Genomic DNA, 115,343 nt, shown 5'->3' on the forward strand with positions numbered 1-115,343 from the left:
TATTATTTAACAGCGTGAAAATAGTTCGTAGGAACGCAAAAAAGCCGGGATTCCCCATTGGTAGCCCGGCTAAAATATATTCTTATTAAAAACAAAATAAAAACCCTTGAATTTACAAGGGTTTCGGAATTTTTAAAGTCGTAAGCGGGTGATGGGAATCGAACCCACGCTATCAGCTTGGAAGGCTGAAGTTCTACCATTGAACTACACCCGCATTATATAACATCTTGATCCATATGTATGACACACTTAAGCTCTCGTCAACTAACTGAATCAGGATGTTATTCAGTATAACTTATCTTTCCACAAAATGCAAGCATACTACATACCATCCTGAACCAGCCAATTGACAGGTTTACGTAAAAACAATTTTTCAAAAACTTCTGCCGGAATGGGGCGGCTAAAATAATACCCCTGCCCTTCATGGCAATCCTGCGCCTGCAAAAATTGAAGCTGCTCCTCATTTTCCACCCCTTCAGCCGTAACCTTCAGCTTCAAATGGTGAGCCATAGAGGCAATGGTAGATACAATGGCCGCATTTTTGCTGTCAACCAGCACCTCATTTACAAAGGAACGGTCAATTTTAAGACGATCAATCGGAAGATTCTTCAAATAATGCAATGAGCTATAACCCGTTCCAAAATCATCAATACTGATTGCAACACCAATAGCCTTTATTTTTTTCAACTGTTCAAAAGCCCGGTCCTTATCAAAAGTCATACTCTCAGTAATCTCCAGTTCTAAATAGCGTGGCTCCAGTCCCGTATAGGCCAAAATGCCCCGAATTACATCCACCAGTTTTTTTTGCTGGAATTGGCGCATGGATAAATTGACCGAAATCGGGATCGATGGATACCCTAGCTCCTGCCACTGCTTATTTTGGAGACACGCCTCACGCAACACCCATTCCCCCAAGGGCACGATCAGGCCACTTTCTTCAGCTACTGGAATAAAATCACCCGGCATCACCATCCCGCGATGAGGATGATTCCAACGCACCAGCGCTTCCAAACTCGTTAGCTCGCCACTTTGCAGATGGACGCGTGGCTGATACACCAATGAAAATTCTTCATTTTCAAGCGCTCGCCGCAAATCATTCTCCAGTTGGAGCCTTTCATGCGCTCGCATCTGCATCGCACTAGCATACCGCTGAAAATTCACTCCTTGCTCCTTGGCACTATGAACGGCTGTATCCGCCTGCTGAATAAGTTGTTCGCTCTGATTCGCATCCGACGGGTACAAAGCTATGCCAACGCTCACCATCACATGATAAGACTCCCCATTAATATCAAAAGGCTGATCGAACAGCTTCACCATATCATCAATACGATTTCTCATGGCATCTGAATCTTTGTAGCCCATTAGAAGAAAAGCAAATTCATCTCCACCCATGCTAAAGACAGCTTCCCCCTCACGGCAAAAATGCCCCAAGCGTTCGCCTACCGCATACAGCAAATAATTGCCTGCCGTATGCCCAAGCGAATCATTAATCGCTTTAAAACGATCAATATTTAGCACTAAAAGCGCTACTGTCTCATCAGATTTCAGTGAATTGCGCAATATTTTATCCAGGCGCTGGGAAAGACGACGGCGATTGGGAAGGCCTGTTATATCATCGTTATAAGCAATATGATTAAACTCAGATTCTGCCGCCTGTTTTTCCTGATAAGGAACCAGAACCATAAGCCGGACTAGACCGCTCAACAGATTATAAAATGCAATCACGTTCGTCAAAAGTCCTATAAGATGATTGATATCACTCATTTGCATAGCAAATAAATAGAATAACTGGCTCACAACACACAGCCCAATCCCACGAACGATAAGCAACATGCCCAACTCCGCAGGGCGAACTTTTCGGTATTTTCGTACTCCAAAAATAAATGTAAGCACCAGCAGTAACATAACAACCAGATTCAACGTCCAGCCCAGGTTACCTAATTCGTACCGTATACGTAGATCTGGTAAGCCTGCATCATATGCCTTAATAACTCCTAGAATCAGCAACGTACAACCTATCCCTGCCCACAAAGCCACTGTTTTGTATTCAGACTTCGTCCTTCTAAATGGGAGAGAACAAACGAATAGGAGCATAATAGAGGTAAAGGCACGATTTACAAATAGTAGCCACAACGAAATGCCCGGAGACAAAGCAAAGTCCGTCAGGCTTACGAAACTAAACGAAACAATATGAACAAGGTAAAGCAGACCAGCCACCAGAAACGTTGGGGCAATAAGAAGTCTCTGCCAGGTCAACTGTTCCAGCAAAACGGACCAGGATTGATAAAAAATAGAAAAACAAATCGCAGCACAGGCAAACCCTATAATCGGATATAACAAGAAAAATACATTATAGGAGTATATTTTATTCAAAGTTACGTGAAATAACTGAACTAAGACAAACAAAACTATGGCGGCAATACCAATGCCTATCGTTTTTTTTACTTCCAGCCGTATATTCATTCAGCCTCTTCAGCCCCCTGCATATCGGAGATTCCGATCATCTAAGACGTTTGACAGCTTTGGAAGCCGTTGTTTAAGTCTATAGTATCAAAAAAAATGTTGTATTCTGGTATATAATAGCATTTAATCTGTGAAAGGTGAATCATTTTTTTGTTCTATATTCATGAATTTATTTTCGCATTTGCGCAAATGCACGAGCTTACAGTACCAAAAAAGCGCATCATCTTTTCAGATCATGCGCTTCAGACGACATTTTTCAATTAGGTGATACCTATACCCCAACGCTGCACACCACAACAGAAATAGTATGTACAGGACCCCTCTGCGAAAATCTCATCATATTAGACTACAGGAAGTGTGATTTTAAATTGTGTACCGCTTCCATGCTTACTGTCTACATGAATGAAGCCTCCGTGATTTTTGATAATACGATAGCTCACAGCCAATCCCAAGCCGGTTCCACTTTCTTTTGTTGTAAAAAAAGGATCAAATAAACGCGCCAATGTATTGTGATCCATCCCTAATCCGTTATCTTCAATACAAATGTGGACATAAGAGCCCTCAAGCACGGTATGGATATCAATGCATCCCTCTCGTTCCCCGCCGATGCTTTCAATGGCATCCATCGCATTTTTAATCATATTGAGGATAACCTGCTTAATTTGCTTCACGTCAATGGAAACCTTCATGAGTTCATCATTTTCATCCAGTGCGATCTGGCAGCCCTTCATCAACGCCTCGCTTTCTGTCAGCATCACTACTTCTTTCAACAGTCCCATCACAGATACTGCCGTTTTTTGCGGAGCCGAAGGCTTGGACGAATTTAAAAACTCGTAAATAATGTCGTTCGCACGATCAATTTCGGTTAAAATAATGCGGGCATACTCATCCCTGCCCAACTCCACCAAGTGCGGCCGAAGCAATTGAATAAAACCCCGGATTGCAGTAAGCGGGTTACGGATTTCATGGGCGATAGAGGCCGAAATACGTCCCAGCATTGCCAGCTTGTCGTTTTGATACGCTGTCTGCTCAATCTGCTTATAATCCGACACATCCTTTACACTAAACAAAAAATCGCCATCCATCTGATCACCGTAGGTCACTGTTATCAACCAATGCCGACCATACTCATCAATCAACTCATGATAGCGCTTTCTATGAAAGATAGTTTCTTTATAAATTCGCATGATTTTCTTCTTCTTAAACCGACTTAACTCAGGATGATGCAAAATTTGCATCAGGTTGCGACCCGCGAGCGAACTACGTGGTAGCTCCAGTAATCTCGCCATTTGCACGTTAATAAAGGTCAGTACCCCGTCACTGTCAAACAGCATGATACCACTATCCAGGTTCTCCAGTACATTTTCATACTTATTATTGGCGATCTGTGTGGAAGGGCAAGCTCCCACGGTATCAAGCAAGGCTTCTTGGAATTCACTGATCATGCCAGGCTTCCCCCTTGTATCGGAATGATAAACTGGCCGTATCGGACGTGTAATATTCTTGAAGAAGAGAAAGGCATCTATCGATCACCCTTCAAATGGTGTAAAAAACAGTTTCAATCAACTCCGACCATTTTTTTCGATTCGAGTCTTATTTTATGATAGACAAGATTAAGGATCACAGTCAATCGGAAAAAGTGTCGAATCCACATTTTTATCCTATTTTCTTTCGTCATAATATCTGCGCAACATTACAAAATAAAAAAATAAGTTAAAAATAAGCGCCCTACACACCAAAGAAGCTCTCCAGATTTGAGAGCTTCTTTGGTGTGTAGGATGTCAACTGCCGCTCTTATTATGTTGAAGCCGGGATCGTCTTTGACTCATAACAGCCAGTCTTCTCTTAAGCTCTCCCTGCCATTTCTCATCATTCATCTGTTTCGCTACCGTCAATAAATCCAGCGACATGTCAATTTGTCGCTTCACAATTTCAAATGCATCTTCACTCTCACGATTTACACAGTTTTCAAATATCGTATCATCGTCTTCCATGACATAATCCTGAAAATCAATCTCAGATGCCCCATCTCCATGTGCATACTCAGCCAAAATTTCATACTCATTTTCAACTTTATAATGAACTTCAATGCGATGACATACCGGGCAAAACAGCAAAGGAACATTATGGACTTGGGTGCGGTAATGCTTCAGCGTTCCCTTGGTTCCTACCATGCTTGCTCCACAGCAATAACTCATCCGGGCTCAGCCTCCTCTGAACAAAACCTGTTCTGCCTTGTTTATCTTCTACAATACCTTATTCGCTTTCATCAGGCAAAATTCCTCCAGAACACAACAACATTTCCATAATTATTTGTTACTTCACTCTGTATTACATGATTCAGACAGGCTATTCCTATATCTCCGCTGCATAGCGCAGGCAAGCAAGCCCCCAACAACGGTAAAGTAACCGCTGGTTGGGGGCTTGCTTGTTTAAGTTCAACTTGTAAAGCTAATATTACAGATTTTTATCGCCTGGTTTCCAGTTCATTGGGCACAAGCCACCGGATTGCAAAGCTTGCAGTACACGCAATGTTTCTTCTACACTGCGGCCTACATCGTTGTGGTTAACCACTTGATATTTAAGTTCGCCTTCTGGATCAATGATGAACAAGCCGCGCAATGCAACGCCTTCTTCTTCGATCAGAACACCATAGTCGCTTGCTGTTTTTTTCGTGATGTCAGAAGCCAACGGGAAGTTCAGTTTGCCCAGACCGTTGTTTTCTTTAGCTGTGTTGATCCATGCTTTGTGGCTGTGCACGGAGTCTACACTGATACCCAAAATTTCAGTATCCAGCTCTTTGAATTGGTCAGCTGCATCGCTCAATGCTGTAATTTCTGTTGGGCATACAAAAGTGAAATCCAGTGGATAGAAGAAAAATACGAGCCACTTGCCACGGTAATCGGAAAGTTTCACCGAGCCAAATTCTTGACCGTCTCCAGATACTGTTTCCAATGCAAAATCAGGTGCGGGTCTTCCTACCAATCTTTCTGCCATAATGTGAAATCCTCCTTTAAAATATGTAAGAAAAACACCAATTGTGTTTTCCTCAATCAACTGTATTGTAATAAACCACCTACTTGATAAATGTTATCATTCGCTGAAATCAAAGTCAATATTGTAACCATTACTTTTTTATAATTATTTTAAACTAGCTTAAAAATTCACAATTTATTCACATTTCAACAGCTTTCTGATATGCAAGTAGCTCCTGATTACTCAGGAGCTACTGTGTCAAACATTTGCTATAAAATTATACTGTATAACCTCACTATATAATAGGAAGCTTTTTTTCAGAACAAGTACGTTTCTGGGGACTTTAGCGAATAGCTGCTGCGATCAAATCGCCCATTTGAGTTGTCGAGATCGCTTGTGATTTATCCACCGCGATATCTGCCGTACGGTGTCCTGCATCCAGTACCTCAGCTACCGCCTTCTCGATAGCGTCAGCTGCTTTCTCGTACCCGAAGGTGAGGCGGAACATCAAAGCAACGGACAAAATCGTTGCAATGGGGTTCGCCAGTCCCTGACCAGCAATATCAGGTGCTGAGCCGTGCACCGGCTCGTACAGACCGAAGCTGCCTTCTCCCAGTGATGCAGAGGAGAGCATACCGATGGACCCAGTCAGCATAGCTGCTTCGTCACTAAGAATGTCACCAAACATATTTTCCGTTACAATGACGTCAAAACTGGATGGACGACGCAGCAATTGCATGGCACAGTTATCGACCAATACATGCTCAAGCTCGACATCTGGGTAATCTACAGCGACCCGGTTAACGACTTCACGCCATAAACGGGAAGTTTCCAGTACATTAGCCTTATCCACCGATGCGAGCTTTTTGCGACGCTTTTGTGCAATTTCGAAAGATTGGCGAACAATACGCTCTACTTCTGTTACATTATATGCACAAGTATCGACCGCTTCTTCCCCCTGAGCACTCTCTCGTCTGTACTTCTCACCGAAATAAATACCGCCCGTTAGTTCGCGCACCACGATCAAGTCCGTTCCTTCCAATACCTCTGGTTTCAATGTAGACGCGTCCTTGAGACAATCGAAAACGACAGCAGGACGAAGATTTGAAAATAGACCGAGCTCTTTGCGAATACCGAGCAATCCGGTTTCAGGACGAAGCTCCTTAGGATTGTTGTCCCATTGTGGTCCACCTACCGCTCCCAACAGCACGGCATCTGCAGATTGACATACGGCCAGTGTTTCTTGCGGCAATGGAGTCCCCTTCTTATCAATGGCAATCCCGCCGAACAGCGCATGCTCTGTTTCAAATGAGAGGCCAAACACTTCTTCCGTACGTTTCAAAATTTTCTCTGCCTCTGCGACCACTTCAGGTCCGATTCCGTCTCCCGCTATTACTGCAATCTTTTTAACGTCTGCCATCACGTACACTCCTCTTGTTATACAGCCATACAGCCGTATTTCTCATACCTTCTTTGTAACATATTTGGGAGGGCTTTGACCAAGATATAGAATCTATCAATTCAATAGGCTTAGCCTATAAGCTGATTTTTTCATCAGAGAATAAGAAAACAGGACCGATACCGATCCTGTCTATACTCATTCCTTGGGCCTGTATAAAATTAGGATTTATAGTCTACGCGATTGCTGTAATTTTTACGCTTGTCAATCAAACCGTTCAGTGCATCTACATAAGCCCGTGCACTTGCTTCCAAAATATCGGTGCTTACCCCACGTCCCTGTACAGATATTCCGTTCTGAGTCAGCACCACATGTACTTCCCCTAGAGCGTCCTTGCCATGGGTAACAGATTTAATGGAGTAATCAGAAAGTACAACACTCTCGCTGCTGGCTTGATCAATCGCGTTATAGATCGCATCGACTGAACCATTCCCTTCAGCTTCTGTCTCAATCACCTGACCTTCATCGTTAACCAGTCGCACTTGTGCGGAAGGCGTAGCCTTGTTCCCATAAGTTACGAAAATGGTTTCCAGCTTGAAGACTTCAGGTGCATCGGCCAATTTTTCTTCCAGCAATGCCAGGATATCATCGTCCGATACTTCCTTTTTCTTATCAGCCAAATCCTTAAACTGCCCAAAAGCGCGATTCAAATCTTCTTCGTTCAATTCGTAGCCCAACTCAACCAAACGCTCCCGGAAAGCATGACGCCCTGAATGCTTGCCCAGTACCAGCTTGCTTTCTTTCAGACCGATACTTTCCGGTGTCATAATTTCATAGGTCGTCTTTTCCTTCAGCATGCCGTCTTGGTGAATACCTGATTCGTGCGCAAAAGCGTTAGCACCCACGATCGCCTTGTTGCCCGGCACTACCATCCCCGTCAAACGGCTAACCAATCGGCTCGTGCGTGCAATTTCAGACAATTGCAGAGACGTTTTGGCTTGGAAAAATTCCTGTCTCGTCTCCAGTGCCATGGCGATTTCCTCAATGGCCGTGTTTCCAGCACGTTCACCGATACCGTTAATAGTCCCCTCGATCTGATCTGCACCGTTCAGGATCGCAGCAAGCGTATTAGCAGTAGCCATTCCCAAGTCATTGTGGCAATGTGCACTCAACTGAATCTTCTCCACATCGACCACATTTTGCTTGATATGTTTGAATATATTTCCGTATTCGTAGGGTGTTAAGTAACCTACCGTGTCTGGAATATTGACGACAGAAGCCCCTTCCTGTACAGCCATGGTGACCATTTCAACCACAAAATCAAGCTCCGTACGTCCTGCATCCTCCAATGAAAACTCCACTTTTGGCAAATACTTCAATCCATAACGAATGGCTGCACGGGCAGTTTCCAATACCTGTGCCTTCTCCATCCGTAGCTTATGCTGACGATGAATTGGAGAGGTTGCCAAAAAGATATGGATACACGGGTCCTGTGCTCCCTTAAGCGCCTCGCGAACCGCATCAATATCTTGTTCCCTTGCACGCGAAAGGCCAATAACGGTCGAATTTTTTACAGCTTTTGCCACTGCATTAACAGCCGCCAGATCACCCGGAGAAGCAGCCGGGAACCCAGCCTCCATACGATCGATTCCCAGCTTTTCCAACTGATGAGCGATCTCTACTTTCTCACGAGTATTCAAGTTCACGCCAGGTGACTGTTCTCCGTCTCTCAACGTTGTGTCAAATATATATATTTTGCGCAACCTAACGCACCTCCTCAGGATTTGGACCCTTAAATTACAATGCGGCTCACGCAATAAGCAGGGCCGCATTGTAATTAATATTTATAAATAATTCATGTTGTCGAGCTTATAATACAAAAGGTTGTTACTTTTTGATCCAATGCATCATTTCACGCAATTGTCCGCCCACCACTTCAATCGGATGGTTAGCTTCATTACGACGAGTAGCCGTCAGGAATGCACGTCCAGATTGATTTTCAAGGATGAAGTCACGAGCAAATTTACCTTGTTGAATGTCAGTCAATACATCCTTCATGGCTTTCTTCGTATCTTCTGTTACCACACGTGGTCCAGTTACATAATCGCCATATTCTGCTGTATTACTGATGGAATCACGCATTGTTGCTAATCCACCTTCATACATCAGGTCAACGATCAGCTTAAGCTCATGCAAACATTCGAAGTATGCCATCTCAGGAGCATATCCGGCTTCAGTCAATGTTTCAAAGCCCGCTTTTACGAGTGCGCTCACACCGCCACACAATACCGCCTGCTCACCGAACAGGTCCGTCTCCGTTTCTTCACGGAAGGAGGTTTCAATTACGCCCGCACGTGTACAGCCAATGCCTTTTGCGTAAGCAAGACCGATCTCTTTGGCTTGACCTGTTGCGTCCTGCTCAATTGCGATCAACCCCGGTACACCAAACCCTTCCACATAGGTACGACGTACCATATGTCCTGGGGATTTTGGAGCAACCAGCAATACATCGCTATCTTTAGGAGCTACGATTTGTCCAAAATGAACATTGAAACCATGGGAGAACAAAAGTGCTGCGCCTTTTTTCAGGTTAGGTTCGATTTCGTTTTTGTAGACAGAAGCTTGAGTTTCATCAGGCAACAAAATTTGAACCACATCTGCACGGCTTGTTGCATCAGCTACGTTCAGAACTTCAAAACCGTCGTTTCTTGCGACATCAGCTGATTTGCCTTCACGCAAACCAATAACAACATTTACACCACTGTCACGCAAGTTTTGTGCTTGAGCATGTCCTTGGCTACCGTAACCAATTACGGCCACTGTTTTTCCTTTCAATACGCTGAGTTCTGCATCTTTTTCGTAGTACGTTGTAACTGCCATGGTTAATTTCCTCCTTTTAATTGGACCCTTCATAATGAGCGGGTACTCCAAGAGACTTCGCCTCATGATTGGTATCTAAAAATCTCTTCGAGCACCCGCTCTTATGCGGGCGGTTCTTTAATGATGTAATGCGCTATAAGCGGTAAATCGTTAAAGCTTTATATTATGCATTTCCACGTATCATAGCTGTAACCCCGGTTCGGGTCAACTCGCGAATACCGTAAGGCTTCAACAACTCGATCATCGCATCGATTTTTTCAGTATCGCCAATGACCTGAACAATCAAGCTTGTCGTTCCAACATCAATTACAGCTGCTCTGAACGTTTCTACCACGCCCATAATTTCTGGTCGCTGAGGCGGTTCAGCCTTTACCTTAATCATTGCCAATTCCCGAGCAACCATCGGCTTGGAACTGAGATCGATGACCTTGATCACATCAACCAGCTTGTAAAGCTGCTTTTCAATCTGCTCCAGGTTGTTCTCATCTCCTACAGTCACAATGACCATACGGGATAATCCAACTTCTTCCGATTGACCCACAGTTATGCTCTCAATGTTGAAGCCACGGCGACCAAACAGTCCGGACACACGTTGCAAAACGCCGGGATGATCATTTACCAGTACAGCAATGGTATTTTTTGTCGTCATTTTACTCGTCCCCCATCAGCATTTGATCAATTGTCGAACCTTGCGTCACCATCGGATATACATTCTCTTCCTTGCTGACTACAAACTCGACAACGACCGGTCCGGGTGTATCAAGCGCCTCCTGCCAAGCCCGACGTGCTTCTTCCTTATTCGTAGCACGCAGTCCTTTGACACCATATGCTTCGGCCAGTTTCACAAAATCCGGGCTTCCAGCCAGGTCAATGTGACTGTACCGATTGTTATAGATCAATTCCTGCCATTGGCGAACCATTCCAAGTACCTGGTTGTTGATGATTACGATTTTGACCGGAATGTTATTGATTGCACAGATGGCTAATTCCTGCGAACACATCTGCATGCCGCCGTCTCCGTTAATCGATATTACCAATCTGTCGGGATTGGCCATCTGAGCGCCGATGGCAGAAGGGAAACCAAATCCCATCGTACCCAGTCCACCGGAGGTGACCCATGAACGTGGCTGATTGAATTTGTAATACTGTGCTGCCCACATTTGATGCTGTCCTACGTCCGTCGTAACGATTGCTCCGCCCTTGGTCGTTTTATCCAACAATTCAATAACCCATTGTGGTTTAAGCACTGTTTCAGAATCCTTATAAGAAAAAGGTTTCGCAGCTTTCCATTGCTGAATTTTCGCTCTCCATGCATCTGCCAGATCCGCGCGTTTCACATCCTGATTCAGCAATTCCAATACTGCCTTCACGTCACCTACGATTGGAATATCCGCGGCAACATTTTTTCCGATTTCAGCAGGATCGATATCAATGTGTACGATTTTGGCTTGAGGAGCAAATCCATCCAACTTGCCTGTCACCCGATCATCAAAGCGGGCACCGATACAGATCAGCAAATCCGACTGTTGAATCGCCTGATTGGAAGTGTATGTTCCGTGCATTCCCGGCATCCCTGTCCAGAGTTCATGTCCACTTGGGAATCCTCCCAAACCAAGCAATGTTGTTGCAATCGGAATTTCCGTTTTACGAACAAACTCGTAAAGTGCTTCATGTCCACCGGAGTATACAACTCCTCCACCTGCCAGAATGAATGGACGTTCTGCTTCGGCGATAGCTTGAGTCAGCTTGTCTAGTTGAATTTTGTTGGGCAACACATTCGGGTTGTAACCCCGCATGGTCACAGGTTCCGTCTGTGGAACAAACAACGTCTGGGCTGCGGAGACATCCTTCGGAATATCAATCAGTACTGGTCCTTTTCTACCTGTATTGGCAATATGAAATGCCTCATGGATGATTCGCGGCAGATCCTCTACATCTCTCACCAGATAGCTGTGTTTCGTAATCGGCATTGTAATTCCCGTGATATCAGCTTCCTGGAAAGCATCTGTACCGATCAGGGAAGATACAACATTACCCGTGATGACCACCAACGGCACCGAATCCATATAAGCTGTCGCTATGCCAGTTACCAGGTTTGTCGCTCCAGGTCCGGAAGTCGCGATACAGACACCAACTTTACCGCTTGCCCGTGCATAACCATCTGCCGCATGAATAGCTCCCTGCTCATGACGAGTGAGGACATGCTTGAAATCCTTGAAGCCGTACATGGCATCATAGATATAAAGCACAGCACCACCTGGATATCCAAAGACACACTCTACTCCCTCCAGCAAAAGGCTACGGAGTAAAATTTCCGAACCTGTAATCACCTCAGGCTTCATCCACTTTTGACGTAATTCATCGGTTGACCTAACTTCAGGAATTTGTGCACTCATTGGTCATCCTCCTTTACAAAATTTACATACAGCTGACATTTGTAAAAACAAAAAAACCTTTCATCCCTAGAACAGACTTGCTGTTACTGAGGGACGAAAGGCTGTAGCTTCCGTGGTACCACCCGTGTTTGCCCGATATTTCGCAATACCGAACCTTGGCAGGTACAGAAATCACAAAGGATCTCCATATCTGGCGTCTGTAACGTAGACCGTACGATTTTCCCTAATAGGCGATTCGGCGCACCGTTAATATCATGGGGCCCAAATACTTTTCAGGAAAACAGCTCCAAGGTGAGCTCGTTAAAAAGGGATTTTGGTGAAGCTTGCAGCTAATGCCTCACTCTCTGAACAAAAGAGCCCTAATCACTTCGTCCTCTTCATTGCCGTTGTGTTCATGTCATTCTTTCAAATGTTTAGACACATTATATGTCCCCCATCTGGGATAGTCAATACCCATATTTCATAAAAATTTATGTTTCTCCGCTTAAACACCTCTGGGTCGCACGCTTGTAAGAGGTACCCGCATATTATAAAAAAGACCGCACAGTGAGATTTTGTACTCCTTCAAAGACCAAGTCATATCTTGTTAAAAGGGTAAAAAGGAGGCCCGTTTATGATTCGCAAACGATGCGCCCAAGATGACAACATGATCTTTCGTCTAATCGAGCAAGAACTTGTCCCTCTATCGCATTTAAGTGCCCAAGAAATGGATCAAATACGTAAAGAATTACCCCGGCGCTTAAACCGGGGCATCACTTTTGTAGCTTGCAGACCGGATAATGCACAGGTTGTTGGCTTCATTCATGTTATGCTGCATGGAGAACTATTATACATTGATTTGATCGCAATCTCTTCGGCTCATCAAGGTAAAAGATACGGAAAAAAGTTGCTGGAGTATGCCGAGCAATACGGCCGATTGCGACGTTGCAAGCGGGCTAAAGTGATGGTGGACGAAGACAATGTGCGAGGGATCCATTTTTATCTACGTCATCAATATCACATGCTACGATATGTGGCTCTAAGCCGATGTCACGAACTCGAAAAGTCCCTGTGAAAAGTATGGTTTTCAGGGTCGTGATTTTGTAAAACTAAAAAAAGTTAGGGTAAAAAGGATAGCCTACCCCGGGGTAGCCCCCGTCTGTGTACGGTCCATACTGTGGACCATATCCTGGCCCTCCATAGCCTGGTCCTCCATAACCTGGACCGTAGCCACCGTAGGCACCAACGTATGGAGCTGTGCCAATGGCAAGCAAATCAAAAAGCACCAGAGGAATAATCGCCTTCGTGTTTACTTTTTTCTTACGGTTTGGTTGGAGAATCAGTCGGTTACCTGAAATGCGAATCAGCTTGCCACTGACCCGGGAGCCATCCTTACGTGTAGCGAAGATGACTTTGCCGACAAGCTTCTCCACCTGCTTTCTGGTTACTGCCTGTTTCATCGTATTTCCTCCTTCTTTCTCAACGGATGGACAGATTGAACGGCTCCTTGATAGCTTACCACCACCACAAAATAGACTGGAGCTGACAGGGGCCGAGCGTCCGTCCAATCTGCATAGCACAGTCTATTCCATTCAAGCCAGAAGCGTATGTTTAAATGCCTGCACAATGTAAAAAAATCCGGTACCTGCACATGCAGATACCAGATTTTCATATACACTAACGCGTATATTTAAAAACATTCAGCTGTCTATGAGTTATTAACGCTTGCTTGGATCATACAGTTGACCCAAAGCAGCCGGAGCGCGTGAACGTCCAACTGCCGCCACCAGCACAATAATCGTCAGGAGATACGGCAACATAAAAATAATTTCCTGGGGAATACTTTGCGACCATGCGAACAGCTGCACATAGTTGCGAATGGCTTGTGAAAAACCGAAAAACACTGCCGCGCCAAAAGCACCGAGCGGATTCCATTTACCGAAAATCATAGCAGCAATAGCAATATAGCCCTGCCCCGAAACGGTATTATGTGAGAACATATTGGTTGTAGTCAAAGTGATTGTTGCTCCACCAATCCCAGCCAACGCACCACTAATCATAACACCGATATAACGAAGGCGATTGACCTTGATTCCCACGGTATCGGCTGCACCCGGATGCTCCCCTACTGAACGCAAACGCAAGCCAAACGGAGTTTTATACAAAGTAAAGTAGCCAATTATAACCAATAGAATAGCTAGATATGTCGTTGGGTAGGCTTGGAAAAATGCTTTTCCTGCAATCGGAATATCCACAAGATAAGGGATGGATATCTCGTTAAAGCCTTGAATTCGACCGGTGTCACCATCACCCTTGAATAACAGCTTAACCATGTACAGGGTACTACCCGCTGCCAAGAAGTTAATGACAATCCCGCTAATAACCTGATCGGCTTTAAACGTAATAGAGGCAACAGCATGAATGAGCGAAACCAGAATACCGAACACCGCAGCTGACAGCACACCTACCCAGGCCGCAGAGGTGCCTCCTAGTCCAGCTTGCTCGGCATAAAATCCGCCAACACCTGCCGCAAACGCCCCAAATACCATAAGTCCTTCCAATCCCAGATTCGTTACACCGGATTTTTCCGAAAAAACTCCGCCAAGAGACGCAAAAATAATCGCCGTCGCAAAAACGAGCGTTGTATGGATTAATTCACCAAGTGTTAACCAACTCATTTTACAACACCTTCTCTTTCTTACGCTTGGAGTAGAGCGGCTTTACAACCCAACGCACAATGCCTTGGGCCGCAATGAAGAAAATAATCGAGCCAATGACTACTCGGATAATTTCTGGCGGTACATCCGCGCTAAAGCTCATCCCCGCAGAACCATACGTAAGTGTTCCGAACAAAACAGAACCGAGCAGTACACCGAACGGATTATTCATCCCGATCAAAGACACAGCGATACCGTCAAAGCCCGTTCCCGGTGACCCTGCCATGACAGATTGATAATGGAAAACCCCCAGCACCTCAAAAGCACCAGCCAATCCGGCAAAAACACCACTAATAAACATCGCTTTTATAATATTGCGATTTACATTCATGCCTGCATAACGGGATGCATCCTGATTAAATCCGACAGCCCGAAGCTCATAGCCCTGCTTTGTTTTCCACATAAAAATATAGAAAAACACTGCCGCCAGCACAGCAATAACTGTGCCCCAATGAACCCGAGCATTCCCCATCATCTGGGACAGCCAATCAATGGAAATGGAAGCGGAAGGTTGGATATCCACAGAGCGATTTTCGCCTTCCATAAGTGCAAACTGATTAATCACCAAATTAGCCAAATACAGGCCGATCCAGTTCATCATAATACAGGTAATAACTTCGTTCACGCCTCGCTTAGCCTTCAAATAGCCAGCAATCGCTGCCCACAAGCCTCCGAAAACTGCTCCTGCGATCACAGCCAGCGGTGCATGAATGATAGCAGGCAGCCCATGAAGTTTGATGCCCACAATCGAAGCAGCTGTCATACCGACCAAAAACTGCCCTTCGCCACCGATATTAAACAACCCGGCACGAGCCGCAAAAGCAAATGCCAATCCTGTTAGAATCAAAGGAGTCATCTCACGGATCGCTTCGCCAAAGTTGTAGGAATCTCCATACACACGGCTAAATAAAGCGGAATAAGCCACAATAGGGTCATACCCGCCAATCATCATCACGATAGCACCCAGAAGGAGGCCTAAAATAATAGAGACTAGAGCCAGAACAAAGGAGTCTTTTGTGAATATTTTTAATAAGTTAGCCATTCTCTGCTCCTTTCTTCACTGCACTTCCTGCCATCATCAGTCCCAGTTCCTGGTCATTCGTTTCTTCAGGCAGCACTTCCCCGACAATCTTGCCTTCATAGATAACAGCAATTCGATCGGATACATTCATAATCTCGTCCAGCTCAAAAGAAATGAGCAGTACTGCTTTACCTTGATCCCGCTGGGCAATCAATTGTTTCTGGACAAATTCAATAGCCCCGACATCCAGCCCGCGTGTAGGCTGCGCCGCAATGAGAAGGTCTGGGTTTTTATCAATTTCACGCGCTATGATTGCTTTTTGCTGATTCCCACCAGATAGCGATCTTGCCTTGGTATGAATATCTGGTGTTCTAACATCAAACTTCTCGATAAGACTTTTTGCCTGCTTTTCTATAGCGTCCTTGTTCAAGAAGCCATTTTTACTGTAAGGCGCCTGATAATACGTCTCCAGCACCATATTTTCACTCATGGAAAAATCGAGCACCAATCCATGCTTATGGCGGTCCTCCGGTATATGTGAAACGCCTGCCTCTGAAATTTTGCGCGGTGGCTGATTTGCCAGTTCTTTTCCGAGCAAACGGATACTTCCGCTATCCACCTTGCGTAATCCTGTCAAAGCTTCTATCAGCTCACTCTGTCCATTGCCGTCTACTCCAGCAATCCCCAAAATCTCGCCGGCCTTAACCTGCAGGTTCAATTCATTCAGAACATGAATGCCATCCTTGTTTTTAGAAATTACTTTGTTCATTTCCAGTACAGTTTGTCCTGGTTGAGCAAGCTTCTTATCCACTTTAAAGGACACACGACGGCCCACCATTTTCTCCGCCAGCTCATTTGGTGTTGTTTCGGATGTTTTGACCGTGTCAATAACTTTACCTCGGCGAATGATCGTAACCGTATCTGCAATTTGCATAATTTCTTTGAGTTTATGAGTGATAAGAATGATTGATTTGCCTTCAGCTACTAAGCGCTTCATAATTTCCAGCAACTCAGAGATTTCCTGCGGTGTCAGCACCGCGGTTGGCTCATCGAAAATCAGAATATCTGCACCGCGATAGAGCGTTTTGATAATTTCCACACGCTGCTGCATACCAACAGATATATCCTCAATTTTGGCATTCGGATTTACCTGAAGTCCGTATTGTTCAGACAACCGCTGTACTTCTGCGGCAGCCTTTTTATAATTGATTTTCAGACCTTTACGTGGCTCCGACCCAAGGACAATATTTTCGGTTACGGTAAACGGCTGTACGAGCTTAAAATGCTGATGCACCATGCCGATCCCCAGATCAATCGCCCTATTTGGACTATCAATCTGTACGGGGTTCCCTCCCATTTCAATGGTCCCTTCATCCGGCTGATATAGTCCGAAAAGAATATTCATAAGCGTAGATTTACCCGCGCCATTCTCACCCAAAAGGGCATGAATTTCTCCCTTATGCAGCTTGATGCTGATGGAGTCGTTGGCAACGATGCCGGGGAATCGTTTTGTAATTTGCTTTAACTCAACGACGGGGGTCGCTGCATCCATGAGATCACCCTTATACACTTTATAGTATGTGCTCCAATGAGCTGAATTTGACCGTATAATCTGTATAACTCCAGACGTAAGAACAAGGCTAGTCTTATGAACCAGCCTTGTCACCACCTCTATGTTCTTCAGTCTAACTTATTTCGAAGGGACTGTAATCTCGCCTTTAATGATTTTTTGCTTGTATTGTTCTACAAGATCAAGCACGTCTTTTGGAACGTTTTTTGTAGATGTATCTGCCAAACCAATTCCGTTATCTTTCAGAGCCAGTGTTTCGACACCGCCCTTAAACTTACCGTCAATTACTTCTTGGGATACGCGTTTTACTGCTTCATCTACGCGTTTTACCATGGAAGTTAATGTTACCTCGTCACCAAACTCAAGTGATTGGTCTTTATCTACACCGATAACCCATACTTGCTGACCTTGCTGCTTACGCGCGAGTGCTTCGTTAAATACGCCTGTTCCTGATCCGCCAGCTGCATGGAAAATAATATCCGCACCATCGTTGTAGATCGTTGCTGCTGCAGCCTTACCGAGATCTGGCTTATCAAATGCACCCGTATAGTTCACATTCAGTTGTGCTTTTGGATTAACAGCCTTAATCCCTGCTTCAAATCCTTTTTCAAAACGTTTGATCAGCGGGCTGTCTTGTCCACCCACAAAACCAATTTTGTTTGTTTTAGTAAGTTTACCAGCCACAACCCCCACCAGGAAGGAACCTTCATTTTCAGCAAATACAACCGATTTAACGTTAGGCGCATCTACAACACTGTCGATGATTGCCAAGTTTTTGTTCGGATTGTCTTTTGCTACTTGTCCAATCGCATTAGCCAGATTAAAACCAATTCCCCAAGTCAGGTTGAAATCACCCTTAACGAATTGGTTCAGGTTAGGAATATAATCCTGGTCGGATTTACTTTGCAGGTATTTAACTTTAACGCCTGATTCTTTCTCAATAGCTTGAAGTGCCTCCCAAGCAGATTGGTTAAACGATTTGTCGTTTACTCCACCCACATCTGTAACCATGCCAAGTTGGACATTTGATGTTTTGGCAGAACCGCCTGCTTCTCCACCATTTGCGTTGGACGCACCTTGATTTTTGTTACCGCAGCCTGCGAGAATGACCGAGATCGCCAGCAGCATAACCAAAGACATACTAAACAATTTCTTCATGCTGATACTGTTCCCCCTTAGTGTTAGATCCCTGGACTGTCTCTTTTCTTTAGAAAATGCACATCATTTTCATGTCATTTACTGACGAGACAGATCGTACAGAAGACTTACTTTAGAGATTATACAATTATGATCGGCTAAAATCTAGACAATTAATAACCTTGGGTCAATTTTTTTTAGATTCCCAAAAATGTAAGCGTTACAAAATCGAAAAATCCATACATTCTATCATCACACGTCATATTTATTCGTATTTTGAAGAAAACGAAGTCCTTTTTAGTGTTAAGTATGTACAAAAAAAGGCGTCCCTACACAGCGTACTGCTCGGGACACCTTTGTTACCACTTTCGCGGTTTTCACGCCTTAATTAAGCATTGATTTTACCTTTAGCAACAGTTGCCAAAGAGTTGAATGCATTAATATCATTGACTGCAAGATCAGCCAAGATTTTACGGTTAATGTCTACACCAGCCAATTTCAGACCGTGCATCAATTTGCTGTAAGACAAACCATTCAAACGAGCTGCTGCGTTGATACGCACGATCCACAGTCTGCGGAAGTTACGTTTCGTCTGACGACGGTCACGGTATGCGTAAACAAGCGATTTCATTACCTGCTCGTTAGCTGTTTTAAAAATGCGGTGTTTGGAACCAAAATAACCTTTAGCAAGCTTCAATACTTTTTTATGACGACGACGAACGACGAATCCGCCCTTTACTCTTGCCATATCAAAAGACCTCCCAAATAATGTTTATACTTTATTTATTTCCGTGCTTAATGCTATTTCAGGTTAGCAAGACCTTGTTTCAGACGTCTAACGTCCCCAGGTGCCATCTCAGGGTTAGTACCCAGAACGCGTTTTGCACGTTTGGATTTGTGGGAAAGCAAGTGGTTTCTGTAAGCTTTGTAACGCGTTACTTTACCAGTACCGGTAATTTTGAAGCGGCCTTTAAGGCTGCTATGTGTTTTCATTTTTGGCATTGAACTTCCTCCTTAATTTGTCATTGACTCTTTGGAGCCAATATCATAATCATGCTGCGTCCTTCGAGCTTGGGTTGGCGCTCCACGGTACAAAGATCAGCAACTTCCGTTTTTACACGTTCGAGAATTTTTTGTCCCACATTAGCATGGGTAATTTCGCGACCACGGAAACGAACAGAGCATTTCACCTTGTCCCCTTCATTCAGGAACTTCACCACATTGCGAAACTTGGTCTGGTAGTCATGTTCCTCGATGTTGGAACGGAACCATACCTCTTTGATGTCAACGATCTTCTGGTTTTTACGGGCTTCCTTTTCTTTCTTCTGTTGCTCATAGCGGAATTTACCGTAATCCATAATCCGACACACGGGCGGCTTCGCTTGAGGCGCCACGTTCACGAGATCCAAGTTTGCATCAATAGCCATTTGCAGAGCTTCACGAGTCGGTTTAATACCGATTTGTTCCCCGTTTGCACCAACTAGACGTACTTCTCTCACTCGAATCTCATCATTGATCATATGTTCCTTACTAATAACCCTCCACCTCCAGAACCTGTTATTGTTGTATTGTGTTTAAGCACAAAAAAGGGATGACGACTATGCAGCCGACATCCCTGTCTGATACTCAATTCATCATGAAAGTTCAATTCACAAATCATTGGATCATGACCAGCCGGCAATACCGGACAGGTGAGAAGTCGGACCTTCTGCTTGTTAATCCATACTTTTCAATTAACATACTCAAGTATCATATCATGCTACTACAGAGGCGTCAACACTTTTATAAAAAATTAGGTGTACACATCCGCTGTAGGTTGCATAGTCTTACTTCATTGTTAATTAGCCTTGCTTGCTCTGAACCTCTTCCAGACGAACGACACGCGTATGCTGGGTGTGGCTCCATTGCTTGTTGTTCTGTGTAAAGAACGCATAGAACGTAATCGGATACCACGAAATCAGATAGACGGGGAACAGCAGCAAGTACAGATATACTTTTTTGAACGTGACCTTTTCCAAGATCATCGCGATTAAAAAGGTGATAATATTCAGACTCACAGCCACAAAACCGGTCCAAGCAGGGAATTGTACGTAGATATTTTCAATATTGGGACCACCAAATAATACAATATCTACCCACATCGCTACTGTCATCAAAAAGGTAAACAGTACGATGTACACGTTCAGACCATAAAGAGCCATATCGAATTTAATCAGGCTTCTATGCTTGATACTCTGCCACAGCAAGGGGAAGAAATAACGACGAGCAACCGTGAAGTGACCTTGCATCCAGCGCAGACGCTGTCTGGAAGAAGCTTTGAACGTCAACGGCTTCTCATCATACACCTTGGCATCGTAATTAAATCTTGGATATACGTTGCGTTGTGTACAACGCATAGTGAATTCCAAATCCTCTACCAGACTTGTTGCACCCCAGCCCATTTCCTTGAGCAGATTTGTTTCAAAGCACATGCCTGTACCACCGAGGAAATTAGCCATATTCAGGTTGTGACGTGACAACTGCCACAGACGGTTGATGTACCAATAGGATACCCCGTATGCTGCTGTGATCCAAGAGTCCTCAGGGTTCTTAGTATCAATGTATCCCTGGATAACACGAGCACCTGAGCACAAATCATTGTTCATTTCGCTCAGGAAATTGGTATGCGCCAAATTGTCGGCATCAAACATGACAATGGCATCATATTGACGCGGCATAGCCCATAGCTCTTTGAGCATCCACTCAATAGCATAGCCTTTACCACGCAAATTCGGATTCGTACGTTCACAAGCATTCATGCCGTGAGCACGAACGATGTCCGCTGTCTTATCTGTGCAGTTATCACAGATTACGAATACATCGTACAGTTCCTTTGGATAGTCAAGCTGCTTTAAATTTTCCATCAGTGCTCCGACAACTTGTTCTTCATTGTGGGCAGCGACTAAAATAGCAAATGATTTTTCTGGAGCCGCCTGCTCTTTCCTTTTCTTACGAACCAATCCGAACAAGGAGAATGCAAACTGATAGACTGCGATCAACGCCAGTATGATCTGGAGCGTCACGAAAATAGCGTCTAACATGATCTCTTGTTACCCCCTTTTTATACCCCTTTAAAAATCTTGCGTTTGTCTGTTTTCTATCTGTGTAGCGCAAGTTGCGGCGCTTTGTGCGCCTTTTCTGTAGTTTTGACCCGACCCTTGCTTTCTTCTTTGGCTCTGCGCAGCCCCCTTTTGGCTGACACAGGAATGCCATTACGATTTTCGTTGGTTTTCAATCTTTTGTCAAAGCCCCTAAACGGGTCTCAGCAGCAAAAAAACACGACAAATTCCCGTTTGAACCGAGAATGCGGCGCTGGACCTCTCATTCATGACGCTTAGGTCTTATTTTCATCCATTTGCTAACTTTTTATTTCTTTGGTCCCTCCTTTTTGTGGGCCAATTAGCAACCACTTCTAATCACTCTATCTTATTAGACGGATGAACGCAAAGAAAGTTATACAAAACGGCTTATATTCCATTAACATTTTTGTGTAGAATTGAACCAGGTAAGTGGTGATTCTTGAAATGAACAGCGTTTAAAAATATGATGAGAGCAAGAGAATAATTACTTAGATCTAATTCTGTCAAATGGATTCAAAATATTTGCCGACAGACCTGAACCGGCAACCGGAGGAAACCAAATGCAACGTCTAGTCGTAAAACTTGTAAATCTGGAGCAGCGATTGTTCAAATGGATCAACGGGCGCTTACACAACCGTTTTTTGAACTTTTGGCTGTATTATCTCACACATTTAGGCGGGGCTACCTTTACAATAGCCTCTACGCTTCTGATTTGGTGGCTCGCTCCGTATCCATGGAAAGATTCCGGCATGAAGGGAGCTATCGCTCTTGCGATCAGTCACATTCCCGTGGCTATCGTCAAAAAGCTGTATCCGCGGATACGCCCGTACTTGGCGCTACCAGGTACGAATACATTCCGCAATCCCTTGTCGGATCATTCTTTTCCCTCAGGGCATACAACCGCTATTTTTTCGGCTACCGTTCCTTTTATGCTGCAGTCACCCATGCTAGCACTGTTGCTGTTGCCTGTAGCGATAATTGTAGGTTTTTCTCGAATTTACCTGGGGCTTCACTATCCCACGGATGTACTTGCAGGAGCAGTCATCGGAACGTCTGCAGCAATAGGAACGGTTGCATTCTGGCCTTAAAGCCGATATGGTATGATTGAGAACATCCCAGCAGGAACAGGTGAAATGAGAGTGGCTAAAAAACGAGTGTTATTATTATCGGAAGGTTTCGGTGCCGGACATACTCAAGCTGCCTACGCGCTCTCAAGCAGCTTGCGGAAGCTTTCTCCGGATGTGCAGACAAGAGTGCTGGAGCTGGGGAGCTTTTTGAATCCGAGAATGGCCCCGCTTATTATTACAGCATACAAAAAGACTGTTGTATCGCAGCCTCGCCTAGTCGGATTGGTTTACCGTCATCAATACAAAAAATCATTAAACCGTCTTACAACGCTCGCTTTGCACCGTCTGTTCTACACACAGACCCGGAATATTCTTCGGCAGCTTCGTCCCGATTTGGTGGTATGTACTCACCCCATCCCAAGCGCAGTCATTTCACGTTTGAAGCGCTTAGGCTTACATGTCCCGCTGTGTACCGTCATAACAGACTACGATGCACATGGAACATGGATTAGTCCTGAGGTTGACCGGTACTTTGTATCTACGCCTGAAGTCATGCGTAAGCTGCGCGCGCGCGGAGTACCTGTATCAAAAATCCAAGTGACCGGCATTCCGGTTCATCCTAATTTTTGGGAACATCCAGGGCACGATGAAATTAGAGAACAATTTGGACTTAAACCCATCCCGACAGTACTTGTTATGGGCGGCGGCTGGGGCCTGATGAACGACGAAGTCATACATCGTTCGCTTACCGATTGGAGAGAAAAGATTCAATTTATTTTTTGTTTGGGGCATAATGATAAAATTCGTCGTAAAATGGAGCTGGATCCTCGGTTTAATCATCCAAATATTCATATTTTCGGATTTACACGGGAAATCGACAAATTAATGGAAGTGTCGAATCTGCTCATTACCAAACCCGGTGGAATGACATGCACCGAGGGGCTGGCGAAAGGGATTCCGATGCTGTTTCACAAGCCTCTCCCTGGACAGGAAGAGGAAAATTGTCAGTACTTTACGGCTCAAGGCTTCGGAGAACCGATTACTTCGCTGGATGTTGTCGTTAAATGGATGAACCGACTGCTATACGATTTTCCAGAAATCGTTCGCAAGCGACAGGAGCACATCCATAATGTAGCGCGATATTATCCTCTTCAGAGCGCACAGAGTATTTTGGATATACTGGAACCAGACAGGGTGCTTTCCTAAAAGGAAGCACCCTGTCTTGTTTACTTTATTTATTTTGCCCGCTTTTTTACTTTCCATATTTTTCGAGTCGTATTTTTTCGTACTCTTCCAAAGCGTCTTTGCCAATCAGCACCTCGACACGATGAATATTCATACCTTTACCCATGAACTTTTGTTCATACTCTGTCATGACATGCTCCTCATTGATTCCATCACGATGAAGGTTTAACGAAATATTCGTCATTTGTAGACCACTATCAGCGAATGAATTCAGAGAAAACTCAAACAATGTCTCCGAGTCCGTCTTAAAATGAATTTGTCCTTTGCTGTTCAGAAGCTGACGATACTTGTCCAAAAAACGCGGATGCGTCAAACGACGGCGTGCATGCTTGGCTTTAGGCCAAGGATCGCTAAAATTCAGATAAATGCGCTCTACTTCTCCTGGTTCGAAAACATTTTCGATCTGTTCGATGTTTGCCAGTGCCAATTTGATGTTGGGCGGTGTTACAACTTCTGATTCACTCCAGGCCAGACGGGACTTTTCTGTAGCACGGCGAACCAGCTCGTCATACATATCAAAGCCGATATAGTTAACCTCTGGATTACGGTAGCTCATTTGGCTTATAAATTGCCCTTTACCCATACCAAATTCCACATGAATGGGACGATCATTACCAAATAAGTGCTGCCATTTCCCCTTATACTGTGATGGTTCCAAAATGACCAGATCTTGCTGTTCTTCCAGACTTTCACGTATTCCTTTTCTTCCGCGTAAACGCATGTTACTCCTCCATATACTCTGTTATCAAGGAAAAAGGAATTTCACCCCCGCTTGAAGATACGGAAATGAAATTCCTTTTTCAATATATTTGGATTGGGGTCCAACTAATTTAATTGTTCATAGTCTACCCTATCAGCAGGTGAAAAATCAATTGTCTTTTGGCAAGCGGCTCTGATTTTTTGACGTGCGGCCGTTCCAATCTGACGATCCTGCCCAAAACGGACACCAGTCAATGCTAACGCCTCATCAAAGGTTAACTCAACAGTAACTTTATCCATACGCGTCTTATCCTGCGTATTCATAAAAGATCACCTCACGGGTTATTTGTGATGGAACCGACGTGCACTTCCCCTAAAGCAGGCGATAGAAACAGCATAGCTGCCTCCCCGAAGAATAGTCATTAGCAACTGATAACTTTTTATCTTCAGGATCAAAAACAGTCCTTTTATCATATGTCTGGTACCGCTTACAATATAACATATTGTGTAACCTTTTTCAATCCGCAAAGCTATAAAATCAGCACTTTTTAATGACTTTCTCGGTCAAGTGATTCCCATTTAAGATTGAATTTTGTTACAATAGGGTGATCGTAAAAAAAGGAGTCCTCCCATGAAAACAGATTTGTTGCCTGCTCCTCTCCTGTGGGGAGATAAACGGTTCCATACATGGAATTACGAAATGCGCGAGCAATTTCAAAATAAAGTGTTTAAAGTCATGCTGGATGCGGGTTTTACTTGCCCAAATCGCGATGGTTCCATTGCCAAAGGTGGCTGTACCTTTTGTAGTGCACGCGGATCAGGCGATTTTGCCGGACGTCGTCGCGATGATTTGGTCACCCAGTTCAATACGATTCGGGATCGCCAGCATTTAAAATGGCCCAACGCTAAATATATTGGCTATTTTCAAGCCTACACCAATACGTATGCCCCGGTTGAGGAACTGCGAGAATATTTCGAGGTTATTTTGGAGCAGCCCGGTGTTGTCGGTCTGTCCATCGCTACACGTCCCGATTGCCTGCCTGATGATGTAGTCGATTATCTAGCCGAGCTGAACGAACGCACGTATCTGTGGGTCGAAATGGGTCTGCAAACCGTTCATGAATCGACCTCTGAGCTGATTAATCGTGCTCATGATACGCAGTGCTATCTGGATGCAGTGGAAAAACTGCGCAAGCGGAATATCCGTGTGTGCGCCCACATCATTTATGGCCTACCGCAAGAGACGCATGAAATGATGCTCGATACAGGACGTGCAGTAGCCGCTATGGATGTGCAGGGCATCAAAATCCATCTGCTGCATCTCATGCGCAAAACGCCAATGGTCAAGCAGTACGAAGCAGGACTGTTACGCTTTCTGGAAAAGGACGAGTACATTAAGCTTATTGTAGATACGCTGGAGTTTCTACCCCCTGAAATGATCGTTCATCGGTTGACCGGAGATGCACCACGCGATTTACTGTTGGGCCCCATGTGGTCGCTTAAAAAATGGGAAGTGCTCAACAGCATTGATAATGAACTGAAATCACGTGAAACGTGGCAGGGAAAATACTGGAGGAAGTCTTAAATGGGATTCCTGTCTGTTCTGAGCTATGCTCATCAATTGGTAGCTGCGCGGGTGCAGCCAGGTGATACTGCTGTAGACGCCACCGTCGGCACAGGAGCAGATACGTTGTTTCTCGCTAAAGCTGCTGGCAAACGGGGCCGCGTCTATGGCTTCGATATCCAGCAGGCAGCTTTGGATTACGCTCGTCGTCGACTGGAAGAAGACACCTCCCCTTCATTAGCGGAAGTATCACTATTGCTGCAAGGCCATGAGCACATGCGGGAGGTCGTCCCAGACCTGCTGCATGGTAAAGTGGCTGCGGTCATGTTTAACCTTGGCTACTTACCGTCCGAAGGCGCCGATCCTACGGTCATCACGCATACAGACAGCACGCTCGTCGCACTTGAAGCTGCCTTGCAATTGCTGCGACCGCGTGGTATTTTGACTGCCGTATTATATCCAGGGCATGCTGGAGGCAGGGAAGAAGCGGAAGCTGTTCTTCATTGGGCTTCTACCCTCCCAGTCTCCAGCGGTCAAAGCATTATTTACCGTCAACTACAACGAGACGCTTCACCTTACGTAGTGGCGGTTGAAAAGAAATAATGTCGAGTTGTTAAACTCGCATATTCTCGCATATTTAGGTAATGAGCGGTTTTTTAGCCGCCTTACATATATTTTATAGCGCCATATGGGTCTATTCTTCCGGTTTATTGCCCAGCGGCACGTTTTAATTGCCTGATTCTGTTAGATCGTACTCATTACTCATTATGGAGGAGAGAAATCATGCTAAAGCCATACCCGCTGCAATTCCAACCTGAGTTCAAAGAGAGAGTTTGGGGAGGACGGGCCTTAGAACAATTTGGTCTAACCCCACCAGAAGGACATATTGGTGAAGGATGGATGATTGCCGATCATCCGAACGGAACAACAACGGTCATCAATGGCGAGCTGGCTGGAAAAGGGCTGGATGAAATCCGCCAGACTTACGGACAGGATTGGCTTGGGGCAAAGGGCGTATCGAAAAAAGGCGGACGTTTTCCACTTTTGATCAAGCTGCTGGATTGCAATGATGATTTATCTGTTCAGGTGCATCCGACGGATGATTACGCCGGACTTCCAGCTGGAGAATTAGGAAAAACCGAAATGTGGTATGTGCTTGATGCCAAGCCTGATGCCAAAATCATTTATGGTCTGACCGAAGGTGTAACTCGTGAAAGTCTGCGTACAGCTCTTGAAAGCGGAGATATCATGGGCAGTTTGCGCCAAGTTCCAGTTGAAGCTGGCGATACATTCTTCATCCCCGCTGGAACCGTGCATGCACTGTGTGCGGGTGTAGTGGTTGCTGAAATTCAGCAAAATTCGGATACAACCTATCGTTTATATGACTATAATCGCCCCGGTCTGGACGGCAAACCTCGTGAGTTGCACATCGAGGACTCCCTTAATGTAACTTCCTACGAAGGTGCAGGCGCAACAACGATGAAAACGGACGGCCTGCAGCCTGGAGAATGGCTCCAACTGGCATCCTGTGAGTATTTTGTTGTGGAAAAGGGTATCGTAGATGGAAGTTGGGCACTTTCTACAACGGAAGACAGCTTCACTATTCTTGTAATTTGCGAAGGCAGTGGGACCATAACATGGGACAATAATACGGAGTCTCTTTCCTGTAAAGCTGGAGATTGCTTCCTGCTCCCTGCTAATTTGGGCGGTTACACGCTAAATGACGGAATGACCGTACTTAGATCTTATCTTCCTTAAAGCTTAAAGGATGTGATGTCTAATCATGCGGGAATACACCTTCACCATCGCTGAAGATGACGGAACAGAGCTATTTGCTTATCGATGGCTGCCCGAGCCGAACATTCCCATCAAGGGAATCGTTCAAGTTTCGCATGGCATGTGTGAGACGTCATACCGCTACATTCGGCTGGCCGAAAAGCTTACCGCTTCTGGTTACGGCGTGTATGCCAACGATCATATCGGCCACGGGCGCACAGCTGGTGATCCTGATAAGCTCGGTATGCCGGGAGCCAATGCATTCAACCGAATGGCAAAAGGCATGCTGGAGCTAGGCGAAATTGCGGCCAAGGAATTCCCTGATCAGTCTCGTTTTTTACTGGGTCACAGCATGGGCTCCTTTTTAACCCAGAAAATTATGTATGATGATCAACAGGCGTATCACGGGTTTATTTTATCGGGAACCAACGGACGACGTAGTCTGCTGAAACTCGGAGAACAGGTTGCTCTGCTGCAAGCCAAACTGCAAGGAATGGATCATCGTAGCATGCTGCTCAACGCTATGGTCTTTGGCGGCTTTAACCGTGCTTTTCGTCCTGTGCGCACAGCGTTCGACTGGCTGTCCCGTGATCCTGAGGAAGTAGATCAGTTCGTGCACGACCCACTATGTGGAGCTATTTGCACGACAGGCTTTTTCCTCGATTTTTTCAGGCTTTTGCAAGAAATTCACTGGCCCTCCTCGTTGAAAAACATTAATCCCAAACTGCCCGTTTATATTTTTGCCGGGGATCGTGATCCGGTGGGCTTGTTCGGAAAAGGTGTGTTGTCGCTAGTGGATATGTATCGAAGCCTGGAGCTTCAAGACTTGGAGTATCGCCTTTATCCTGACGGTCGCCATGAGATGTTGCATGAAACAAATCGCGACGAGGTAATGAGTGACATCGTGGACTGGCTCGACCGTCATATTAACACAGGGGCAACCTCTGTTTCCGTTGGGTCTGGAGCCTCCGAAGCATCCGCTTTATCAGCTTCGCCCAAGTCATCTTCCTAGTGAGAAATTAGCAAAAGAAGCCTTTAAAGCATGATAAAAGTGGCTTTAAAGGCTTCTTTTGTATTCCTTTATTTTTCATCAGGGCATCATTTTGGAGTTAATTACCATGCATTTCGTTCTTTCAGCGAAGTAATATGAGCTGTGTGATGCTTGCCATGCCAGGCATAGATGCCAATGTTTCGTTCCAGACGGATCGTCTGGCCCGATTCAGGATGAATAAATGTTCGGTGTAGCTGATCTTCCCCCAATGAACGCAACATGGTCACCCACCGTTCATGAAGTCCTTCCAGCAATTGCAACGAAGGTTCCAGTGGAAGCTCTCTAGCGTCTGGTATTTCAGCCCAACGCCCCTCATCATAGGGTTTGATTGTCGGTGTATCTTCTGTCAGCGCTAGCTTAAAACGGATATAGCTGTTCATATGGCTGTCTGCCAAATGATGAACAACCTGCCGAATCGTCCATCCTCCTTCACGATAAGGCGTATTTAACTGCTGCTCATTCAGTCCTTCGACCGCCTGACGCAATTGTCCAGGCAATTCAGCAATGTCGTCGATCCATGTGGTCAACTGTTCTTCTGTAATGGGTTCTGGAACCACGAACGGTCCAATCGGGTAGCGCAAGTCTTTGTCCAAAACAGTTCCCGCCCTTCTCTGTATCTGAATGTCTGCAATTGTCTATAGCCTTATGTTATAACTATGCAGGAAAAAAAGCAGACCCGCAAGAGTCTGCTTTTGTCATGCACGTACAAGGGAGATGCACTCGAATGATATATTTTATCCTTCCAGCAACAATGATTCGGGATCTTCCAGCAATTCTTTGACCGTTACCAGGAAACGGACCGCCTCGCTACCATCAATAATACGGTGGTCATAGGACAACGCGATATACATCATCGGACGATTTTCCATACGTTCCTCGTCGATGGCAATCGGGCGAAGTTGGATTTTATGCATTCCCAAAATACCCACTTGCGGCGTATTCAGAATTGGCGTAGACAGCAGGGAACCGAAAATACCTCCATTGGTTATGGTAAAGGTTCCTCCTTGCAAGTCTCCCAGAGAAAGTGAATTGGAACGAGCTTTGCTAGCCAAATCGGCAATGCTCTTCTCAATTTCAGCAAAACCAAGCCGATCAGCATCCCTAACAACAGGAACGACCAAACCTTCCTTGGCAGATACAGCAATCCCGATATCATAGTATTTTTTCAGTACGATATCATCGCCATTGATTTCTGCATTCACAGTAGGGAAGCGCTTGAGCGCGCCAACCACTGCCTTCGTAAAGAAGGACATAAAACCCAGCCCTACATCATGTTTCTCCTTAAACTTATCTTTACGGCGTTTGCGCACATCAAGAATAGCGGTCATATCCACTTCATTAAAAGTCGTAAGCATGGCGGCTGTTTGCTGTGCTTCAACAAGACGCTTGGCAATCGTCGCTCTCCGACGGGACATCCGCTGCCGTTCCACAGGCTTGCTGTACTCTGTTTGAGCTGGAGACGGTGACACAGACTTGCCAGCAGCGGGAGACGCAGGTACAGATGCTGTACGTGATACTTCAGCGCTGTTATGCGTTTTTACGTCCTCCTGAAACACACGTCCAAGCGGGTCCTTTCCTTGTACCTGCTCAAGGTCAATCCCGCGCTCACGCGCCAGCTTCCGGGCGGATGGTGATGCCGTCTGACCATTCCCGTCACTATTGGAGGGGATGGGCGGCGCAGACTTTTCTACTGCTTTACCGCCGCTTTCTACGGAAGTCTGTGAAGTTGCTACGGACGGCGCTTCAGGCGCTTGAGTCGCTGCGGCTTCTCCGGCACCAGTTGCTTCCGCACCACTGTCGTTTCCGATCAAGCCAACAGCTTCACCGATAACCACAGTATCCCCCTCTTGACGAAGGATTTTCTGGACTACACCTGCTTCTTCGGCGCTAATTTCCAGATTGACCTTATCCGTTTCCAGCTCCAGTAGAACATCTCCCTGTCCTACGGAATCTCCTTCCTTTACAAGCCATTTGGAGATTGTTCCTTCCGTGATGGATTCTCCCATTGCTGGCACTATAATATCACTCACAGCCGCTACCTCCCCAGTGTAATATTGTTTTTGGAATCCTGCTTCAACGCCGATTGAATAATTCGCTGTTGTTCTAGGCTGTGTACTTGCTGATAACCGCTCGCCGGGCTGGAACGGTCCGGTCTGCCTGCGTAGCGAATTTCCGCTCCCTGTGGCACAACCTCCCGCAGACGAGGCTCCATATAACTCCAGGCCCCCATATTTTTAGGTTCTTCCTGAGCCCATACGAACTCCTTAACACGTGGGAAGCGACTAAAAATATTCCGAATTTCCTCTGCCGGGAAAGGATATAGCTGCTCCACACGAATAATGTGCAAACGCTCCTCTGCTTCATTCCCGTTTTTATCCTTCTCCAACGCTTCCTCCAGATCAATGGCAATCTTGCCACTGCACAGTACAATGCGCTCTACCCGATCCGGACGTGATCCCAGACCAGATTGCTCCAACACAGGACGGAATGTTCCCTCACTGAATTCAGAAGCAGGCGAAGCGACACGATTGTTGCGAATCAGGCTCTTCGGCGACATCATCACAAGCGGACGAGCTTCCTCACTTTCGCTTAATGCAGCCTGACGGCGCAGCAGATGGAAATACTGTGAGGCGCTGCTCAAATTGGCGACAGTCCAGTTATTTTGTGCAGACAACTGGAGGAAACGCTCCAGACGTGCACTCGTATGCTCAGGTCCTTGTCCTTCACTACCATGCGGTAACAGCATCACCAGACTGGACTTCTGTCTCCATTTGGCACGGCCAGCGGAAATGAATTGGTCGAAAATAACCTGCGCACAGTTGGCAAAATCACCGAATTGCGCTTCCCAAATGACCAACGTCTCAGGAGAAAACACGTTATAGCCATACTCGAAGCCGAGGACTGATGCCTCAGACAATGGACTGTTATGAATACTGAACGAAGCACGTGCTTCCGGCAATGTATGCAGCGGGCAATGGGTACGCCCGGTTTCAGGCTCATGCAGCACAAGGTTACGGTGAGCAAAAGTAGCTCGCTCTGCATCCTGACCTGTCATACGAATAGGCTTGCCGTCTGCTAGAATGGTAGCTAAAGCGAGTGTCTCCGCCAAGCTCCAATCTACCTTTTCACCCTCGTTCAGAGCGGTTTTTCTACGCTGTAAAATTCGTTCCAGCTTCGGATATACATGAAAAGCCTGTGGCCATTTGAGTAAATTTTCATTAATTTGACGCAGTTTTTTCATTTCAACCGCAGTACGGACCGGTGTGCTCTGATTCTTTTTCGCCTTCACAGCAGTAAATTCAGGCTCCTCCTCCGGTTGATTCTTCACATGCTCATGTGCTTCCTTCAGTCGGTTTTGGACCTTCTCAATGAGGCCAGCACTAAATGCTTCATCCACTATGCCCTGCTTCATCAGCTTTTGAGCATATAATTTGCTCACCGTTGGATGATTCTTTACCTTGCGATACACCAGCGGTTGAGTTGTTTCCGGATCATCGGATTCATTGTGACCATAACGACGGTAACCAATCAGATCAATCAGAAAATCCTTCTTGAAGCGATTACGGTACTCACCAGCCATACGAGCCGCTGCAATACAAGCCTCAGGATTATCCGCATTCACGTGTACAATTGGAATTTCGTAGCCCTTGGCCAGATCGCTGGCATAACGGGTCGAACGTGAATCAACACTCTCTGTCGTAAAGCCCAGACGATTGTTCACAATGATGTGCACTGTGCCACCATTACGGAAGCCGCGCAAATTGGTGAAATTGAGTGATTCGGCTACGATACCTTCACCCGGGAACGCCGCATCACCGTGCATAATAATGGTAGCTGCCTTGCTAACGTCCAGCTTCGGATAACCAGCCTCACTGCGATCTTCCTGTGCCGCACGCGAAAATCCCTGCACCACCGGATTCACATATTCCAGGTGACTTGGGTTGTTCGCCAATGTCAGACGGGCCTGGACGGCTTCCCCATCTTTTACAAAACGATCCGCACCCAGATGATATTTTACATCCCCAGTCCAGCCGTAGTTAATTCCAGTGGAACCTTCCGACGGAATCAGATCCTTATTCGGGGAATGATGAAATTCAGAGAAAATTTTGCTATAAGGCTTGCCCAGCACATGTGCCAATACATTCAGACGACCACGATGCGCCATCCCCATCAGGACATGACTTGCTCCTGCATTTGTGGTTAGACGAATAACCTCGTCGAGTACAGGGACAAGCACATCATTACCCTCAATGGAAAAACGCTTCTGCCCGACGAATGTTTTATGCAAGAACTCTTCGAACTGTTCTACTTCTACCAATCTGCCCAGCAACGACTTGCGTTCCTGTGTTGTAAGTGGCTTGGAGGACCAGCCGGATTCTGCATAGCTGTTCAGCCAGCGGCGTTCCTCCTCGTTATGAATATGACTAAATTCATAGGCAATCGGTCCTGTGTATGCTACACGTAGCCGTTGAATGGCTTCCCACCCGTTCAGTGTTCCCGCTGGAGCGTTATCCCATATTAAAGAGGCTGGAAAAGCCTTTAGGTCTTGTTCAGTTAAACCGTAAGATGCTGGATCAAGCAGACGTGTATCCTGCTCTGCATCCAGTCCCAGTGGATCGATTTGGGCGGCCAAATGTCCGTATTCACGGATATTCCACACCATTTTGCCCGCTGTAACCGCTTTCTGTAATGTGTTCGAATCAAGGTGCCCCAAAGCATTTACGGGGGGGCCTTGTAATTTGTTGTCTATCATGGAAGCAGCCGAATATTCGGATTGTGGCGGCTCGCCCCATTGATCAAACAGCTCGCGGTAAGCCGGATCAACCGTTCCGGGATCCGCTACATACTTTTCATACTGGTCCTGCACATAACCTAGATTAGGTCCGTAATACGTCTGCCAAGGTACCTGTCTGCTGCTCTCTTCCATTGTCATCTCGTTCCCTCCGTCAAATTTTGAAATTCATAGCTGGACGGAAATCATTTTCATTTTGTCGTTTTGTTAAATCTCTCTAATTTAAGCAATTCACATTATATGAAATCCATGATCAAAAGTCGAATTTCACAGTGCTTATTTCTCTTTCATTGTATAAAGTTTTCTAGCTATGAGCATTTCCTTTTTCTCAACATATCCATGCGTAAATGAGATGAATCGGGCTATTCTGTAATTCTGTAGTCTTTATCAATTAAAGATTAGGATGTGATATAAACGGATATCCTAATCACGAACTTAAATCTGTGACTGGTATATAAAAGTAATCGCTATAAATGGCGAGGATTTAGCTTAATTAAGATTGGAGATTGACACCCTTTTGTGATTCAGGAATCAAGCACATGGCAACTTAAATAACCAGCTGTCGGATATCAACCGATGGCTGGTTATTTAAGTTGCCGATACGATGCAAATTCAAACTTAAAGTGACATTAAAGTCACTTTTCTGTACAATTTTCCTACTTTTCACTATTATTTTACTTAGGCATCTAAAAACCGCTTTGAAAGCGAAAGGGATGGAACTGTGACTGGACTAAAACAAATACTCAGAAACAAGAATTATGTCAGATTTTTCCTGGCAACCTTCGCCTCACAAATGGGAGGAATTATCGGAGTTACTGCATTCATGTTTTATTTGTTGAAACGGTTTACAAATCAGCCTTACTATGCAACACTTGCCGAGTTAATGTATTCGCTCCCGATGCTGGTAGTATTTCTCGTGGTTGGAGTGCTGGCAGATCGGATGGACAGACAAAAAATTGCTGTTAATTGTGACTGGATTAGCGCCTTTTTATCCTTATGCTTGCTTGTTTTTATTTGGATCGATTCGATTCCTTTGGTATTTGCCCTCCTCTTCATCCGTAGTGCTGCCTCCAAGTTTTTCTTTCCAGCCGAAAGTGCCATTATACAGGGGATATTAAGCGAAGATGATTACACCATTGCCGCAGGCCTCAATCAAATGATGGGGAGTCTTTTCATGTTATTTGGAGGAACTCTGGGGGCCGTCGTTTACTGGCACTTTGGAATTACTGGAGCCATCCTCATTGATGCTATTTCTTTTATTGTGTCTGCACTGCTCATTCGTTCTTGCAAAATTCCCGAGGAAGTACGCCTTCCGAACGGTGCACATCAATTTAAACAATTAAAATTCAAACTTGTCATGATCGATTTTAAACAAGGGTTTCTTTACATATTACGCAACAGACTATTGCTTTGGTTGGTTTCAGGCTTTTTTATGTTCGGTATTTTAAATGGTGGTTTTAGCGTTTTACCGATGTTTATCCTTAAATATAAGCTAGCTCCAGGCAACTATGAGCAGTATATGGTTTGGACAGGTATCATTTTTGGAGCTGGTGTGTTGCTTGGTACACTAATCGCTTCGCTCATCTCCGCCAAGCTAAAGCTACACCAAATGATTGCAGCCGGAGTTCTGGTAGCTGGAATAGGCATGTGCATACTTGGTTTTGTTAACCACCTCTATGCTTTTATGATTATCAATTTTGTCATTGCACTGATCCTTCCGTTCATTAACATTGGTATAGGAGGATGGCTGCCTCGTATTGTAGATCCTCAAATGATGGGACGTGTGCAAGGTTTGATTAATCCGTTAATGATGCTGTCTCAGTCTCTTACATTAGGTTTCATTGCTGTAAGCTTTCCTTCATTTATTTCAATTGAGCTCTTGTTTTTATTAGTTGGGGTCTGTACCGTTATGGTAGGCATATACTACACTATTGTGCTTCCCCGTTATGCTGATTACAGCACTTCTTCTAAGGCCCTTCAGGAATCTTTATAGACAAATAAAAAAAGCGTACATCCGTTCCGCCAGCGATTGTTGATTTGCCACTTCTGCCTCCCAATCCCGTGCAGAAGTGGCTTCATCCTATCTCCCCTCAATGCTTCACAAGTACATACACTCGTTACATACGGCTAGCTCGTCAAAACCCAGTAGCGACAAAGAGCGATAGGATATATGTAATATACAAAAAAATGCCCGGCAGGCGCATTATCTGCACCAGCAGGACATTTGGATTATAATCGGAGTAGCGGGATTCGAACCCACGACCTCACCCACCCCAAGGGTGCGCGCTACCTAGCTGCGCTATACCCCGATAAACCAGTGTATGTCAATCGTTGCTGTTATTTACCATTATAATATGGTCACAAAAACCTGTAAAGGCATAATTTAGTCAGAATAACAAAAAATATAAAACAAAATCTGAGATCACAGGAGCTATCCATGCAGAGCAAAAAAATAATTATCGGAGCAGTAGTATTACTTTTTTTAGTACAGCTAAGCATTCCTATGTGCTTCACCTTTGCACAGAATGACCTTGTCATAGATCAAAAAACGAAAGAGAGACTAGCAGAGCAATATGGCTTGGAAGAACCCCAGCCACCTACATCTGAGCAGCAGCAAAAAATATTATTGGGAAGTGATTGGGGTTTTAGTTCTCCTTAAATCCGCTCATATTTATTAGTCAACAACTGATACATTCGCTAAAATAGTCATACGCAAACTTTAAATATATTCCTCCCTGTATAAGATGGATGCATTAATTTATATTCCATTTCAAAATTCCCTTTTTGCTTTGCTAGCTTAATTCGAAGAAAAATTCACGGTAACACCACCTGATATTAAGATCGTTAAAAGATCCATAAAATATTGCTGTGGTGAAAATCTATAGTATCTCTCTTCTTGATCCCATTCTTCCTCGAATCTTTCCAAGAAATAATGTGCGTTTTGCCAATGGATTGTGAACGGTCCTACTGCCCCAAAACCTCCACAGAGACAGTCCGATATACTGTCCAAGCTAAATCCAAAGTACCCTCCAGGCCCATTAATCGCTTCCCCAAGTGCTATAAAAAATGTTGTAAAATCAAATATGTGTTTCCCGTCTAAGGTGTAGACTTCTCCTCGTTTATCCATTCTGGAAGATTGAAAACAATTAGATGCAGAATGTATTCTAGTCACGTTTAGCCATCCAGACCGTTCTTCTTTAGAAAAGCCTTGCCATATATTATTTTCAAGCGACTGAGCGCACTTTAATAACTCCCATAATCTTAATTCCACAGAGGAGGGCTTCGTTTCAAGTATGCCTGTTAACTCCAGATTGAAGTTTCCTTTATTGTAATTTAGTTTATGGATTATATAGGATTCAGGTAGGTGATAATGATAGCTTCCAATCACTTTTTCTTCATCATCTAAAATAGCAATGTACAAGTTGGATACAGATTGTTTTGTCTTTGCTATGTTTTCTATGAATTCTTCGTTAAATTCAAATTGCTCAAAAATGACCTTTTCATTCGTTCCAACCATAATATCACCCGTTAACCCAACCACATCTCGACAATAACCAACTGTGAGCCCACTTTCATCGTCCATAACAGCAAATCTCTGTCTCAATTTATATCATACCTCCCAACAATAATTTTAAGGAATATAGCATTTCAGGATAGAGCAATAATCAATTAATTTGAAGCCAATAAGGTTTAAAGGCCTCATGTAAAAAGCTCTAAAGATTCTAGCAAAAAGTCACGCTTATATTTATTTTTATGATCGCCCAGCTTTCTTCTTATCATTTGTCTACATAGCCCCTTTTGAGCCTCAGAGATTTTATCTTGCACTGTACTTATCAGTTGATAGGATTGTCTACTCGCTTCAAAGGTATCATCCAGTAAATCTACCAGCACCACAACATGAGTAGATACGTCAAAAAATTCTAGAGCATATAACAGTGTTCCTCTATTCCCTTTCGTCTTAGGACTTCTTAACAAGTCAATAAGTGGCAGCACCGCTTCACTGTCTCCTAGATCAGCTAACGTAATGGCGATTACATTTCTGAGCAATGCACTATCCGTTGTTGCCAAATAACTCAATAATATTGGAGTGAATGTATGATCCAGCTTTTCACCCACATCCTCTATAATCCTTATCGCTTCCTTTAAATCTCCACTCTCTATGACTTCTTCTAATCGCATTATGTTCATTGTTTACCAATCCACCTTATTACAATAAATAGAAACTATCCAGTCTTAATGCAATTCAATAATTTACATATAATAACAAACCTAATTCTCTTTTGTATATAGCGAACATTGTCGAGATCTTAAAAAATATCCACTCATTGATTTAAAATAAACAAAATGTTATATTGTCTATAAAATAATCATCATTTAATTGAGGTGTTTGCTAAATGGATCATTCCGAACTATTCTGGAATGCTGATATTGAAGAACTGAAGCGTGGATATATTCGCCAAGGAGAGCAGGTAGTTTGCCTCTTGGACGGACAACGATACGAGCAAGGCATCATATATCAGGATCAAGGGGTATTTTATGACGCGGAGCGGTATATGCGTCTTCATATTGAGCGGACGTACGGATCGGTCTTTGACTATTTGATCGGTCTGGATAAAAAGCTGACTGGACTGACGGATCATCAAAATCGGTTACTTCAGTTATTTTATCAAGGGATGGGCGATGCGGATATTCAAAAGGAAACCGGAATCGGCAGTGCATCCACCATACGCAATCATCGCTTTGGTCTCAAGGAAAAAGAACGGCAGGCCAAGGTATTTCTCACATTAATGGAACTGTTAAAGGAGAAAGATCGTCACGCTCCCGCCATGGTAGAAGTACCCGTACGAGCACGGATGGTGGATGAACGCTACAACATTACGAAAGACGAAAGGCTCAAGGTACTCACGAAGTATTTTCCGAATGGTACGGACGGGCGCCTAAAGACCTTTAAAATGCAAGAAAAACACAAGCTGATTGTACTGCGTGAAATTGCGAGCCGTTTTGTGAAGGGACAAATATATCATGAGAAAGATATCAATGCGATTTTACAGGAAGTATATGACGATTATGTCACGGTGCGAAGATATATGATTGAATATGGTCTATTGGATCGCAAACCGGATGGCAGTGAATATTGGTTGAAGGAATCTTGAAGCTAGGCGCTTATAAAATAGGAGGATTCGACAATGGATCGAAGAAAAGAACTAGTTCAGCAATACATGGAGATGAAGACAGAGGCAGGAATCTATTGCATTCGCAATACACATAATGGAAAAATTTTCATTGCTTCCACGCCGAATTTAAAATCGCTGAATGGACGCCGTTTTGAGTTGCAAATGGGTATGTTTAAGAATAAACCGCTACAACAGGAATGGAATGAGTACGGCGAAGATTCGTTTGAATTTGAAGTGCTGGATGTTTTGAAGAAAAAGGATTCGGAATTCTTTGATGTCAAAGACGCGCTGGCAAAGCTGGAGCAGACCTGGCTTGATCGACTCCAGCCTTACGGGGACAAAGGATATTTGTAAATTTACTGCTCCGCAGAAAACTCCTTGCGAAGATAGCCAAAAACAACAGCGTCAACAAACTGACCTTTTTCATAAAAGTAATCTCTCAAGTGCCCCTCTTTAGTAAAGCCACTTTTGAGCAATAGCCGTCTGGAGCCTTCGTTATCTGGATCAATGAAGGCTTCTATACGGTGAACCTGCGGCAATTGAAAGCCGTAATCCACCACCACCTTCATCGCTGCTGTCATCAGGCCCTGCCGCCAGTATTCCGGTGCCAGCTCATAGCCGATTTCGATACGGGAGTGTTCCTTCTGCCAGTTATGAAATCCAATTGTACCCACCACCCGCTCAGGAGCTTCTTTTAACGTAATCCCCCAGCGAAAGCCCTCTTGCTTCTCATATCTGGTTAGCATGGAACGAATAAATTTCTCAGCTTGCTCTACCTTCGTAAAGCTTTCCAAATCATAAAATTTAGTAACCTCATCTCTGGAAAAATAGTTGAATATGTCCTCCGCGTCTGCTAATGTAAGCTGCCTTAAATAAAGCCGATCGGTTACCAAAGTCGGAAACGTTTCCATTGTCATTATTCATCTCTCCTTCACATCGAAGAGCCTATCTTGTCAACCACCAGCCGATCCCCACCACTACTCCATTGATGAAGAATAATGCGGTGCATGCTCTCCATTTGTTGACTTCACTTGTTTGAAAAAAGCCAGTCACGGTACTACGACACATAAACAACGTAAAAAATAAATTCCAAATAATACGCATACCATATTTAATGTAGTAAAAAGCAGGACTTAGCTGCACACCGCCTAACGCTGGAGAGATATCGGGAATAAACAGAATTGCACACGCATAACGCATGGTCTCATATGTAAAATAAAATAATGCCAGCCACCAAGCCCACTTCTTACCGAACAACATACCAATACCGGCAGCCGTTCCTGCCAGACCGAGCAACGCGATAAATCCTTGAAACATGCCCCTGCACATGCCTAACAACGTAGAAGCCTCATTTAATGCATTAAGCGTCAATAGCTGTGTCACCAACAGGAGTGCTCCATTAAAAATCAGTAAAATAGCTGAAATGCTTACACCTAAAGGTCGTTCGAAAGCCACGTTCGTTACATAATCTTCTACTTCTTTTTTTGTATACAGATCGGACACTTCTTCTACTCTCCTAACCCAATTATTACATCCATTTTGCGGCGGGCATAATAACAGTGTGTTTTCGCCTCATTTCCATATATCGGCTTTTAGGAAAATATGGTTTAATCTTCCCTGAAAAATTCCGTTATCTATACAATAATTTATTATTCAGGGCAACTATGCTATCAAATCAACGACATGAGAATCCTGATCATTAACAGAATCCCAAATAGAGTAATATCTATCCTTATACTACCATTCAAAGAGTGAATCTGACAAATGGCTGATACTAGCACTTATGAATGTATACGCGTTATCTTCGTAGCTCTATAACCTTCATATGACTGGATATACTCTACTTGATAACCCATTTGGGCATCCAAAAGCTCTTCCATAAACGGGAGGCACGGGCTGTAGATAAAGCTCCCTCCTGGCCGAATGGCTTTAAGCAATTCCATATATTTACGAGCGTACTCATGGATATTACCATCTGCCTTCAGATGATGATGCATAAAATGATTGGAGAATGCCATATGTGAAACGATCGTTCCCCATCTACTTTCTTCATAAGTAGTCGCTAACCAATCTCCTTGGGTGATACAACCGTCTGTTTCAGCAAGCCGATCTGTTCCGTATGCCTCAATTCCGTAGGCACGTAAATAAGTAACCAACCGTGCCTCTGATCCGCAACCAACATCTAGAACAGGCTCTTGCAAACGAGCAATGTCCAATCCTAGCAGATTCGCTTGTAACTCCGGTGTATATTCCTCACAAGGTACCCAAAAGGTATATTCATTCTCTGCATACTTAGCGAACACTTCACGTCCATTGGTACGAGTTAAAAAATCTCTCAAATGCCCATAATGCTGCTGGAGCAGTAAGTCCAGAGTTGCCCCTGCTATAGATTTCTTTTGGAACAGCTTTTCAATCCGGGTGAAGAATCGATCATACAGCTCCGTAAGCTCCCTCGCATGATCTGTGTGAAAATGTAGATACTGATTGGTATTTACAAACTGGGACAGTATTTTAGCCGCTACATCCTTCACAAAAACATGATACGTATGCTGGCGCTTCAAGCTTTTAAGCATGAGGATCAGTTCCGAGCTTCGCTGCGTCAGCCAGTACGTCATTTCCGTTGAAGGTCCTAACAGAACAGAACCCTCGCGCATATAAAATAAACTCCGATGCTGATTATGCAGGAGTTGACCGTTAATAAGATTATGAAGTTGAGCGACTGTCATACTACTTCCTCCTTAAAGTCCAGAACATTAAAGCCCCACCCAAGCCTAAATCATGCTGGGTTTGGGTAGGGCCAGCTTATTTTCTGAGTATATCATGGTTATGGAAACTCGGTGCTATTGCAGATTCTCTGCCTTTACATAAGAGGATAGAGGAATATTCAAATCACGAACCCCTTGGGCTACCAAGCGGGCTATTTGCTCCGCACCATACTCCTGAAAATGTGTATCATCCTTCACGCCATCAGGAAATGCAGAATACACACCTGGCTCCAAATGTAAAAATAGTGGAAGTGTTCCTTCCAGGCCTAATGTATCATAGTAGGCTACACTCAATTGACTAAGATCGACCAGTGCAACACCCGTCTCTGATGCTGTTTCCTTCATGGCCTGCACATATTCCGGGAAACTAATCCGAAACGAAGCACTTGCTGCATCATAATCGCGGCGGCCTACAGGAGTAATTAGCACAGGTACCGCACCGCGTTGAGTGGCTCCTTGGATGTACGTTTTCAAGTATACTTTGTAATCGGCCGGTGAAACATAACGCTCCTGATTATTGATCGCGGCATCATTATGCCCAAACTGTATGAATAGATAATCTCCTGGACGGATATTCCGTAAAATATCATCTAACCGCCCTTGAACCAAAAAAGTCTTCGTGCTACGTCCACCAATAGAACGGTTCACAAAAATAGTCTCATCTGTAAAGAACGGCGCAATCATTTGCCCCCAGCCTGCCTGAGGCTTCATCGAGGATTTATAGGTTTGAACCGTAGAATCTCCCGCAAGGTATACGGAAGGATGTTCTCCAGCCGTTCGAGCTCCCTTGGGAGTGATAACCAAAGCGTTGATCTTCGCTTCATTTCCTGAGAAATACAATTCGAGCTGACCGTCGATGAGTGCAAGCTCAAACGCAGCCTCGACAAATTGTCCTGCTGTTTTGGCAGTGGGCTCTACTTTAACAATGGATTCGGCTTTAACCGTAATGTCCGTGTTTCCGGAAGTATCTCCGGCAATCAGAGAAAGCGTGTAATCCGCAGGTGGTAAATTGACGACAAATGATGAGCCTTGAACACGAACAAAATCTGAGCGGATAGCATCACTTCCACCACGGTTCTCTTCATTTACCTTGGAAAGATCGGTAAATCCATAGCCACGCTCAGGCGTGTAAGCATCCTTAGCAGTGACCTGAGTGTAGCCGTCAGCCACATCCCCAGGACCAAAATCAAAACGAAGAGGCGCCGCAAGCTGCTTTTCCGCTAATGCCTGCCCTGGAATAAGTATGGTTGCAAACAACAAGCTGAACCCTACGCATAACCCAATCATCTTACCGAACGACCTGTGATGCTTTCCCTTTTGTTTCAAGCGCAACCCTCGCTTCTCAGATTATTTGAGTGGTTTGTCATCGTCCATACGTCTATTGATCCTCACCAGCCTTTGGCAGCCCTGGTCCAGTACCCAGGATACCACAATACCAACCGTGTACCTGATCAGATCCACGGTCAGAAACCCTTTGCCAAGCACTAGGCCGCCCAGGGTGGTCGCCCGAATGTGGTTTATCCAGGGAGTCTGGTACATCTGACTGAATTCAATAGCGAAGCAAAACAGCATACTGCCCCAAAGGGCTATAGACAACTGACGGTTCACCCACAACATTCTCAGCCCAAAATAAATCATGCACGCCCACAAGGCATCCCCAAAGTGATTGGCAACGAATGCAGGTAACTGGGTGGAGAAAGCCCTGCTTCCCAAGCCCAACAAGATCATGACCAGCACGGCAACCAGATACGCAGCGCGAGCCTTCCAGTGGAACTTTTCCTTTATTTCCTGATTAATTCCCCTACTGCTGCTCTTACTAAATTTTCTCATACTAAATTACCTTTCCTAACACCGGAAAATACCTGCCAAGCTTCTAATAAAACTTCGTAAAGCATCCTCTTGGGATAGCGCTTGCAAGATTGCTGAACCTTAAGCTGATGTCACATTGTATGCACACCAACTTGTCTGTATTTTTCGTCATATTATGAATCATATAAGCTCCCGCAATATCGTACAATCGCTTGCTAAAATTCAATACCACGTACTTTCGCAAAAACCATTTGGTGTACCATGATTCTCTCTTCATCATACTCGACGTTTCTTAAAATCCCCTCCAGTGTAAAACCTGTCCGTTCCGCTATCTTCGCACTGCGCGTGTTTCTGGAATCACAACGAATCTCCAGCCGATTAGCATGCAAATGCTGTATAGCAAAATCCGTAATACCATGCACAGCCTCTGTTATAATACCTTTTCCGGTCCAGGATGTTCTGAGCCAATACCCAATTTCAAATCTTCGTGTATCCCAATCAATATGATGCAGACCGCTGCTAGCTACAAATTGTCCCGAAGCCGTATCAAATATATACAGCACCATGTCAGACCGATCCAGAAATTTAAGTCTGGCTTGGCGTGAACGGATTTCAGATTCCTCCTCCGTAGGGAGATTTCTCGCAAAAGGAAGCCAAGGTCGCAGCTCATTTACACTTTCTCGTATCGCTTCATTAACTGCCACTCCATCGCCCCACTGTGGAGCGCGTATGGTCAATCGCTCCGTCTGGAATTGTTCCGGGAACGATAACAGAATGGGATTCGGTTGCTGCTCCCTACTCATGATGCTCCCTCCTCCATATTCGCTGGATAGCTGAGACGATCCAGCCAGCCAGTGATTTCACGTAGACTCCCAATCTGATGATCCGGTACAATGTCCATTTCATTCCACGTCATAAAGCCTTCCAGCCAGATGGTATGCAATCCTGCACTTTGCGCACCACGAATATCATTCGTCGGATGATCGCCTACGTAACAGGCATGACCAGGTTCGGCAATGTCCAGCTCTTTCAGTGCCAACTCGAAAATACGAGGATTAGGTTTTTCGATGTTGACGTCACCCGATACGATAATGGAATCCACGTAATCTCTCAGCATCACTCGGTCGATTTTCGCCTGTTGTGCGCGGAGTGAGCCGTTGGTAATAATGCCAAGCTTCAGGCCCCGAGACCGCAGCTCGGACAACACTTCCTTGGCTCCGTCCATCAGGACCGTAAACTTATGAAATTCACCGTACCAAAAGCCCAGCATCTCCTGTACTGTCGTATCGGGATTTTTCAGTTTCAGGTCTGCATGCAGCTCGGTATACAGCTCCCTCTTATCTCGATACCCGTCTTGATCCGCCAGACGTATTCGCTCAACGACAGCCGCGTGGCTGGCTGGTTCTTCTGCCACAATAAATCGTTCTATAAAACGCTCAGTATATGCAGCAAATGCCTGTTTGCGATGAATCAGTGTATTATCCAGATCAAAAATAATGGCTTCTATAGACATAACGAGCTCCTTTCTGTCCGTAAATTTATACCGATCAGCTTGAGACGAATTGAAGAACTCCGATCACAAGAAGCAAGAAAAAAATAGACAAGAAAATGATGACCATATACTTCAGGATTTTGCTAGAAGTCGACTTTTGTTCGAGTTTTGTCTCGATCTGGATTAGCCTTTCTTTGATTTCTTCCAAATCCTGCTCCATCGTCACCTTATGTTCTCCTTCCTTTGCCTCGACTTATTTAACTTCCTAGCGATTCGACGCTTCAACTACATAAATCACTCCAAAAGCGAACTGTTTTTACGGCCTCAAAATCAATCTGTTCGTAAGTCTTCTCTCCAAATTCCTGCTTGAAATATTCCTGCAAACTTTCTCCATACACGATAATATCCGTTTGATACACTGAAAATACCGGATTTCCTTCTTCACAAGGCTGCTCTGGGATATATCGGTGACCATAGATGGGGATCAGCTTGGGCACGCGCAAAAACTCACGTTTACATATGTCCACGGCTTCCTGCAAATCTGTTGGTCTTTCTCCCCATTCGGAAGGCCAGAATATATTCTGCTCCACATCAAAAATCATACCTTCGAGCGGCCAATTCAGCCTTTCCCAAATGACACCCATTCGCTGTGGTGACGTATCTCTCCAAGGAATAAAGCTTTTACCGATTGGAAGAACGTTCATCAGCAGCTCTCTTAAATCGGGCGGAAAGTGAATATCATACCTGTCTTCGACCTCAGTAATCTCCCGGGTGGATAAGCCTGGGGTTAAGGTTACATCGTCTTTACGTAATAGATCGATAATATAAGCGACATCCATCTTCGATTGAACACCTCTATTCGCTGTCTGATTGCACCTTCTGATTGAATTCGAGCAGCTTAGTCGAGCGGATTGGTCAAGAGGCCTACCAGACTTGTAACTTCAACTTCACCGACTCGGCGTGGGCCTTCCATAAAATATCCCCTGGTTCCTACATGTATCCGGTGTCGGTGTACCTTTTCCCTCATTTCTCCAAACAAAATCCACATTCTTGCCTGACCTTCCCGGTGAACCGGGTGCCTGGTATCCATGATCAATTGACCCTCTTCATCTTCAAACTCAGGATGTATTGCATAAATTCCCGTTGTTGTAATATCGTCGCCCTCATAGGAAAAATCGCAGCGATAACCCTGAATAGGCAGTTGTTTCCTGCCTCCTTCTTCCGGTGTGTAAAATCGATATTTTACTATAAAATCGTGCGGATGCTGCCTACTATGTTCATAGGGATTCCACATTTCATATCATCCCCTCTGGTCTTTCCCAGAAATATGTACTTCCTTCTAGTGTAATCCAATAGGAAAAGAAATCCAAGACCTATCCGCAAGGCATTGCCGAATAAGCTTGGATGATATGAGAGTCCTTTTTTCAGATATATGACTTTTATACTTGCTGTCCGTTCATCTGAATATCTACGTCTACCTGCTGTCCCAGCCAAGCCCGCATGCGATTCCACGAAAAAACCTGCTCCATGTGAAAAACACCATATGGAAGTTCTGAACGATACAGGGCAAGCGCCGCAAAAACGGCGGCTTTAGCAGTCAAATCAGACTGATGATGTCCCCTTAGCCTGCATTCAACCCTCGTCTCCTTGCCATTGCGAGTTCCTTGGGCGTCTACCTTGACCGCTACAGCATTTCCTCCTAGATGCACTTTGCCAAAGCTGCGAACTACTGCATCACGAACAGTTGGCTGTCGGAGCAGACCTAATATTCCTATCGTCCGGAGCCCTGCCAAAAGACGGGTGGTCAAGCGCGAATCGAAGCACAGGCGTGTGCTGACTGTAGGAATATTGAGCGTACGTGGAAGTGTCTGCTGATCCGAAAAGGGAAACCGATACGCCCGATGACGACCCACTCCTACACCAAAGTCTGCTACTATGCCGTCGGTAAAGCTTCTTCGAGTCACTGGACGTCCCTGTTCTATCACCTCCAAGTCGGTATGAATCTGATCTACAGTCCACTCAATCGCAGCCTGACCGTGTTGATCACCCAAGCCCAGCATCAAAGATATGTTCAATTCATCCGTCTGATCCATGAGCTGTGTCGCTTGCAGAGCCAATAGATTGGTTAGCCCTGGAGCTAATCCTACACTTAACAATGCAGTGACCTGATAAGCTCGGGCCTCCTGATGACACTGCTCCACCTGACTCAAAAAGGCCGCATTCGCAGTAATATCCATGTAATGCACGCCATGCTGAAGACAGGTGCGTACCAAGGTTGTATTGTCCTGATCCAGACACATAATAATCATTTTAGCTTGCTCTAATATCGACGGGTCTATGGGTTCATGAATATCAAGCTGCAAAGGTCGTATCTTGCCATTCGATTGTTGGCTGAATGCAGTGGCACGTTCCAGACTACGGCCTGCGGCAAATACCTTGCCAGGGAACATTTCACTTAACTCTGTGCATACAATTTTCCCAACATGCCCATACCCGCCAATGATGATGATATTATCCTTTGTCATAAGCCGTCTCTCCCTCTTTAACCGCAAACCATGCATTCACTAAAAAAGCACCATAATACCGGGTAATGCGAGTAAAGCCTGCATCTATCAACAGTTCCTGAATTGCCGCATTGGACACCGGGTTTGACTCACGACCGATAGAAGCAGCGAATCGTTCCCAATCCTCCAGTGAAATGCCCTGACTCAGCATATGGCCTTTCCACGCCTGCATTTGGATGGAAAAAGAAGGATCCTGCGGATTCCCATTAATAGAAGCTAGGCAAAAAGGCGCACCCGGCTTGAGTCGACCGGATATCCGGCGCAGCAATGCCTGTTTATTTTCCAAGCTCTGAAGAAAATGAAGCACCAGCAGGCAGGTAGCAGCGTCATAGACCGGTTCTCTGCATGACTCTTCGCTGCGCTTTTCGTACTGTTCTTTAGGTGATTTTCCAGACAACTCTTCCAACGTACCTGTAACAAATGATATTTTTGAACCGATGCCCGCTTGTGTCACACGTTGACGTGCCAAATCCAGCATGTGCTCAGAGGGATCAACTGCCCTAAAGGACCATGCCTCATGCCGCCCTCCGAGCGTAATCAGTTCCTGACCGCCCCCAGATCCGACAATCAGCACATTCGGATCAATATTTTTGTTATGAGCCTGCGCTTCAAGCTGTGCGGTTATCAAACAATCTGTCATCTCATACAGATGGGTATATCCAGGTATTTTTAAAGCAATCGTATCCGCGTATTTATGCACATTCGGATGATTCCAGCTCATAGGTTGATTTGAGTCCGTATTTCCAATATGGGGTTGCTTCATATGTGCTCTCCTCCAAACATTTAGCCTTGATCTTCAACGGCCATTCGTTTATTGTAGATTTAATTAAGAATCATTCTCAATTATATAGACAATACGAATATCCACCATCCCACAAATGTGGGATTTAATAATCGCGCTTTGAGAATCTCCAGCTTTCACGATAGGAGTAAAGGATGAACGCACATAATACACCATTTGCACAGCTTAAGAAGAATCGACAACCAATCATGGAAATGGGAAGTAAGTCACCCTCATCCCCCACCTACAAGCACACGCTAATCGACCGCTTGCGTACTCAGATTTCTTTTGATGCGGCGTGCTGTACCTCAGTAGATCCGCGAACGCTGCTTTCCACGGGGGCATTTACGGAGTCGGGTGTAGAGGGCATTCACAGCAAACTACTAGAATACGAATATCTGCACGACGATATCATGAAATACGATCAATTGGTGCGAGAGGGGCAGTCCATCGCGACGCTTCATGGGTCTACACAAGGCCAACCGGATCGCAGCACACGTTTTAGAAATGTTTTGCAACCCGCCGGATTCGGAGATGAGCTGCGTGTTCCATTTATGTACAAAGGAAGCTGCTGGGGATTTCTTACGTTGTTCCGCCACCATGGAAAGCCTGTATTCAGCACGGAAGAGCAACAACTGCTTGAAGCATTAGCGCCGTCCATAGCCTACCATCTGCGTCAAACTAGTGTCAGTGTATCTCCAGTCCCCGCAATGATTATGGAACATGAACTGGAGCCAGGGGTTCTGACGCTTTCCACTCAACTAACCCCCCTCTCGTCCAATATAGTAGCAGAACAGTGGCTAAAGCTGCTTCGGCAGCAAGAGGGAATCCATGATGGCGAGCTGCCAGCCTCTGTCCGGGCGGTAAGCTTGCGAGCGCTATCCACTTCTACTGCACCAGCCAGACTATGTATCCCTTCCGCTGATGCTGAAACCCCTTGGGTCACGATCAGAGCCACTCTCCTGCAAGGCGGACGCGAGCATATGGGCGAGAAGCAGTTGGCCGTATGGTTTGAGCCTGCTAAAGCAACTGACATGTTGCCGCTTATGGCTGAAATCTACTCATGGACTGAACGAGAGAGACAGCTTGTACGGCTCATTGTCCAAGGCTTTTCTACTAAGGAACTGGCAAGTGCACTTCATATTACGGCCTACACGGTGCAGGATCATCTGAAAGCGATTTTCTTGAAAACAGAGGTAAGCAGCCGTCGTGAGCTAGTATGGAAGGTATATTCCAGATTCAATTAATATATGTAAAAAAAGACAGATGACCCGGTTAAGGATCATCTGTCTTTGCATCACTGCTCTATTGAGACGCAAGAGTCTTATTTCTGCGAAGAGGATTTCGTATCATCGTATGATACGGGTGAGGGCTTCGCAATCCATTCATCAGCCTCAGGCTCGATATCCACGCCGTTGTCCAACTTCGTTTTCTCCATCAAGGAATCTCCGTCCTCGTTCTTCTTGTTGCGGATTTTCGCTTCGTCTTGAGTGTGGTCGCTCATGTTGATTCCTCCTTTTTAATTTCATCTGATGGTTGTACCTTACTCATAATTACCCATTGCCGTCCTGTACAAACCTCTACACGACCAGATGCCCTTTTTTCTCCGCCGGTCCAATGGTCGCCTCAATGCCAGCATTAAACTCCAGAAAGTCGCTTTCCACTCCATCACTAAAAATAACTCCATTCTCCGGCATCTGCGAAGCAATGCGCAGCGGTCTTTCAACTGCCACCTGTCCAAACACCAGCTCCGCAGCAGTCGTCCGACTGGGAAACGGTTCTCTCACCGTAAAATAAAGCGATGGCGAGCTCCAGGTTGCACGATGATCCTGTCCCATTCCTTCTACTGTCCCCTCCTGACTAAAAGCAGCACCTGACACCAGGTGATCTGGAGTCAGCGAGACCGGATGCCGTGTAGCACTGCCGACAATACCGGCCGCTCCAGCCAGCACACTGGTCAGCCAGCCTGTCGCCCCCAGTCCCGTGGAAACGATAATACCGCTGGACGATTGCTGCTCTACCTGATCCTCCAATCTCAACTCATATCTCGCAGAAACATGAGTTTTGCGCCCAATGAACAAATCGTTCACGGCATATAAGGATTGGCCATCATTCAGTTGGGCCTTAGCCAACGTAACCTCTTTAATCGGCCGTCTGTTCACGAACACATCCGGCACCACCCAGCGCAGATCAGATACAGTAAATGGCAGCAATACCCCGTCCCAGCGCAATGGATCTGGATTCACGCCGATTAGCGGCTGCTCGGTCAAATATTTTAACGTGTTGGCTACCAGCCCATCCTGACCCAGTACCACCACCGTATCCTGTTCACCAAAAATAAAGTTCGGCACATGCTCCCGTTCCACAATCTGCACACGGCCCAAGGCCGACAACTCGGACGTTGCCGTTGCCACCGCCCTGCGGTAATTTTCATCCTCCAGCACATAATCACTGAAATCCGCACCAAGCCGTTCCATAAAGAAGCGAGCCTGCTGCACCGTATTGTATCGGACAATCAGTTCCTCCAGTCGCGTTTTACGCTTCACCAAAATAATCTTCTGCTCTGTCATTCGGTTGTTCATCGTGCTCTTCCTCCAGATCCTCTCGATCCTGCTGATCCGTTTGTTCCCATATCTGACATGAGACCTTGTAGCAGATCCGGTGTAATATTCAACTGACCGATTTTCCCTGCATTTTCTGCGAGCTCCTGAAATGCGATCGCGATCAGCTTATCCGGGCTCATATCCATGTTGGCCATAGCTTGAAGCACGTTGGGCTCGACATCCTGCAACGATTTCATCACCGCTGTCAGCTCATAGGCCTTGGCATCGGCTTCCGCCTTTTTATTCGTTACGGTCAGCTCAATCAGTTCGCGTTTTTTCTCTTCCAAGGCCGTGTCGAACCGCAATTGCTCCTCCTTCATCTCACTTTGCTTTTGCTTTACGGAACGCTCGGCATCCAGTTGGGTTTCGCGGATCTGCCTTTTTTTCGTCTCCACTGCAATTTCCGTATTCAGCTCATTTTCCTTTACACGGCGCTCCTGCTCAATGGATGCGTTACGACGCTCATACAAAGCGTGATCCGCATTACGAAGAATTTCCTCTCTCGCCTGCGCTTCCAGTGCTCTCATCGTCTCCTTATTGGGTAAAATCGCCAAAATGGACAGCCCCATGACCTCAATGCCCAGTTTCTCCATTTCTGTATACTGAGTAATATCCTTCGTCATGTTTTGGGCCAGACGTTCACTGGACTGAACCGCTTCTTTGAGTGGGACACGTTCCAAATACTTTTTGGTAAGCACCTTGGCAATGTTAATCACCCGTTGGGCCAGCTTGCTTGGATCGTCTGAAATGTAGCGCCGTTCCTTCAAATCATACGTATAGTTTAAAATCTGCGTCGTTCTGCGGTAATCCACAATCCGATAAGTCAGTTGTCCCTGCACTGTCACTGCCTGGAAATCATTCGTCATATCTTCAAACATGAACGGTACATCAATGGAAGAGACCGGCACGACGACGACCGAGGTGGTCGGGGCGTAGTAATAAAAGGATAACCCGACACCCTCTCGAACCACCTTCCCGTTCTTCACCTTCATGACATATTCACTGGGTTGAAATTTAATAAAATTAAATCCAAACATCGTCGCTTCCTCGCTTTCTTTATCGTATCCATCATCTTGTTAATTATTAATTGTTATTATTAATTTGTTATTAACAATAAAATAACACAACTAAACAATAATATCAATATGACATTTACAAAAAAATAAAGGCTGCTCCCTCTCCGATATGCTCGGTTGGGGAAACAGCCTCAGATTTCTTGCATTTTTTTAATAAAAACACTTTCAAAAATGTATACCTATCTACATATTTAAATAGAATCACTAGCAAAACGAACCGCTCTGCTAACCAAGACCGGCAGCACGGATATATGACCTTCGTCTGCAAATTCCCGGTACTCTACGTGTAGTCCTAGATTGTCCCTAGTCGTTAGACGTGCAGCTAAGTCCCTGGCTTTTTCCTGCATGCCACTAAAATGCCCAGCCTCTAACTCCCCTACAGCAATCAACAGCTTTTTAGTCCAATGCTTCTGAGCTATAGAAGCTACAAACTGTTTCTCTTCATCCTTAATAGCTTGTCCACCCCAGTGTATAGACGGACTTCCCGCCACATACACCTGAAAAGAGTCTGGTCTTGTAAACAGGGTATGTAATACGAACAGTCCTCCAAGCGAATGCCCGAAGATCGTCTGTCGGTTGCGGTCGATAGGAAAATCACGCTCAATCATAGGCTTAAGCTCATCTTCAATAAATGACAAGAAATGCTCGGCGCCCCCGCTTTCTATAGCTGCATCTTCGTTTGGCTTTATGGGAAGCTCTACAGCCGCCCCCGGTAATGTAAGATCGTAATATCGTGAAGGATGAAATGGAGCCTCTGTTGGATAGCCTATTCCTACAATGATAGCTGGAACAACCCCCGTTTTGTCGGGCCGTCTACCCTGAACGCGCACTGCTTCAACCATGGTTCCAAAAATAGAATTGGCATCCAGCACATAAATAATAGGATAACCAGATACAGGAGGTTCCTCGGCAGGGATGGCAATATAAATATGATACTCACGGTTTTCAGCCTGCGAGTGCATCACTCGATGCTGACTACGAGGAACGCATACGGCTCCGTGAGCATCGCTGGAATGATTAGCTTGCGTAAATACGTTATTAATGAGAATAACCTCCTGTAGAACCTGAATTCTAATGAAATCAGGCCGTTTTTTTCATAAGCAAGACTACAAAATAAGGGACCCCGATCACCGCAATAATCAGTCCAACGGGAATTTCCGCAGGCGCAACTACCGTTTTGGCAATAAAATCAGATAATAGCACCAGTACCATACCGATCATACCGCATACAGGAATCACAAAACGATGATGAAGGCCAACCAGCCTTCTGGCGATATGAGGAGACAATAATCCTACAAAGCCTATTCCTCCCGAAACAGACACACAGGCACTCACCAGTCCAATGCTGGACAACAGAAGAATAGATTTTTCCTTTTCGGTCGCAACCCCGAGACTTTTAGCTGTATGTTCATGCAATTGAAATAGATCCAGCACATACGATTTCAACCAAATAACAGGAATTAATATGACAAGCCATGGAATTACGGCAGCAACCAGCTTCCAATCAGCACTCCAAATACTGCCCGACATCCATACTGTCGCCATCTCGAAATCCGAGGCTTTCATTTTCAGCGACAGATATAAGCTTAAGGAACCGAAGCCAGAGCCAATCGCGATACCTACAAGTAGCAGTCGCTGCGAATCCAGACGTCCTGCTTTCCAAGCAAATAAATAGATCAGCAGCGCAGCTACCAAGCCTCCAATCAAGCCGAAAAAGGGCATAGCCAGCGCCGCAGTCCAGCCTGTCGTCTCCATCTGTCCCTGGTAAAAGAACATAAATATGACGATTGCTGCCCCTGCCCCTGCGTTAATGCCTAAAATGCCGGGATCGGCTAAACCATTCCGTGTAACTCCCTGTACCGCCGCCCCAGCTATCCCCAGACCTAAGCCGACCAAGGCCGCAATCACAATACGCGGTAGCCGAAAATCAAAAATCACCAAATCCAGCTGCGGAGTAGGGTGGATACGGAGCAAGGTCTGAATTACTTCCTGAAGGGTCATGTCGAACTCTCCATGGGTCAGACTAACATAGGAGGCTACTAAAATAAGCGCAGCCCCGCCTGAAAGTACGAACCACAGCCGTTTCACACTGATTTCACGCATGCTCTCCCCCTCCTTTTCTACGTATTAAGTACAGAAAGAAAGGGATGCCAATGACCGAGGTAACCACTCCAATAGGCGTTTCAAACGGATAATTAAGAAAACGGCTCAACACATCAGACATGCCCAAAAAAACACCACCGATCAAACCAGAGCATGGAATGACCCAACGGTAATCTACCCCGATTAAATATCGGGTAATGTGCGGAATCAACAAGCCAACAAAAGCAATTTTCCCTGCCAGCGCAACAGAAACACCTGTCAGCAATGCTACACAGAGCATCGCCCCCAGCTTGACTGGTAATGCCCGCTGTCCCAGACCTGTGGCCACGTCGTCGCCCAAAGACAGTAGTGTTATTGGCTTGGCCAGCAGCATTGCTCCTACAATTGCCACAAGCGCAAAGGGAATTGCCAATTGAATCATCCCGGGGTCCATCTGATGCAGACGAGCGTTAAACCAAAAGCTTACATTTTGCGATACATTAAAATAAATGGAAAGAACGGCCGACAGGCTGCTTAAAAACGTGCCGATGATCGTTCCCAAAATGGTCATACGAACCGGAGCAAGGCCGCCGGGAATCATCCAGGCTAAACCGAATACAATAGCCACCCCCAGAGCCGATCCCACAAAAGAACTTCCAATCAGGCCCATCGAAGTGGAGTTCGGTGCAAGGATCATCATTAAGGTGATCACAAACGCCGCCCCATCCGACACCCCCATAATTGAGGGTGAAGCCAAGAAGTTCCGCGTCATTCCTTGCATAATGGCTCCTGAAATCGCAAGAAAAGCACCGATTAATATAGAGCCGACCGCTCTGGACAGACGCGAGTTTAAAACGACCTGATGATCCACATTCCCAGCATCAAAATGAAAAAAGCTAGCAGTTACCGTCCCCCATTCTATCGTTTTGGCTCCATACATCACAGACAGCAGTAGCGTTAATACGATAAATAAGGGAGAGACGAAGATTACAACATAAGGAGAGATCAACTTTTTTCCCATGTTCCTACCTTTACTGCGAAAGTCGGTTCATAACCGCTTCCAAAAAGGCAAGTTTGCTCCATGAAGTACCACCTTGAGCATTGGGATCTACAATATTGACGAAGGTTTTCCCATTCTTAACGGCATTGATGCTGCTCCAAATCGGATTCTTCTCCAAATCTGCCAACGCCTGCGGCTGATCCTTGTTCTCTCCTTCAGAGAATTGCACGAACAGATAATCCGGGTTCATATCAGCCAATTTCTCCAGAGAAACCGCCTCTTGTGCTTTAACTGTATTTAACTCTTCCGGTACTTTAGCTCCTAGATCAGCATACAGGGAAGGATTGAAATATACATCTGCAGGATATACATACAAATTGCCTGTACGAATCCTTACCATGAGTACCTTTTTATTTTCCCATATTGGCTTTAGCTTCTGTTGGGCCGCTTCCGTATCTTGCTTGTACTTATTCAGGATCTCTTTCGCTTTCGCCTCTTTGCCCGTAAGTTCTCCCAACATTAATAGATTCGCTTCCCAGTTCGTTGAAATATGGGATACTGGAATCATTGGAGCGACCTTACCTAGCTGATCTGCCACCGCAGGCCGAAATTTAGAACTTCCCAGAATTACATCCGCTTTCAGTTTGAGGATCGTTTCAGCGCTAGGCTGCATTCGGTCACCAACGTCTGTAGCTCCTTCCATTGCTTTCTCCATGAACTCAGGGAATTTCCCGCCCGAGGTAACCGCCCCAGTTGGTTTCACTCCCAGGACAGCCGCATCTTCCATCGCTTCCAGACTAGCTATAATAATATGATCCGTTTTGGCCAGCTTATAAGTCTTATCTAGATATGTAATCGTCTTGGCACTTTCTCCGTCAGAAACAGACGTTTGTGTCGATGCATTGGTATTCTTTTGGGCTGAGCTATCCACCTCCTGTACCTTTTCACCACATGCCGTCAACAGCAAACTTGCCGATAACAAGGTACACATCCATACTGCAAATTTCTTCATGATCTAAAAGACTCCCCTCTACCTACTTGAATTTATAGATAATAATTATCATTATCATTGATAACTATTATCAATAGTAGGAGAGAAATCGGTGTATTGCAATATTTTTTCTAATATTTATTAAAAAGAGAGCTGACTTCTCCTGGAATCATTGCAATTAGGAAGCATCAGCCTCCCCTGTTCTGTTGGATATCATTCACATTCCATTCTCTATAGAACTGCTCCAAATACATCTCCATCCATTGATGCCGGACCTCCGCTAGCTCTCGGGCATAAGTGGTGTTCATTAAATCCTTGAGCTTGAGCAGCTTTTCGTAAAAATGGTAAATAGCACTTTTACCTGCGGCGCGATATTCATACTGTGAATAGTCCTGACCTGGTTCATGCATGATACTGCCCTTTGAGCCTGCATACATAAAGGTTCTTGCAATCCCAATCGCTCCCAGGGCATCCAACCGATCTGCATCCTGTACAACCTGACCTTCCAGCGTTTCCATAGGCGGGTTTTGTCCACCATTGTAGGACATTGTAGCAATAATGGTCATTACGTGTGTGATCACGTCCGGATCGTTTACATGCAGATGCAGCCACTGCTCAACTTTATCCAGCCCCGCTTGTTTGGAATCATTCAATTTTTCATCCGCTACATCATGCAACAGTGCTGCCAGTTCACACACGAACGGATCTGCACCTTCTTTTGCAGCGAGTTCAATGGACAGCTTCCTCACCCGGTCAATATGCCACCAATCGTGACCACTGTGGTCATGCTCCAACTGTTGCTGTACATACGGCTCTGCCTTTTGAATGATATCTACCCTTATCGCTTTCTGTTGCTCTGTTCGTCTGTTCATAAGTCACCTTTCAATCCCGTCCATATTTACTATGTGAGAGGTTGGTTTATTTTTTTATATGCTTGTCCATTTGCTTAGCGCGAATCATCGAGAGCGCCTTACAGGCTGCCAGCTTCCCATTTGGGCTTCCATGCTTCACTACTTCTTTTAATATTTCGGTCGCTGGTTCATACCCATGATATCCCAAAAGAATACATGCCCGTTCCTGTACATACATATCTTCATCATCCACATAGGAAAGCAATGAATCCACCTCACTGACAGGTGTAATCGCCATTAAGCTGTAAAGAAGCTGACACCTCACGTCATCCTCCATAGATGAATCCTTTTCCAGTATAGCCTGTAATTCATGCATACAGCGAATATCTTCTGCTAGTTGTTCGGTGCTTATGTCCTCGTCAGATGGGTAATCCTTATGCAGCTGTTCCCAATCGAGCTCCGGGTTTTGCTCCAACTCTGCAATCAACGAAGCCGCACTTCGGTATATCGGTGACAAATCTGTTTCCTCGTGATTTATATAACATAATTTATATGCCAACGGTCCTTCTACATACAGGCCTACATAATTAGAATGATCATCCGTCCATAGAGGGATGATATGTTTGAACACCTCGATCTGCGCCATCCACTCAGTACTCTCAGCAAGCTCCTGTTCACTCAGTAATCGTAGCTGAACCTTCTGCCCTTTCTGCTTCTTACTATGGATCAGTAAAGCTTCCAGCGTATCGTCAGGCAGATAAATCGCTAGACGCTCAAACACCTCTCGTAAGCTCATTTTTTCACACTCCTAATCTTTTCTACTCCAAATCTACTATTTAAGTCCCGAAAAAGACAGGCTTTCTTCATTTTATTCTATATGTGTGAGGCATCCAACATTAGGTCGAGAAGTCCTTAACTATGCAAAAAAAGAACCTCCTCAACCACATCAGCTGTAGTTAACGGAAGTTCTTTATTAAACACTGATTCCCTTATCTTACTCCAAGACACCAAGCTCGCGGTTTTTTTCCTTGAATCGGCTGTTATGAGAAGATACATATGCCGCTTTGTCAGCTGTCGGATCAATGTACAGCTTGGCGCTGTTGAGGGCAAGGGCGGCGTCTGTGAACGTACCTGCAATCAGATACAGCTTGCTTCCGTACTCGACAAAATCGCCTGCAGCAAAAATCCCCGGTAGATTCGTTTCCAGCTTGTCGCTCACGCGGGCATGCCACTCTCCCATATCCAGTCCCCAATCTCGCAGAGGACCGAAATCGGATTTTAGACCATGATTTACGATAACTGCATCAACATTCAGCATCTCTGTTTCGCCCGTATCTACATGATTGATCGTCACCTGCTCAATCGTCTCTCCGTTGTTGCTATGTAACTGACCTACCGCGTAAGGTGTGAGAACACGAACCGAAGAGGATTTCATACGGGCTACATTTTTCTCATGTCCGCCAAAATGATCCCGACGATGTACAACTGTCACACTCGCCGCAATAGATTCCAGCTCATTCGCCCAATCTACCGCCGAGTTGCCTCCACCGGAAATCAGAACATGTTTGTCCCGGAACGGCTCCAGCTCTTGTACGGTATAATGCAGATTTGTAACCTCGTAACGGTCAGCGCCTTCAATCTCCAGTTTAGCCATTTTGAGAATACCATAGCCTACGGCCAGAACGATCGTACGCGTCCAATGCTGTTCCCCTGTGGCAGAAGTCAGCAGGAACGTACCATCTTCTTGCCGATCCAAACCCGTAATCTGTTGCCCCAATACAATGGTAGGCTCGAACGTCCGTGCCTGCTGCTCCAGCTGGTCGATCAGCTTTTCACATAAAATCGGGGTAACGCCTCCAACATCCCATATCATCTTCTCAGGGTATATGCGCATCCGCCCGCCTAGCTCATGCTTGGCTTCGATCAGCTTGGTTTTCATATCTCTCATTCCACTGTAAAACGCGGTATACATACCGGCAGGACCGCCGCCGATGATCGTTACATCATATAATTCCAAGGACTCTGTCACTCTGCAACTCTCCCTATCATAACTTAATATGTCTGCTTCTATTATAAGTGATAATAATTATCAATATCAATCAAGAAATAAAAACATATCTGTGACAGAGGTTTTTGTGATTTTGGAACTACATTTTATACAGTTATCTGGCTATTGCTTTTGTTAATCTTGTGTATTAGGCAGGGATTGATTCACTATTGCATGCAATGCTTTTTCATTCAACCCAGTCTGTACAAATTGAAAACGGTGGCCTGCCAGTCTCTGAACTCGATCTATGATCTGCCCGAGATGATAAGCCGTATGCTCAACCACATGGTAAACATCATACATATTTATATAGCCTGTATTATCCAATGCTGCACTGAAGGTTTGAAGCTATCCTCCATACCTTCATGCCCGCAGCTTAACCAAGTATTGATCGTACATTCTGTGCTTGGATATGATCGTAAATTCATGCATGGAAGAATTCATATGTTCATTTCCTCCTTCATCTTTTCAGCTGTATTTTTTGAAAAAGTCACTTCCGTGGATTATCCAATATCGTTCAGCAGGAGGGACCTCTTCCAAAAAGTTCTGATATTCCCCTTTCCACCCCACCGGGACATAGTGTTCAAAAGAAGCTGGCTCTGGAAATAGTGAGTAGAGAATTTTCTGGTCAAAATCAACATATAAAGCAGGACAGAATTCCAACACTTCATCCTTATGCTGGATTGCATCATCTAGCATCTGGAGCATTGTAGTGAGTTCTCCCGTAGCCACCTTATATTCACAGATGTGTTCCAAAAATGCTCCCGCTGTAGTCTCATCCAAAATAGCGATACCAAACCGTTCCTCCATCTCGGTATTCAAAAACCAATACTCTCTTTCCGTGACATACCAATTCCATTGTCCCTGAAAAACGACACCGACAATAATATTTTGTGCATATTCAGGCCATATTTTCATGAGCTTTTCTGTTCCCCTCCCTCACTTACAGCTCGATCCAAAACCGGTTTACACGGTTTCCATCTTCCTCTATGTAATCCTTGTCTGGTGTTCCGCCGTTTCGCAGAATCGTTCTTTTGGAACTGATATTATCGGAGTCGCATACGACGAGGGCTCTGGAAACACCCAACTCTTTTGCTTTGCTCAATGCCAGACTCAGCATAGTCACAGCGTACCTGTTCCCTCGTGCAGAAGGACGGATACCATAACCGATATGACCGCCAGCATTTAACAGATGCTCATTAAGATCATGACGGATATTCACTGCTCCGACGACCTGGTCATCTGCATCCATCAGCCAGTATGTCGAACTTTTAACCCAGCCTTCAGACAAGCCAATTCCATTTTTCTGTTGATTTAAAAACGTCAGCATACCTTCAAAATCATACGGTTCTATAGAAATCACCCAAGGCACCATTTGCTCCTGGCTTTTTTTCCATTCCTCATAAAATGAAAGATAAGTATCCTTCCAGCGCCGATCCGGCTCAACCAATCTTACGGTCTGCATCCCACTCACGACCTCCTCTTTAAGCGCTCCATATATCTACTAATGGTCGTCATCTCTACACCCCATAGTTCTTAGTCGTTGCTTCCAGAGTTTCATCCGTCTCCGCAAGCCACACGGAACTAACCTCAAACGTCCCCGGCTCGAAAAACAATGGAAATCTCCGCTTAAACCAATCCTGCATCGGCAAATTTAGTGCTTCCTTCATATCCACCCACAGCAGATCTCCCTCAGGGGGATTCTTTAATAGTTCACCTTCCGTTGCCGTCGCCAAATAGTTAAAGACCATATATCTCAGCCCTTGCCTTGGATCACAATATTCGTCGATTCCTTTAAATACAATTTCCGTAACCGTTAAGCCCGTTTCCTCCTTTACTTCGCGAATGGCTCCGTTCACAATGCTCTCTGGGAACTCTACTTTTCCTCCTGGAGCAATATAACCTGGAAACCCCTTTCGATTGGGTCTATTCATAAGCAATACCTTGGTTCCGTCTTGAATCATGCACATGGTATATATTTTGTGTGTCACTTCAGTAGCCAATCCAATCATACCTTTCTTTATTCACGATTCTCTATGATCTAGCTTTTAACTTTCTCACCGACATATTGTAATTGGTTAAATATAGTATTCCAATCAGAACAATCACAGTCCCTCTTCAAACAACTGCATACCTATAATTTCAAAGGAGACGCCGTCGCCTGCTTTAACGTTGGTATCACCATTCATTTCTTCCGAATCTAAAACAAACGTAGCATCTCCTACAACAATCTCCAGACATTCTATCCCGCCTGCTTCGCCTTGCATCACTTGTTGTATCATTCCTTGAATCCAATAGTCGCCTAGCTTTGGTTGAGGGCGAACAACGCCTGTCTTTTCAGTAGGCCTCAGTCTTCTGAACCCTTCTATATTGGATTGAGAAATCTCAACCGAAATGACACAGCCAGGAATTAACTTGTCCAAGCTTTGTTTATACGGAACAACATACGCATATCCCGAGGTCAGTTCACACCAAAAAGATGTCCAGTAGCCGTATACTTTTTCCTCGCCAATACTACGAATGATGATCTTTTCATCTTTATTTACTTCCTTGATCTGTACGCGCATATTCGGAGTCCTCAGTAGATATTTTTCTTATAATAATAGTGTTTAAAGCCTCTAGGAGCCTCCTCAATGATACCGACTACTTCATACCCATGTTTCTCATAGAATTCAGGCGCTTGAAAAGAAAAGGTATTTAGTTGTATAAAATTACATCCTTTATCTCTAGCCATTTGTTCGATTTCACCAAGCAATTGCGAACCGTAGCCCTTTCCTCTATGGACCTGATCTACCCACAAAATATCAACCTCCACCCAGTTCCAACATAGTACACTTAGAAGACCGCCGATGACCTGACCTTCTCCATTTTTGAGCGTAAGATTAATCTCTTCATATTGGGTTTGAATATCTGCCGGGACGTGTTTTGCATTAAACTCAATCAACTTGTTTCTGACGAAACGAGCTTCATCCTTACTACTTCGACTCATTTGAGGTTCCAGCGTCATGGCTTAAATCCTCCAATTTAGAATGTATACTAACACTACTGATTCAATCTATAAAATACTAAAGTTAGAAACCTTTCATCTTCCACTGTTATTTATTGTATATACTTTTCTAAGTTTAGTCACATGATTCATTTTAACCCGATGTAAACGCAAAAAAGCAGGCTCCCTATGAAACAGAGAGCCTGCTGTCTTTTGTATCATCGTCAGGCTTACAAAAGAAGAGATGGGATGATCAGATAGAAATATCCAGTGATTTTCCAACCCCAGTAATATCACTGCCATTCGAGCTGCTGGCGCGTGTCATTTCCATATTGCTTGGAGCGGACTTTTCCATTTTTGGTGTTAACGTGCTGCCGGATTGAGAACTTTGCTGTGCAATCTGGGCTTCAATTTGTTTAATTTGCTGCTGAAGCTGCTTCATTTTTGTTTCTTTTGTATCTTTATTATCTTTGCTTTGTTGTACCTTGTTGTACTCTGCTTCAAGCTGAGCTTTTTGCTTTTCCAGACTGGCTGTATTGTTGGCACTGGATGAAGATGAAGTACTTGCAATAGATAGAGAATTGCTGGAAGTCGCTGAAATATTCATAGAAAAATCCCCCTTTTAAAAGTTAAGTTTGAGTTACAGGTGTGGGCTAACCGGTTTTAAGATACGCTATTGCACCCTAAAGATTATGACGAAGATGATACAGATTGTTCGAAAATCTTGGCGATTTTATCGAATAAAGCCGATATTTCCTCATCTGTTGCATTCGATTCTTCTGTGTTACCCCATGCGTTTTTCAATGCAGAAATCAGATCTGTTTGCTCACCTGTTTCTGCAGATACGGAGCCGGATAGAAGCTCGGAACTCAGGACGTTTTGCAAATCACTCAGTAAGGATCTTTTTTCATCTACCGTAAGCTCTTTTTCAGATGTAGTGGTGTTATCCTCTTGATTGGTAGTCGCCTGCATATTCCATGCAAATGGGGGCATAATTCCACCCATCGCCTGCATCATTGGAGGCAGACCACTGCCATCAACTTCAGGTCGGAATGAGTCATCTCCAGGCCGCGCAGGGCGATTATTTTGGATGGATTCTGCTATCTTATCGAATAAATTGGATACTTCCTCACCTGTTGCTGTCGAAAGATCCACCCTGGATAACAAATCGCTGACTGCAGCCAAAGGATTTTTCGTACTGTTGTTGATTTCATTCGTTTCAGATAAAGCACTTGAAGACGTTAAGTAATTTTGTAAGTCTGACAACAACGCTTTCTGTTCATCCGTAGTCAGCGCCACAGTATCCTGGTCGTACTTGTAGTCATAACTGTAGTTTTCCGTAGGAAGTGGAGCCTGCATACCCCCGGCATATTCCATAAATTCCGCACTTAATTCGAGTGAATCGTTAGATTTCTTGTGTGTGGTATGCCCCGTGTTATTTAGTCCATTCTCATTTGACTTCAGCGTATTCGAATTATCGTAGGAAGTCGAAGTCTTGATGAGATGCCTGTTAATGGATAGTGACAAAGTAGATCCCCTCTCAATGTACATAGTGTTTTTAGCTGCCCACCTCTCTTTCATCGGTAGCAAAACTGAAGGCAGCCTGAGGGAATGCTGAATGATAACTGAATGAATACGGACTGACCCATACGTACTCTTTTTCTTTTTTCCTAGACCATAGTCAAGGAAAGACCCCTCCGCAGGACGGGGAACTGAACCCTACTCCAGACAGGAGCAAGTAAAGGGATAATTTGTTACTCTTAGCAGAGAATAAATGAACGTATATTGAAAATTGAAGGTAGGGAAAGGTGTATGATCCGTATTAGTCATTTGGTTCATGAGAGACTTATGTTCCTGTTCAAATTTTTGTACTCACCTGCATATGTAGGTAGCGTAACACCCAGTTCCAGATTTTTAGCTAAAAATATGATAGAATCCATTCCATGGAGTGAAGTTCATGCCGTGGCTGAGCTCGGGGCTGGAACAGGCGCAATTACCCAATACATTCCGTCTACGACAAAAATTCATCCCAAAGTTCTGCTCTTTGAGAAGGACCCGACCATGCAGCAGAGTTTAAAAAGAAGATTCCCGAATTATCTGTGCTATTCCGACTCGCGTGAGCTTCAGCTTGCTATGAAAAATGCCCAAATTGAACAGCTCGACTGTATAATCAGCGGGCTGCCATTCTTCAACTTTCCACAAGCGATGCGAGATCAAATCGTAGAACAAATTCATCTATCACTTAGGGATGGAGGAATGTTTGTTGCCTTTCAATACTCTAAACAGATGAAGCAGCAGTTAGGTGAATGGTTTGATATTGAAGAAATCAAGTTTGTACCTATGAATGTTCCACCCGCATTCGTCTATGTATGCCGAAAGAAAGCTTAAGAAAGGAGTATGGGAATGGATGTTGAATATTTAATTTCCATTATCGAACAATATGGCTATGCAGCATTATTCTTCTCTCTATGGCTCGGAATTGTGGGACTGCCCATTCCAGACGAAGTTATAGTGATGACTGGCGGGGCCGTAACAAGCATGGGGATACTTCATCCGTTACCTGCTTTTTTAATTGTATATCTTGGGGTTGTATCAGGCCTATCCTTAGGTTATGTGTTGGGCAGAAGCTTGGGTACACCCATTTTGGATCGTTTGCGCCGAAAGAAAAAAATGGACAAGTATATTACTTTTTCAGAGAATTTAGTACATAAGTATGGAAACTTCACGATATGCATCAGCTACTTGCTGCCAATCGTTCGCCACATTGTCCCTTATATTGTGGGGATCAATAAAATGAGCTTCAAACGCTATGCCCTCTTCTCTTATTCAACGGGCTTGATTTGGACGCTGATCTTCTTCCTGCTCGGACGTCTCTTTGGTGACCATGTACAAGCAGCAGGAGAATTGATTCATCGTTATGGCTTGCAGGTGGCATTGCTTCTCATCATGCTGACAATTATATTTTTTATAATGAAATTTGTGTGGGGGAAGAAAACAACGGAGGAGTAAAGGTTGAGTCTATTCGGCATGTTCATAAATTTAAAAGTTACCTGTCGTGCCACTACGCAGACGGATGGTGCTTCCCATCGCCACCGCCCCCGGATTTCTGAAATCGACAAAATACATCTCGAACATACCAAATATATTTATAGGGATTCAAAGATGCTGTGCAATTTTTAAATGAGTTACGTAACATCTATACTGGTTAAGAACTCATAATGATTTTCAACTTTTAAAATATATCTTATGAAAAAACAAAAAAGCGCCTAGAACAGGCGTTTTCATTTTTGTCCTTTTTAGCAATAGTATCCATATGATATACTATAAACTAACAACAGAATGGCTTAGATGGGCGGTCGGCTAGTCTCCTGCAAAGGAGGTGATGCCTGTGGAGGTTAAAGATACGCTGATGTTGATGATTCAATTTGCAACGTTGGTGATCTTGATTATTTCCTTCAACAAAAAGAAATAGACCGCCCTCTGGAAAAGGTTAGCGGTCTATTTTACTAATCCAACCCTACAGCCACCGCCCTTATAAGCGGCTGTTGTAAAAGAGTGAGGATGTTAGAGCATCCTTACTCTTTTTTAAGTATATACCTATTGGCTATAGTTTATCACAAGAAAAACCATATTGACAATATGGAAAACCTTTTATGGGCAGCTTTCACCCTGAGCTATTTTTTTAATTGAAGCAGCTTAACCAGCTTGTCATGAATAGCCGTATTCGGGTAATTTCCACTAAATTGGGAGGAACCCGGACCCATTGCAGTTAGCGCTACATCAACGGATGTATGTCCTCCTGTGGTCCAGTCGATATAAAACTTCTCATCAGAACCTTTTACGGTAAAAGGGCCGTCCTCTTTGGAGACACCTTCACCGGATTCATCTTCCGCATCTTCGCCTTCAATGGCCAAACCGCCTGTTTCATGGTCTGCCGTCACTAACACCAAAGTATCTGGATGCGCTTTGGCATAGTCCTTAGCTACTTTGACAGCCTTATCCAGCTGCTGCCCAGCTTTAATGGTTAATTCACCCTCATTGTCATGCGCCATCTCATCAGTTCCTTCTTCCTCTACCATCAGGAAAAAGCCTTTTTTGTTTTTGGATAGAACATCAATCGCTTTCGCTGTCATATCCGGTAAAGAAACCGTTGGGTTGTAAGAATTGCCTAGTTTGTTGTGAGCTTGGAACATTTCTTCATTGGCGAATAGACCTAGCAGTTTAGAGCCTTTGGCTGCTTTCATTTCAGCCTGATCTGTCACATAGCTATAGCCCAACTTCTTCGCTTGTTCCACCAAATTTCCTTGAGTTCCCTTACTAGCTTCCTCAGGATCTTCTGCCGGTGCATCTGGATGTTTGCCTGGTGTTCCTGCAGGGTACCAGAAATCCTCACCCCCGCCCAGAATCACATCCAGCTTGCTTTTCTCAAGATACTGCTTGGCAATCTCGCTTTGCGCGGAGCGCTTCTCAACATGCGCACCAAAGGCAGCGCCCGTCGCATCTGTCACTTGGCTTGTCGTCACCACTCCTGTAGACATGCCTGCTTTTTTAGCCAGTTCCATAATTGTTGTCACTGTTTTTTTATTCAAATCCATTCCGATCGCGCCGTTATACGTTTTCACACCTGTTGCAATGGCAGTCGCAGCAGCGGCAGAGTCTGTAACTAGGTTGTCCCCTGAACTCGTGCTAACCAGACCCGTTATAGGCATCTTGTCCATTTCAAGCAATCCCGATTTTCCAACCGTTGCTAAGCGAATCGCGTTGCGACTGGCTTCCCCCATACCATCACCGATAAAAAGAATGACGTTTTTAGGAGTATCCGCTTTAGCTGATACAGCCTTCTGTGCCTTGGACTCTGCAACAGTGGACTTCGTAGAAGTCGCGGCTGCAAAAGCTGTAGGGATATCAGCAGATAATAAGGGTACAGTCAAAACAGTCACAGCACTTAACGCAAGGATACTCTTTTTCATGGAAGGCTTTTTCACAAGGTCACACTCCAATAAATTTAATATTCATATATGATAATTTCATCATATATTGGTTTTGTAAAAAATCGTAAAGCACTAGGTTTCCCGAATGTAAAAAATTGAAGTGGTCAGCTATGTTTTTATAATAAAAAAAGAAGACATCGACTCATGGTATACCAAGAGTTGATGCCTTCTGTTGTTTATACTACATCGCGGCGATATTTTTGCCGATGGGCATGGTGTAGTACAGCGGTTTTTGCTGTCCGTTTTGCTGATAGACTACAAGCAGCAATGTGCGGCCTTCGGCTGTTAATGGGCTACCACCACTCAGGATATGATCCAGACTGAACGGCAGCACATCCAGCACAGCGTGCTTTTGCAGTTCCTTTTCACCCAGCTTCAAAGAAGCAAAGGCTGGGATCATCTCGCGGTATGGCTGCGGCTGTTGACTAGCCACATCCGTCTCACCTGTATTCTCCTTGCTCACATCTGCCGCCGCAGGGGACAGCAGCGCATCCGGGTGCTGAAGAGCCATTTTCATATAGCTGGACCAATCGTCCTTCTCCAAAGTATGCTCCCACCAGATTTTGCGCGGCTTATATTTATGGTTGAGGAAATAATCAAGCTTCATCAGCCCAAGCACCATATCCATTCGCTTGGTTCCCCGCGATTCCAAAAAGGACTGGAGACGCGTAAACAAGTCTTCGAGCTGATGTCCAATTTTTTGCCATCCCTGTCCTTCCCAGTAGTCTCCGAATTCCTGAAAGAAATCAAAGGCGGACGAGAATTCACGTTCGATCAGGTAGTTCACCGTATGGTCCATACGATGAGAGTTCCAGTATTTTTCCAATACATCTTCCAAGCGTTTGAGCCGTACGATATCGGCAAAGGAAAGGACGTCATTGCTCAACATTTCATACGGCGCAACATCCATATACGTATAGTTATACTTATCGGCATCAATGCGCAGACCAGTACCACGCAGCATTTTGAGGAAGCCCAGTTGAAGCTCTTCCGGTCCAAGCGCAAAAACGTCATTAAACGTTTTACGGAATGTGTTGTAGTCCTCCAATGGCAATCCGGCGATCAGATCCAGATGCTGGTCGATTTTCCCGCTTTGCTTGACCTTTGTAACAGTCCGGGAAAGCTTGGTGAAGTTCTGGCGGCGCTTAACCAGTTCATTGGTGGGATCATTCGTTGACTGGACACCGATCTCAAAGCGAAATACCCCCGGTGGCGCGTTCTCCGCCAAATAATCCAATACCTCGGGACGCATAATATCTGCCGTAATCTCAAACTGGAAGACACAGCCACGGTGATTTTCAATCAAAAACTTGAACATTTCCAGCGCATAATCGCGTTTAATATTAAAGGTTCGGTCCACAAATTTAATCAATTTAGCCCCATTGTCAATCAGATACAGAATATCCGACTTGGTGCGCTCGATATCGTAATAACGCACCCCGACCTCAATGCTGGACAGACAAAATTGGCAACTGAACGGACAGCCCCGGCTCGTTTCAAAATAGACAACCCGTTTCCCGAGTTCTGGGATATCCTCTGCAAAACGATATGGTGACGGCAGCTCGTTCAAGTCCGCTTTTGGACGACCCGGCATGATAATGACCTCTTCTCCCTTACGGTAAGCCAGTCCATATACAAAATGGAACTTGCGATCCCCTTCCAGCTCCTGCAGCAGTTGATGGAAAGTTTCCTCTCCCTCACCAACAACGATAAAATCCACATTCGTCAAGCGCTTCATCCAGTGCTCTGAATCGTAAGATACCTCCGGGCCACCCAAAACAATCTTGACCTCGGGCATAATCTTTTTCAACACATCAATGACTTTAATCGTCTCTTCAATGTTCCAAATATAACAGGAAAAACCGATGACATCTGCCCCTCGTTGAAACAGATCGGATACGATGTTCATCACCGGGTCCTTAATCGTATACTCCGCCAGCTCGATATCAAAATCCTTTTCACTGTAGGCTTTGAGGCATCGGATGGCCAGCGAGGTATGAATATATTTTGCGTTTAACGTTGATAAAATGACTTTCATAGGTCACAACCTTCTATAAGTTTGCATGGACTCTTACATCCTTAGTATAGCTATTCAAAATCCTCGTACACATCATCTGCAAAGATCTCATCCTCGCTCACCATTCCGCCGGTATTCCCCTCATTTTGAAAGAAATCAAGAAACGGCTTGCCATACTTGCGGAACTTCACTTCACCAACACCCTTGATCCGCAACATGTCTGCCTCGGATTGCGGACTCGCTACGCTCATCTCTCGCAGCGTGGCATCATTGAAGATGATATAAGACGGTACATGCTCCTGAGCGGCCAGATCACGGCGGATCAGGCGCAATTGCTCGAACACAGTTTCGTTGACTGCGGCAGGATAGGTATCGCGCCCCTTTCGTCCACGTGATCCCGCTCCACCTGCAAAAGCAGTGGCATGCCGGACCACACGCTGCATAACTTCGCGCTGGCCTCTCAGCACTTCAGCAGCAAGCTGCTGCAAGCGTACGACCGGATATTGCCCCTCGGATAGCATCAGATAGCCTTCCGAAACAAGAACATTGATAATTTCAGCAATTTCTTTTTCCGTTCGGTTGCCCATCACACCATAGGTTGGCAGGCTGTCAAAACCATACTGCAGCACCTTTTTGTTGCGCGAGCCTTTCAACACCGAGGCTACCATTGAAACCCCATACCGTTCCCGCATACGATGTATGCACGAAAAAATCTTTTGCGCATCTATGGTCATATCCACCAGTTCCCGCTCATCTGTACATGAACTGCATATGCCGCAGGCTTCATGCTCCTGCGCTTCTCCGAAATACTCCAGCTGTGCTGAACGTAGGCAGCGAGTCGTGTAGCAATAGTCAACCATCTGTTGGAGCTTACGGTAGTCGTTGCGCTTGCGGTCTTCATCCTGTGGATTTTGCTCAATCAGGAACTTCTGGGTCACAATATCTTGCGGTCCGAACAGCAAAATACATTGACTTGGGTCACCATCACGTCCTGCGCGTCCTGCTTCTTGTACATACGCCTCCATATTTTTAGGCATATTGTAATGAATGACATAACGTACGTTTGATTTATCTATCCCCATACCGAAGGCATTGGTTGCGACAATAACACGGATATCGTCGTAAAGAAACCCTTCCTGGCTGTCTGCACGTTCCTGATCAGTCATTCCTGCATGATAACGTCCTGCTGCCATGCCAGCGTCGCACAGGCGTTGATATAAATCATCCACGTCCTTACGTGTCGCCGCATAAATAATGCCCGATTCACCCTCATGTTCACGGGCATAATTTAGCAAAAAGCTACGTTTGTCCTCCCCACGCAGCACACTGAATGCCAAATTCGGCCTTCCAAGACCTGTAACGAACGTTTCCGGTGAACGCAGACGAAGCAGGCGTACGATATCATCCATAACCTGCGGTGTAGCCGTTGCCGTAAACGCAGCTACGATTGGACGTTCATACAGCCCGTCCACGAATGGAGCCACCGCCAGATAGCTGGTACGAAAATCATGACCCCACTGGGATACACAGTGAGCCTCATCTACCGCAACGCAGGAAATCGGTAACTGAGCCATCTCATCACGGAACCAATCCAATTCCAGCCGTTCAGGGGCGACATACAGCAACTTCAAATCTCCGTTCCGTGCGGCGCGTATACGGTCGTTGACTTCTCGACCGCTCAACGTGCTATTAATGTAGGCAGCTGCAATCCCCATCGTGGTCAGCGCATCCACCTGGTCTTTCATTAACGAGATCAGTGGTGACACAACAATGGTCAGCCCCTCATGCAACAACGCGGGAATCTGGTAGCATATCGATTTTCCGCCACCTGTTGGCATGATGCCCAAAGTGTCGTTGCCTTCCAGCATACTGGCCACAATTTTCTTTTGTCCCTCCCGGAAATCGGGATAGCCATAAAATTTTTGCAGCAAGTCCTGCGCCCGTTCCAATGTTGGTGCTTGTACACTCATAGTTTCAAAACTCCTCATATTTCTAGCGTCCTCGACGCATATCGGCTTTTCTTTCGTTACCTTTAGTTTACCGGGGTTAAGGGTAATGTTCAACCGCTGGAAGTCTGTCAATCGGGTTTTAGTCTCTTATGGCATTCGCTGTTTTCTCATGATATAGTGGACACGGTGCCGCAAATGGTCCATAACTATGAAGAGATACGGCTCCAAGAAGGAGAAAGAACCCATGAATAATCGGAAACCACAAAGGAAAAATCATACAAAATCAACCTCAAACTCAAGCCATTCCAAACGCAACCACAAATCCGCCGGAAAATCTGGCTCCTATAGACCGGAAGCTCAACGGAAAACCCATACTTTGGATAAAGCACCTGCCAAAACATACATCGTTCAGGAGCCTGCCGAGCTATTGAGCTTTTTAGTTGAGCATGTGACTGGTATGGGCCGTAATTCCATTAAATCAGCATTGGCGCGTGGACAAGTTTCCGTCAATGGTATTCCTCGTACTGTGCATAATTTTCCGCTGGAGCAAGGACAGACTGTCGCGCTCTCCAAGGAAAAGGTAGCTCCTGTGGTGCCGCTAACCGGGCTGCGTATTTTGCATGAGGACGAAGCTATTATCGTTATCCATAAAGATGCCGGGTTGCTTTCTGTCGCTTCTGCGCAGGAGCAGGAAGTCACAGCATATCGCCATCTTACAGCCCACGTACGACGCGAGCATCCGTACAACCGTATTTTTGTACTGCATCGTTTGGATCGTGATACATCAGGAGTGATGATGTTTGCGAAAAGCGAAGCCATACAGCAGGAAATGCAACAAGCGTGGAAGGAAGTTGTGTATGAACGAACATACATTGCTCTCGTAGAAGGACAGGTAAAAAAAGAAGCGGGCACAATCACCTCATGGCTGAAAGAAAGCAAGACGCTAAAAATGTACTCCAGTCCTTATCCGAATGACGGACAGCACGCAGTCACTCATTACAAGCGGCTTCAGGCCAATCGGCATTTTTCTTTGCTGGAAGTACGTTTGGAGACCGGACGCAAAAATCAAATTCGCGTGCATATGGAGGATATCGGTCATCCGATTGTTGGGGATAAAAAATACGGCTCTAAGTCCAAGTCGATTGGCCGCCTTGGTCTGCATGCAAAGGTATTGTCGTTTATACATCCCGTCACCGGAGTATTGCTGCGTTTTGAATCCGACATTCCTAAAACCTTTTTGAATCCGTTTAGAGAGTAGACTGCAGTAAAGCACACGAAGAAGAGTGTAATAATACAAAAGGAAATTAGGGGGTTGTAAAAAACAGCCCCCTTTTTTTGTTGGTTAAGCGGTATACCTCCGAACACCATCAGCCATTTTCATCAATTCATCCCATATATATATGGGTGAATTACACACTGGACATTCTACCCAACCGTTTAAGTAGGGTAGCTGGGCAAGAAGTAATTTCTCATCTATTTTTTGAGCATATTCGTGTAGCCACTGTATATTTGCACCTCTATGGTCCAATGAACGGGGGCGAATCGGATAGGGGATTAGATCGCCTGAACTGACAGGGTCTTTATCATAGACAACCAGAGTGTCACCCTGTTCATCAGGCCAAATATAGAGCGGGGTACCGCAATGGGGACAATCCAGCATATATTCGTCACCTGTATCATAGGTTTGCAGCATATAGGCTACGCAATGATACCCCTCAAAGGCGGCAGCCGCAGCAAGGACATAGCGCTTGCCGACATCTTCTTCATGTTCTTTCGCATAGAGCACCATTTCTTCCGTCAATTCTGCAAGGCGAACGATGGCACTTCGATATTGCGCGTAGATATATTCTGCCAGGCTAGAATCCACTTCTACCTGATCCCTTGCAAATTCCAACGGGATTTTGGTATGTAAGGGATTATTATTCTTCGCTTCAAATATTCCGCAAATGTTATATATATCTGCCCGAATTCCTATATCAGAACTCTTTAGCGCAATGTCTACTAGGTAAGGTACAGCCGCAAATGTACAAGTATACAACGTATTTTGGTGATACAATTCCTCCCAATACAAGGTGTCAGCTATTTCGCCATCATATCCGGCTTGGAGCTGTTTTAACATTTCTGGGACGTATTGAGAAGAACCGTAGGGGCCTTGGAGCAGAGTCCAGACCGGATCGGACAAAGCCAGCATCTTGATACTCCTTTCACCGTTTTCTTACAGTAACATGAGATAGATTTATAAAATGAGTTTGCTATCAAAAATTCATTTAACATCATAATTCTTAGCTTGTTACGTTTATTTCATTATACGCATATCACTAGCTGAAGTTGCTTTTCTCATTTTACGCAATGTACAAAGTCACTATTTTTGAGGGTCTATAATCATATTCGGTTAAGATTTGGGCATTATGAAGATAAGATACATTAAATTCAGGAATTACGAACCTAAAATTTTCTATTACATTACGAATCCACTGTCAATTTCGTTCCTTTCCTGTATACATAGTCCACATTATAAGCCCTGTTACTTAAAAATTGCTGAGTAAGAAATAAAGTATATTAACGTTAAATTCCCATACATGTAAAATCGAGAGGATCTCAAGTGACCCTGCCTGTTTTTAAATATGCCAAACGGGTAAGACATACATATTCAAGTCTTTATTTTGTCCGTTACAGAACGGATTGTATGAATCGGTATATGAAGAGGCGTGTTGGGAATATTACGTATGAATACTGCGACTATAAGGGGAAATAGCCTATGACCATAACACCGGAACAGCGGATTACCCTGCACGGATTTAACAATTTGACCAAATCATTGAGCTTTAATATGTACGATATTTGTTACACCAAAACGAAAGAGGAACGCGAGGCGTATATTGAATATATTGATGAACAATATAACTCGGATCGACTGACAGCTATTTTAAAAAATGTATCCGATATTATCGGCGCCCATGTACTCAATGTTGCTCAGCAGGATTATGTCCCTCAAGGAGCAAGCGTGACAGTGCTTATATCAGAAGGGCCGATTGTGGAGGTACCGAATGAATCATATGCAGAGTCACCAGGCCCCCTACCTGAGTCTGTCGTGATACAACTGGATAAAAGCCATATTACGGTTCACACCTACCCTGAATATCATCCAGACGAGGGGATTAGCACGTTTCGTGCAGATATTGATGTTTCTACCTGTGGGGAAATCTCTCCGCTCAAGGCACTTCACTATCTGACTCATTCTTTTGACACTGACATTATGACGATTGATTACCGGGTACGCGGCTTTACACGTGATACGAATGGTCATAAGCTTTTTATCGACCATGACATTGCTTCGATTCAAAACTATATTCCCGACGAAGTGCGCAATCAGTATGACATGATCGACGTGAATGTGTATCAGGAAAATATTTTCCATACCAAATGCAAGCTAAAACAATTTGATTTGGACAACTATCTGTTCGGCTACACAAAGGAAAGTTTGAGTGAAAAAGAACAACAGAATATTTCAACACGACTCAAAATCGAAATGGATGAAATTTACTACGGCAAAAATATGACGTAAACAAAAAATGGATCATTTCGTTGTACAAAGGACGATTGCTTGGACTGGAATTCAGCCGGGCTTTCGTCCTTTTTGGATACAAAATCATGGATTTTACTCAGCTTGATCTGTACAAGTGGAAGAATGTTCACTATGATAGGGGAAGAAACCACTAATTTAAACTATCAGCTCAGATGTTAGACTTGCTCCCGATTGTAAGCGCAATCAATTGATCTCACTATTTTGTTATGAAAGACAAAGGAGGAATTTGTATGCAAGGCGGTATTGGCGGTAAAAATATTATTTTACGACTGGAAATTTCCACCGAGCACATCCAGTTTGGTCAATTGATTACGTTGGTAAACGAACATGGCGGAGATGTCATTGCCATTGACGTCATCCGCACTTCTGAGAAGGCCACTGTGAGAGATATTACAGTCACCATTGCTGATCCAGCAGAAATCGACCGAATGATCACCCGGATTAAAAAAGCACAAGGTGTAAAGGTACTGTCCATCTCAGATCGCACCTTCCTCTTACATCTCGGGGGCAAGATTGAAATGCAGCCCAAGGTCCCGATTCAAAACCGTGACGACTTATCCCGGGTATACACTCCTGATGTGGCGCGCGTATGTATGGCCATTCATGAGGAGCAGGACAAAGCTTTCCGGTTAACGATCAAGCGCAACACTGTTGCTGTCGTCTCTGACGGAAGCGCTGTCCTCGGACTCGGCAACATCGGTCCATATGCAGCCATGCCGGTTATGGAAGGCAAAGCCATGCTGTTCAAGCAGCTTGGGTCCGTCGATGCCTTCCCGATCTGCCTGGATACGCAGGACACGGAAGAAATCATTAAAGCCATTAAGCAACTGGCCCCAGCCTTTGGCGGTATTAATCTGGAGGATATTTCATCGCCACGATGCTTTGAAATTGAACAGCGGTTACGTGACGAGCTGGACATACCTGTTTTTCATGATGATCAGCATGGCACAGCTGTCGTGTTGTACGCAGGGCTGATTAATGCGCTCAAGGTGGTCGGCAAAGCTCTGTCTGACGTCAAAATTGTCGTCTGCGGTATCGGGGCTGCAGGTGTGGCCTGTACCAAAATTTTGCTATCTGCAGGGGCAGTGAACATTATTGGTGTAGACCGGAACGGTGCGCTTACAGCTGATGAAACCTATGAGCATCCGATGTGGAACTGGTATGCGCAGCATACCAACCCCGAACGGCTGTCCGGCACGCTATCTGAGGTTCTGAAGGACGCGGACGTGTTTATCGGTCTGTCGGCAGGCGGAATATTGCAACGAGAAGACGTGAAGCGCATGAAAGAAGCTCCTGTCCTGTTCACCATGGCAAACCCGGTCCCCGAAATTAACCCAGAGGATGTCGAGGACATTGCAGGGGTCATCGCTACCGGACGTTCAGACTATCCTAACCAGATTAACAATGTACTTTGCTTCCCCGGCATATTCCGAGCAGCACTGGACTGTCGCGCACGTGAAATTAACGAAGAGATGAAGCTGGCAGCCGCAGAAGCTATCGCAAGCACAATCCGTCCCGATGAATTAAACAAACTGTATATTATCCCGGGTGTATTTAACGAGGGCGCCGTACAACAGGTGCGTAAAAAGGTGATTCAAGCCGCTATTGCGAGCGGTACGGCCAGAAGAGTGCCTAGAGATTTCAGATAAAAGAAAAGGATTGCCCCCGTAAAGCGGGTGCAATCCTTTTGTATAGAAGGATAGGGCTGTATCTCGGTATCCTTCACAGCGGTTATGATTTCCATTTAGAAAACAATTGACTGGCACGCTGGGCAAACTCCTCCAGGTTGATGCTGGAGTTGTCCAGCTTGTAATACCATTTTTTGATCGTCTCCAAAATCCATGAAGGAACCTTAATCTCGGAGAAACCGGAATAGAACGTATGATACGCCCACACCAAATGCTCCCAACGCTTGTCATCGCCTTCTTTTACATATTCAGATACATCTAGCACCTTGGCGCGTCCATCTTGCATGAGTACATTTTTGAGATGAATATCACGAGGATTCAGCCCCCTGGACCGAACAAATTCCCTCGCCTTTTCCACGTCCTCAATGACCTGCTCCGGCACCGGAATTCCTTGCAGCAGGCAATCCAGCAGCGTAATACCAGATTCGTAACTAATGACAATATACTTACCGCCCTTTCCGTAATAATGAGGAAAAAAATCAGAACCTTGCAAACGCTCATATACATCGGCCTCTGCATCTTTTTTTTCGATCGCCATGTCTGAATACACCTTAAACGCGTAGCCTGGCAACGTATCGAGCGTAAATACGGCCGCATCTGTCCCAATGCCGATACAGCGGACGCCTTGGGTGGCTGTTTTTATGGTAACTGGGTCATTATCCTCCGTACTATATACGGTCACTTGACTTATGATGTCGTCTGCCTGCCTCCATTGTTCTACCATGCGCGATCCCTCCTTCTCTGTTGTACCCATTTCAAATGAAGTTAGATCTATAACAGATAAATAGTATTACGGACCAGCTTTTGAAATAGCTTCAAAATAGGTTGGATTCTTTTGGGTGACACGATATGTACCGCGTCTAACGTGCGTCGGGCAGGAGCAGCCTTCTTAGCTCTGCATAGCTTGCCGCAGTTTCATAGACTCCCGACACATCAGATTCCGGGATAGCATTCCTGTGATTGAACCAAATTACCCGCCAATTTGCAGCTATAGCTCCCGCCACATCATTACGCCAGGAATCCCCAATGTAGCAGCAATGCTCTGCTAAAGTTCCTGTCCGTTCGTTGACTATTTCGAAAATGCGCGGATCAGGCTTGGCATAACCAACAGTCCCAGACACAAAAATATACTCTGCCGCAACATGATTTTCCAGTGTCATAGCTTTAATTTTGCTCATCTGATGTTCTTCAAGACCGTTCGTAATCAAACCGACCAAATAGCCAGCCGAGCTCAATTCATCGATTAATGAGGTAGCCCCCTCAAAAGACTCAATTCGGTACTGTCGATCCAAGTATTCTTGTTGGACATGCATTGCCTGCTCACGGGTAATAGCTACCCCGAATTCTTGTAGAGCCAGAATAAAACGACCTTCCCTCATATCATCCAGTTCATCCTGCCCTACTTTCCCCTCCAATAGTCCTCCTTTAGCCGATAGTAAATCGCTGTAATAGCGAATACGGTGGTAGACTTCCTCATATGGAAAACGCTCACTTAATCCTAATACTGTACGCAATGCATCACGTGTAGGGTGCAAATGATCGTACATCGTATCATCTACATCAAAAAAAACAGCCTTCTTTTGCAAGTTCATATGCCCACTTCTTTCTGTTAAATCTTTGGATGACACTCTCTATACCTTGTCCTGATATTATACCCGTTGACCTATTACGTTGCACCCTGACCTTCCCAGCCCGTATCTCTCATTCACCCTTCTCAGGTGATAACATACACTGAAAAGACTGCATTTTCGCAAACTCACTTTACTTCACTACTGCGCTAACATAGGTATCTTGTCCTGGTTTGAACGAAAGCGTTTTATTTTGACAGCACACGGGTAAAAGGTCACATTTTTGAAAAAATTCGTCATACAGGTTTACATTTCGTGTAAAATCACGTACCTTTTAGGGATGAACGCTTTACAGATGTACTTGGATAAGGGAGGTATACACAATGGATTCCGGTTCTAACTTAGCCTACGGATCAGCCACACCTTTGATTGAGGCACTTATAGAGTTTGAACAGGAGCTTGAAGCGAACCGGCATTCTCTGAGTTTTGATTTGGGATTGATTATGGAACAGGGCCGCGCTCCACGATATATGGCTACACCGCCTGATGTTATTCCTTTTGCCCACGCTGGAGTGGACGGGATACATTATGGCTTTTTAACCGATTTTGGCCTTGAAAAGGACCTTTCACAGGCTCCGATTGTATGCGTTTCTCCCGTCGATTGGACGGGGGTATGGGTGGTTGCCCGCCATTTGCAGGATTTTCTAAGCGTTGTTTATACAGAAAACAGTTCATTAAAACGATACTATGCCAGTGGAGCTGACTATTCTGGACATGCCGGTCAGCGTCCTCTGCAAGCTGTGGATGAACGTACCGCATTTGTACGCGAATGCTTTCGGGAGCGCTTTGGCATTCTGCCGATTCAAGATATGGCAGCCTACATCGACAGCTTGCGAACAGAGCGTAAGCAAAATGAAGTTGCTCCTACACTGAATGGCTTGGGTATTCAGACATCTTCTTCTATGAAGCGTAGCTCTTCTATTGAGAGCGACTTCTTGAACGTAACGGAGCCGTTCCTCTGGGAACAACAAGGTGAAGCTGTACGTGAGTTGTTCCGCAGCGGTTCGCGTGAAGCCAGACTGGCCTTTATTCGGGATGCTCAGACACGGCATCTGTTCACCCATTCAGCCCTTCGTGCTTTTGTAACAGGGCAGCTTAAGTTGATGGGCTTGTCTGAGGCCGCAACATACCTAGAAGAGTCCTACTATACCGTTATTCCGGATACGATGGAATCTCGATAAACTCCATAGATTCCCCCAATTTAACCGCCTCTGAAAAGGCGGCTTTTTGTGCTACAATAAATGAAAACAACAGGGTCGAACGACCTGGGGCGCATGAAAGAGAGCGAGCATGAATAATCATTCCTATCCTACTCCTGAAATCATTGAGGTTTGTCTGCTAGCAGGCAAACTGATGATGCAAAATGGAGCCGAGACCTATCGTGTTGAAGACACGATGTCCCGCATTGCTTCGGCCTATGGCATATCCCAGTCCCATAGCTATGTAACACCCACTGGAATTTTTTTTGCTATTAATGATTCGGAACCTGCCAAGCTTATCCGGATCGTAGAGCGGACTACAGATTTGCACAAGGTGACCGAGGTGAACTCCATTTCACGTAAAATCAGCGCAGGCACTTTGTCACCCAGCGCAGCCGTAAAAGAGCTTTCGGAAATTGAACGTGGTCCCCTCCGCTATTCCAATCGTGTACAGCTGATCGCTGCAGCGTTGGCCAGCGGTTGCTTTATGATCATGTTTGGTGGAGTGTGGCGAGATTTCCCCGGAGCTGTGTTTTGCGGCGGTATCGGATTTGCAGCCTTACAATATTTTCACAGGCTCGTTAAGGTTAAGTTTTTCTCAGAATTTTCTGCATCTTTTCTAATCGGCTTGCTGGCGGCTCTGTTAGTGATCGTCGGCGGGGGACAGATGATGGATAAAATTATCATTGGCTCCGTCATGCCATTGGTGCCAGGGTTGTTAATTACAAATGCCCTTCGGGATTTAATGTCCGGGCACCTTGTCTCAGGGCTTTCCAAAGGTGCAGATGCTTGCTTGACGTCTTTTGCCATTGGAGCTGGTGTTGCAGTTATCATTTCTTATATGTAATTTGGAGGAGATTCAAGCTTATGCTTGCACAATTATTCACAAGCTTTATTGCCACCGCTGCTTTCGGCATACTGTTCCATGCCCCCCGACGCTCGCTGCTGCAATGTGGTTTTGTCGGTATGCTGGGCTGGCTTGTCTATTATTCAACCACGGATAGCATGGGACCTGTGAGCGCCAGCCTTTTAGCCACGATCCTCATCGGCATCGTCAGTCAAGGTTTTGCTAGACTGTACAAAATGCCTGTGATTATTTTCAGCGTGGCAGGCATGATTCCCCTGGTGCCAGGAGGAATGGCTTATAATGCCATGCGCCAGTTCGTACAACAACATTATCCTCAGGCACTGGAGCTGGCCATGAGCACACTGATGATCGCAGGAGCGATAGCAGTCGGTTTGGTAATCTCTGAGGTGCTTAACCAAATCTTTCACAACATACGTTTTAAACCTCAGCGTTAAAAACGGAGAAATAACAAAGTAAAAAAAGCTGCCTCTAAAATCGCTACACTGACAGTGTATGAGACGATGTTGGAGGCAGCCTTTTTCTGTAGCTCAATATTAATCTACTCGCTTACCCAATATAGCCAGATCGCGCTCTATGCTGTCCAGCACGGCAACACGTGGATAATACCCCCACTGCTCAAAGCCAAACTTCCGCAGCAGCGCAATACTCGGTTCATTATGACCAAACACAAACCCCAACAATGTTGTAATTCCTAGTCTAGGACATTCATTTAGCAAGTGCTGTACCAGACGGCTTCCAGTGCCGGTTCCACGAGAATCCTCATGGACATAAATGCTAATTTCTGCTGTACCGTTATAAGCTGGTCGGCCATAAAAGGACTGAAGACTGGCCCATCCAGCAATTGTCCCCTTTTGTCTTAGTACCCACAAAGGGCGGTGGTTTTCCTCATGAGCCTCAAACCATGGAATACGGCTCTCTACTGTCACCGGCTCCAGATCTGCTGTGACCATTCGTCCTGCAATCGTAGAATTATAAATATCCACAATATCGGGAAGATCCTCCCTGCATGCAATTTCAATGGAAAAAGATTGGTCCTTGTTCATTATCGTAGCTGCCCCCCTATTGTGGTGATTTATTTATTGTACAGGACAAGCGCACGAACAGCTATATCGAGTTGTTTTGCGGATTAACCCCAAAGGGTCTTATAATAGAGCTTGAACATAAGCCAACGCTACATTAACCGATTTAACGACATAAGACGGGAGGTATGCTTCGGAGTCAAAGGAATCCGAAGCAGCTTAATATGAATATTGGAACTCAAATTTTGATTTTGGAAGTGTCTATGGGACCTTTTTTTGGTAATTCGATCATTCATCCTGTACTGCTCAAGGACGAGGATGGACTTACATTGATAGACTCGGGCATGCTCGGCCAATTGGAGCCTCTGCGCAAGGCTATTTCAGATGTGGGTGAGGATATAAGCCGTCTGAAAAGAATTATTATAACGCATCAGGATATTGACCATATCGGAAATGTTCAAGCACTGCTGGACTTGCTACCGAACACTGCCCTGCTGGCCCATAAGGATGACATTCCATATATGACAGGAGAACGACCATTTATAAAGCTGACGCCGGAACGCATCAATCTGATGGAGCCTGCACTCAAGCAACAAGCAGAGGATATGATTCGCAACCTGCCAGATTTGCGCTTTGCTCATATTCTTGAGGACGGTGAACATCTGCCTTATGGTGGAGGCATACAGATTATTCATACACCCGGTCACACGCCCGGACATATCAGCTTGTATGTGCCTGCACAGAAGCTGCTGTTGGCAGCAGATGAACTGCGTGTAGTCGAAGGTGAGCTGGTCGGTCCCGCTGAGTCAGCTACGCCGGATATGCCGTTGGCTCTAAAGAGCCTTGATAAGCTGACTGTATTAGATGCTGATAAGGTACTCTGCTACCATGGTGGTTACTACGATCACAACGTACAGGCACGTCTGCAAGCATTAAGTCAGTCAAGAGAGAAAACCATTTAAAGATATAAATTAGGGTGTAACAAGAGCTATAATGAATAAATGGACAGAAAGGATTGAGACTCTATGAATGAGAAAATTGCCAAATTGTATGATGAACTAAAGTCACAAGCTTGGGATGGTCTGCTTGTGACCGATCCCAAACATATTTACTACCTGACAGGCTTTGCCAGTGATCCACATGAGCGTTTTCTAGGGCTCGTGCTGCTTCGTGACCAAGAACCAGAACTGATTGTACCAGCTCTGGATGCAGAAGCCGCTCAAGCTGCTTCTTCGGTGACGCGTATATCCACCCACACCGATACGGACAATCCATATGATCTGTTACGCCAACGCACAGGTACCGGAGTGAAAGCATTCGCACTAGAAAAGGAACACGTCTCCGTCCTCCGTTACGAACAACTACATACTGCCATTGGCGCTGCTCAATATGTGGACCTGGGTCCGGTGCTTCAAGAAATGCGCGTGAGAAAAACTCCTGAGGAAGTACAACGTTTGAAACATGCAGCTCGTTTGGTGGAAGATGCTCTTCGTCACGGCCTAACCCATGTTCGCGAAGGGGTGACAGAAGTCGAGCTGGTAGCCGAAATTGAATACCAGATGAAAAAACTCGGTGCAGATGGTCCATCCTTTGACACGACAGTGTTGTCTGGACCCAAAACGGCCTTGCCTCATGGTGTTCCGGGGACCCGCAAGCTGCAACACGGCGATCTACTCATGTTTGATATGGGCGTATATTCCGATGGTTATGCTTCGGATATTACACGCACTTTTGCCTTTGGCAAGCTATCAACTGAGCTGGAAACGATATATAATACGGTTCTCCGCTCAAACGAAGCCGGAATTGCCGCCATTCGCCCGGGAGTTTCCTGCGCATCCGTAGACCAGGCAGCTCGAGCCGTTGTTGAAGCCGCTGGATATGGCCCTGCTTTTAACCATCGGGTTGGACATGGTCTTGGTATGAGTGTTCATGAATATCCATCTGTACACGGAGGCAATAACGATCTGCTTCATGAAGGGTTTGTGTTCACGATCGAACCCGGCATCTACGTTCCAGGTCTTGGGGGCGTGCGGATTGAAGATGACGTTCTGGTCACCTCTGAAGGTGTTGAAGTGCTGACCTCATTTCCGAAGGAACTGACCGTGCTGGGATAAAAAAAGAGGGGCAACCCCAAGCCAATCATGACTTGAGGTTTTGCCCCTCCTCTTCTATCAAACGGAAATTGCGTGCGATGTACAAAATCGGTGTGCCCGCCGCAGTCAGTACAAATTTTAAGATGTAAGTGGTGAACAGCAATTCGATCCATATCCCCCACGCATAGCCGTAAAAGGCAATACTACAGAAAATGAGGGTGTCTATAAACGAGCTGATCATCGTGCTGCCATTGCCGCGAATCCAGAGCTGATGACGCTCCGGGAAAAACTTGCGAATCCAGGCATATAGACGCACGTCCAGCAATTGACTGACCGCATAGGCTGTCAAGCTGGCAAGCGCAAGCCTTGGCAACAATCCGAAGAGCTGTTGCATCGGTGTCTGGGCAAAATCCGTTGCAGTAGGCTCAAATAACAGCACCATCTGCATCGTGATCGTCGTCATAATCAGAGTGAAAAAGCCAAACCACACAGCTTTTTGCGCCTCTTTAGGCCCATATTTTTCATTTAGCAAATCGCTGGCCATATACATAGAAACATACATTGTATTTCCCAATGTCGTGGTAATGCCGAGCAGATCAATGGTTTTGGTTACCTGAATGTTGGCCAATACAGTAGCAACGCCAATCCAGGCGTACAGCCCTTTTTTACCAAACAACCGATAACATAACAAAAAGAACATAAAATTGACGAGGACAAATGCTGCCCCCCATAACAGATTAAACATGTAATCCTCCTAGTTTTGATAGCGCGGGATGGTTGCGAACCGCGGTTCATCCGAACAAGCCGGAAAAACATTATTTTAATGTATCATAGATTAGGATTTGTGAACAGCTATAATTTACACTGCCATAAGCCCAATATAAAGAGCCGACCTTAAGGTCGGCTCTTTATATTGGGGTGCTCATTGCACGTATACATATGCTATAAATGCGATATGAGACTGCAGTGTACACCATTCGTCTATCTTTTACTTAAGAGTGTGCCGCTACATCCAGATCCGTGCCATGGTTGTTGAACACGTCTTGATCGTTCTCCTTGAGTACTTTGCCAGAGATAAGGCCTGCGGTAATAGAATCATTAACATTCAACGCGGTACGGCCCATATCAATTAACGGTTCAACCGAAATGAGCAATCCTGCCAAGGCCACGGGAAGGTTCAGGGTAGAGAGCACGATCAGGGAAGCGAAAGTAGCACCCCCGCCTACACCTGCCACGCCGAACGAGCTGACCGTAACAACCAGAATAAGCGTGAGGATAAAATCCCAGCTTGTAGGATCTATGCCCACTGTTGGAGCAATCATGACCGCCAGCATGGCCGGATAAATACCCGCACAGCCGTTTTGCCCAATGGTTGCTCCCAGGGTTGCGGACAGATTCGCGATGCCGTCGGAAACACCAAGCTTTTTCGTTTGTGTTTCAACATTTAATGGAATAGTCGCTGCACTGGAACGAGACGTAAAAGCAAAAACCAGTGTAGGCAATACCTTTTTCACATATGTCACTGGATTATAGCCGAACAAGGCCAGCAAAATAAGATGAATAACGAACATGACCAATAAAGCCACATAAGAAGCGAGTACAAACTTGATCAGCTTCAAGATTTCATCCGGATTTGTCGTAGCTACAACTTTCGTGATCAGTGCTAAAATACCGTAAGGCGTCAATCTTAGCACCAGAGTTACAATCCGCATCACTACAGCGTACACTGCGTCGATCACTTTGCGGAAGGTTTGCGCCTGCTCTGGTTTTTTACGATCCAATCCGAGTACTGCCACCCCGATAAAGGCTGAGAAAATAACCACCGCCAACGTCGATGTACGGCGTGCCCCTGTCATATCTTCAAAAGGATTCGAAGGAATAAATTCCAGCACCTGCTGCGGAATAGTCATATCCTGGACTGTTCCCAGTCGTTCTTCCATCTTCAGGCCTTGCGCTTGCTCCTTTTCACCACTTTGAATCTCGATTGCTTTTAGATCAAAAGACAGGCTGGTTACAATGCTTACAGAAGCAGCAATCGCCGTTGTAATCAGTAGTACTGCAATAATGGACACGCTTATTTTGCCAAGGTTCTGTCTTCCCTTCAAATTCATAATAGCGGAAATAATCGACACCATGATCAGTGGAATCACGACCATTTGCAGCAAACGGACATAACCATTACCTGCAAGGTTGAACCAATCGACCGATTTGGTAATGACCTCTGAGCCGGCCCCATAAGCGTACTGAAGAATAGCCCCGTAGATCAGTCCGAAGCCGAGTCCGGTAAATACTCTTTTTGTAAAAGAGATGCGCTTTTTCTGCATCCAGACCAATACGCCGAGCAGTGCAAGCAGCACGATGACATTCAAAATAATAAAGAAGGTATCCATATATCATTTCCTCCAAACTTAAACGTAAGATGTTTTATAAAAAAGCGACCCTTCAATCCGAAGATTACTATATCACAAAGCCAACTATTTTTGTAGGTTTTATTGAAATAAAAATAATAAAGATGCTTCAGCTTTAGACTTTATGTAAACGCCAAACAGCAAGCCTTCTTAAAATGAAGGCTTGCTGTTTGTTATCCTGAACACAACGATTCGTATTCAATTCATTCGTAGATTTTTTTAGCTGTTAGACGATCACTGTATATAACAGTTCCTGTTCCTTAACCACTTTATGCTGATTCCCGGCAGGTTCCAACTCGCTAAACTGATCTACATTCGTAACAATAACAGGCGTTATCGTTTCGTAACCAGCCTTGCGGATTTCCACCAGGTCAAACTCCAGTATAAGATCGCCTACCTTCACGCGATCTCCTGCTTTAAGATGAGGCGTAAAATGAAGTCCTTTTAGTTTAACGGTGTCCATCCCTACGTGAATGAGCATTTCAAGTCCTGAATCACTCACCAAGCCTACAGCATGTCCGCTTTTGGAAATAGAGAACACTGTGCCGTCAACTGGGGAAACAACCCGACCTTCGGAGGGTTCAATAGCCCATCCTCTACCCATAATTTCTTGAGAAAATGCAGGATCATTAACTTCACTGAGCGGTTTAACTTCACCCATAATTGGGCTGAATACCGGGATTGTCTCACCTTTCGGAAGTGAGCTCACCGCAGATTGTGCTACTCCCTTAGTAGAAATGCTACCGGCAGCATCTGCTACTTGTGGTGCCTCTTCGTTCTTTTCATCTGTAAAACCGATCACATAGGTAACAATCGTAGCAACCACAAATGCAATAATGAGACCAAGAATTGCATACAAGAAAGTCGGTCCAATAAACATAGCCAGACCAGGTAAACCAACGAGTCCCCCAACGACGTACGCTTTTGTGCCAAACAAACTCATGAAGCCCCCGCCGACAGCTCCGCCGATCAACGCTGCCGTAAACGGTTTTTTAAACCGCATATTAACCCCATACATTGCAGGCTCGGTTACACCCATAATAGCTGTCAAGCTCGTGGAGAAGGCCACTGTTTTGACTTTGGCATTTTTGGATTTCAAGAATACACCGAGTGTAGCACCAGCCTGAGCCAAGTTAGCTGCTCCCATAATTGGAATCATGTAGTCATAACCCAGCGTTGCAATCGATCCGATCATAATCGGAACCAACGCGTAGTGCATACCAGTCATAATGATCAGGGAGAAGGTACCGCCGAGCAGCAGACCTGCAAGTGCACCTGTATTTTCAAACAACCAAGAGATACCACCAGACAGGCCGTTACCAATAATAGAGCCGAGCGGCCCTACAGCAACCAAAATCAAAGGTACAATAATCAATAAAGTCAGTGTTGGGACAACAAGCAACTTCAGTGATGCATGAGTATACTTATCAATGAATTTTTCAACATAGGACGCCAGCCAGATCGCGATAACAATTGGAATAACGGTCGAGGAATACGTGGCCGCTGTCACCGGAAGGCCAATAAAGCTAACCTTCACATTCGAAGCCAGTAATGCTGTAATGTCTGGATGTAAAATAGAAGCACCAATCGCCGCACCAATAAACATATTACTGCCGAGTTTTCTAGCAGCACTGACAGCCAGAATAATAGGCAGGAAGTAGAACGCACCATCACCTATTGCCGCTAAAATCGTATAGGTTTGACTCTTGTCAGACATCCAGTGCATAGCTACCAATAGGGCAATGATCCCTTTGATCATACCTGCACCGGTGATCGCCGGCAAAATAGGTGTAAACATACCCGCAATAAAGTCGAACAGTTGGCTGATCGGGTTTTGTTTTTTCTTGGATGCAGTGCTTGCGCCTGTTTCACTTTGCGGTGCCTTGGACATGTTGCTCACCAACGATTTATATACATTAGCTACATCATTACCGATAATCACCTGAAACTGGCCGCCACTCTCCATGACTCCCATGACACCATCCGTTTTTTGCAACTGCTCTTTTTGAGCTTTCTTGTCATCATGAAGATTGAAACGCAAGCGCGTCATACAGTGAATGACCTGCTCTACATTTTCTTCTCCACCGACCAATGTAAGTATCTCTTTGGATAATTGATTTCGATCCATGGGGTGTTCCTCTTTTCTTTTTAAGGTATAAAGTGTGAAAATTAGGAATAAAAAAAACCTGAATACAGAAAGCAGACAGCTTTATAAAAGCCAATCTTCTTTCAGCATTCAGGTTTTGCCTTCTGGTTTAGAAGTAGCAATCCTAAATCCCTGATCATCTATAAAATCATTGATTTTTAATGATGCGTTCGATATGAATGGTGAGATACAGCATCTCATCCTGGGACAAGCTTCGACCATAGATCTTAGTCGTATAATCTCTTATTTTTTCCGCACAAGCATAAGCGTCCTTATATTGTACCTTAACCATATCATGAAGGGAATTATCTGTATTTTGTACAGGAGTTCCATTCATAACCCGTTGGGCAAAAAATTTGAGATGTGTAATAAAGCGGTAATAGCTTAATGACTCTTCATCCAGCTCCATTACAAAAAAGCGACTTACAATGTTTATGATATCCTTGACGATATTAGTCAGGGTTATCGTTTCACGCATTTCACTGTTAAGCTGTGCATTCACCAAATGTAAGGCAATAAACGCCCCTTCATCATCTGGAAGTGTAACCCCCAGCTTGTCCTGAATCATGTGTAATGCTTTGGTTCCAATCGCGAATTCTTTGCGGTACATTCGTTTGATTTCCCAGTAAAGTGCATTCTTGATGTCCATACCCAAACGATAACGCTCTATGGCAAAATGGATATGATCTGTCAGCGAAATATAGATGCTGTCATGCAACTCTACACCAAGTATCGTTTTGGCATATTGGATGATTTCATCAGAAATTTCAACATACTCAATAGGGATATCAGACATCAGGGTCATCAATTTACGGGAAACCTCGGTACTTTCAAGCTTGAAAATTTTCTCGATTTTCCCCTCTTCAATCTCATCGCCTGTGTTTTTTTTAAAAGCAATTCCTCTTCCCATAATGACTAATTCTTTCTGCTGTTCATCAATGACCGTTACGACGTTATTATTCAGCACCTTTGCTATCTTCATTCCATCACCTTAAGCCGCTTGGAGTAGTAAAAAAAGGCAACACCAAAACTGACACAAAGTGCCTGTTTATGGTTTTGCCCGATATGCTCAGTAACAATCCATGATTGTGCAGTTTTGAATAACTGTCATCATAGTATCATATAGACACTGAGCTGACAAGATTTTTTTGTAAACACTTTCATGATGTAATTATGTGCGGTCGCTGCACCTTAACTGTTAGAGCTCTTTTCCACATTCACATCGGAGGAAGCACTGATGCGGGATGCGGATGCAATTTGGGATTGCTCCTCTTTTTCGTCCACAAAGCCCATAAAATACGTAATTACGTTAGCCGTAACAAACGAAATCAGCATGCTCAAAATGGCGTAAACAAATGTAGCGTCGGAAAACAGTGGTAAGCTAAGCAAGCCAGATAAGGCTGCAAAAGCAGTCAATTTCACTTCAAACAGACACATACACGCCCCGCCAACAGCCCCGCCGACCAGTCCCGCGATAAGCGGTTTTTTGAAGCGCACATTAACGCCGTATAATGCCGGTTCAATGATTCCAAACATAGCCAATATGCCTGTGGAAGCAGCTAGTGTTTTGACTTTGGCATTTTTGGATTTAACACATACACCGAAGGCCGCGCCTGCCTGAGCCATTACTGCCGCCGCAACAACAGGAGTAATAGAATCATAGCCATTCGTAGCCATGGATTCTATTATGTTCATCGACATCATATATTGCATGCCCGCAAAATGGAGCACAGGTATCGTCCCGCCAAACAGCAGACCCGCAAATACTTCCGCATCGTCAAACAATGAAGCAAGACCATCTGACAAGTTATGAGCCAGGGTCGTCCACAGCGGACCAAAAACAAACAGTAATAAAGGCACAATAATGATAAGCGTCAATGTCGGAACGACCAATAGTTGAATAGAATAGCGGTCGAACCTACTCAATCCCTTTTCAATCTTTGATGCAAGCCAGACAACAATAAGGATCAGTATAAAAGAAGCAACATACTGTGGCTCCACCACGGGTAAATCGTCTGAGTTCATTCTTAGGCTGGATTGCAGCAGTTCTATAATGCCAGGATGAAATGAGCAGGCCGCAATTGCCGCCGCAATAAATAAATTGCTACCAAGCTTTCTTGCCGCATTTACCGCTATCATAACGGGCAAAAAATAATATACGACCCCACCAATGTACCCTAAAACAGTGGAAACTTGAGTATCAGAAAAAAAATCTAAGAACAATAAAACAGGCGCAATCACCTGAATGATTCCTCCACCAATTAGCAATGGCAAGCACGGAGTGAATACACCTGAGATAAAATCAAACAGGCGGCTGAACGGATTCCCTCCTCTATTCGCTTTATCTTTGTCTCTAGTCGGTTCCTGTTTATCTTCTCCTTCTACCTCCGAGTTTATTTCCTTAGAAAGTAATTCACGATCCATAACTGCCTTTACCCCTTTTATATGTATATTGAAGACCACATTCGAACGTATTAAAGCTAGCTTAGAAGAAACTTGTAAAAAGTGGCATTCCTTATACTACTTATATTCCTTCTTTTTTACAATAGTTATAAAAGCACAGGTAAAGCCTTTTAATTTCTTACTCCTGATAATTTACATCAAACTTACATCTAAACACCTAAGACCATAGTTATATATTTTTTGTTTGTTTTTGGGCAAATATGACTATTCAACCGTCTGTTAATTATGTAAAATAGGTCTAACCTACTTTTTAGTAAATCATGGATTACTTCCCTTTCTCATTCTTGTCCCTTGAATACAGCTGAAATATACATAGAATCCGAACATTTTCAGTCTTTTCTTCAAGCAAAGAAAGGAAACAAGTAGATCATGGCTGTCTAGTATCTCATTGGACAAGCGGCCTACATCAAGCAGGGCAATCCGTCTGTTTTATTACCATCATGTGAGAGGAGAATTTTCATGAAGCTTTTTAATCGTTCCCTAGGCGCAAAATTGCAGATTATGTTTTTGCTGATTCAACTCTTTGCGTCCCTTTTGTTCAGCATCAGTTTCTATGCAGTAGCCATGAGTATTATTAATAGCAGTGTCATGCCTCAAGTAGATCAATTGCTAGAAACTGGAGCAAAAAATGTGTACCAGGATCTCAATATCTCCTTAGCTGTTCAGGCTGGGCAAGGAAGTGGTTCTGATTCGGGCTCTGCTATGCAGATGGAAGCTTATCTTCAGGACAAGGTCGACACCCTCAAATTAGAATCGGCATATATTGCGGTGCTGAAGGATGATGGTAAGGCCGAAGTTGTCGCACGAAACGTAAAATCAGCATATAAGGTCAAGGATACTCTCGTTCCTGTCGAGGATATTAAAGAAGCAAAACAAGGCGAGATGAATATCAGTGGCATTTACAGCGACTCGCACGGAGTACACAAAACCGCCTTCTTTGCCATATCAGGCAGTAATCTGATTCTTGGCGTGAACGAAGATGTTGGATTCGTACAGGAAAAATCCCAACAAATTCTATGGATTTGCATAGGTATTACACTGACAACACTTATACTGGGCGGAGTTATTTCTACCCTTGTCATACGTAAAGTTGTACAGCCCATTGCCGAATTGGTTCGTCATAGCGAAAAAATTGCCCAAGGTGATCTTTCACAAGACACGAAGGTTCATGGAGTTAATGAAATCGCTCAACTTGCCCGCAGCTTCCAATCTATGTCTCATAACTTGAAAGAAATGATTGGCCATGTGCTTACTACATCAGGTGCAGTTGTTAAAGGGTCGGACGAGCTGCTTCGTCGGACTGAGGCTATGAGTGTAAAAGTGCAGGACTCTACAGCTGCCGCCGAAGAAGTAGCCAAGGGCAGCAACAGCATCGCTTCTGCTGCTGCTGAAAATGCGCAGGCTATGGAGGAGATTGCTCAAGGTGTTCAGCATATCGCTTCCTCTGCCAATGATGTATCTGATCAAATCAGTGAAGCGACGAAAGAAACGGTTAACGGTAATACGCTTGCTCAAAAAGCTGTAGCTCAAATGTCACAGGTAGGACATGCCGCTGATGAGTCGCTTCGATACATACATAGTATGAATGAACGCTCAGAAGCTATTGGTAGCATCGTTTCTGCAATTTTCGATATTACAAAGCAGATTCAAATGTTGTCCCTGAATGCCTCCATTGAGGCTGCCCGTGCGGGCGAGCATGGACGGGGCTTCGCTGTAGTTGCCGGGGAAGTTCGCAAGCTCGCAGAGCAATCCAAAGAAGCAACACAGGAAATTTCGGACTACTTGGTTACCATTCAGGAAGTATCGCAGCAATCTGTGGACGCTGTGACCCAGGTTAGCCGTGAGATTCACTCGGGAACAGAAATGGTTCAGCAGGCGAGTTTCGCTTTTAACCAGCTAAGTGAGCTCATGCAAAAGATCAACGCTACGATTCAAACCGTATCCGCAGCAACAGAGCAAGTATCCGCCAGCTCGGAGGAAGTATCTGCTTCCGTGGAAGAAACAGCTCTCATTGCTGCCAATGCACAGCATATGATTCAGGAGATCGGTTTAAATGCCGACGAGCAACTGAATGAAATGGAAAGCCACAGTGAGGTTGTTCGTCAATTAAGCCAACAAGCAACTGAGCTGCAAAAGGCGGTCCAAAAATTTAAAATTAAGTAAGCTGAGCTGCTAAAAAAGGTATCTCTCAGTCACAAAAATGACTGTAGAGATACCTCTTTATTTTTTAAAAGCGAATTTAAAGGATCTTCCATGAAGAAGTTTATGAATCCATCCCCAGAATGCGATAAACTTGCTTCATATCTAAATGAGCGCGTACCACCTCTGCGACACGGTCAAACTCTTGTTCCTTGGCTTCACGTACAGTAAAAGTGCTATCTAAAGCTGCCAAGCCCTTGGCTTGTCGCAATCCATCCAACCAGGACCGGCGAAAACGGTCATTATCAAACACACCATGCAAGTAGGTTCCCCATACCTTACCGTCAATCGTGCCCCAACCTTCCTCAAAGGCGGCCCCTTCCCCACGCTGAATCTGGAATAATGTTTTCATATTCGTTGAGTCTGGAGTCCTGTCTATAGATACATGTGGTTCCGTGACATACTCCGTAACACCCATATGTATTTCATAACCTTCAATGATTGGCTTGGCGGCAGAACCTGAATCAGGTGCAGCGCTTAGCAAAAGCGGGCAATGATTAGTCAGGGTTCCTTGAACACGCACGGTTTGCTTTTCCTTTAAGAAGGTCGTGGATAGAGCTAGCCATCCTAATCCATCTGCCTGCTGCGGCAACCCAGATTCGACGGCATCGGGGTCAAATAGCGCTGTGCCCAGCATCTGATAGCCCCCACAAATACCAACCAGTTGCGTGCGTCCCGTCTTCATGGCCTCTCGAATGTCTTCCTCCAGCCCTCTTTCCCGCAATTCCAGCAGGTCTCCGATGGTGTCTTTGGTTCCCGGTAAGATAATAGCGTCAGGTACGCCCAATTGTCCGGCCTCTGTGACATAACGTACGCTCACGTCAGGCTCTGCAGCCAAAGCATCCGTGTCCGTAAAATTGGAAATACGCGGATAGCGTATCACCGCTATATCTAATTCTTTATCTTTTGCTGACCGCTTAGGCTTCTTGTCCAGTACGACCGAATCCTCTGCTTCAATACGAATGTCCGGTAAATAGGGCAATACACCGAGTACAGGAATACCTGTCCGTTCTTCCAGCCAGTCTAATCCCGGTTGAAGCAGAGACAAATCGCCTCTGAATTTGTTAATGATAAATCCACGGATACGCTGTACTTCATGGGGTTCCAGCAATTCGATAGTCCCTACCAGAGAGGCAAAGACACCGCCCCGGTCGATATCCGAAACCAGCAATACTGGAGCATCCGCCCAGCCTGCAAGGTTCATATTTACAATATCGCGGTCCTTTAAATTAATCTCTGCTGGGCTGCCCGCCCCTTCCATAAGCACAATATCATAGGTATCACGCAGCCGATTCAGCGCATCCATAACGGTATGCTTGGCTTGTGGCAAAAAATCCTTTCGGTAATCAGAGGCGCTCATATAGGCATAAGGTACACCGTGTACAACAATTTGTGAGTGCATGTCCTTGACCGGCTTAATCAGAATTGGATTCATATCGGTCGTCGCCTCAATACCACAGGCTTCGGCCTGCACACCCTGAGCACGTCCAATTTCCTTGCCGTCCTCAGTAACATAAGAGTTTAACGCCATATTTTGTGACTTAAACGGTGCGGGACGATAGCCGTCCTGCAGAAAGATCCGGCACAGTGCAGTCGTTACTACGCTTTTGCCCACATCCGACGCTGTTCCTTGAAGCATCAATATAGCTGCCGGGTTCGTGCGGGACGGTTCGAAAGTTGACAATTGCCTCTTCCCCTTTAACGAATTCATTTCAAATTGGGTCACAACCCGTACAAAATGACAATAAACAGCAACAAAACCGTCTCCAGCAATTCGTTCAAAGCTCCGTATATATCCCCCGTAAGTCCCCCAAGGCGGCGGTTAATACGGTTTGCAACAAAGGTTCCAGCTCCGTAGGCCAAAAGCGGAAGCAATGCAAATCCTAGCCAGATTGGAAAAGACCCAGAATTCGAAAGATGCATCTGTAAGTATGCCCCTGCTAACGATAGGCCCCCTGCTTCCTCTGTTACTGTAGCTAAACCTGCAAAGATATATTGCCCTACAGCAGCGCATAGCGTCACTAATATTGCCCAGAATACGGCCAGTCCGACACGTTTACCGTTCATATCAGCAAAACGCGCCGCCAGCCCATCATCGTTACGGGCTTTAGGCCAGCGCCTCATCGCATGTACCATAAACCAACGGCTCCAAACCATCGGAAGTATCAGCAAGCCGGACGCATTTCGCTCAACCAGCACGGTATACAACAAAGAAGCCTTGAGCATGAGTAGCAGTACACAAGCAATAACACCCATCGCTCCTACACGGCTATCCTTCATAATTTCCAGCATCCGTTCACGGGACCTGTAGCTAAACAAGGCATCAGCCGCATCCATCCACCCGTCCAGATGCAGTCCGCCCGTCAACCACACCCAGACAGCAAGGGTAAGAATCGCACATGGCACTGGTGGCAGCACCATAGCCGTAAGCGCCGCAAAGCTCCAAACGATAATGGCAATAACCAATCCAACCAGCGGATAATAGCTTGTACTGCGTTTCAGCAACTCCGGGGAAAAATCGAGCTCCGCCTTGACCGGTAGACGGGATAAAAATTGAAAAGCCGCAGCAACAGCCTGACGTTCACTACTCATAGCTTATATTCCAACTGTTTAAGTTCTACGGGGATACCCGCCGTTACTAAAAAAACTTCATCACAAAGACGGGCAATCCGCTGATTCATAACTCCGCTCAAATCCCGATACAGCCTTCCAAGCGGATATTCTGGTACAATACCGTCACCGACCTCATTGGTTACGATGACGAGCGATCCCGGATACTGCTCCACAGCTGCCGCCAGTTCATCCATGGCGGCTCTGGCGGCAGTTTCACCGTCCTCGCCTGCGGCCAGCAGTACGTTCGACAGCCACAGGGTCAGGCAGTCGACCAGCACCATAGGCGCAGGCTGCGACGCTTGAGCACCGCCAAGCTTTCGCAGCAGCTCCGGCAGCGCCTGCGCTTCCTCCAGCGTCTGCCAGTCATACCCGGCAGAATCGCGCTGGAGCCGATGAAGGGCGATGCGCTCCTTCATCTCCACATCATAGGCTTGCGCCGTTGCAATGTAGCAGGCGCGCGGCGCGCGCGCCATGCATAATCGCTCGGCAAAGCCGCTTTTTCCGCTGCGTGCCCCGCCGGTCACGAGCGCCTTCATCGCTGCGCGGCTCCCTGACCGTCCGATACGCCTGCATCGGCAAAGGTCGCCATTTCGCGCATAATGCGGCACGCCGCATCAATCAGGTGCAAGCTCAGCGCACCGCCCGTGCCCTCTCCGAGCCGCATGTCCAGATGGAGCATGGGCTCCAGCTTGAGCTGGCGAAGCACCGCCGCGTGTCCGCGCTCGTCCGAGGCGTGCGAAGCAAGCATGTACGCCGCGCTTGCAGGCGCAATTGCGCGTGCAGCGAGAGCAGCCGCGCCGGAAATAAAGCCGTCCAGCACCACTGGACAGCGATGTGCGGCTGCGCCGAGGATGACGCCTGCCAGGGCGGCAATCTCCAGACCGCCGACCTTGGTCAGCACGTCAAGCGCGTCATTGGCATCCGGCTGATTCACCTCCAATGCGCGGCAGACAACGGCTATTTTACGGGTAAGTCCCGCCGAATCTACACCTGTCCCCCGGCCTACGATAACTTCCGGCTCAAGCCCGGTGAGCGCACACACGACCGCAGCGCTGGCTGTCGTATTCCCGATGCCCAGCTCTCCGGTAACGAATAGCCGTGTGCCACCTTTAACCGCTTCTGCTACAGCTTCAGCTCCGGCCAAAACTGCTTGTTCCGCTTCCGTACGCAGCATGGCTGGCCCTTTAGCCATATTCGAAGTGCCCATGCGCACCTTACGATTCACCAAACTCGGGTGAGAGACATCCGCATTCACGCCAACATCTACTACCTGGACATCAGCGCCCGCATGACGTGCCAGCACATTAATTGCTGCGCCGCCTGACAGCATGTTATACAGCATTTGCTGCGTAACCTCAGCTGGAAAGGCGCTAACTCCCTCTTCACACACACCATGATCCGCAGCCATGACCATCACCGTTTTACGATCAAATTCAGGCTTATCCACGCCAGTAATTCCTGCTAACTGGATGGCCAAACTCTCCAGCTTTCCAAGACTTCCAGGTGGCTTCGTTAATTGGTCCAAATGTGCTGAAGCTGCCGAAGCCGCCACTCCATCCGGCTGGGCAATGCTATCGATCAGCTGACGCAGCTTGTCGTTCATATCTTCCACTCCCTGCTCTTTTTTTAGTATGTTCCCAATCTCCTATTGGTCTGCTGTAGACGCAGCGCTTCTGCGCAGCAAGAGCTGCGGCACACCGCTATCGGGATGCGGAAGCATCACAGGCTCAACACCATATACACGACGAATCCGGTCCTCTGTTAGCAAATCCGATGAAGTACCCAATCCTTCAACCATTCCATCCTTAAGTACAAGCAAATTATCGCAAAACTGTGCCGCCAAATTAAGATCATGCAGGACAGCAATGATTGTCACGCCCGTTTCTTGGCGCCATTCTGCCAGCAACTCCATAAATTCAAGCTGATAGCGCAAATCCAGATAAGTCGTAGGTTCGTCCAGCAGCAATACCTGTGGCTCCTGTACCATCACCTTTGCTAATGCTACACGCTGTCGCTGTCCCCCACTCAAGCGGTCCAATGTTCTGTCGGCCAGTGAAGTTAGACTCAATCGCGCTAGGACCCGATCCGTAATCGCCTCCACATCAACTCCCTTTTCCCTGCCTAGCCAGTCCTGATGAGGAAACCGTCCCATTTCTATAACTTCCCTGACGGTGTATCCCACTGGAGGAATTCCCTCCTGCTGGAGTACGGCTACAAGTTGGGAAAGCTCTTTTCTGCTGTAGCTACCGACCTTTTTACCATAGATATGAACACTTCCAGAAGTCGGCTGATCTACGCCAGAAAGGAGATGCAGCAACGTCGATTTTCCACTCCCATTCGGACCAATGATCCCCCACCAAGCTCCTTCGTCTACGTTCCAGCTAATATTCTTCAACACATGGAACTTTCCATAAGCACGGGTCAGGCCTGCTACCTCTAGCGCCCGATCATACACCTTCTGTAATTCACTTTGTTTGGTCACAACAGATCCCCCCTGCGTAGCTTCTTGTTCCGGTACAGGAGATACGCGAAGAACGGTGCCCCAACAAAGGCCGTCATAACGCCCAGAGGAATTTCCATTGGGGCCAACAACGTGCGAGCCGCCGTATCTGCCCAAGCCATAAAAATAGCTCCACCCAGGGCAGATAACGGAACAATCATCCGGTAATCGGGACCTGCCATCAGACGAATGATATGAGGCACAACAAGTCCAACAAAGCCAATGACTCCACATACCGAGACAGCGGCAGCTGTCAGCAAGGTAGATATGATCAGGACAGATAGCTTCGTCGCATCTACATGAACCCCCATATGAGCCGCTTGACGTTCTCCCAAAGCCAGAATATTTAGCACCCGTGCCCGGTTCCATAGAAACACCAGCCCAACGATCACGTAAGGTAAAAGAATTCCCGTATATGACCAACCGCGCAGACTGAGACTTCCCATCGTCCAGTACAATATTTCATTGACTGTTTCCTTCGACATGGCTGCCAGAAAAGAAACAATGGCTCCCCCAAAAAATTGCATCACCACACCTGATAAAATGAGGCTTTGGGTCGGAATTTTCCCACCTTCACGCGCCAACGTCAACACCATCCACAGCGTCAGCATGCCGGTTATAAATGCAACTAGCGGAAGCGTCCATATACCCACAAATGAAAATTGAAGCCCCCAATAAATCAGTACTGCTGCTCCGACCGAAGCTCCCGAGGATACCCCAAGGGTATACGGATCAGCCAAGGGATTACGCAACACACCCTGAAATCCGGCTCCCGCCAGCGCCAGCGCTGCTCCAACCAACATTCCCAGTAACACCCGTGGCAATCTGACCTTCAAAATGATCTGCTCTGAGGATGTATTCCAATCCGGTGTAAACGTATCACCTAACCACGGTAGGTGGTTGATCAAAATACCTGTGATCTGGCTGACCGGAAGACTGACCGAGCCGATGCCAAGACAGAGTAGCAGCGTCAGCAGCAGCAAGACAAGACCTGTCCCCCCAAAACCGATCAGTCTACGGTTCATTTGAAAATTTCAGGGTACACGCCCTTAGCCACTTCCTTGAGCCCTTCCGTTACGCGTGGCCCCGGACGACTGATCAAATTATCATCCACGGCAAATACACGATGGTTACGAACAGCCGATATTTGATCCCATCCACTGCGAGCTTTAATGATATCTCCGAGGGTCTGGCCTGTTTTGTCGTCCTTCACACTTTTACTGTACAAAATCACGTCAGGGTTTGCAGCTATAATATTTTCCTCACTGATTTGGTACCACCCCTTCTGCGTAGCACCTACATTTTCACCACCTGCTAATGTAATCAGCTCGTCCATAAACTCGCCTTTACCCACTGTCCAGCCTGGTGAAAACTCGACGTATACCCGCAGCTTCTGCCCTTTGCCGATATTTTTAACTCCTTCTTTCACTTCTGCTACATCTGCTCTCATCTTGTCAGTCACCGCTCTCGCTTCTTTCTGATGATCGGTGATTTTCCCATACAATTCGATGTTAGCTATGACATCTTCAACTGTTTTCGGTTCTGTTTTAAAAATCATAATTCCCATGTCACGCAGCTTAGTCGTAGCCTGTTCACTAAGTGAAATCCCTGCAAAAACAACTTCCGGGTTCGCAGCAATGATCGCCTCTTCGTTCGGTTTCATAATACCGCCCATTTTAGGCTTTTTCGTAGCTGCCTCCGGGTAATCAGAGTAGTCGGATACACCAACAACTTCCTTATCCAGTCCGATAGCGAACAGCGCCTCGGTTTCTGCCGGGGAGACGGAAACGATCTTATCCGGTGCTTTTTTAAATGTAAATTCCTGTCCTGTTGCATCCTTAAGCGTTAGCGGGTAAACCGTTTTGCCCGGAGGCACTTGTGCGGTTACGGTCTGTCCCGGCTGCTGTGAAGAAGCTTGGCCCTCTTTATTTTCTGCATTTTTTCCATTCGCGCCACATGCACTCAGCCCAACTGCCAATATCAGCGCCAATAGACCTGTAGTCCATACCTTTATTTTTTTTCCCGCCATGATTTGCACCCCTTCATACATAAATCGTTAAGAGCGTTACTTGAACTTCATCCGATATTTTCTCGTTCCAGCCTTCTTTTCCTATCAAAAACCCCCGCATCCTCATATCAGGACACAGGGGTCACGTTAGCACAGATCGTGCGCAGGCGGGCAGCTTCTTTCCGCATGGACAGTCACTGCGAACACGTCATCCTTTCCTCGAAGGATTATGGTGACAGGCGGACGGGCAGGTATCCTGACTTATGGAAAATGCATGTCCTGATATTCTTTCATATGCTTGGCGGCACATAAAACAGGGCTAATGAGCATGTTTCCATTTACAGTGGCGGGACCGCGTCGGACTCACACCGACTTCCCTTTTAACAACGCAATAAAGGAAAGCAAGTTCCTCACATGGCGCCGACCTCGTCTGCTGGATATTTGATGTAGTGATAGTCAAGCCGTTCTTTTACTTGATGATTATAGGTTAAAAAGAGTTAGCTTACAACCCAAACAGTCGCTTTATTCGCCTTGTTTAACCTAATGAGAAAGCAATCTTGCTATACAATTGTGCGGTCCTATCAACCTTAACTGAATCCTAAATGCTTCTCCCGGCTTCGGATTCAGACTCCAAAAATCATGGCCAGGCATAAGCATACAAGCCAACTGACGAATTACACCACCATGCGTGACAATCAAAACAGAGGGCGGCGTAGCATTCGACTTCATTGGCTGAACCTCCAAAGCAATGCGCCACGCAAACAAAGAGTCGAGGAATTCACGCAGACGATTCACAAAATGAATCCAAGGCTCTCCTCCAGGTGGGGTGAATTGTTGCGGCTCATCAATCCAAGCGCGATACAACGCCACATCCTTAAGCATGTCATACGTTTTTCCATCCCACTCACCAAAGTGAAGTTCTCGCAGACGTGGTTCCATGATAGGAGGCTTAGCAGAGAGGGAACATTGAGACGTCAATGCTGACTCCGGCAAAATGATCTGCAAGGTCTGGCGACATCGCATCAAGTCGCTGCAATAGATTCGAGCAAAGGAATGTCCCTGCAATTTTTTCTGTAAAGTCTTTAACTCCTGCTCTGCTCCCGACAGCAAACCCAAGTCGGCATGTCCCAGATATCGACGTTCCTTATTCCATAAGGTCGTGCCATGACGAACTAGCACGAGCTCCATGTCCCACTGCAGATCTTCTTTAGCATCATTCGGCTTACTAACCTGTTGTGAGTTCGGACTTGGTGCACTTTCTCGCACTCTTTTTCCTTCTGTATCTTGTTTCAAAATCGTGTCACTCCTCACTGCATCCATCCCAAGGCAAAACACCCTGCAGCTCCCATCAAACACAATCCTACAAACATAGTGGATACGGCGAACATCAGCCGGATCGTATGCCGGATATCCTTCGACTCCAACGGTCGTATCCCTTCGCCCATATATGCCCGAAAGGAGCGTATGCCGTGATACACATTATAGCCACCGAGACGAATCCCTAGGGCACCTGCCACCGCTGATTCGGGAAATCCGCTATTTGGGCTTGGATGCAGACGGGCATCCCGCTTGATTGTCCGCCAGCTTCTTGCAGCATCCAGCCGATACAACCACGACGCTATCACTAGCATAACTGCTGTCATGCGAGCCGGAATGTAGTTAGCTACATCATCCAGCCGTGCCGAGGCCCAGCCTAAATGCAGGTACTTTTCATTTTTGTAGCCAACCATTGAATCGAGCGTGTTTACGGCTCGATATGCCAGTGCCAAGGGTGCTCCCCCGATCAGGGCATAAAAAAGCGGGGAAATAATGGCGTCCACGATATTTTCAGCGACCGTTTCGACGGTACCGCGCACAATTTCGGGCTCGTCAAGCTGCTGCGTATCCCTTCCGACAATCATGCCTAGCTCCCGACGTGCCGCAGTCAGGTCATTCGCCTGCAACGCTCGGTATACTGCCATCCCTGCGTCCTTTAGACCTTTGGAAGCAATCGTAGTTGCAATCAGAACAATTTCTACGACGACAGACAACCACGGGTGAATCCAGGCAAGCACACGCAACAGCCCCCAGGCAAGCACAAAGGAACCCCCAGCCACAATAAATGGAAGCAGTGTGCCCGCACGTTTCAGTCCTCGGTCACTGCGGACCTTACGGCGAATCGCTTTTTCCAATGCTGAAATGGCATGTCCCATCCCGATGACTGGATGCGGCAACCACCTCGGATCACCGATTAGCCTGTCCAGCAGATAGGCTGCCATGATAACCAAGCTAACGATCACGCCGCTCCTCCTCCAGCACTTCACTCAGTGCAGACAGCAGCATATTGTTGGCTTCGGCGTCCTTAACCGCAATTCGAAAATGGCTCGCTGACAGTCCAGGATACATGGCACAGCTACGTATAAGAATCCCGCGTTGTCCAAGCGCCTGCTGAATAGCCGATGCACTCCACGTTCCCGGCGCCCTTGCTAGCACGTAATTGGCTTCGCCGGGAACGACACCACAGCCCCATTCCGCCAAGGCAGCCAGTAAGCGACTGCGCTCCGTAGCAATCAGTTCCTGTGTGCGGCGCTCATAAGCTTGCCCACTTCTCAGACACGCCTCTCCAGCCAGCAACGCCAGTCCATTAACGCTCCAGGTCACCTGTTTGGCCGTCATTTGCCGGATATAGTCCGGATGAGCAATCGCATAGCCCAATCGTAAGCCAGGAATGGCATAAAATTTGGTCATCGATCGGATCAAAATCACATGAGGATAGCGTTCCAGCACAGGCAATAATGAGATTTGCCGTTCCAGTGGGATAAAATCAATAAAGGCTTCATCCACCACCAACACGGTACCCGTTCTGCCAGCCGCCTCTGCCAGTTCATATAGCTCCTGCTCACCATATTGCACACCGTTTGGATTATTCGGCTGCCCAAGGAACAATACATCTACCTGCTCCATGAGCTGAAGGATGTCCTCCACGTCTGCCTTCCATTGAAGCGAAGCCTTCCCGTATACCCGATGGATCTCGGCTCCGAATTTGCCAGCCAGCTCGGCATATTCCGAAAAACACGGCTCCACTGTACCCACACGCTTGGGTGCCAGCCCTAATAGCAAGAGCGCCATGCTTTCAGCCGCGCCGTTACCGATGCTCAAAGCCTCCGGTGGAACCTGCAGCCGCCGTGCCAGCATATTTTTAAAATGGCGGTGTCCAGGGTCTGGATAGCGAATCACCGTGTCCAATGAGCTTTGCAGCGCCTCAAGCACCTCCGGTGGCGGACCGAGCGGATTAATATTCGCACTAAAATCCACAAAATCCGCAGCAGCTCCACCAAATGTCGCGGCAGCCGTCTCCCTGTCCCCGCCATGACCGTAAACCTCTATCATTGCCTCTCATCCTTTCCGGCCGTTTCCAATCATTTAGATCCATTATGAGGCTGCTTTTTGCGTCCCGTCAATGCAAATGAGCTTTTGTACATGGCTCACTTGGGTTACAATAGAGGGAGGCACACATAAATTACACAGTTATATACGGAGGAATGGACATGCTGTTCATCGACAACCAGGGCATACACGATCCAGCTATTAATCTTGCTATTGAGGAATACGCGCTCAAGCATCTACCGCTGGACGACAGCTATCTGCTGTTTTACATTAATCAGCCTTCTATTATTATAGGCAAGCATCAAAACACCGTTGAAGAAATCAACGCTGAGTTTGTGAGAGACAACAATATTCAAGTCGTTCGTCGCCTGTCCGGCGGCGGGGCTGTATATCATGATCTCGGTAATTTAAATTTCAGTTTCATTACCAAGGATAACGGGGAGTCCTTTCATAATTTCCTCAAATTTACGCAACCTGTGATTGACGCCCTCCGCCAAATGGGAGTAGAAGCCGAAATGACTGGACGCAACGATCTGCAAGTCGGAGAACGTAAAATTTCAGGAAACGCTCAATTTGCCACACGTGGACGTATGTTCAGCCATGGTACATTGATGTTCAATTTGAATCTAGACAATGTGGCTGCATCGCTGCACGCCAATCCCGAGAAATTCAAATCCAAAAGCACAAAATCCGTCCGTAGTCGCGTGGCTAACATCAGCGAACTGATGGACCGTGAAATGACCATAGAACAATTTCGCGAGGAACTGCTGCGGTCCATCTTTGGCTCAGAATTGGATCAGGTGCCTCAATATAAGCTCACCGATGAGGATTGGGCTAAAATCCATGAAATTTCCAAAGAACGCTATCAGTCGTGGGATTGGAACTACGGTCTATCCCCTGAGAGCAATATCAAGCACACACGTAAATTCCCGGTCGGTATTATAGATATCCGCATGGATCTGAAGGAAGGCTACATCCGTGATATTAAAATCTACGGGGATTTCTTCGGTGTAGGTGATGTCGCTGATATTGAAAATATCCTGCGCGGCAAGCGTTATGATGAAGGTGAGGTCCGTCAAGCCTTATCATCTCTCGATTTGAAGCATTACTTTGGTAATATTGAGCTGGACGACTTTGTTGGACTTGTATTTTTGGAAGACTAAGCGTTACTTTTTTCCATGGTTTCAAGCCAATACTTCAGTGGTTATAAGGGGACAGGCTCTTATGGGCGTCGTCCCTTTTTCAATGCAATATTGTCATTTTGAATATTATAAGATACAATTTTAATATTGCCCCATGATAGAGATAAAGGAGAGATACCGATATGTATAAATTAATTGCCATTGATATTGATGATACTCTCATTAATGACCAGAAAGAAGTTACTCCAGCGACACAACAGGCATTGGAAGCTGCTGTAGCTAAAGGTGTGGTGGTTACTCTCGCTACTGGACGAGCTTATGCCTCCGCGCACAAAATTGCACGCCAGACGGGGTTGAATGTACCGATTATTACGTACCAAGGAGCTTTGGTTAAAAACCTGCTCGACGAAAACGTGCTGTATGAGCGTTATGTTCCACTCGTGGCTGCACGTCGTCTGTACGAATTTTGCGTGGAACGCAATCTGCATCTGCAAACATATATAGATGACAAATTGTACACACGTGAAGATAATCAGAAAATTAAAGATTACACCGAGCTGAACAACACGGAATATTTTGTAGAGCCTGTGTTCAGTAAAGTTATAGAGCAACCGGCTCCTAAATTGCTAATTATCGACGAGCCAGAAGTGTTGGATGAATTAATTCCCGAACTGCGCGAACTGCTTGGCAACGAGGTGCATATTACAAAATCCAAACCTCATTTCCTGGAAATTATGCATCATGAAGGCACTAAAGGCCACGCCCTTGCCTTCCTTGCAAACCATTTTGGCTGTGATCTGTCGGAGACCATTGCGATCGGCGACTCGTGGAATGACCATGAAATGCTGGAATGTGCTGGTCTCGGCATAGCGATGGAGAATGCGATTCCTGATTTGAAAAAGCTGGCTGATTACATTACTCGCAGCAATAATGAAGACGGTGTTAAGCACGCCATCGACAAATTCGTACTCAATGTTGAATAAGCAAAAAGTGACTATTTCCGTAATACTTATATAAAGTATTTCAACAACAAAGCCTCCAAACGTCGCATGTTCATTAACATACGGCAGTTTGGAGGCTCTTTTTGTCAGATCATATCATAACTGACCGCTTCAAAGTATCAGGCAGCAGAGCGAAATTTACGTCTGTTCACCAGACGGATAATTCCGTTATTCATGCACATCAACCCGGTCACAATGAGCAGCACTCCTGCCAGCGTCCACCAGCTTACATGTTCTCCATACAAAAAAGCACCCAGGCCTACAGCAATCGGTGGTGAAATGTAGAGCCATGTGGTCGGAAACAATGGATTCGTACGCGCCATAAGCCAGTAAAATAGTGTCTGCGCAATCATGGAACCAAACACGATCAAATAAAATAGAGAGCCTATGGCAGGCAGCAGATTCCATCCCCCAGAATTCCAAGACTCTGTAAAAGCCGACAGTACTAGCAGCATCCAACCACCATGAAACATTTGTGCTGCATTCAAGGCAATCGGGTTCGTATCACGAAACGCGTCCATGACTCGCTTGGAATACAAAGCTCCTCCCGAATAGCACAGCTCACCCAGCAAAATGGCCATACAACCAGCCAGCCACAGACCGCTGATTTGAACCGCCAAGCCGGGCAATACCACCAGCACGACCCCGAGAAAGCTGATCATGCAACCCATGAGCGTAATTCTCGTCGTTTTTTGCCGCAGTATTGCAGACTGCATCAGCACAATCATCATCGGTCCGGTGGCCGACAAAATAGCACCGATTCCCGAACTGACATATTGCTCCGCCCAATACAGTGTTGAGAATGTACCGAAGGTCGTTCCCGTCCCAATTAGCAGCATTTCCTTTCGCCATAATAACGACCATCGAACCTTTCCTGACAGCCTCATCGCAATAAACAAGATTGCCCCTGCTGCCATAAAACGTGCGCCTGCCGATAAGAACGGCGGAAGTCCGGCCTCCACTCCCACTTTGATAGCCAAAAATGTAGTACCAAAAATAAGACACATAACTGTAAAGGCGATACCAACCATGACACTTCCCTCTCCTTTCTATTACTCACAAGCATACAAGGAGACAGACAGAACAGATGGGCAACCACAGAACAGTTGTATACGTTTTGGAAGTGCTGTATAGTACAATACACACAAAGGAGCGTGGACCGCATGGGCAAGGATAACAGCGAATTATTGTTTTCAACAGAACATATCTCGACAGATCCGAGCTTAAAGCTGTATGAGCAGGTCGTCCATTACATAAATGTGCGGATGGAGCGCGGGGACTGGCCAGCAGACGCTAAATTGCCGTCTGTGCGAAGTCTGGCTCAGGAATTGGGTGTGCACCGGTTAACCGTATTCCGGGCGTATCAGGAGTTAAAGCAACAAGGGCGTATCTATGTAAAGGATAAATCGGGATATTACGCCCATGCTTCCCATGCAGCAGGATTGACAACATATACTGCCTATTCGGAACGTTCATCCACAAAGCGGCTTTTCCAGTCGGAATCCACTTACGCGGCAGACGATCCGTCTGTTTCTGTCTGGAGGGGGATGGATGGACTCACCCAGGTTCATGCCATGAACGCGGACTTCCAATTTTCCAAGGCTCTGATTGATCCCTCTCTTCTACCCAACCGATATTGGAGAGAATTAATGATGCAGGTGTTTGAAAAACATCCGAAAATCGCGGCTACCTATTCTGCTGTACAAGGAGATGCTGAGCTTCGTGATGCCATGGCACAGCATTTTAGCACAGATAAGCATTTCGCAGTATCAACGGACGAAGTACTGATTACCTCCGGCGCACAGCAAGCCATTGACTTGGTTTCCCGTTCTCTGATTCGTACAGGAGATCGTGTATTAATCGAACGTCCAGCCTATGGCCCAGCCATGGAAATATTCCGCAGACAAGGCGCCCGTCTGACTGTAACGGATATACAGCCGGAAGGTTATGATATGGATCAGATTGAATGGTGCCTGAAAACGGAAAAACCACGTCTCTTCTATATAAATCCGACATTTCACAATCCGACCGGCTTTACCATCCCCGATGAGCAGCGCAAACGTCTGCCCGAACTGGCCGAGCGCTACGGCTGTCTTATTGTCGAGGATGACAGCACCTATGATATTAGCTTTGGGCAAAAACCGCCTTCTCCGATTTTCTCCTATGATATCTCGGGAAGTGTCGTCTATATTCGCAGCTACAGCAAATATGTCGCACCCGGTCTGCGAATCGCAGCTGTGACTTGTCGGCCTCAGCTCATGGACAGTCTGCTGAGCGTCAAAGCGCTGGTGGACAATGGATCGCCGCTGCTGAATCAAAAGCTGTTTTTACAATATTTTCAATCCCCACGTATGCAGCAGCATATTAAAAAGCTATGTATCGCACTCCAGATTCGTAAGGAAACGATGGAAGCCAGTCTCCGCGATTCCGGCTGGACATGGACCAGCCCGGCGGGAGGACTCAACCTGTGGCTCCAGCTACCTTCTACGATAAAACCTAATGAGCTACTTGCCAAAAGTATACAAGAGTCCGTTTCCTTTGTCCCAGGCAATGTATTTGATCCCATCGGTGCAGAGGGTAAAACGCATATACGGCTGTCCTATTCATACGCCAATGAGCTGCAAATCAAAGAAGGGCTCTCCACACTTCTACGCATTAGTCGAACGATGTAAATCGTTATTCTAACGGCAAACTCATGCCTGTGTGTGCCAAGCTGATCCCTTCCAGCAGCCCGTAGTTGTACGTGATATCCACATCATGGGACATATGTGTAAACACCGTGCTTCCAGGCTTCAGTCTTCCTACAAGCTCCTGAGCCTCCAGCATGTCATATACCGAGCGGGTGGCATACTCCGCTTCCTCATGGTAAAAACTCGTCCCCAGCACGAGTAAATTCAGATTATGTAAAGGCAAAATTTCCGCCTCATTCAGTCCAATCGAATCTGAACAGTAGGCCCATGAGAAGCCGTCTTTTTCCAACCGATAAGCGTAAGCATATCCGTTCTTTCCGTGATTCACGCGCCATCCCCGGATGTTCCATCCGCCAAGCTGGACTCCCTGATCTACTGGAATAAGGTCCAAGTTTCCAGGGAGCCAGGAAAATTGACGCAGGATCGTATCAATCACTTCCTGTGGAGCGTACAGGCGCCCTCTGTTCCCCGTCCAGCGACAGGCATCCGCCCATTCTGGCAATCCTCCAATATGATCAAAATGTGCATGTGTCACGAGGATCGTAGGGATAAAACGCAGGCTGCGCAATTCTAACTGTCTACGCCAGTCGGGGCCACAATCAATCATAAAATCCTCTGTCTCGCTTTTGATCAGCACAGACGATCTCAACCTTACATTCGTTCCTGTCGTGCGTGCCTCTGTGCACACGAGACAATCACAATACACACGCGGAACCCCCATTGCATCCCCCGTGCCAAGAAAAATAAGACGATTCATGATTTAACTCCTATCTATCTGGGTGTTTTTACTACTATTATAACGAACATATCAAGTCTGCGTAAATCACCCCAGCGACCAACGACAAAAGGAGCATGTCCAAAGCCGTAAAACAGGCCAGACACCCCCCTTGTATGTGATCGTTTTATTTTCAAATGATGATAGGCATCGGGTCTTCCTTCAGGGGATTTTCCACCATCCAGCTGGACTCTTCATTATATAGATAGGCCCGATGCACCAACACTCGCACCTGCTGACCAGGTTCCAGCGTAGACTTCTCCAATGAACGGTATGTCATGAGACGCTGGTCCCCGACCTGTACTTCAACCATCCATTCACTCCCGCGAAAATGTAAATGCTTCACAATGCCTTCCTCGGTCGCCGACAGCAACGCAAATTCCTCACTAGGTCCGACATCAATGTACTCCGGACGAATCAAGGCACGTGTTCCCACTCCGGCAGCTTCCTCGAAGCCTCTGAGACTACCCGCCTGTTCAATCACCGTGGATTCCCCAATAAAAGAAGCCACAAACGGGGTCCCCGGTTTTTTATAGATATCCCAAGGCGTTCCCTTCTGCTCCAGTCGACCTTGATTAATCACCATAATTTCATCGGCTACTTCAATCGCCTCATCCTGATCATGGGTGACGAAAATGGAGGTAATACCCACCCTCTCAATCAACTCTCGCAACCAGGTACGCAGCTCCTGACGAATCTTGGCGTCAATAGCCGCAAATGGTTCATCCAGCAGCAGTAGTTGAGGCTCCGGTGCCAAAGCACGCGCGAAAGCAACCCGTTGTCGCTGTCCACCTGACAATTGATGCGGATAACGATGCTCAAAGCCTTTGAGCCCCGTGAGTTCGACCAGCTCAGTGACCCTTTCCTTGATGCGGGCTTTGGAGCTTTTTTTCACTTTCAAACCAAAGGCAATATTGTCGTACACGCTCATATGCTTGAACAAAGCATAGTTTTGAAATACAAATCCGATTCCACGCTCCTGTGGTGCCAGCTCGTTTACCCTTTTTCCATGAAAGTGAATCTCTCCTGCATCCGGTTGCTCCAGCCCTGCCAAAATACGAAGAATGGAGGTTTTTCCCCCGCCGCTTGGACCGAGCAAACCAATAAGATGGCCCGTCTGAATATCAAAAGATACGTCCTTTACCGCATGAAAATTACCGAAATGCTTGTTTAACCCTCTTACTTCCACATGCATATCCGTACACTTCCTTTCCGCTTCTGGACCAGTTCAGGAACAGCAGCAGCCTTGCTTACCGCAAAGCACGCACCTCATTCGAAAGCATTCAATTATTCCAATAAACTTACTTTGTTTTTCTTATGTGATACTTTATCAAAGGAAAGTAATTTTCGTCAACTCTATATATTATCTTGAGAATGAAAAGGGTAAAGTAATACATAGAAGGGAGATGGATTTATGTTGCATACTTTTGAATTATCCACTACACGGCGAGATGAAATGCGTGATATTACACGCGAAGTTGCGGCACTCATTGAAAAAAGCGGGGTGCAGCAAGGAACAGCTCTGATTTATTGTCCACACACGACTGCCGGCATCGCCATTAATGAAAATGCCGACCCAGACGTCAAACATGATGTCATTTTAAGGCTGGGTGAGGTTTATCCCTGGGAACATCCCCAATATCGCCATATGGAGGGAAATACGGCGTCCCACCTTAAATCCATTACAACAGGCCCCTCACAAACGGTTATCATTCATGATGGAAAGCTGTTGCTTGGACGATGGCAGGGACTTTATTTTTGTGAATTCGACGGCCCACGCAGACGTCAATACCATGTAAAAATTATGAAGGGCTGACGGAGGCATGCAAAAAAAACAGACGATGATGTTCCCCCGCTGGATACACCATCGTCTGTTAAATTCTTAGTCGCTTTCGCAAAGTACCGTAATGATAAGTCACCGTCATGAAGTGCAAACACCCAAAAAAGCGCCCTACATGTTCATAGCTGAAGCGTGTGAATGCAGGTACGCTCATAGTTGTCTGCACAGCAGCTTTACATGTGCTAAAGCAGCGGGCCTGATCTCTTCAAATGTTAAACCGTCCTGAATATAAAATGACACGAAGCCATGCATGGATAAAAACAGACTTTTCGGTACTCTTGAGCATTCTTCCTCCGAATGTCCCTGACCACTTAATTCCTGGCGAATCATAGACGCAAATAATTCCACACAACGGTTTTGCTCTGTACGACAGTATGCAAATAGTTCTTCATCATGCATCATGAACATAATTTCGTACTGATATGGATTTTCCAAGCCAAAACGGATATATTCCAACATCAGGTACTCCAATCTGCTCAAGCCATCATCAGGCGTGCCTGTTGCTGCTTGCAGTAGAATCCCACGCAATGTATTGAAATCTTCAATCACAATGGCATAGAACAGTTCAGCCTTCTCTTTAAAATGATAGTATAACGAACCATGACTGTAACCCAGATGCTGGCCAATGCTGCGCATTGAAATCGCACGGTAGCCTTTGGTGATAAACAAGTGCCTGGCCGCTTCCAGAATCCGCCCTCTTGACAACTCCTGTTCTACTGCTCTTCTAGCCATATTATTTATTCCCCTTCAATAAAGTAAAGCTGCTCTCCCTCCGACACAAGCGATTGTCCTTGTGTCAAGTCGGTTATCCAGTTGGAGAAGGATTCCGCATCACCAGCCAGCGGCAGACAGGTTAAGGTAACTTTATCCGTAAACATCGTTTCTCCAGTACGGATACTGCGATTACGTAATTCATTTTCCACTTTGCCCAACCAAGTATAATCCAACTCCACAAAAACTTCACGATGCAGCACACGCGTAATCGCATCCCCTGCTTCAATAGCTGCAACAGCACCATCTGAGTATGCACGAATCAGTCCGCCTGCTCCCAGCAAAATTCCACCAAAGTATCGAGTAACCACAATAGCGACATTTTTCAGCTTCTGATTGCGGATTACCTCCAAAATAGGCTTACCAGCCGTCCCACTCGGTTCTCCGTCATCGGATTGCTTTTGGATTTCATCTCTTTCCCCAATCATATAAGCCGAACAATTATGGGTAGCGTTCCAATGCTCTTTTTTGATGCGTTCTATAAAAGCAACTGCTTCTTCCTCATTTTGAACAGGCTGAATATGGCCGATAAAACGGGATTTTCGGATTACAATTTCCTTGTTGCCAGCACCGCGTACGGTTCGGTATTGTTCCAACATACACGTATAACCTTCCTTACTTCATTTTACAAGAAAGCAGTTCCCCGCTTCTGGCAGCTGGTGAACTGCTTTCCTGTACTTAATTGATGCTATACACTATAACGCTTCTGACCGAAAACCCTGTTTCGAATCAGAGATTATAGCTCCCTTATTCAGACAATCTTGCTTCAAGCTCAGCTTTTTCTTTTTCGAAGCCCGGTTTGCCAAGCAGCGCAAACATGTTCTTTTTGTAAGCTTCGACGCCGGGTTGATCGAACGGATTTACGCCCAACAGGTAGCCGCTGATGCCGCAAGCCTTTTCGAAGAAATAAGCAAGGTAGCCAAAAGAGTAAGGGCTCAAGTCAGGAATATTTACAATCAGGTTCGGTACTTGTCCGTCTGTGTGAGCCAGCAATGTACCTTGGAATGCTTTTTTGTTTACAAAATCCACCGTTTTGCCTGCCAGGAAATTCAGTCCATCCAGATCATCCTCATCTGCTTCGATGGTGATGTGACTAGGTACATTTTCTACTTGGATTACCGTTTCGAAAATGTTACGGCTACCTTCCTGAATGAATTGTCCCATAGAGTGCAGGTCTGTCGAGAAGTCAACAGAAGCAGGATAAATGCCTTTATAATCCTTACCTTCGCTTTCTCCGTACAGCTGTTTCCACCACTCAGATACGAAATGCAAAGACGGCTCATAGTTTACGAGAATTTCAATTGCTTTACCTTTACGGTACAAAGCGTTACGAACGGCTGCATATTGGTATGCCTCGTTCTCAGCTACATTCGGGTTGCTGTATTCTTTGGAAGCGTCCGCCGCACCTTGCATCATTTCTTCGATGTTGATGCCTGCTGTAGCAATCGGCAACAAGCCTACTGCTGTCAGCACGGAGTAACGGCCACCCACATCATCAGGAATAATGAAGGATTCATAGCCTTCCTCGTTAGCGAGCTTTTTCAAAGCGCCACGTTCTTTGTCCGTTGTCGCGTAAATACGTTTGCGTGCTTCTTCTTTACCGTATTTTTTCTCCAGAGCCGCACGGAATACGCGGAAAGCGATAGCTGGCTCTGTTGTCGTACCTGATTTGGAGATGACATTCACAGAGAAGTCTTTTCCTTCAATCAGTTCCAACAGATGATTCACATATGTAGAGCTGATGTTGTTGCCTGCAAAATAGATAGCGGGACCCTTGCGTTGATCTTTAGGCAGCGCATTGTAGAAAGAATGCGACAGCATTTCGATCGCAGCACGTGCTCCAAGGTAAGAACCACCAATACCGATTACAATCAATACCTCGGAATCGCTTTGAATTTTAGCAGCAGCCTTTTGGATGCGTGCAAATTCTTCTTTATCATAATTGGTAGGCAGGTCAATCCAACCCAAGAAATCGGAACCTACACCTGTTTGGTTGTGCAGTTGCTCATGAGCCAACTTGATAGGCTCTGCAAAATAATCAATTTCGTGCTGACCCACAAAGGAGAGCGCTTTTGTGTAATCAAAAATAACTTTTTTAGACATGTTTGGAACCTCCTGTTTGGTATTACTAAGACCATGAATACGAACATAAGGACTTAGGAATAGGATACTTTAATTTGCTGAGCCTGACAAGCTTGTGTTACCTGTATGTCCTGTGCCTTGACAGACCCTGCTGTAGATAGGGTAGCATGCCCATGCTACAATGAACTGAGATCAATCTGTTTCAATATTCAATTCAAGCCGAACTCGCATCTGCATCGGACGGCAACTTCCAACAAGAAAGGTGATTAGCAATGAAAAACATCGGATTTATCGGACTGGGCACCATGGGCGCCCCGATGGCATCCAATCTGCTAAAGCAGGGATTCGGAGTCACAGTTTATAATCGTACCGCTTCGCGCTGCGAACCCTTGATAGAGCAAGGCGCACGTACAGCTTCAACCCCTCGCGAAGCGGCCGAAGGGCAGCACCTGGTCATTACCATGGTCAGCGATGATCAATCAATACGTGACGTCTATTACGGTCAGGACGGCGTGTTTGCTGGTCTTACGGCTGGCATGACCGTGATGGACAACAGCACGATTTCACCTGAGTTAGTTAAACAACTGGCCGCTGAGGCGGACAAGCTGGGCTGCTCCTTCATTGACGCACCTGTAACAGGCAGCAAGCCTGCCGCTGTTGATGGAACACTCGTGTTCATGGTCGGCGGTCACGCAGAAGCGATTGCGGCACAATCAGATGTTTTTGATACCTTGGGCAAAAAAGTGCTCCATATGGGACCAAACGGCAGCGGAGCCGTAGCCAAGCTTGCTCACAATACGATGGTCGGTATAAATAACCTCGCTCTGGCCGAAGGCTTTGCTATCGCGGCTAAATCCGGCATTCCAGCAGACAGCTTCCTAGAATTGGTACAGCTCGGATCGGCAGGCAGCAAGGCCGCTGACCTGAAAGGGCGCAAAATCATCGAGCATGATTTTAGCAACCAGTTCTCACTTGCCCTGATGCTCAAGGATTTGAAGCTCGCTTCCTCACTCACAGACAGCCTGTCCATCCCTACGCCTATGTTGTCCATTGCTAAAAGCTTGTTCCAAGCCGGACAAACACAAGGCTACGGCGATGAGGATCTATCTGCCGTCGTAAAAACATACGAAGCATGGATTGGCCGCACTATTGGTGGTCAGCCTCTTGAATAAGCTGCACTTTTCTTTGTGACCATACTGCTGTGCCTTGTACTAATGACACAGCTTTAGGGTAAGAACACTTGGCTTGTAGCCTGAGTGCTCTTACCCTTTTCAGCTAATTATTCCGGATAAGAACAGCAATAATCCGTTACACTTCGTACTTCCAGCTTAAAGGAAGACTTCGCAGACACATGAAAGGTTGACGTGCCTTGTATTTCCAGCCATTCCTCGGTACCTGGAAGCAACACTCTCAGATCCCCTGCCAAAATCTCCATGATCTCACGGGAATCCGTACCGAACTCGTACGTTCCCGGCAGCATAATCCCCAGTGTTACCTTACTACCATCACCCAGAATAACTGTACGGCTTGTAACCTGACCATCGTAATAAACATTTGCTTTTTTAATTACGCTTACTCCATCGAACTGTGTCATTCGTTATCCCCTCATCTGCTCTCAATGGTGAATGAATATGGTGCATCATAACATAATTTGGATTCCAGTTTCAGTATGAAAATACACACTGTATCTGCGTACTCTATAGACTGATAATCCAAAAGTCATTTTTTCGAAAATACAAATGTATGAAACAAACAGCCGTAAGCCTTACTCAGGTTACGACTGTTTGTAATACATGGATTGCCACGATCAGGTAGGTCGTTTGCCAGCAATACACGATCATTGCTTTATGGACAAACTCTTCCTAATTGCTGATGCTCCAGTGTTTTATTTCAACAAAGCTTTTACACGGCTTACAACGTTCTCTACTGTAAAGCCGTATTCCTTAATTACGCGGTCGCCAGGTGCGGATGCGCCAAATGTGCTGATACCGAGAATGTCGCCTTGGTCGCCAACATATTTTTCCCATCCCAGTGGATACGCCATTTCTACAGCCAAACGAGCTTTAACTTCAGGCAGCAGAACGGAATCTTTGTAAGCTTTGTCTTGTTTTTCGAACAGATCCCAGCTTGGGAAGCTGATAACGCGTACTTGAATACCTTGTTCAGCCAGTGCTTCCTGTGCTTTAACAGCCAGTTGTACTTCGGAGCCTGTAGCCAGAATTTGAGCAA

Annotated in this window: 114 protein-coding genes, 2 tRNA genes and 1 riboswitch (1 of these 117 cut by a window edge); of the genes, 29 read left to right on the top strand and 87 right to left on the bottom strand. The window is 45.7% G+C overall.

All coding sequences use genetic code 11. The features are described from left to right. Positions 1–143: 143 nt before the first annotated feature. The 10 genes from C0638_RS00550 to ilvB form a co-directional block, all read right to left on the bottom strand. Positions 144–214: transfer RNA gene (locus tag C0638_RS00550), tRNA-Gly, on the bottom strand. Positions 215–321: 107 nt separating this feature from the next. Beyond that, positions 322–2,463 (bottom strand): putative bifunctional diguanylate cyclase/phosphodiesterase, encoded by a 2,142-nt coding sequence (locus C0638_RS00555; protein ID WP_102163286.1) that lies wholly within the window; start codon positions 2,461–2,463, stop codon positions 322–324. A gap of 341 nt (positions 2,464–2,804) precedes the next feature. After that, a complete protein-coding gene (locus C0638_RS00560; RefSeq protein ID WP_013370087.1) occupies positions 2,805–3,908 on the bottom strand; it encodes an ATP-binding protein in 1,104 nt (367 codons plus the stop codon). A gap of 336 nt (positions 3,909–4,244) precedes the next feature. After that, complete coding sequence (locus tag C0638_RS00565; protein ID WP_013370085.1) at positions 4,245–4,661, bottom strand: hypothetical protein; 417 nt, start codon at positions 4,659–4,661, stop codon at positions 4,245–4,247. A 259-nt stretch (positions 4,662–4,920) separates the two neighbouring features. Continuing rightward, complete coding sequence (locus tag C0638_RS00570; RefSeq protein WP_013370083.1) at positions 4,921–5,460, bottom strand: peroxiredoxin; 540 nt, start codon at positions 5,458–5,460, stop codon at positions 4,921–4,923. A 322-nt stretch (positions 5,461–5,782) separates the two neighbouring features. Then, the gene (gene leuB / locus C0638_RS00575) at positions 5,783–6,859 is read right to left on the bottom strand and encodes a 3-isopropylmalate dehydrogenase (RefSeq protein WP_044785876.1); all 1,077 of its coding nucleotides are present in this window, start codon (positions 6,857–6,859) and stop codon (positions 5,783–5,785) included. Positions 6,860–7,059: 200 nt separating this feature from the next. Then, positions 7,060–8,601, bottom strand: coding sequence for a 2-isopropylmalate synthase (locus C0638_RS00580; RefSeq protein WP_013370081.1), 1,542 nt, complete (start codon positions 8,599–8,601; stop codon positions 7,060–7,062). 124 nt (positions 8,602–8,725) lie between these two features. Further along, positions 8,726–9,718, bottom strand: coding sequence for a ketol-acid reductoisomerase (ilvC, locus tag C0638_RS00585; protein ID WP_013309387.1), 993 nt, complete (start codon positions 9,716–9,718; stop codon positions 8,726–8,728). Between the two features lie 163 nt (positions 9,719–9,881). Further along, positions 9,882–10,367 carry an acetolactate synthase small subunit gene (gene ilvN / locus C0638_RS00590; RefSeq protein WP_013370080.1) on the bottom strand — a complete coding sequence of 162 codons (486 nt, stop codon included), beginning with the start codon at positions 10,365–10,367 and terminating at the stop codon, positions 9,882–9,884. Position 10,368: 1 nt separating this feature from the next. Next, positions 10,369–12,114 (bottom strand): biosynthetic-type acetolactate synthase large subunit, encoded by a 1,746-nt coding sequence (gene ilvB / locus C0638_RS00595; RefSeq protein WP_058712016.1) that lies wholly within the window; start codon positions 12,112–12,114, stop codon positions 10,369–10,371. A gap of 613 nt (positions 12,115–12,727) precedes the next feature. Here ilvB and C0638_RS00600 point away from each other — a divergent pair. Continuing rightward, complete coding sequence (locus C0638_RS00600; protein ID WP_013370078.1) at positions 12,728–13,168, top strand: GNAT family N-acetyltransferase; 441 nt, start codon at positions 12,728–12,730, stop codon at positions 13,166–13,168. Between the two features lie 34 nt (positions 13,169–13,202). Here C0638_RS00600 and C0638_RS00605 read toward each other — a convergent pair whose 3' ends face one another. From C0638_RS00605 to C0638_RS25095, 10 genes are all read right to left on the bottom strand, one after another. Further along, positions 13,203–13,553: a hypothetical protein gene (locus tag C0638_RS00605; protein WP_013370077.1), complete on the bottom strand. Its 351-nt coding sequence runs from the start codon at positions 13,551–13,553 to the stop codon at positions 13,203–13,205. A gap of 258 nt (positions 13,554–13,811) precedes the next feature. Beyond that, positions 13,812–14,771 carry an ABC transporter permease gene (locus C0638_RS00610; RefSeq protein WP_102163287.1) on the bottom strand — a complete coding sequence of 320 codons (960 nt, stop codon included), beginning with the start codon at positions 14,769–14,771 and terminating at the stop codon, positions 13,812–13,814. 1 nt (position 14,772) lies between these two features. Then, entirely contained in the window at positions 14,773–15,852 is a 1,080-nt protein-coding gene (locus tag C0638_RS00615) for an ABC transporter permease (protein ID WP_013370075.1), read from the bottom strand. Next, positions 15,845–17,383 (bottom strand): ABC transporter ATP-binding protein, encoded by a 1,539-nt coding sequence (locus C0638_RS00620; protein ID WP_058712024.1) that lies wholly within the window; start codon positions 17,381–17,383, stop codon positions 15,845–15,847. The genes C0638_RS00615 and C0638_RS00620 overlap by 8 nt, the downstream gene beginning before the upstream one ends. Positions 17,384–17,521: 138 nt before the next feature. After that, positions 17,522–18,559 carry a BMP family lipoprotein gene (locus C0638_RS00625; protein WP_013370073.1) on the bottom strand — a complete coding sequence of 346 codons (1,038 nt, stop codon included), beginning with the start codon at positions 18,557–18,559 and terminating at the stop codon, positions 17,522–17,524. Between the two features lie 367 nt (positions 18,560–18,926). Beyond that, the gene (gene rplT, locus C0638_RS00630) at positions 18,927–19,286 is read right to left on the bottom strand and encodes a 50S ribosomal protein L20 (RefSeq protein WP_007429517.1); all 360 of its coding nucleotides are present in this window, start codon (positions 19,284–19,286) and stop codon (positions 18,927–18,929) included. 53 nt (positions 19,287–19,339) lie between these two features. Continuing rightward, on the bottom strand, positions 19,340–19,540 hold the full coding sequence (gene rpmI / locus C0638_RS00635) for a 50S ribosomal protein L35 (RefSeq protein ID WP_007429516.1): 201 nt from the start codon (positions 19,538–19,540) through the stop codon (positions 19,340–19,342). A gap of 20 nt (positions 19,541–19,560) precedes the next feature. Continuing rightward, positions 19,561–20,058, bottom strand: a complete 498-nt coding sequence (gene infC / locus C0638_RS00640; RefSeq protein ID WP_007429515.1) for a translation initiation factor IF-3 — start codon at positions 20,056–20,058, stop codon at positions 19,561–19,563. A 321-nt stretch (positions 20,059–20,379) separates the two neighbouring features. Then, on the bottom strand, positions 20,380–21,618 hold the full coding sequence (locus C0638_RS00645; RefSeq protein ID WP_040101802.1) for a glycosyltransferase family 2 protein: 1,239 nt from the start codon (positions 21,616–21,618) through the stop codon (positions 20,380–20,382). 56 nt (positions 21,619–21,674) lie between these two features. Further along, positions 21,675–21,812: a hypothetical protein gene (locus C0638_RS25095; RefSeq protein ID WP_013370070.1), complete on the bottom strand. Its 138-nt coding sequence runs from the start codon at positions 21,810–21,812 to the stop codon at positions 21,675–21,677. A 405-nt stretch (positions 21,813–22,217) separates the two neighbouring features. Here C0638_RS25095 and C0638_RS00650 point away from each other — a divergent pair, with 405 nt between their 5' ends. Further along, on the top strand, positions 22,218–22,745 hold the full coding sequence (locus C0638_RS00650; RefSeq protein WP_058712017.1) for a phosphatase PAP2 family protein: 528 nt from the start codon (positions 22,218–22,220) through the stop codon (positions 22,743–22,745). Positions 22,746–22,790: 45 nt separating this feature from the next. Beyond that, complete coding sequence (locus tag C0638_RS00655; RefSeq protein WP_199771162.1) at positions 22,791–23,930, top strand: MGDG synthase family glycosyltransferase; 1,140 nt, start codon at positions 22,791–22,793, stop codon at positions 23,928–23,930. A 46-nt stretch (positions 23,931–23,976) separates the two neighbouring features. Here the strand turns inward: C0638_RS00655 and trmB are convergent, their stop codons facing one another. Beyond that, entirely contained in the window at positions 23,977–24,690 is a 714-nt protein-coding gene (gene trmB / locus C0638_RS00660; protein ID WP_058712018.1) for a tRNA (guanosine(46)-N7)-methyltransferase TrmB, read from the bottom strand. A 104-nt stretch (positions 24,691–24,794) separates the two neighbouring features. Beyond that, on the bottom strand, positions 24,795–24,992 hold the full coding sequence (locus C0638_RS00665) for a hypothetical protein (RefSeq protein WP_058712019.1): 198 nt from the start codon (positions 24,990–24,992) through the stop codon (positions 24,795–24,797). 307 nt (positions 24,993–25,299) lie between these two features. Between C0638_RS00665 and C0638_RS00670 the strand changes: the two genes are divergently transcribed. From C0638_RS00670 to C0638_RS00685, 4 genes are all read left to right on the top strand, one after another. Beyond that, positions 25,300–26,253: a tRNA modification radical SAM protein MnmL/YtqA gene (locus C0638_RS00670; RefSeq protein WP_058712020.1), complete on the top strand. Its 954-nt coding sequence runs from the start codon at positions 25,300–25,302 to the stop codon at positions 26,251–26,253. Then, complete coding sequence (locus tag C0638_RS00675) at positions 26,254–26,835, top strand: tRNA 5-(aminomethyl)-2-thiouridylate-methyltransferase MnmM (protein WP_013370064.1); 582 nt, start codon at positions 26,254–26,256, stop codon at positions 26,833–26,835. Positions 26,836–27,015: 180 nt separating this feature from the next. Further along, entirely contained in the window at positions 27,016–27,990 is a 975-nt protein-coding gene (locus C0638_RS00680; RefSeq protein ID WP_013370063.1) for a type I phosphomannose isomerase catalytic subunit, read from the top strand. A 25-nt stretch (positions 27,991–28,015) separates the two neighbouring features. Then, entirely contained in the window at positions 28,016–29,020 is a 1,005-nt protein-coding gene (locus C0638_RS00685; protein WP_013370062.1) for an alpha/beta fold hydrolase, read from the top strand. 101 nt (positions 29,021–29,121) lie between these two features. Here the strand turns inward: C0638_RS00685 and C0638_RS00690 are convergent, their stop codons facing one another. From C0638_RS00690 to C0638_RS00700, 3 genes are all read right to left on the bottom strand, one after another. Continuing rightward, positions 29,122–29,652 carry a YfiT family bacillithiol transferase gene (locus tag C0638_RS00690; protein WP_058712021.1) on the bottom strand — a complete coding sequence of 177 codons (531 nt, stop codon included), beginning with the start codon at positions 29,650–29,652 and terminating at the stop codon, positions 29,122–29,124. Positions 29,653–29,793: 141 nt separating this feature from the next. Continuing rightward, positions 29,794–31,089 (bottom strand): 2-oxoglutarate dehydrogenase complex dihydrolipoyllysine-residue succinyltransferase, encoded by a 1,296-nt coding sequence (gene odhB / locus C0638_RS00695; protein ID WP_013370060.1) that lies wholly within the window; start codon positions 31,087–31,089, stop codon positions 29,794–29,796. A 5-nt stretch (positions 31,090–31,094) separates the two neighbouring features. Further along, positions 31,095–33,992, bottom strand: coding sequence for a 2-oxoglutarate dehydrogenase E1 component (locus C0638_RS00700; protein ID WP_013370059.1), 2,898 nt, complete (start codon positions 33,990–33,992; stop codon positions 31,095–31,097). A gap of 580 nt (positions 33,993–34,572) precedes the next feature. Between C0638_RS00700 and C0638_RS00705 the strand changes: the two genes are divergently transcribed. Beyond that, the gene (locus C0638_RS00705) at positions 34,573–35,844 is read left to right on the top strand and encodes an MFS transporter (protein ID WP_014599564.1); all 1,272 of its coding nucleotides are present in this window, start codon (positions 34,573–34,575) and stop codon (positions 35,842–35,844) included. A gap of 242 nt (positions 35,845–36,086) precedes the next feature. On the opposite strand, the gene C0638_RS00710 is transcribed toward C0638_RS00705, so the two are convergent. Continuing rightward, positions 36,087–36,160 (bottom strand) — tRNA-Pro (locus C0638_RS00710). A gap of 128 nt (positions 36,161–36,288) precedes the next feature. Between C0638_RS00710 and C0638_RS00715 the strand changes: the two genes are divergently transcribed. Beyond that, positions 36,289–36,510 carry a hypothetical protein gene (locus C0638_RS00715; protein ID WP_233902263.1) on the top strand — a complete coding sequence of 74 codons (222 nt, stop codon included), beginning with the start codon at positions 36,289–36,291 and terminating at the stop codon, positions 36,508–36,510. A 138-nt stretch (positions 36,511–36,648) separates the two neighbouring features. Here C0638_RS00715 and C0638_RS00720 read toward each other — a convergent pair whose 3' ends face one another. Further along, positions 36,649–37,455 carry a barstar family protein gene (locus C0638_RS00720; protein WP_058712022.1) on the bottom strand — a complete coding sequence of 269 codons (807 nt, stop codon included), beginning with the start codon at positions 37,453–37,455 and terminating at the stop codon, positions 36,649–36,651. A gap of 95 nt (positions 37,456–37,550) precedes the next feature. Further along, positions 37,551–38,039 carry a HEAT repeat domain-containing protein gene (locus C0638_RS00725; RefSeq protein ID WP_058712023.1) on the bottom strand — a complete coding sequence of 163 codons (489 nt, stop codon included), beginning with the start codon at positions 38,037–38,039 and terminating at the stop codon, positions 37,551–37,553. Positions 38,040–38,245: 206 nt separating this feature from the next. Between C0638_RS00725 and C0638_RS00730 the strand changes: the two genes are divergently transcribed. Both C0638_RS00730 and C0638_RS00735 read left to right on the top strand, forming a co-directional pair. Beyond that, positions 38,246–39,004, top strand: a complete 759-nt coding sequence (locus tag C0638_RS00730; RefSeq protein ID WP_102163289.1) for a DUF2087 domain-containing protein — start codon at positions 38,246–38,248, stop codon at positions 39,002–39,004. Positions 39,005–39,037: 33 nt separating this feature from the next. After that, on the top strand, positions 39,038–39,379 hold the full coding sequence (locus C0638_RS00735) for a GIY-YIG nuclease family protein (protein WP_058712465.1): 342 nt from the start codon (positions 39,038–39,040) through the stop codon (positions 39,377–39,379). Positions 39,380–39,381: 2 nt separating this feature from the next. Here C0638_RS00735 and C0638_RS00740 read toward each other — a convergent pair whose 3' ends face one another. The 12 genes from C0638_RS00740 to C0638_RS00790 all read right to left on the bottom strand — a co-directional run bounded on the left by C0638_RS00740 (position 39,382) and on the right by C0638_RS00790 (position 48,418). After that, on the bottom strand, positions 39,382–39,942 hold the full coding sequence (locus C0638_RS00740) for a GNAT family N-acetyltransferase (RefSeq protein WP_013370053.1): 561 nt from the start codon (positions 39,940–39,942) through the stop codon (positions 39,382–39,384). Between the two features lie 28 nt (positions 39,943–39,970). Continuing rightward, complete coding sequence (locus C0638_RS00745; RefSeq protein ID WP_058712466.1) at positions 39,971–40,528, bottom strand: hypothetical protein; 558 nt, start codon at positions 40,526–40,528, stop codon at positions 39,971–39,973. Between the two features lie 278 nt (positions 40,529–40,806). Next, positions 40,807–41,751, bottom strand: coding sequence for a class I SAM-dependent methyltransferase (locus tag C0638_RS00750; RefSeq protein ID WP_058712467.1), 945 nt, complete (start codon positions 41,749–41,751; stop codon positions 40,807–40,809). A 114-nt stretch (positions 41,752–41,865) separates the two neighbouring features. Continuing rightward, a complete protein-coding gene (locus tag C0638_RS00755) occupies positions 41,866–43,077 on the bottom strand; it encodes a rhamnogalacturonan acetylesterase (protein ID WP_058712476.1) in 1,212 nt (403 codons plus the stop codon). 60 nt (positions 43,078–43,137) lie between these two features. Then, positions 43,138–43,620: a ribosomal maturation YjgA family protein gene (locus C0638_RS00760; protein ID WP_058712468.1), complete on the bottom strand. Its 483-nt coding sequence runs from the start codon at positions 43,618–43,620 to the stop codon at positions 43,138–43,140. A gap of 194 nt (positions 43,621–43,814) precedes the next feature. Next, entirely contained in the window at positions 43,815–44,402 is a 588-nt protein-coding gene (locus C0638_RS00765; RefSeq protein ID WP_058712469.1) for a GNAT family N-acetyltransferase, read from the bottom strand. After that, the gene (locus tag C0638_RS00770; RefSeq protein WP_058712470.1) at positions 44,399–45,112 is read right to left on the bottom strand and encodes an HAD family hydrolase; all 714 of its coding nucleotides are present in this window, start codon (positions 45,110–45,112) and stop codon (positions 44,399–44,401) included. Before C0638_RS00770 ends, C0638_RS00765 begins: the two co-directional genes overlap by 4 nt. Positions 45,113–45,146: 34 nt before the next feature. Then, on the bottom strand, positions 45,147–45,317 hold the full coding sequence (locus tag C0638_RS25265) for a hypothetical protein (RefSeq protein WP_167346995.1): 171 nt from the start codon (positions 45,315–45,317) through the stop codon (positions 45,147–45,149). Between the two features lie 55 nt (positions 45,318–45,372). After that, positions 45,373–45,930 carry an SMI1/KNR4 family protein gene (locus C0638_RS00775; protein WP_058712471.1) on the bottom strand — a complete coding sequence of 186 codons (558 nt, stop codon included), beginning with the start codon at positions 45,928–45,930 and terminating at the stop codon, positions 45,373–45,375. Positions 45,931–45,989: 59 nt separating this feature from the next. Continuing rightward, entirely contained in the window at positions 45,990–46,385 is a 396-nt protein-coding gene (locus C0638_RS00780) for a hypothetical protein (RefSeq protein ID WP_045243994.1), read from the bottom strand. Between the two features lie 145 nt (positions 46,386–46,530). Then, complete coding sequence (locus C0638_RS00785) at positions 46,531–47,616, bottom strand: saccharopine dehydrogenase family protein (protein ID WP_058712472.1); 1,086 nt, start codon at positions 47,614–47,616, stop codon at positions 46,531–46,533. Continuing rightward, positions 47,603–48,418, bottom strand: coding sequence for a class I SAM-dependent methyltransferase (locus C0638_RS00790; RefSeq protein WP_058712473.1), 816 nt, complete (start codon positions 48,416–48,418; stop codon positions 47,603–47,605). Before C0638_RS00790 ends, C0638_RS00785 begins: the two co-directional genes overlap by 14 nt. 173 nt (positions 48,419–48,591) lie before the next feature. Between C0638_RS00790 and C0638_RS00795 the strand changes: the two genes are divergently transcribed. Continuing rightward, the gene (locus C0638_RS00795; protein WP_058712474.1) at positions 48,592–49,683 is read left to right on the top strand and encodes a LuxR C-terminal-related transcriptional regulator; all 1,092 of its coding nucleotides are present in this window, start codon (positions 48,592–48,594) and stop codon (positions 49,681–49,683) included. Positions 49,684–49,760: 77 nt separating this feature from the next. Here C0638_RS00795 and C0638_RS00800 read toward each other — a convergent pair whose 3' ends face one another. From C0638_RS00800 to C0638_RS00885, 17 genes are all read right to left on the bottom strand, one after another. Beyond that, on the bottom strand, positions 49,761–49,940 hold the full coding sequence (locus C0638_RS00800; RefSeq protein ID WP_013370039.1) for a hypothetical protein: 180 nt from the start codon (positions 49,938–49,940) through the stop codon (positions 49,761–49,763). 76 nt (positions 49,941–50,016) lie between these two features. Next, positions 50,017–51,018 (bottom strand): NAD(+)/NADH kinase, encoded by a 1,002-nt coding sequence (locus C0638_RS00805; protein ID WP_013370038.1) that lies wholly within the window; start codon positions 51,016–51,018, stop codon positions 50,017–50,019. After that, complete coding sequence (locus C0638_RS00810) at positions 51,015–52,076, bottom strand: SPFH domain-containing protein (RefSeq protein WP_058712475.1); 1,062 nt, start codon at positions 52,074–52,076, stop codon at positions 51,015–51,017. The genes C0638_RS00805 and C0638_RS00810 overlap by 4 nt, the downstream gene beginning before the upstream one ends. A gap of 230 nt (positions 52,077–52,306) precedes the next feature. Then, positions 52,307–53,077 carry an alpha/beta hydrolase gene (locus tag C0638_RS00815; protein ID WP_058711802.1) on the bottom strand — a complete coding sequence of 257 codons (771 nt, stop codon included), beginning with the start codon at positions 53,075–53,077 and terminating at the stop codon, positions 52,307–52,309. A 118-nt stretch (positions 53,078–53,195) separates the two neighbouring features. Further along, positions 53,196–54,218, bottom strand: coding sequence for a FecCD family ABC transporter permease (locus tag C0638_RS00820; protein WP_058711803.1), 1,023 nt, complete (start codon positions 54,216–54,218; stop codon positions 53,196–53,198). Next, the gene (locus C0638_RS00825) at positions 54,211–55,218 is read right to left on the bottom strand and encodes a FecCD family ABC transporter permease (RefSeq protein ID WP_058711804.1); all 1,008 of its coding nucleotides are present in this window, start codon (positions 55,216–55,218) and stop codon (positions 54,211–54,213) included. The genes C0638_RS00820 and C0638_RS00825 overlap by 8 nt, the downstream gene beginning before the upstream one ends. Positions 55,219–55,228: 10 nt before the next feature. Then, a complete protein-coding gene (locus C0638_RS00830; RefSeq protein WP_058711805.1) occupies positions 55,229–56,209 on the bottom strand; it encodes an ABC transporter substrate-binding protein in 981 nt (326 codons plus the stop codon). 167 nt (positions 56,210–56,376) lie between these two features. Then, a complete protein-coding gene (locus tag C0638_RS00835) occupies positions 56,377–57,060 on the bottom strand; it encodes an HD domain-containing protein (protein ID WP_058711806.1) in 684 nt (227 codons plus the stop codon). A gap of 46 nt (positions 57,061–57,106) precedes the next feature. Further along, a complete protein-coding gene (locus C0638_RS00840; protein ID WP_102163290.1) occupies positions 57,107–57,835 on the bottom strand; it encodes a HEAT repeat domain-containing protein in 729 nt (242 codons plus the stop codon). Between the two features lie 198 nt (positions 57,836–58,033). After that, positions 58,034–59,068, bottom strand: a complete 1,035-nt coding sequence (locus C0638_RS00845) for an NAD(P)/FAD-dependent oxidoreductase (protein WP_058711807.1) — start codon at positions 59,066–59,068, stop codon at positions 58,034–58,036. A 486-nt stretch (positions 59,069–59,554) separates the two neighbouring features. Then, positions 59,555–60,004 (bottom strand): hypothetical protein, encoded by a 450-nt coding sequence (locus C0638_RS00855; RefSeq protein WP_058711808.1) that lies wholly within the window; start codon positions 60,002–60,004, stop codon positions 59,555–59,557. Between the two features lie 25 nt (positions 60,005–60,029). After that, positions 60,030–60,551 carry a GNAT family N-acetyltransferase gene (locus C0638_RS00860; RefSeq protein WP_058711809.1) on the bottom strand — a complete coding sequence of 174 codons (522 nt, stop codon included), beginning with the start codon at positions 60,549–60,551 and terminating at the stop codon, positions 60,030–60,032. Positions 60,552–60,606: 55 nt separating this feature from the next. Then, the gene (locus tag C0638_RS00865; protein WP_025676326.1) at positions 60,607–61,098 is read right to left on the bottom strand and encodes an 8-oxo-dGTP diphosphatase; all 492 of its coding nucleotides are present in this window, start codon (positions 61,096–61,098) and stop codon (positions 60,607–60,609) included. Between the two features lie 93 nt (positions 61,099–61,191). Continuing rightward, a complete protein-coding gene (locus tag C0638_RS00870; RefSeq protein WP_058711810.1) occupies positions 61,192–61,653 on the bottom strand; it encodes a hypothetical protein in 462 nt (153 codons plus the stop codon). A gap of 11 nt (positions 61,654–61,664) precedes the next feature. After that, positions 61,665–62,093: a GNAT family N-acetyltransferase gene (locus C0638_RS00875; protein WP_058711811.1), complete on the bottom strand. Its 429-nt coding sequence runs from the start codon at positions 62,091–62,093 to the stop codon at positions 61,665–61,667. A 232-nt stretch (positions 62,094–62,325) separates the two neighbouring features. After that, positions 62,326–62,679 carry a FlxA-like family protein gene (locus C0638_RS00880; RefSeq protein WP_058711812.1) on the bottom strand — a complete coding sequence of 118 codons (354 nt, stop codon included), beginning with the start codon at positions 62,677–62,679 and terminating at the stop codon, positions 62,326–62,328. Positions 62,680–62,762: 83 nt separating this feature from the next. Next, complete coding sequence (locus tag C0638_RS00885) at positions 62,763–63,599, bottom strand: hypothetical protein (protein ID WP_058711813.1); 837 nt, start codon at positions 63,597–63,599, stop codon at positions 62,763–62,765. Between the two features lie 285 nt (positions 63,600–63,884). Between C0638_RS00885 and C0638_RS00890 the strand changes: the two genes are divergently transcribed. The 3 genes from C0638_RS00890 to C0638_RS26115 all read left to right on the top strand — a co-directional run bounded on the left by C0638_RS00890 (position 63,885) and on the right by C0638_RS26115 (position 65,544). Further along, positions 63,885–64,460: a class I SAM-dependent methyltransferase gene (locus C0638_RS00890; RefSeq protein ID WP_013370020.1), complete on the top strand. Its 576-nt coding sequence runs from the start codon at positions 63,885–63,887 to the stop codon at positions 64,458–64,460. A gap of 15 nt (positions 64,461–64,475) precedes the next feature. Next, positions 64,476–65,081: a DedA family protein gene (locus C0638_RS00895; protein ID WP_013370019.1), complete on the top strand. Its 606-nt coding sequence runs from the start codon at positions 64,476–64,478 to the stop codon at positions 65,079–65,081. Positions 65,082–65,487: 406 nt separating this feature from the next. Next, on the top strand, positions 65,488–65,544 hold the full coding sequence (locus C0638_RS26115) for a hypothetical protein (protein WP_419179378.1): 57 nt from the start codon (positions 65,488–65,490) through the stop codon (positions 65,542–65,544). Positions 65,545–65,746: 202 nt separating this feature from the next. On the opposite strand, the gene C0638_RS00900 is transcribed toward C0638_RS26115, so the two are convergent. From C0638_RS00900 to recQ, 3 genes are all read right to left on the bottom strand, one after another. Further along, positions 65,747–67,057, bottom strand: a complete 1,311-nt coding sequence (locus C0638_RS00900; protein WP_058711814.1) for an alkaline phosphatase — start codon at positions 67,055–67,057, stop codon at positions 65,747–65,749. A gap of 187 nt (positions 67,058–67,244) precedes the next feature. Further along, positions 67,245–69,101 (bottom strand): B12-binding domain-containing radical SAM protein, encoded by a 1,857-nt coding sequence (locus C0638_RS00905; protein ID WP_058711815.1) that lies wholly within the window; start codon positions 69,099–69,101, stop codon positions 67,245–67,247. A gap of 50 nt (positions 69,102–69,151) precedes the next feature. After that, entirely contained in the window at positions 69,152–71,050 is a 1,899-nt protein-coding gene (recQ, locus tag C0638_RS00910) for a DNA helicase RecQ (protein WP_102163291.1), read from the bottom strand. A gap of 223 nt (positions 71,051–71,273) precedes the next feature. Here recQ and C0638_RS00915 point away from each other — a divergent pair, with 223 nt between their 5' ends. Continuing rightward, positions 71,274–72,287 (top strand): RluA family pseudouridine synthase, encoded by a 1,014-nt coding sequence (locus C0638_RS00915; RefSeq protein ID WP_058711816.1) that lies wholly within the window; start codon positions 71,274–71,276, stop codon positions 72,285–72,287. Positions 72,288–72,371: 84 nt separating this feature from the next. Here the strand turns inward: C0638_RS00915 and C0638_RS00920 are convergent, their stop codons facing one another. Next, a complete protein-coding gene (locus C0638_RS00920) occupies positions 72,372–73,220 on the bottom strand; it encodes an RING finger protein (RefSeq protein WP_040101831.1) in 849 nt (282 codons plus the stop codon). A 567-nt stretch (positions 73,221–73,787) separates the two neighbouring features. On the opposite strand from C0638_RS00920, the gene speD reads away from it, so the two are divergent. Beyond that, entirely contained in the window at positions 73,788–74,594 is an 807-nt protein-coding gene (gene speD, locus C0638_RS00925; RefSeq protein WP_058711818.1) for an adenosylmethionine decarboxylase, read from the top strand. A 251-nt stretch (positions 74,595–74,845) separates the two neighbouring features. Beyond that, positions 74,846–76,264, top strand: coding sequence for an NAD-dependent malic enzyme (locus C0638_RS00930; RefSeq protein WP_058711819.1), 1,419 nt, complete (start codon positions 74,846–74,848; stop codon positions 76,262–76,264). An 82-nt stretch (positions 76,265–76,346) separates the two neighbouring features. On the opposite strand, the gene C0638_RS00935 is transcribed toward C0638_RS00930, so the two are convergent. Beyond that, the gene (locus tag C0638_RS00935) at positions 76,347–77,027 is read right to left on the bottom strand and encodes a protein kinase family protein (RefSeq protein ID WP_058711820.1); all 681 of its coding nucleotides are present in this window, start codon (positions 77,025–77,027) and stop codon (positions 76,347–76,349) included. Between the two features lie 136 nt (positions 77,028–77,163). Next, positions 77,164–77,895 (bottom strand): HAD family hydrolase, encoded by a 732-nt coding sequence (locus tag C0638_RS00940; protein ID WP_058711821.1) that lies wholly within the window; start codon positions 77,893–77,895, stop codon positions 77,164–77,166. Positions 77,896–78,254: 359 nt separating this feature from the next. On the opposite strand from C0638_RS00940, the gene C0638_RS00945 reads away from it, so the two are divergent. The 3 genes from C0638_RS00945 to C0638_RS00955 all read left to right on the top strand — a co-directional run bounded on the left by C0638_RS00945 (position 78,255) and on the right by C0638_RS00955 (position 80,432). Continuing rightward, positions 78,255–79,112, top strand: a complete 858-nt coding sequence (locus C0638_RS00945; protein ID WP_040101834.1) for a hypothetical protein — start codon at positions 78,255–78,257, stop codon at positions 79,110–79,112. A gap of 109 nt (positions 79,113–79,221) precedes the next feature. Continuing rightward, positions 79,222–79,977 carry a threonine/serine exporter family protein gene (locus tag C0638_RS00950; RefSeq protein WP_025676311.1) on the top strand — a complete coding sequence of 252 codons (756 nt, stop codon included), beginning with the start codon at positions 79,222–79,224 and terminating at the stop codon, positions 79,975–79,977. A 20-nt stretch (positions 79,978–79,997) separates the two neighbouring features. Next, the gene (locus C0638_RS00955) at positions 79,998–80,432 is read left to right on the top strand and encodes a threonine/serine exporter family protein (RefSeq protein ID WP_013370005.1); all 435 of its coding nucleotides are present in this window, start codon (positions 79,998–80,000) and stop codon (positions 80,430–80,432) included. A 99-nt stretch (positions 80,433–80,531) separates the two neighbouring features. Here the strand turns inward: C0638_RS00955 and C0638_RS00960 are convergent, their stop codons facing one another. Next, entirely contained in the window at positions 80,532–81,041 is a 510-nt protein-coding gene (locus C0638_RS00960; RefSeq protein WP_040101836.1) for a GNAT family N-acetyltransferase, read from the bottom strand. 164 nt (positions 81,042–81,205) lie between these two features. Here C0638_RS00960 and C0638_RS00965 point away from each other — a divergent pair, with 164 nt between their 5' ends. Together C0638_RS00965 and C0638_RS00970 are read left to right on the top strand one after the other, a co-directional pair. After that, positions 81,206–81,979, top strand: a complete 774-nt coding sequence (locus C0638_RS00965) for an MBL fold metallo-hydrolase (protein ID WP_025676309.1) — start codon at positions 81,206–81,208, stop codon at positions 81,977–81,979. 63 nt (positions 81,980–82,042) lie between these two features. Further along, the gene (locus C0638_RS00970) at positions 82,043–83,131 is read left to right on the top strand and encodes a M24 family metallopeptidase (RefSeq protein WP_025676308.1); all 1,089 of its coding nucleotides are present in this window, start codon (positions 82,043–82,045) and stop codon (positions 83,129–83,131) included. A gap of 25 nt (positions 83,132–83,156) precedes the next feature. Here the strand turns inward: C0638_RS00970 and C0638_RS00975 are convergent, their stop codons facing one another. From C0638_RS00975 to C0638_RS00995, 5 genes are all read right to left on the bottom strand, one after another. Next, complete coding sequence (locus C0638_RS00975) at positions 83,157–83,855, bottom strand: queuosine precursor transporter (protein WP_058711822.1); 699 nt, start codon at positions 83,853–83,855, stop codon at positions 83,157–83,159. Between the two features lie 247 nt (positions 83,856–84,102). Beyond that, a complete protein-coding gene (locus C0638_RS00980) occupies positions 84,103–85,500 on the bottom strand; it encodes an L-cystine transporter (protein WP_013370000.1) in 1,398 nt (465 codons plus the stop codon). 244 nt (positions 85,501–85,744) lie between these two features. Continuing rightward, positions 85,745–87,646 (bottom strand): beta-glucoside-specific PTS transporter subunit IIABC, encoded by a 1,902-nt coding sequence (locus C0638_RS00985; RefSeq protein WP_058711823.1) that lies wholly within the window; start codon positions 87,644–87,646, stop codon positions 85,745–85,747. Positions 87,647–87,812: 166 nt separating this feature from the next. After that, positions 87,813–88,646 (bottom strand): BglG family transcription antiterminator LicT, encoded by an 834-nt coding sequence (licT, locus tag C0638_RS00990; protein ID WP_013369998.1) that lies wholly within the window; start codon positions 88,644–88,646, stop codon positions 87,813–87,815. A 209-nt stretch (positions 88,647–88,855) separates the two neighbouring features. Further along, a complete protein-coding gene (locus C0638_RS00995) occupies positions 88,856–90,088 on the bottom strand; it encodes a PTS transporter subunit EIIC (protein WP_102163292.1) in 1,233 nt (410 codons plus the stop codon). Between the two features lie 498 nt (positions 90,089–90,586). Here C0638_RS00995 and C0638_RS01000 point away from each other — a divergent pair, with 498 nt between their 5' ends. Beyond that, positions 90,587–92,290: a methyl-accepting chemotaxis protein gene (locus C0638_RS01000; protein WP_058711824.1), complete on the top strand. Its 1,704-nt coding sequence runs from the start codon at positions 90,587–90,589 to the stop codon at positions 92,288–92,290. Positions 92,291–92,390: 100 nt separating this feature from the next. Here C0638_RS01000 and C0638_RS01005 read toward each other — a convergent pair whose 3' ends face one another. From C0638_RS01005 to cobD, 10 genes are all read right to left on the bottom strand, one after another. Further along, positions 92,391–94,010 carry a cobyric acid synthase gene (locus C0638_RS01005; protein ID WP_058711825.1) on the bottom strand — a complete coding sequence of 540 codons (1,620 nt, stop codon included), beginning with the start codon at positions 94,008–94,010 and terminating at the stop codon, positions 92,391–92,393. Positions 94,011–94,048: 38 nt separating this feature from the next. Then, positions 94,049–94,918, bottom strand: a complete 870-nt coding sequence (gene cobS, locus C0638_RS01010; protein WP_058711826.1) for an adenosylcobinamide-GDP ribazoletransferase — start codon at positions 94,916–94,918, stop codon at positions 94,049–94,051. Beyond that, complete coding sequence (gene cobU / locus C0638_RS01015) at positions 94,915–95,475, bottom strand: bifunctional adenosylcobinamide kinase/adenosylcobinamide-phosphate guanylyltransferase (RefSeq protein WP_013369993.1); 561 nt, start codon at positions 95,473–95,475, stop codon at positions 94,915–94,917. The genes cobS and cobU overlap by 4 nt, the downstream gene beginning before the upstream one ends. Next, the gene (cobT, locus tag C0638_RS01020; protein WP_013369992.1) at positions 95,472–96,542 is read right to left on the bottom strand and encodes a nicotinate-nucleotide--dimethylbenzimidazole phosphoribosyltransferase; all 1,071 of its coding nucleotides are present in this window, start codon (positions 96,540–96,542) and stop codon (positions 95,472–95,474) included. Before cobT ends, cobU begins: the two co-directional genes overlap by 4 nt. A 42-nt stretch (positions 96,543–96,584) precedes the next feature. Next, positions 96,585–97,421 carry an ABC transporter ATP-binding protein gene (locus C0638_RS01025; RefSeq protein WP_013369991.1) on the bottom strand — a complete coding sequence of 279 codons (837 nt, stop codon included), beginning with the start codon at positions 97,419–97,421 and terminating at the stop codon, positions 96,585–96,587. Next, positions 97,418–98,464: a FecCD family ABC transporter permease gene (locus tag C0638_RS01030; RefSeq protein WP_013369990.1), complete on the bottom strand. Its 1,047-nt coding sequence runs from the start codon at positions 98,462–98,464 to the stop codon at positions 97,418–97,420. Before C0638_RS01030 ends, C0638_RS01025 begins: the two co-directional genes overlap by 4 nt. Continuing rightward, positions 98,461–99,468 (bottom strand): ABC transporter substrate-binding protein, encoded by a 1,008-nt coding sequence (locus tag C0638_RS01035; protein WP_058711827.1) that lies wholly within the window; start codon positions 99,466–99,468, stop codon positions 98,461–98,463. The genes C0638_RS01030 and C0638_RS01035 overlap by 4 nt, the downstream gene beginning before the upstream one ends. 208 nt (positions 99,469–99,676) lie before the next feature. Continuing rightward, positions 99,677–99,891, bottom strand: a riboswitch (cobalamin riboswitch). Between the two features lie 96 nt (positions 99,892–99,987). Beyond that, positions 99,988–100,740 (bottom strand): histidine phosphatase family protein, encoded by a 753-nt coding sequence (locus C0638_RS01040; protein WP_058711828.1) that lies wholly within the window; start codon positions 100,738–100,740, stop codon positions 99,988–99,990. 14 nt (positions 100,741–100,754) lie between these two features. After that, positions 100,755–101,726 (bottom strand): adenosylcobinamide-phosphate synthase CbiB, encoded by a 972-nt coding sequence (cbiB, locus tag C0638_RS01045; RefSeq protein WP_058711829.1) that lies wholly within the window; start codon positions 101,724–101,726, stop codon positions 100,755–100,757. Further along, on the bottom strand, positions 101,716–102,816 hold the full coding sequence (gene cobD / locus C0638_RS01050) for a threonine-phosphate decarboxylase CobD (protein WP_013369986.1): 1,101 nt from the start codon (positions 102,814–102,816) through the stop codon (positions 101,716–101,718). Before cobD ends, cbiB begins: the two co-directional genes overlap by 11 nt. 158 nt (positions 102,817–102,974) lie before the next feature. Between cobD and C0638_RS01055 the strand changes: the two genes are divergently transcribed. Together C0638_RS01055 and C0638_RS01060 are read left to right on the top strand one after the other, a co-directional pair. After that, complete coding sequence (locus C0638_RS01055; RefSeq protein ID WP_025677798.1) at positions 102,975–103,976, top strand: lipoate--protein ligase; 1,002 nt, start codon at positions 102,975–102,977, stop codon at positions 103,974–103,976. A 161-nt stretch (positions 103,977–104,137) separates the two neighbouring features. Next, positions 104,138–104,938 (top strand): Cof-type HAD-IIB family hydrolase, encoded by an 801-nt coding sequence (locus C0638_RS01060; RefSeq protein WP_013369983.1) that lies wholly within the window; start codon positions 104,138–104,140, stop codon positions 104,936–104,938. Between the two features lie 137 nt (positions 104,939–105,075). On the opposite strand, the gene C0638_RS01065 is transcribed toward C0638_RS01060, so the two are convergent. Next, complete coding sequence (locus tag C0638_RS01065) at positions 105,076–105,987, bottom strand: DMT family transporter (protein WP_058711830.1); 912 nt, start codon at positions 105,985–105,987, stop codon at positions 105,076–105,078. Positions 105,988–106,119: 132 nt separating this feature from the next. Between C0638_RS01065 and C0638_RS01070 the strand changes: the two genes are divergently transcribed. Continuing rightward, positions 106,120–107,628: an aminotransferase-like domain-containing protein gene (locus tag C0638_RS01070; protein WP_058711831.1), complete on the top strand. Its 1,509-nt coding sequence runs from the start codon at positions 106,120–106,122 to the stop codon at positions 107,626–107,628. A 4-nt stretch (positions 107,629–107,632) separates the two neighbouring features. On the opposite strand, the gene C0638_RS01075 is transcribed toward C0638_RS01070, so the two are convergent. Both C0638_RS01075 and C0638_RS01080 read right to left on the bottom strand, forming a co-directional pair. Continuing rightward, positions 107,633–108,403, bottom strand: coding sequence for an MBL fold metallo-hydrolase (locus C0638_RS01075; protein ID WP_025677791.1), 771 nt, complete (start codon positions 108,401–108,403; stop codon positions 107,633–107,635). Between the two features lie 151 nt (positions 108,404–108,554). Continuing rightward, positions 108,555–109,616 (bottom strand): sulfate/molybdate ABC transporter ATP-binding protein, encoded by a 1,062-nt coding sequence (locus C0638_RS01080; RefSeq protein ID WP_058711832.1) that lies wholly within the window; start codon positions 109,614–109,616, stop codon positions 108,555–108,557. Between the two features lie 219 nt (positions 109,617–109,835). Between C0638_RS01080 and C0638_RS01085 the strand changes: the two genes are divergently transcribed. Next, positions 109,836–110,237, top strand: a complete 402-nt coding sequence (locus tag C0638_RS01085) for a secondary thiamine-phosphate synthase enzyme YjbQ (protein WP_058711833.1) — start codon at positions 109,836–109,838, stop codon at positions 110,235–110,237. A 174-nt stretch (positions 110,238–110,411) separates the two neighbouring features. Here C0638_RS01085 and C0638_RS01090 read toward each other — a convergent pair whose 3' ends face one another. The 3 genes from C0638_RS01090 to C0638_RS01100 form a co-directional block, all read right to left on the bottom strand. Next, positions 110,412–110,993 (bottom strand): TetR/AcrR family transcriptional regulator, encoded by a 582-nt coding sequence (locus C0638_RS01090; protein ID WP_013369977.1) that lies wholly within the window; start codon positions 110,991–110,993, stop codon positions 110,412–110,414. 5 nt (positions 110,994–110,998) lie between these two features. Next, entirely contained in the window at positions 110,999–111,631 is a 633-nt protein-coding gene (locus C0638_RS01095) for a YigZ family protein (RefSeq protein WP_058711834.1), read from the bottom strand. Positions 111,632–111,779: 148 nt separating this feature from the next. Beyond that, positions 111,780–113,135, bottom strand: coding sequence for a glucose-6-phosphate isomerase (locus tag C0638_RS01100; RefSeq protein ID WP_013369975.1), 1,356 nt, complete (start codon positions 113,133–113,135; stop codon positions 111,780–111,782). 251 nt (positions 113,136–113,386) lie between these two features. Here C0638_RS01100 and C0638_RS01105 point away from each other — a divergent pair, with 251 nt between their 5' ends. Beyond that, complete coding sequence (locus C0638_RS01105; protein WP_058711835.1) at positions 113,387–114,286, top strand: NAD(P)-dependent oxidoreductase; 900 nt, start codon at positions 113,387–113,389, stop codon at positions 114,284–114,286. A 107-nt stretch (positions 114,287–114,393) separates the two neighbouring features. Here C0638_RS01105 and ppnP read toward each other — a convergent pair whose 3' ends face one another. Together ppnP and tkt are read right to left on the bottom strand one after the other, a co-directional pair. Next, complete coding sequence (gene ppnP / locus C0638_RS01110) at positions 114,394–114,708, bottom strand: pyrimidine/purine nucleoside phosphorylase (RefSeq protein ID WP_058711836.1); 315 nt, start codon at positions 114,706–114,708, stop codon at positions 114,394–114,396. 291 nt (positions 114,709–114,999) lie between these two features. Further along, on the bottom strand, positions 115,000–115,343 hold the 3' end of the coding sequence (gene tkt, locus C0638_RS01115; RefSeq protein WP_013369972.1) for a transketolase. 1,702 nt of this gene lie beyond the right edge of the window; 344 of the gene's 2,046 nt are visible here — the last part of the coding sequence; its start codon lies off the right edge, out of view; it ends in the stop codon at positions 115,000–115,002.

The organism is Paenibacillus sp. lzh-N1, from assembly GCF_002872435.1.
In the GTDB taxonomy this organism is placed as follows: domain Bacteria; phylum Bacillota; class Bacilli; order Paenibacillales; family Paenibacillaceae; genus Paenibacillus; species Paenibacillus polymyxa_C.

Bases quoted from the DNA above. Each gene is read 5' to 3' on its own strand.
- C0638_RS00805 (WP_013370038.1), bottom strand. From the start codon at position 51,018: ATGAACAACCGAATGACAGAGCAGAAGATTATTTTGGTGAAGCGTAAA.
- C0638_RS00670 (WP_058712020.1), top strand. From the start codon at position 25,300: ATGAAAACAGATTTGTTGCCTGCTCCTCTCCTGTGGGGAGATAAACGG.
- C0638_RS00655 (WP_199771162.1), top strand. From the start codon at position 22,791: ATGAGAGTGGCTAAAAAACGAGTGTTATTATTATCGGAAGGTTTCGGT.
- C0638_RS01075 (WP_025677791.1), bottom strand. From the start codon at position 108,403: ATGAATCGTCTTATTTTTCTTGGCACGGGGGATGCAATGGGGGTTCCG.
- infC (WP_007429515.1), bottom strand. From the start codon at position 20,058: ATGATCAATGATGAGATTCGAGTGAGAGAAGTACGTCTAGTTGGTGCA.
- C0638_RS00860 (WP_058711809.1), bottom strand. From the start codon at position 60,551: ATGCAGACCGTAAGATTGGTTGAGCCGGATCGGCGCTGGAAGGATACT.
- C0638_RS00870 (WP_058711810.1), bottom strand. From the start codon at position 61,653: ATGCGCGTACAGATCAAGGAAGTAAATAAAGATGAAAAGATCATCATT.
- C0638_RS00855 (WP_058711808.1), bottom strand. From the start codon at position 60,004: ATGAAAATATGGCCTGAATATGCACAAAATATTATTGTCGGTGTCGTT.
- C0638_RS00760 (WP_058712468.1), bottom strand. From the start codon at position 43,620: ATGAGAAAATTTAGTAAGAGCAGCAGTAGGGGAATTAATCAGGAAATA.
- C0638_RS01105 (WP_058711835.1), top strand. From the start codon at position 113,387: ATGAAAAACATCGGATTTATCGGACTGGGCACCATGGGCGCCCCGATG.
- C0638_RS00810 (WP_058712475.1), bottom strand. From the start codon at position 52,076: ATGTTTGGATTTAATTTTATTAAATTTCAACCCAGTGAATATGTCATG.
- C0638_RS00685 (WP_013370062.1), top strand. From the start codon at position 28,016: ATGCGGGAATACACCTTCACCATCGCTGAAGATGACGGAACAGAGCTA.
- cobS (WP_058711826.1), bottom strand. From the start codon at position 94,918: ATGAGTAGTGAACGTCAGGCTGTTGCTGCGGCTTTTCAATTTTTATCC.
- C0638_RS00940 (WP_058711821.1), bottom strand. From the start codon at position 77,895: ATGAACTTGCAAAAGAAGGCTGTTTTTTTTGATGTAGATGATACGATG.
- ilvC (WP_013309387.1), bottom strand. From the start codon at position 9,718: ATGGCAGTTACAACGTACTACGAAAAAGATGCAGAACTCAGCGTATTG.
- C0638_RS00950 (WP_025676311.1), top strand. From the start codon at position 79,222: ATGAATAATCATTCCTATCCTACTCCTGAAATCATTGAGGTTTGTCTG.
- C0638_RS00570 (WP_013370083.1), bottom strand. From the start codon at position 5,460: ATGGCAGAAAGATTGGTAGGAAGACCCGCACCTGATTTTGCATTGGAA.
- C0638_RS00955 (WP_013370005.1), top strand. From the start codon at position 79,998: ATGCTTGCACAATTATTCACAAGCTTTATTGCCACCGCTGCTTTCGGC.
- C0638_RS00680 (WP_013370063.1), top strand. From the start codon at position 27,016: ATGCTAAAGCCATACCCGCTGCAATTCCAACCTGAGTTCAAAGAGAGA.
- cobU (WP_013369993.1), bottom strand. From the start codon at position 95,475: ATGAAGGCGCTCGTGACCGGCGGGGCACGCAGCGGAAAAAGCGGCTTT.
- C0638_RS00960 (WP_040101836.1), bottom strand. From the start codon at position 81,041: ATGAACAAGGACCAATCTTTTTCCATTGAAATTGCATGCAGGGAGGAT.
- C0638_RS00800 (WP_013370039.1), bottom strand. From the start codon at position 49,940: ATGAGCGACCACACTCAAGACGAAGCGAAAATCCGCAACAAGAAGAAC.
- C0638_RS00765 (WP_058712469.1), bottom strand. From the start codon at position 44,402: ATGAGTAGGGAGCAGCAACCGAATCCCATTCTGTTATCGTTCCCGGAA.
- C0638_RS00735 (WP_058712465.1), top strand. From the start codon at position 39,038: ATGGATCGAAGAAAAGAACTAGTTCAGCAATACATGGAGATGAAGACA.
- C0638_RS01070 (WP_058711831.1), top strand. From the start codon at position 106,120: ATGGGCAAGGATAACAGCGAATTATTGTTTTCAACAGAACATATCTCG.
- C0638_RS00825 (WP_058711804.1), bottom strand. From the start codon at position 55,218: ATGGGAAAAAAGTTGATCTCTCCTTATGTTGTAATCTTCGTCTCTCCC.
- C0638_RS00995 (WP_102163292.1), bottom strand. From the start codon at position 90,088: ATGGATCGTGAATTACTTTCTAAGGAAATAAACTCGGAGGTAGAAGGA.
- C0638_RS00830 (WP_058711805.1), bottom strand. From the start codon at position 56,209: ATGAAGAAATTTGCAGTATGGATGTGTACCTTGTTATCGGCAAGTTTG.
- C0638_RS00815 (WP_058711802.1), bottom strand. From the start codon at position 53,077: ATGCACTCGCAGGCTGAAAACCGTGAGTATCATATTTATATTGCCATC.
- C0638_RS00840 (WP_102163290.1), bottom strand. From the start codon at position 57,835: ATGAGCTTACGAGAGGTGTTTGAGCGTCTAGCGATTTATCTGCCTGAC.
- C0638_RS00565 (WP_013370085.1), bottom strand. From the start codon at position 4,661: ATGAGTTATTGCTGTGGAGCAAGCATGGTAGGAACCAAGGGAACGCTG.
- trmB (WP_058712018.1), bottom strand. From the start codon at position 24,690: ATGCGTTTACGCGGAAGAAAAGGAATACGTGAAAGTCTGGAAGAACAG.
- C0638_RS00935 (WP_058711820.1), bottom strand. From the start codon at position 77,027: ATGGTAGAACAATGGAGGCAGGCAGACGACATCATAAGTCAAGTGACC.
- C0638_RS01085 (WP_058711833.1), top strand. From the start codon at position 109,836: ATGTTGCATACTTTTGAATTATCCACTACACGGCGAGATGAAATGCGT.
- C0638_RS01060 (WP_013369983.1), top strand. From the start codon at position 104,138: ATGTATAAATTAATTGCCATTGATATTGATGATACTCTCATTAATGAC.
- C0638_RS01090 (WP_013369977.1), bottom strand. From the start codon at position 110,993: ATGGCTAGAAGAGCAGTAGAACAGGAGTTGTCAAGAGGGCGGATTCTG.
- C0638_RS01095 (WP_058711834.1), bottom strand. From the start codon at position 111,631: ATGTTGGAACAATACCGAACCGTACGCGGTGCTGGCAACAAGGAAATT.
- C0638_RS00605 (WP_013370077.1), bottom strand. From the start codon at position 13,553: ATGAAACAGGCAGTAACCAGAAAGCAGGTGGAGAAGCTTGTCGGCAAA.
- ilvN (WP_013370080.1), bottom strand. From the start codon at position 10,367: ATGACGACAAAAAATACCATTGCTGTACTGGTAAATGATCATCCCGGC.
- C0638_RS00665 (WP_058712019.1), bottom strand. From the start codon at position 24,992: ATGAATACGCAGGATAAGACGCGTATGGATAAAGTTACTGTTGAGTTA.
- C0638_RS00980 (WP_013370000.1), bottom strand. From the start codon at position 85,500: ATGGATACCTTCTTTATTATTTTGAATGTCATCGTGCTGCTTGCACTG.
- C0638_RS00895 (WP_013370019.1), top strand. From the start codon at position 64,476: ATGGATGTTGAATATTTAATTTCCATTATCGAACAATATGGCTATGCA.
- C0638_RS00790 (WP_058712473.1), bottom strand. From the start codon at position 48,418: ATGAAGCAACCCCATATTGGAAATACGGACTCAAATCAACCTATGAGC.
- C0638_RS00785 (WP_058712472.1), bottom strand. From the start codon at position 47,616: ATGACAAAGGATAATATCATCATCATTGGCGGGTATGGGCATGTTGGG.
- C0638_RS00675 (WP_013370064.1), top strand. From the start codon at position 26,254: ATGGGATTCCTGTCTGTTCTGAGCTATGCTCATCAATTGGTAGCTGCG.
- C0638_RS00645 (WP_040101802.1), bottom strand. From the start codon at position 21,618: ATGTTAGACGCTATTTTCGTGACGCTCCAGATCATACTGGCGTTGATC.
- C0638_RS00905 (WP_058711815.1), bottom strand. From the start codon at position 69,101: ATGAAAGTCATTTTATCAACGTTAAACGCAAAATATATTCATACCTCG.
- C0638_RS00865 (WP_025676326.1), bottom strand. From the start codon at position 61,098: ATGATTGGATTGGCTACTGAAGTGACACACAAAATATATACCATGTGC.
- C0638_RS00560 (WP_013370087.1), bottom strand. From the start codon at position 3,908: ATGATCAGTGAATTCCAAGAAGCCTTGCTTGATACCGTGGGAGCTTGC.
- C0638_RS00715 (WP_233902263.1), top strand. From the start codon at position 36,289: ATGCAGAGCAAAAAAATAATTATCGGAGCAGTAGTATTACTTTTTTTA.
- C0638_RS00620 (WP_058712024.1), bottom strand. From the start codon at position 17,383: ATGGATGCAGCGACCCCCGTCGTTGAGTTAAAGCAAATTACAAAACGA.
- C0638_RS00965 (WP_025676309.1), top strand. From the start codon at position 81,206: ATGCTTCGGAGTCAAAGGAATCCGAAGCAGCTTAATATGAATATTGGA.
- C0638_RS00610 (WP_102163287.1), bottom strand. From the start codon at position 14,771: ATGAGTTGGTTAACACTTGGTGAATTAATCCATACAACGCTCGTTTTT.
- C0638_RS01030 (WP_013369990.1), bottom strand. From the start codon at position 98,464: ATGAACCGTAGACTGATCGGTTTTGGGGGGACAGGTCTTGTCTTGCTG.
- C0638_RS01035 (WP_058711827.1), bottom strand. From the start codon at position 99,468: ATGGCGGGAAAAAAAATAAAGGTATGGACTACAGGTCTATTGGCGCTG.
- C0638_RS00835 (WP_058711806.1), bottom strand. From the start codon at position 57,060: ATGAACAGACGAACAGAGCAACAGAAAGCGATAAGGGTAGATATCATT.
- C0638_RS01065 (WP_058711830.1), bottom strand. From the start codon at position 105,987: ATGGTTGGTATCGCCTTTACAGTTATGTGTCTTATTTTTGGTACTACA.
- C0638_RS01000 (WP_058711824.1), top strand. From the start codon at position 90,587: ATGAAGCTTTTTAATCGTTCCCTAGGCGCAAAATTGCAGATTATGTTT.
- C0638_RS00755 (WP_058712476.1), bottom strand. From the start codon at position 43,077: ATGATTGGGTTATGCGTAGGGTTCAGCTTGTTGTTTGCAACCATACTT.
- C0638_RS00945 (WP_040101834.1), top strand. From the start codon at position 78,255: ATGGATTCCGGTTCTAACTTAGCCTACGGATCAGCCACACCTTTGATT.
- rpmI (WP_007429516.1), bottom strand. From the start codon at position 19,540: ATGCCAAAAATGAAAACACATAGCAGCCTTAAAGGCCGCTTCAAAATT.
- C0638_RS00915 (WP_058711816.1), top strand. From the start codon at position 71,274: ATGAATAATCGGAAACCACAAAGGAAAAATCATACAAAATCAACCTCA.
- speD (WP_058711818.1), top strand. From the start codon at position 73,788: ATGACCATAACACCGGAACAGCGGATTACCCTGCACGGATTTAACAAT.
- C0638_RS00700 (WP_013370059.1), bottom strand. From the start codon at position 33,992: ATGACAATGGAAGAGAGCAGCAGACAGGTACCTTGGCAGACGTATTAC.
- C0638_RS00780 (WP_045243994.1), bottom strand. From the start codon at position 46,385: ATGTGGAATCCCTATGAACATAGTAGGCAGCATCCGCACGATTTTATA.
- C0638_RS00625 (WP_013370073.1), bottom strand. From the start codon at position 18,559: ATGAAGAAATTGTTTAGTATGTCTTTGGTTATGCTGCTGGCGATCTCG.
- C0638_RS00775 (WP_058712471.1), bottom strand. From the start codon at position 45,930: ATGGATGTCGCTTATATTATCGATCTATTACGTAAAGACGATGTAACC.
- cobD (WP_013369986.1), bottom strand. From the start codon at position 102,816: ATGATAGAGGTTTACGGTCATGGCGGGGACAGGGAGACGGCTGCCGCG.
- ilvB (WP_058712016.1), bottom strand. From the start codon at position 12,114: ATGAGTGCACAAATTCCTGAAGTTAGGTCAACCGATGAATTACGTCAA.
- C0638_RS00930 (WP_058711819.1), top strand. From the start codon at position 74,846: ATGCAAGGCGGTATTGGCGGTAAAAATATTATTTTACGACTGGAAATT.
- C0638_RS00795 (WP_058712474.1), top strand. From the start codon at position 48,592: ATGAACGCACATAATACACCATTTGCACAGCTTAAGAAGAATCGACAA.
- C0638_RS00970 (WP_025676308.1), top strand. From the start codon at position 82,043: ATGAATGAGAAAATTGCCAAATTGTATGATGAACTAAAGTCACAAGCT.
- C0638_RS00730 (WP_102163289.1), top strand. From the start codon at position 38,246: ATGGATCATTCCGAACTATTCTGGAATGCTGATATTGAAGAACTGAAG.
- rplT (WP_007429517.1), bottom strand. From the start codon at position 19,286: ATGGCAAGAGTAAAGGGCGGATTCGTCGTTCGTCGTCGTCATAAAAAA.
- C0638_RS00985 (WP_058711823.1), bottom strand. From the start codon at position 87,646: ATGGATCGAAATCAATTATCCAAAGAGATACTTACATTGGTCGGTGGA.
- C0638_RS00875 (WP_058711811.1), bottom strand. From the start codon at position 62,093: ATGACGCTGGAACCTCAAATGAGTCGAAGTAGTAAGGATGAAGCTCGT.
- C0638_RS00820 (WP_058711803.1), bottom strand. From the start codon at position 54,218: ATGCGTGAAATCAGTGTGAAACGGCTGTGGTTCGTACTTTCAGGCGGG.
- cobT (WP_013369992.1), bottom strand. From the start codon at position 96,542: ATGAACGACAAGCTGCGTCAGCTGATCGATAGCATTGCCCAGCCGGAT.
- C0638_RS00920 (WP_040101831.1), bottom strand. From the start codon at position 73,220: ATGCTGGCTTTGTCCGATCCGGTCTGGACTCTGCTCCAAGGCCCCTAC.
- C0638_RS01080 (WP_058711832.1), bottom strand. From the start codon at position 109,616: ATGCATGTGGAAGTAAGAGGGTTAAACAAGCATTTCGGTAATTTTCAT.
- leuB (WP_044785876.1), bottom strand. From the start codon at position 6,859: ATGGCAGACGTTAAAAAGATTGCAGTAATAGCGGGAGACGGAATCGGA.
- C0638_RS00740 (WP_013370053.1), bottom strand. From the start codon at position 39,942: ATGACAATGGAAACGTTTCCGACTTTGGTAACCGATCGGCTTTATTTA.
- C0638_RS00600 (WP_013370078.1), top strand. From the start codon at position 12,728: ATGATTCGCAAACGATGCGCCCAAGATGACAACATGATCTTTCGTCTA.
- C0638_RS00890 (WP_013370020.1), top strand. From the start codon at position 63,885: ATGATCCGTATTAGTCATTTGGTTCATGAGAGACTTATGTTCCTGTTC.
- C0638_RS00615 (WP_013370075.1), bottom strand. From the start codon at position 15,852: ATGGCTAACTTATTAAAAATATTCACAAAAGACTCCTTTGTTCTGGCT.
- C0638_RS00975 (WP_058711822.1), bottom strand. From the start codon at position 83,855: ATGTTTAATCTGTTATGGGGGGCAGCATTTGTCCTCGTCAATTTTATG.
- C0638_RS01100 (WP_013369975.1), bottom strand. From the start codon at position 113,135: ATGTCTAAAAAAGTTATTTTTGATTACACAAAAGCGCTCTCCTTTGTG.
- C0638_RS01055 (WP_025677798.1), top strand. From the start codon at position 102,975: ATGCTGTTCATCGACAACCAGGGCATACACGATCCAGCTATTAATCTT.
- C0638_RS00750 (WP_058712467.1), bottom strand. From the start codon at position 41,751: ATGACAGTCGCTCAACTTCATAATCTTATTAACGGTCAACTCCTGCAT.
- ppnP (WP_058711836.1), bottom strand. From the start codon at position 114,708: ATGACACAGTTCGATGGAGTAAGCGTAATTAAAAAAGCAAATGTTTAT.
- licT (WP_013369998.1), bottom strand. From the start codon at position 88,646: ATGAAGATAGCAAAGGTGCTGAATAATAACGTCGTAACGGTCATTGAT.
- C0638_RS00555 (WP_102163286.1), bottom strand. From the start codon at position 2,463: ATGAATATACGGCTGGAAGTAAAAAAAACGATAGGCATTGGTATTGCC.
- C0638_RS00770 (WP_058712470.1), bottom strand. From the start codon at position 45,112: ATGTCTATAGAAGCCATTATTTTTGATCTGGATAATACACTGATTCAT.
- C0638_RS00725 (WP_058712023.1), bottom strand. From the start codon at position 38,039: ATGAACATAATGCGATTAGAAGAAGTCATAGAGAGTGGAGATTTAAAG.
- recQ (WP_102163291.1), bottom strand. From the start codon at position 71,050: ATGAGTGTACAAGCACCAACATTGGAACGGGCGCAGGACTTGCTGCAA.
- C0638_RS00650 (WP_058712017.1), top strand. From the start codon at position 22,218: ATGCAACGTCTAGTCGTAAAACTTGTAAATCTGGAGCAGCGATTGTTC.
- C0638_RS00880 (WP_058711812.1), bottom strand. From the start codon at position 62,679: ATGAATATTTCAGCGACTTCCAGCAATTCTCTATCTATTGCAAGTACT.